We start from the raw sequence: 115,343 nt of genomic DNA on the forward strand, positions 1-115,343 counted from the left end.
TAAATAGTTTCTCTCTAATGTTGAATCCTGACTGTTATTTCTCATCGCAACAAAATTTATTAAAGTTAAATTTTGTTACCGAATTATCTAACATTTACAATTTCGACGAAGGAGAAATCTTCGTAAGAAGTTCTACAAAGATTGGCTTTTCGTTGCGGAGTTACTCGCGAAGATTTCTCCTTCGTCGAAATGACAAACTTTGAGTGTATACTAATGTTATAGGCTAAAATTCTTCTTTTTTATTCAACTAACTTATAACAACATCATGCGTAAACAATAGCCCTTTAACTTCCTTCAAAGAAAAAACAGCTTTCTTCAATTTAGTTTTTGATGGATCGATAGTATAATTGTAACTCGTTTTAAAATCGGCTTTATTGGCAATGGCTTTGTTGAATTCTGAACGGTATAAGTCGCAATTATCGAAAATTACGTTGGTCAAATCTGCAGCCATAAAATCGACAGCTATTAAACTGCAATTCGTAAACGGAGTTCCTTTTAGTTTTAAAGTATAAAATTTCGAAAAATCGAGAATGCAGTCATTAAAATGAACTTCAAAAATTAGTTTATCGCACATCGCAAAATTCACTTCTTTGATTTCACAGCGATTAAAAGTTACGGTTCTAAAGGCTACATAATTGATTTTAGCTTCGTTGAAAATACAGTCGTTAAAAACACAATCGATAAAAGTAACAGCCAGAAAAGTGCAGGCAGAAAAGTTACAGTTGTTAAAAACGCAACATTCGAAGTCTTTAAAATTAAGATCATCTTTGGCGTAAACAATCGTATTGTATTCTTTATCAAGAAAATATTCGCTTTCTTTTTTCAACTCTTTTCTGTAATTATTTGAAGGTGAAAAGGTAATAATTTACGATAAAATAATGGGAACAAATTATAAATGATTTTGATTTCATTCATATTTTTAATCCATAAAATGCTGTAGCTTTACACTTATTTTTTAAGTTAAACATATCATTTTATTATATGGAATCAACAAGAAAGGAACATGATTTTTTAGGAGAACTAGAAATTCCGAATCATTTATACTACGGAATCCAGACTTTTAGAGCTGTAGAGAATTTCAATATTACAGGAATTCCGATTTCAAAAGAACCTTTATTCATCAAAGCTTTAGGATATGTAAAAAAGGCGGCAGCTTTAGCCAATAAAGACTGTGGCGCAATTGATTCTAAAATTGCCGAAGCAATCTGTTACGGAAGCGATCAAGTTATTGCTGGTAAATTTGATCAGGAATTTGTGAGCGATTTGATTCAAGGTGGAGCGGGAACTTCTGTAAACATGAATGCAAACGAAGTTATTGCTAATATTGGTTTGGAATATTTAGGTCATAAAAAAGGAGAATATCAGTTTCTTCATCCAAATAACCATGTAAACTGTTCTCAATCGACAAACGATGCTTATCCATCGGCTTTTAGAATTGCTTTGTATTTGAAAATGGAAAGCTTTATTAAAATTTTTGCTGGTTTAGAAGTCGCTTTTGCTAAAAAAGGAGAGGAGTTTAAAGAAGTTCTGAAAATGGGAAGAACGCAATTGCAAGATGCGGTTCCTATGACTTTAGGACAAGAATTTAAAGCCTATGCCACAACAATTGGAGAAGATATCCAACGTTTAAAAAATGCTCAGGAATTGCTTTTGGAAATTAATATGGGAGCAACGGCCATTGGAACAAAAGTAAATGCGCCTGAAGGATATCCTGAGATTTGTGTGGCTTATTTAGCCAAAGAAGTTGGAATTCCATTGACGCTTTCTCCAGATTTAATCGAAGCGACAGTAGATACGGGAGCTTATGTTCAAATTATGGGAACTTTAAAACGTTCTGCGGTTAAGATTTCTAAAATATGCAACGATTTACGTTTATTAAGTTCTGGACCAAGAACAGGTTTTAACGAAATTAATCTTCCAGCGCGTCAGCCAGGTTCGTCTATTATGCCAGGAAAAGTAAATCCTGTAATCCCAGAAGTGGTAAATCAGACCTGTTTTTATGTGATTGGTCAGGATTTAACGGTTACAATGGCTGCAGAGGCAGGACAATTGCAATTGAATGTAATGGAACCTGTTATTGCTTTTGCGATGTTTACTTCTTTGGATTATCTTTCAAATGCTATTCAAACTTTAATCGATAAATGCATTAACGGAATCACTGCAAATGTGGATCGCTGTTATAATATGGTAATGAATAGTATCGGGATCGTAACGCAATTGAATCCAATTTTAGGTTACGAAGAAAGCGCGAGTATTGCAGGAGAAGCTTTAAAAACAGGTAAAAGCGTCCATCAGATTGCAGTTTTGGAAAGAAAATTAATAACTCAAGAAAAATGGGATGAAATTTATTCCTTAGAAAACTTAATTCATCCAAAGTTTATCACTAAATAAAATTTTAATTGACATAGACTAAAGCCATCAATTTTTTTGATGGCTTTTTTTGTTAAAATATTTTAAACTTATTCGGCTTTAATGTTTAACATGTTGAAAATAAGACTTATATTTACAATGAGATTGTAATCTTATTTCTAAAACCAAACGTTGTAAATGGTGATTTTTTTTGAAAATAAAGCCGTTCAGTACAAGTATAAAATCTTAGGATTATTACTCTTTATTTCCTTCAATTTATTTGCTCAAGAAGAAAATCAAAATCCCGACAATCAAAATCCAAAAATTTGCCCTCCTAAAACAATATTAGAAATCTTCAAAAAAAAGGATTCTATTTATGTTGTAAAGCCCATAAAAAACAGTTTCTTCTTAATTATTCCGGCAATCGGCTCTCAGCCAGCCACAGGTTTCTTTTATGGCGCTGTCGCACAGTACACTTTTAAAGGAAAAGAAGCAGCCGATAAATATTCAATAGCAAATGTTGGAATAACCTATACCACAAAAAAACAATGGCTGGTAAATGTCAAGAATAATATTTTGCTCAAAAACAACAAGATATTCTTGAGTGGAGATTATCGTTTGTATATTTTTTCGCAACCCAACTATGGTTTAGGAACAAATATTATTCCGCCTCGTCGTGAACAAGATTCAGGTTTCAGCATTGATTCTATTGCTGAACCAATGGATTACAATTACTTTAAATTTCATCAGTCGGTTTCTTTTCAGGTTCATCCAAACTTTTATGTAGGCGGTGGTGTCAATATCGATTGGTATTCTAGTATTGTTGATAAAGATCTTGATGTTGCAAATGGAAAATTTACTTATCACTATAATTATAATCAGAAATATGGATTCGATGAATCAGAATATTTTTTAAACGGGGTGAGTCTTAATTTGGTTTATGATTCTAGAGATAATCAAGTGAATGCAACGCACGGCTGGTTTGCCAATATAAATTACCGTTTTAATCCAGAAATATTTGACAATCAGGAAGTAAGTAATGTTTTGTATGCCGAATACCGAAATTTTATTCCAGTTTCACAAAAAGATAAACGATACATTCTAGCGCTTTGGACTTATGGACAATTTGTAACCAAAGGAAAAGTTCCATACTTAAATTTGCCTGCAATTGGCTGGGATCAGCGTAGTCGAAGCGGAGAGGGATATACACAGGGATTATTTAGAGGAACAAATTTAGTTTATCTAGCAACAGAATTCAGGTTTCCGCTGAGTTGCGATCAAATGTTCAGCGGTACGGTTTTTACAAACTTCGTAACAACCAGTAATCCAGACACCAACACAAAACTTTTTCAATATGTTCAGCCAGCTTTTGGTTTCGGACTTCGCATTTTAATTGATAAAGCAACAAGAACCAATCTTATTGCAGATTTGGCGTGGGGTAATAACTCGAAAGGCTTTTATTTAAATGCTGGAGAGACTTTTTAATTTTAAAAATTACAAGCTTTAAACGTAAAATAATATTAATAAGCAGGCTATCGGGTCTGCTTTTTTTATTCTTCACAATAAAATCATAATTTGTAAAGTTGTTTAAAATTATTTTAAATAGTATTCTTATTTTTGTTGTATATACAAACTTCTTAATATGAAATTACTGATAGTCGAAGACGAGCCAAATCTATTGTCGATATTACGAAAAGGTTTTGCAGAAAATAATAATGAAGTAAGCGTTGCTATGGATGGTAAAACGGCCATGGAAATGATTCATAATTATACTTTCGATGTGGTAATTTTAGACGTAATGCTTCCTGATGTTAACGGAATTGAAATTTGCAGAAGACTTCGCGCTGCCAAAAACTTTGTGCCAATTTTGCTTTTAACCGCTTTAGGAACTTCAGAAAACATTGTAACTGGGCTCAATTCTGGTGCTGATGATTATTTGGTGAAGCCTTTTAAATTTGGTGAATTAGACGCTAGAGTAAATGCGTTATACAGAAGATCGCAGCAGGAAACAGAAAAAATTGATACGATCACAATAGCTGATTTAGAAATAAACGGACGAGCGAAAACCGTTAAAAGAGATGGAGAAAATATCGTTTTAACAGCCAAAGAATTTAAGCTTTTATATTATTTGGCAAAAAATACGGGACGCATTGTTTCGCGCGATCAAATTCTGGACAATGTTTGGGATATTAATTTTGATATGAATACCAATGTTGTAGATGTGTATATTACGTATTTAAGAAGAAAGATAGACAAGCCTTTTTCAACCAAACTGATTCACACCATGAAAGGTTTGGGTTATGTAATAAAACCATAATATGGACATTAGGAAAAAAATCACTTTCAATTATGTTGCTCTTTCTACCTTTAGCACTTCGCTATTGTGTATCATTGTGTTTTTCTTATTCAGAGAAAACAATAGATATCACTTTTTAAAGCGTTTAGATGATAGGGCGAAAATTGTAGCTTCAATTCATTTTCAAAAAGATCCGGAGAAAATTAAATATTATAAAAATCTTCAAAAAAATGGTCTTGAGGAATTAATTGAAGAAGAGGAGTATGTACTCAAAATAAACAGTCACAACAGTTTTGATTACAATATAAACCTAAACTTGCCGAATACTTTTTATACTAATATTTTGAGTACGGGAAAAGACTCGTACGAAAGAGATAATAAGTATTATTTAGGACAGATTTTTCAAGAAAACAATCAAAAATATATTGTTATTGTTGGTGCAAGAGACCGTAAAGGAAAAGATACAACGGTTTATATTGTCAAAATCATGCTTTTTGGCGGAATCGGTTTTGTGATTCTAGCTTTTCTTTTAGGGAGATTTTTAGCCAAACGTGTTATCGATCCTGTAGCAAGAATTACAAAAGAAGTAAAAAGAATTAGCGCTTCTAATCTTCATAATCGTCTTCCTGAAGTTAAAAATTCTGATGAAATTTCAGATTTGACCAATACGTTTAATAATATGTTAGATCGTTTGGAAACTTCTTTCGAAATTCAAGCTAACTTTATTAATAATGCTTCTCACGAATTAAAAACCCCAATAACAACTATTATTGCGGAAGCCGAAATTATGCTGCTCAAAGAAAGGGAACAGCAGGAATATATAGAATCTCTGCAAAACATTTACAGCCAGGCTTCAAGATTAGGAAACTTAACGGAGAGTTTGCTGAAGCTGACTCAAACGGGATATGACGGACAAAAACAAGTGTCTGATATTGCTCGAATGGACGAATTGTTATTGGATGTAAAATCAGATTTAGATAAAATTTATCCAGATAATCGCGTAAGCATTAAACTTAATTTTGCTCCAGAAGATTCTAATTTATTATTGCTGCCATGCAATAAACCGCTTTTAGAATTGGCGATCAATAATATTATTACCAATGGAGTAAAATATTCTGATAATAACGAAGTCTTTGTGAATCTTACGGCCAATAAAGAAATGATCAAGATTACGATCAATGATATCGGAATCGGAATCCCGCCTGAAGATATTCCGCATTTGTACGAACCTTTCTTTAGAGGAAAAATTGCTGCCAAATACATTGGTTATGGTTTAGGTCTTCCTTTAGCTTCTAAAATTATCAGAATGCACGATGGCGAACTTCAAGTGCAATCGGAACAAAACAAAGGAACAATCGTTACAATCATCTTCAAAAAAGGCAACATTAAAAAATCTAATGTTTAATTTTAGAAAATTCTAATTTTAGATTAATAACGGTCTAATTTGCCGAGAGTTATTTTGTAAGTATAAACTAAAAGATATACTTATGAAAAATTTTCTTATACCTACAACTTTAAAAGATGATACTATTTCGGCTGTTAAATCTGCGGTAAATCAGTCTAAGAATACAGAGTCGGAGATTATTTTAGTATTAGTATCAGAAGCTCCTGATACATTTTCTTCATCTGGTTTTTTAAGAGAAATGAAATCTGGACTTACCAGAAGTCAGGAAGAAGTTCTAGAAACGTGCCGTTATATTATAGAACACACTTCAAATATAAAATTAAAAGTTCATACCCAATACGGACTTTCAGCTCCTATTTTTAAAAGACTGATTGAAGTTTTCTCAGTGAAATTGGTCATTCTTACACATTCATATAAACAAGAAACCAAAAGGATTCATCAGTATTTGGTGCAATTGGCAGGAAATCAGAAATGCCCGATTCTGCATTTAAGTACAGAGATTAATAAAGAAGTTTTCTATAAAGCACTTTATGTAGAAAATTCTAGTATGAATATTCATGTAAAAGATGTTCAAGATTTTTTGAGCGCTAATTTCTCTTTTGAGATTGTAAGTCAGACTGCCAGTTTTGAAGATGACTACGAAAAAGTTGCTCCATTCTTATCAGAAGCCATTTCAAAACATAATATTGATATGCTGGTGGAAACTAGAAAAGGCGAAAAAATCAAATTTAAAAAATCGAAAAAAGAAAATGTCAACGAAAAACTAGGGCTTCCGGTTCTTTCATTGTACGAAGAGATGGTTTAAGAGTCTGAGATTCTAAGCTACTAAGACACTAAGTTTCTAAGTTTTTTAATTCTTAGCACCTTAGAAACTTAGAATCTTAGCCTCTCAAAAATTATTAATTTAAAACCGAAAATATGTTATTAAAGAAAAGAATACCAATGAAGTACGTTCTCGGGAAAATTAAAGTAGAAATTGCTCTAGTACTCGCATATACTGTACTATTTGAAATTTTCCATCATTATTTTATCAATCTTCCTGTAGATATTCCAATTGCGATTCCAACCATGATTGGAACAATTATTTCCCTATTATTAGCTTTTAAGTCCAACCAGGCTTACGATAGATGGTGGGAAGCGCGAATTGTGTGGGGAGCAGTTGTAAACGATTCCAGAACCTTAATTCGTCAAGTTTTAACCTTTTACGATGATCCTGATTATTCGGTTGAAGCCAGTGAATTCAAAGAGAATTTTGCTAAAAGACAAATTGCTTGGTGTTATAGTTTAGGAGAATCACTAAGAAACAGAAACCCGATAAAACCGCTTGAAGGCTTAATTAACGAAGAAGAAATTAAATACATCAAAAATCATCAAAACGTTCCGAATGCCATTTTGATGTTGCACGCAAAAGATTTGAGAACTGCTAAAAATGAAAAGAAAATCAACATGTATCAGCAGGTTGAAATCGACAATACTTTGTCAAGATTATGTGATGAAATGGGGAAATGTGAGCGTATTAAAAACACGATTTTCCCAACTACATACAGTATGTATATTAGATTGACTTTGTGTTTATTCATCTTTGTATTGCCTTTCGGATTAACAAGCGTATTAAGCTGGTTTGCAATTCCGCTGATTACTGCAATCGGCGCTGCTTTCTTTTTGATCGAAAGAATGGCGATTCATTTGCAAGATCCGTTTGAAAACAGACCAACAGATACGCCAGTTACTGCAATTGCAAATACGATTGAAAAAAATATCAAACAAATGCTGAACGAATATCAAAGCGAATTTGATATCCTAAAAGAATTTGAATTAAACGACGAACCTAAGAAAGTCGAGAAAGACGCTTATTTTGTCTTATAACTATTTAATTTTGGTCTTCTTTTAATTGTTGGCTGGACAGTGTGTAGTTGCGCTGTCCAGTTTTTTTGTTTTAAATGAGAATTGCTCGAAAAGATATTAAATATAGCCAGCGGTTTCAACCGCTGGAACGCAAAGAATATCAAACCTTGCTGTGTGTTCCCGTGGTTGAAACCACGGGCTATGTTAATTTGATGAAGGCTAGAATATTTATAATTGCTTCGCCAACCTTCCCAATGTCTGAATAGCAGTTCTTAATTCATTAGACCAAGGCAATCCAAAACTCAAACGCATGCAATTTGAAAATTGGTTTTGAAAAGAGAAAATTCTTCCCGGAGCAATACTAATATTATGTTTCAGTGCTAAATGATAAAAAGCTGCGGTATCGATTTTTTTATCCAATTCTACCCAAAGAAAAAAACCACCTTGAGGCTGGCTCACTTTGGTTCCTGCTGGAAAAGATTCTAAAACGGTATTGATGTAATTGGTGCAGTTTCGGTTCAGAATTTGACGAATTTTTCTTAGATGATTTTCATAGCGCCCATTTTTTAGAAAGTCACCAACGACTTCGTGTGTTATAGTTGAATTGGAGATCGTATGGTACAATTTAGTTCTCAGAACTTCTTTTTTAAACTTCCCCGGAGAAACCCAACCCACACGATAGCCCGGTGCTAGACTTTTAGAAACCGAACTGCAGCATAAAACAATACCACTTTCATCGTAAGTTTTGCAATTGGTTGGACGACTTGTTCCAAAATATAAATCGCCGTGAATATCATCTTCGATTAAAGGAACATTATAGAAATCCATTAAACGGACAATTTCCTTTTTATGTTCGTTTGGCAGCATGCTTCCCGACGGATTACTGAAATTACTCATCAAAACACAAGCTTTTACTTTATTCGTAGAAAGTGTTTTTTTGACTGCTTCCAATTCGATTCCTGTTGTCATATTAGTTGGAAGTTCCATTACGTACAAACCCAATGATCTCGCCAATTGCAGAATTCCAAAGTAAACCGGACTTTCTGTAATAATGGTGTCTCCCGGTTTTGTCAGCGTTAATAAACAATCTGAAATAGCCGAAATGCAGCCCGGAGTCGTTATAATATCATCTTCAGTCAAAGAACCGCCCCAAGTAAATGACCAGCGCGCGATTTCTTTTCTTAAATTGCTGTTTCCTTCAATTTCTTCATAACTCGTTCCGCTGTTGGGTAATTGACGCATGGCTTGAACCATTCCTTTATTCAGTTTCGCAATCGGAAGCAATTCATTGGACGGAAAACCAAGCGAAAGCATCGTAATGTCTTTTTTACGCATATCGCCATAAACCAAATCGACTAAATCTTCGCGTTCAATATTTTCAAGAGTTAAAAGCGGTGTACTAGCCGATGGTTCTGGAATTGTTCTGGACGAAATATTGCTTACATAATAGCCCGATTGCGGTCTTGATTCGATCAAAGAACGGCTTTCTACTTCATAGTATGCTTTACTGACCGTACTCATACTATAACCCGTTTCAGCACAGACTTCTCGTATAGAAGGCAGTTTGTCGCCTACATTTAAAAGCCCAGATTTGATCTGTTTTTCGATGAGGTCAGCAAATTGAAGATATAAGTAATTGGAATTTTTCATAATGAAAATAAAAACTGTTATGCTGCAATTTACAAAAACTGTATCTGTATTGCTGTTTAATTTTTTAGAAATTTGCTTCATCAAAAGAAAATAAATCCAAAAGCGAATTTTGTGAAAACAACAAAGTATTACGTAGCAGCAATTTCAGCCTTTATTACATGGGGGCTTTTTAGCTTAGTTTTAAAACCGATACATGATTATCCGTCATTGGATATTCTGTTTTTCCGTGTTTTTAGCTGTGGTATTTTAATGCTTTTGATTGCTTTTCTATTCAAAAGAAAACAAATAAGAGAAACCATTGATATTTTTAAAGCCTTATCAAAATCAGAAAAAAGAAAATCAATTCTTTTAAATATTGGCGGAAGCGCATTTTTGATGGCCAATTGGTTTACATTCATTTACGTAGTGAATCATATCAGCGTAAAAGCTGCTTCGTTGGCTTATCTTGTTTGCCCAATCCTGACTACATTATTAGCTTATTTTATATTAAATGAAAAACTGCTAAAAACACAATGGCTTTCTGTAGGATTAAGCATTTCAGGATGTTTGTTGCTTTCATACAGCGATATCATGGATATGTTTTTCAGCATCATTATTGGTCTTACTTATGCCGCTTATTTAGTAAGCCAGCGTGCCAACAGAGGTTTTGACAAGTTTATTGTTCTGACTTTTCATATCACATTGGCAGCATTGTTTTTATTACCGTTTTATCCGGTTTTTGGGGGACCGGTACCAACGGAATTTAAGTTTTATCTCTGCATTGAAACCATTGCAATTGTATTTACTATAATTCCGTTATTTCTCAATTTATATGCACTCTCTGGAATCAACTCTTCGACAGTTGGGATGTTATTAAACATTAATCCGATGATTGCATTTGGTTTGGCAGCCTTTTTTTTCAAAGAAAACATTACGCCTTTGCAGATTACAGCATACGGTATCATTTTTACCGCAGTGTTAGTTTTTAATTCGCATCATATTTTTGCCATAAAGCAAAAAATGACCTCAATATCCAAGGGTTCTTAATTCTTAGTTTTCATATTTTTTATTGGTTTAAAATCGAAAATTGTCAGAATCTTAACAGGATGTTTAAACAGGAATGAGTATATTTCATTCCTGTTTTTTTTGTGATAAACTGAAAAAATAGTAGCCACAGATTACACAGATTAAAAGGATTATATTCTTGTGCGAAAGAATGTTGCCGCGAATTACACGAATTTCCACAAATTTTGTTCACTATTTTAGAATAATTAATTCGTGTTAATTTGTGTAATTTGTGGCGAATAAAAAAATCTTTTCAATCCTTTTAATTTGTGGCAAAAAAACTAATACGAAACGAATATTATTGATATGAAAGCCGCCAAACTTCAAGCCTTTACTCCATTATTTTATTTAGTGTGGTCAGATGATTTACTGACACAGAAAGAATTTACAACTTTAAAAGAGTTTATAAATTCGCTAACTGTTTTGTCTCAAGAAGAAAAAGAATATTTGCTCTCTAAAGCAGATATTTCAAATCCGCCTTCGCGAAATGAACTCACACAATGGAAATCGGATATCGAGAAAAGTATTCAAGATACCTCTTCAATCAAATCGATTTTTGATATTGCTAAAGCGCTTTCAGGCAGTGATTTGGATTTAACGCCAATCGAATCCGATTTCAAAAAACTAGAAAATGATTTGGGAATTTTAGGTGAAGAAGCGCTTCAAAATTTTAAAACCAAAGCAGGTTCTTTTACGGCAGATTCTCATACGAATGCCAGTTTTGATATTCAGAAAATCACTCAGATTTTAGACGGAAAAGAAGCCGCAATAATCAAGAGAGTAAAATCTGTGATTTCAAGACCCGAGTTTGCTTACGAAACTTCTACCGATATTAACGTTTTCAGACAAACTGTTTACAAATGGTGTAAAATTCTGGCCGATGAAAACCTTGGAAGCATGGCATACCCAAAAGAATACGGTGGAGGAGGAAATATCGAAGATTATTTTGCCATTATGGAAACGCTTAGTTATCACGATTTAAGTCTGGTGATTAAATTCGGAGTTCAATTCGGACTTTGGGGAATGAGTGTTCAATCTCTAGGAACTGAAAAACATTATGCTAAATATTTAAAAGATATTGGTTCGTTGAAGCTTCCTGGCTGTTTTGCCATGACCGAAACACATCACGGATCGAACGTAAAAGGTTTGGAAACTACAGCAACTTACAATCATAGCGATCAAACTTTTACCATTCATACCCCTAATAAAAATGCGCAAAAAGAATATATCGGCAATGCAGCCGTTCACGGACAAAAAGCAACTGTTTTCGCGAAATTAATTATTGACGATCACGATTACGGCGTGAATGCCTTTGTGGTTCCGTTACGCGATCCAAATGGAAATGTCGTAAATGGTGTAACAATTGGCGATTGTGGTCATAAAATGGGATTAAATGGAGTAGATAACGGAACCATTAGTTTTGATAATGTAGTAATTCCGAAAGAAGATATGCTCGATCGTTTTGCTTCTGTGAACGAGAAAGGTGAATTCGAAAGTCCGATTCCGAGTGATAACCGTAGATTTTTTACCATGTTAGGCACTTTGGTAGGAGGAAGAATCGGAATTCCGCGTTCCGCTTTAGCGGCAGCAAAATCTGGATTGACAATTGCCATTCGCTACAGCGATCAAAGAAGACAATTCGGACCAGAAGGCGGATCTGAAGTTCCGATTTTAAATTATAGAATGCATCAGCGTAGATTATTACCACATTTGGCTAAAACTTATGCGGTTCATTTTGGGCTTCAATATTTAACCAAAAGATTTTTAAATAGAACTGAAGCTGAAATGCAAGAAATTGAAGCACTAGCTGCAGGAATGAAATCCTATTCAACTTGGAGCACCAGAGATATTTTGCAGGAATGCCGTGAAGCGTGTGGAGGAAAAGGATATTTATCCGAAAACCGAATCGATGCACTTAAAAATGATACTGAAATTTACACAACTTTTGAGGGCGATAATACGGTTTTGATGCAATTGGTAGCTAAAAATCGTTTGGCAGAATTCAGAAAATCGTTTGGAGAAATGGGTTCGTTGGGAATCATTAATTATGTGTATGAAAATGCAAAAACAGCTATTGCAGAAAAGAACCCAATTGCAACCCGCAGAACAGAAGATGAGCATTTATTGGATGGAGAATTTCATCTTCAGGCATTTGTTCACAGAGAAAAAACAATTTTGGCTTCTGCGGCGCGACGTATCAAGAAATTAATTGACGGTGGATTAGAACCTTATGACGCTTTTAATGTCGTTCAGCATCAAATGATTGATGTTTCGCAGGCCTATTTGGAAAGAATAGTTCTAGAGCAATTTCAGATTGCAATAAAAACCGTTGAAGACGAACCTTCAAAAGCAATTTTGACAAAACTGAATCAGTTGTACGCACTTTCAACGATTGAAAAAAATAAAGCTTGGTATTTGGAAGATGGTTATATGGAAGCGGTTAAAACCAAAGCAGTCCGTAAAATTGTAAATCAACTTTGCTGGGATATTCGTCCCGATGCTGTAGCTCTGGTAAATGCTTTTGATATTCCAGAAAGCTGTTTGGCAGCGCCAATTGCGGTTTGATTTTAAACCATATAAATGATATAAGTTTTAAAAATAACTTTGTCAAAGTTACAAGCTTTGATAAAGTTATTTTTATATCAGTAAGTCTTTAGGTATAAAATTAATTGATAGGTAAAAGTTTTTATATCATTGTTTTATTAAAATAGTTTGACTTTTCAAATTCTTGAATATTAATAGAAATTACAGAAACTTCTGGAAGTAGCGCATTTAGTTTTGTGACGATTATTTTTGACAGATTGCTCTTTTGCTCGTCATTTCTCCCTTCCATAATGTAGCTGAAAACATGAATAAAATCATCTAAGGTATTTCCGTTGTTATAATACGTAAAAGGATTAATGCGCACTTTAATTTCAGAACCAGCAAAAAGATTAGTCGATAAAGCGGCGTCAAAAACTCCCAGCATTATTTCATCTGCAGCTAGTCGGCGTAGCACATTTTCTGAACAATCAATTATAAAGTGTGGCATAATTTTAAGTTTTATCAGGTTTGTTGTAACAAAAATATAAAAAAGGTTACTTGTAATATTTTAGAATACACACTTTATTATATTTGTATATCTTATTTTATTTTGTCAGTTTGAAAAATCTATTTCTTTCCGTTTTTATAGTTCTTGTCAGCTTTCCTCTTTTTGCATCGGAGAGCACAGATGTTATTTTAAAAGAACTAAACGAAGCAATCAAAAATAAACAGCATTACGTAAAGATTAAAGAAGAACGAATTGCGAATTTTAAGAAAATTAAATCTGATAATCTTACCAAAGAGCAAGAATACAATTATAACAAAACGCTGTATTTAGAGTATCAGAAACTAAATTCAGATTCGGCAATTCAATACGTAAAAAAGAATATCAAAATTGCAGAAGAACTTCAGAATAAAGAACTTTTTAATTTAGCCCAACTGCAACTTGTAACGCTTTATTCTTCTTCTGGAAAATACCGTGAATCTGAAGCAATTTTAAAGAGTATTAATAAAAAAAGCCTTCCTGCTTCATTACTCCCAAATTATTATATTTCATATCGTGAGTTTTTCGAGCATTATGCGGCTAATAGTTACAGTGCAGAATACAGAAAACAGATTGGAAAATATCGTGATTCTTTGTTAGGGATTTTAAATCCGAATACTTTAGATTATCAGATTAACAGAATCCAACAGGAAATTTTTATTCATAGAAAATATAAAGAATCGGAAAAGCAATTACTCTCTTTATTGAGTAAAACAAAAGATGAAAGTCCAAACTATGCTATGATTACCTATTTGTTGGGTAAAATAGGCGAAGCGACACATGATTTGGAAGCCAGAAAAAGATACTACGCACTTTCGGCGACTTCGGATATTAAAAATGCCAATAAAGACAATGCTTCTTTGCAGGAACTGGCTTTGGTTTTTTATGAAATTGGAGATGTTGATATGGCTTATAAACTTACACAATCGGCTATTGAAGACGCTTTGTATTGCAATGTCCAGTTTCGTACGCTTTTAATGTCAGAAGTATATTCGATTATCAATACAGTATATTTAGAACGTGAAGCGCAAAGAAAAAGCGAATTACAGATTTACTTGCTTTGCATCAGTTTGCTTTCTCTGTTTTTATTGGTTGCGATTATTTACGTTTACAAGCAGATGAAGAAGGTTTCGAGAATTCGATCAGAGCTTTATGAAACCAGTCAGAAATTAGCTGAATTAAACAAAGATATTACCGAAACAAACAGTCAGCTTCAGGAAAGTAACCTGCAATTGTCTGAATCTAATTTGGTTAAAGAAGAATATATTGCGCATTTCTTCAATCTTTGTTCGACTTATATCAATAAGCTGGAGAATTATCGAATTATTTTGAACAAGAAAGCAACGGCAAAACAATTTGATGAGATTTATAAAATCTTAAAGTCAACTACTCTGGTTGATAATGAATTGGAAGAATTGTACAAGAACTTCGATATTATCTTTTTGAACTTATATCCAACATTTGTCAAAGATTTCAATGCCTTATTAATTCAAGAAGAACAGATTGTTCTCAAGCAAAATGAATTGTTAAATACCGAGCTTCGAATTTTTGCTTTAATCAGATTAGGAATTACTGACAGTGTTAAAATAGCGGCATTTTTACGTTATTCTTTAAGCACAATTTACAACTATCGCACAAGAGCTCGAAATAAGGCCGCAGTTTCGCGAAATGATTTCGAAGAAATGGTCATGAAAATCGGCTCAAAGGCTTTGAAAGTATAAATATTCGTTTTAAATTCACTACTTTTTTTATGGTTTTTTAAAATTTAAAAATCTGTAAATCAATGTTTTAATTTTTTAATTCACTACTTTTTTGTATCCAAAAATGTAAGTTGTACGATAACGTTTTAGTTTTACAATATGATAAAAAAGTTTTTCTCAAAAAGACTTTCCCTATTATAAACTAATGCTTTAATAATTACTGTTATGTTAAAAAACGTTAAAACAATTGTTGTTTTACTTTTGCTAAGTTCTGTTGGAATAAATGCCCAGAACAAAGTTCCAGTTTATCTAGACGATAAAAAACCGATTGAAGAGCGTGTAGAAGATGCGCTTAAACGAATGACTACCGAAGAGAAAATTGCCATGATTCATGCGCAATCTAAATTTAGTTCTCCAGGTGTAAAACGTCTTGGAATTCCAGAAAACTGGATGACCGATGGACCACACGGAATTCGTGCTGAGGTAAAATGGGACGAATGGGATCAGGCTGGATGGACAAACGACTCTTGTATTGCTTTTCCTGCGCTTACTGCACTTTCATCGACATGGAACAAAGAATTGGCTTCTTTATATGGTAAATCTATTGGAGAAGAGGCGCGTTACCGTAACAAAAATGTATTATTAGGGCCTGGTGTAAACATTTACAGAAGTCCATTAAACGGGCGTAACTTCGAATATATGGGAGAAGATCCGTTTTTAGCTTCAAAAATGGTTGTTCCTTATATTAAAGGAGTGCAGTCAAATGGAGTTGCTGCCTGCGTTAAGCACTTTGCTTTAAACAATCAGGAAACTAAACGTAATTCTGTTGACGTAATTGTTGACGATCGTACGTTGTATGAAATTTATCTTCCTGCTTTTAAAGCTGCAGTTCAAGAAGGTGATGTTTGGTCAATTATGGGTGCTTACAATAAATACAAAGGTCAGCAATGTTGCCATAACGAATATTTGTTAAACGATATTCTTCGCGGAGAATGGGGCTTCAAAGGAGTTGTAGTTTCTGACTGGGGTGGTGTTAACGATACTAAACAAGCTATTCACAACGGTTTAGATATGGAATTTGGTTCATGGACAAATGGTTTGTCTTGGGGAACAAGTAATGCTTACGACAACTATTATTTAGCAAAACCATATTCTGAAATGATCAGAAAAGGAGAAGTTGGAACAAAAGAATTAGACGAAAAAGTACGTCGTATTCTACGTTTATCTTTCTTGACAACAATGGATAGAAATCGTCCTTTTGGATCTTTTGGAACAGAAGAACATGCTATTGCAGGACGCAAAATTGCTGAAGAAGGAATTGTTTTATTGCAAAACAACAACAACATTCTGCCAATCAATCTTTCTAAAACTAAAAAGATTGCTGTAATTGGAGAAAATGCTATCAAAATGATGACTGTTGGTGGAGGAAGTTCTTCGCTTAAAGCAAGATACGAAATCACTCCATTAGAAGGTTTGAAGAAAAGAATCGGAAATCAAGCTGAAATTGTATATGCAAGAGGTTATGTAGGAGATCCTACAAGTAATTATAACGGAGTTGTTGCTAAAGTAAGTTTAGAAGACAAACGTTCTCCAGCAGAATTAACTGCAGAAGCTTTAAAAGTGGCAAAAGATGCAGATATTGTTCTTTTCATCGGTGGATTGAACAAAAGCCCAAATCAAGATGATGAAGGACATGATCGTAATGAATTGAATTTATCTTATGGTCAGGATAAATTAATCAGCGATTTAGCGAAAGTAAATAAAAACATTGTTTTCGTGAATATTTCTGGAAATGCAATTGCAATGCCTTGGATTAAAGAAGTTCCAGGAATTGTTCAAGGATGGTTTTTAGGAACTGAAGCAGGAAATGCTTTAGCAAATGTTTTGGTTGGAGATGTGAATCCATCAGGAAAATTATCTTTTACTTTCCCAGTAAAATTATCTGATAACGGAGCTCACGCTTTAGGCGAATTCCCAGGAGGCGATTCAGTAAAATACAATGAAGGAATTTTTGTAGGTTACCGTTGGGCAGATAAAAATAAAATCAAACCATTGTTCTCTTTTGGCCACGGTTTAAGCTACACGACTTTTGCTTACGGAAAAGTAACAGCAGACAAAAAACAAATGAATGCTGGAGATAAAATCACATTTACAGTAAACGTAAAAAACACAGGAAGCAGAGAAGGTTCTGAAGTAGTGCAATTGTATATTTCTGATTTAAAATCTTCATTGCCACGTCCGATAAAAGAATTAAAAGGTTTTGAGAAAGTTGCTCTTAAAGCTGGAGAAGAAAAAACAGTTACGTTTACAGTTGATAAAACGGCTTTAAGTTTCTTCGATGATAAAAAACACGACTGGGTTGCTGAACCTGGCGATTTTGAAGCCATAATTGGTGCTTCTTCAACAGATATTAAATCTAAAGTGAATTTTTCACTTAAATAAGTTTTTTTATTTCTAAAAATTGGTTGGTTTGTAAAGCTGCAAGTGTAAAAATTTGCAGCTTTGCTTTTGTCTTAAAAAGTTAGATGTAAAAATGTTAAATGTGAAACGTTAGAGGTTTTGCTTTTTATTAAATAAAGAATCAAATTATAATGAAAAGAATACTATTATTTACGATTGGATTTGTTCTATTTCAAAACCTTTCGGCTCAGAGTTTGAATAAAATGCAATGGTTTAATGAACCTGAAAAATGGGAAATTAAAAATAATGCTTTAATTATGAATGTCACTGCGAATAGCGATTATTGGAGAATTTCGCATTATGGTTTTACAGTGGATGATGCGCCTTTTTACTATGCAACTTATGGAGGCGAATTTGAAGCAAAAGTAAAATTGACAGGAAATTATATCGCTCGTTTTGACCAGATGGGCTTAATGATTCGTATCGACGAAAAGAATTATATAAAAACAGGAGTAGAATTCGTTGACGGAAAATTTAATGTAAGTACCGTTGTAACACATGATAAAAGTGATTGGAGTGTAACAACTTTAGACAAAGTGCCTCCTTTTATCTGGATAAAAGCCGTACGACGATTAGATGCTGTTGAGATATTTTATTCTTTTGATGATAAAAATTATATCATGACCAGAAATGCGCCTTTGCAAGATAACACGCCTGTGATGGTTGGTTTAATGGCCGCTTCTCCAGACGGAAAAGGTTTTGAAGCAAAATTCGAAAATTTCACTGTAAAGCATTTACCAGACCAAAGAAGATTGGAATGGCTTAAAAATCATCAATAGATTAAATTTCAATTTTTAAATACCAAATTCCAAAAACTTAAACTATAAATCATAACTTAACTTAAACCAAACACAAATGAGTTCAATTTCATCTGATATTAAACCAAAAAAACATTACGAAATACTTGATGGTATTCGTGGCGTTGCTGCTATTTTGGTAGTTGCGTTTCATATTTTTGAAGCTTTTGCTGGCGGAAATCGTTTTAAACAAATTATAAATCACGGATATCTTGCCGTAGATTTCTTTTTCCTTTTGTCCGGATTTGTTGTCGCTTACGCGTATGACGATCGTTGGGTAAAAATGAGGCAATGGGAGTTTTACAAACGCCGTTTAATCCGTTTACAGCCAATGGTAATCATGGGGATGATTATTGGTGCTATCTTTTATTATTTTCAGGCTTCAGATATATTGTTTCCAATGATTGGAGGTATGGAAGTATGGAAAATTATCCTTACAATGGTCATCGGATTTACATTGTTGCCAATTCCTCCTTCGTTAGAAATTAGAGGTTGGGGAGAAATGCATCCTTTAAACGGTCCGGCATGGTCGCTTTTTTTCGAATATATTGCAAACATCTTGTACGCCGTTATCTTCCGTAAATTTTCGAATAAAGTAATGTCAGTTTTTGTGCTGCTATTTGCCGGACTGTTATTTCATTATACTGTTTTTGGGCCAAAAGGTGACGTTATCGGCGGATGGTCATTCAATGTAGAGCAATTATATGTTGGTTTTACCCGATTATTGTATCCGTTTTTTGCTGGAGTTTTACTGTGCCGTTTAGGGAAATTAATACATGTAAAAAATGCTTTCTGGATTTGCAGTATTTTAATCACAATTGTTTTGGCACTGCCAAGATTTGGAGATGAAAACAGTCTTTGGATCAATGGTTTATACGAATCTTTCTGTATCATTGTAATGTTTCCAATTATTGTTGTCATTGGAGCAGGAGGAGAAATTAAAAACGAATTTTCATTAAAAATCTGTAAACTATTAGGAGATATCTCTTATCCAATTTATATCACACACTATCCATTAATTTATTGGTTTACAGCATGGGTTGTAGATAATAAAGTTTCAATGGAAAACGGCTATCTGGAAGGAATCGGAGTTTTAATCGTAAGTATAGTTCTAGCTTTTGTATGCTTAAAATTATACGATGAACCAGTTAGAAAATGGCTGATGAAGAAATTTCAAAAAAGGTCTAAATAAGGTGCAAAGTAACAAAGTGACAAAGGTGCAAAGTTTTTACACTTTGTCTCTTTGTAGCTCTAGAACTCTAAACCTAAAAAAAAAAATGAATTTCTAAATTTTGTTAGTTATAGATATTCAAAAAGGGATAAACTTAATGTTTATCCCTTTTCTTTTTTGGGATTATTTTATAATGAAAAATAATTTTTCATTAAGCCATCATTCCGTAGGAATGTTTGATCGGTAGAACAATGCCCGCATATGTTTACGTTCCGTAGGAACGTTTGATTTAGATATCGTTTTTAACGCTTTGAGATATCAAACGTTCCTACGGAACGTAAAAAAACGGGATGCAATTATTATTTTCTACCGACGAAATGTTCCTACGGAACAAAAATATAAAGAAAAAGTGGCTGTCTCGAAATCGAAACAACCACTTTTTTTCGGATAGAAATAAAGACAATCAAAGGAAAAACCTCTGTCCCTTTGTAGCTCTGGAACTCTGAACCTAAAAAAAAATGAATTTCTAAATTTTGTTAGTTATAGATATTCAAAAAGGGATAAACTTAATGTTTATCCCTTTTCTTTTTTGGGATTATTTTATAATGAAAAATAATTTTTCATTAAGCCATCATTCCGTAGGAATGTTTGATCGGTAGAACAATGCCCGTATATGTTTACGTTCTGTGGGAACGTTTGAATTAGACATCGTTTTTAACGGTTTGAGATATCAAACGTTCCTACGGAACGTAAAAAAACGGGATGAAATTATTATTTTCTACCGACAAAATGTTCCTACGGAACAAAAATATATAAAGAAAAAGTGGCTGTCTCGAAATCGAAACAACCACTTTTTTTGGATAGAAATAAAGACAGTCAAAGGAAAAACCTCTGTCCCTTTGTAGCTCTGGAACTCTGAACCTAAAAAAAATGAATTTCTAAATTTTGTTAGTTATAGATATTCAAAAAGGGATAAACATTAAGTTTATCCCTTTTCTTTTTTGGGATTATTTTATAATGAAAAATAATTTTTCATTAAGCCACCATTCCGTAGGAATGTTTGATCGGTAGAACAATGCCCGTATATGTTTACGTTCCGTAGGAACGTTTGAATTAGACATCGTTTTTAACGGTTTGAAATATCAAACGTTCCTACAGAACGTAAAAAACAGGATGAAATTATTATTTTCTACCGACAAAATGTTCCTACAGAACAAAATATAAAGAAAAAGCGGCTGTCTCGAAATCGAAACAACCACTTTTTTTTCGAATAGAAATAAAAACAATCAAAGGAAAAACTCTGTCCCTTTGAGCCTTTGTAACTATGAACCTTTCAAAAAAAACTTATTCTAAAACCAATTGCCCTAAAGCTTCTTTACTGAAACCTTTTAATTCATTAGTTTTTCCTGCTTTGATTTTAGCCACCCAATTTGGATCAGATAAAAGAGGTCTTCCAACCGCAACCAAATCAAAATCGCCTCTATCGAAACGTCTGTTTAATTCTTCTAAAGAAGTTGGCTGTGAACTTTCTCCAGCAAATGCGCCAAAGAAATCGCCAGAAAGACCAACAGAACCTACAGTAATAGTTGGTGCTCCGGTTACTTTTTTAGCCCATCCAGCAAAGTTTAAATCAGAATCTTCAAATTCAGGTTCCCAGAAACGACGTTGCGAAGCGTGAATAATATCAACACCAGCATCAACAAGAGGAGTAAGCCAAGCTTCCAATTCCTGCGGATTCTTAACCAGTTTATAATTGTAATCAGAAGGTTTAAATTGAGAAAATCTCATTATAACAGCAAAATCATTGCCTACTTGTTTTCTAACTTCTTTAACCACTTCAATAGCAAATCGGTTACGTTCTGGCAACGTTTTTCCTCCATAAATATCTTCGCGTAAATTCGTTTCAGCTCTAAAGAACTGATCAATTAAATAGCCGTGTGCACCGTGAATTTCAACAGTGTCAAATCCTAATCTTTTAGCATCTGCAGCAGCTTTTCCAAAAGCTAGAATTGTATCTTCAATATCTTTTTCGGTCATGGCAACGCCATTTCTAAAATCAGGACGATTTAATCCAGATGGACCTTCAAATGGAACAGGAGGAACCCATCCAGAATGGTGATTGTCCATAATTCCCATATGCCAGATTTGCGGTCCCATTTTTCCGCCAGCAGCATGAACTTCGTCAATCACTTTTTTCCATCTGTTTAAAGCTGTATCGCCATAAAAATGAGGAACATTAGCATCATTAGAAGATGATTTTCTGTCAATAACAGTTCCTTCAGATAAAATTAAACCAACTTCGCCTTCAGCTCTTTTTTGGTAGTAAGCTGCGACTTCATCAGTTGGAACTCCGTTAGGAGAAAAAGAGCGCGTCATTGGCGCCATTACGATTCGGTTTTTCAGATTTAACGACTTTAAGTTAAACTCAGAAAAGAGGTTGTTTGTACTCATAGTAATTTTACAAATTAGATTGAATTAATTTACTAAGTGCTTCAAAGGCACCTTCGTTACGTTTATAATAAGTCCATTGTCCAACACGTTTGGCTTCAATAAAACCAGCGCGCTGCAAAATAGACAGGTATTCGGATACTGTGGATTGTGTCAAACCAGCTTTGGCTTGAATCTGTCCAACGCAGACACCATGCTCAAATCCAGCATGTTCAAGCTGTCCCGGAAAGTTAATTTCGGGCTCCTTTAACCATTCCAGCATTTGTAATCTGGACTTGTTGGATAATGCTTTAAAAATTTCTATCGTTTCCATACTGCAAATATATCGACTTTTCCCGATATATGGATTTAAAGAAAAATATTTAGGATAATTTTGTGATTGGGGAGGGGATGAAGAAGAAAAAATGATAGAAGATTTAAGAAAGAAATTTATATTTGCTAATGTATTAATCTCGCAAAGTCGCAGAGTCGCAAAGTTATTCTTGAATTGCCTTCAGCTTTAGCTGTAGGCAATTCAATTGTCAAAATTAAAAACTTTGCGACTCCGCGACTTTGCGAGATTAAAACAGCCCTGTATTTATCAAATAAACTTAACTATGAAAAAAACTGTACTCATTCTAGCATTTTTATGCTGTGTAATTACCAATTCTAAAGCTCAAGTTGTAGGCGTAGATGTTGGAGATATTGCTCCAGAAATTGACCTTCCGGATACTAAAGGAGAGAAAGTTGCACTTTCTTCTTTAAGAGGAACTTTAGTTTTGGTAGACTTTTGGGCTTCTTGGTGCGGGCCTTGTATTAAAGAACAGCCACTATTAATAAAATTGCATAATACTTATCCTGATAAATTATCGATTTATGGCGTTTCTATGGATACCAAAAAGCCATTATGGACAGGTGCAATCGCAAAAGCAAAATTGCCTTGGACAAATGTTAGCGATTTAAAATACTGGCAATCTCCGGTTATTGGAGATTATATGCTGCAATCTATTCCATTGAATTTTTTAATTGATAAAAACGGAATCATTTTAGCAAAAAACATTCACGGACAGGCTTTAGAAGCTAAAATTAAAGAGCTTTTAGAGGTTCAGTAATTTTTTTTTCTTAACCTCGCAAAGTGTCTCATTTAAAGGGTTTTATCTCGCAGATTTGGCAGATTATAGAGATTTTTTCTGCTATTTATAAAAATTTAAATCTGCTCAATCTGCCAAATCTGCGAGAGAAATAAAATTTTGCAATTGCAGTTAAAAACATAAAAGCCCGATATCGATTGGGCTTTTAATTTTTAATTCCAGATTTTTAATTCTTCGCTAAGACTCTTTAATCACTTTCTTTACACCCCCAAAACTCGTTTTCAGCATTTCTCTGATCTGAAACTGTGTTTTGTTTTGCGAAGCGCTTTTCCAATCTTTGAGATCAAAAATATGAATCTGATCTGCGTAAGGATTAGTTAAGAATGAAATTCGTGAAATGGTATATTTATAATATTTCAGTTCGTGAGAAACATGTCGATTTGGAACAACAATTAATATGTTTTCCCAATTCAAAAAGTCTTTTGGAACATCTTTTCTTTCTAATAATCCTAAAGATTCAAAAAAAGCACTAATCTTCTGATCATTAAGTTTGCTAATCTTATGATCGAGGTTCTTAAAAGTGGTTTGGAGTCTATTTTCGTTAATAATAGTACTCATAGTGGTAATTGCTTTTTTATGATTTTAATATAAAATTACATCAAAAGAAAATCATTTTTGAATCTGAAGCCATTAGATTCATTCTAAATTTTAAAAGCCCATTTTAGAAACATTTGTTATGAATGATTTATCATATTTTGATAAAATACTATTAATGTTTCTTCTCTAAAAGCTTTATTTTTATCGCTATTTGATTTACTAACAACCAAACTCATGAAAACCACTTTTACCCAAAAATCGATTTTTTATTTTTTTCTTTTATGTTCATTCCATTTATTATCGCAAAATAAATCAGAAAGAGAGCTTATTTTAATTGATAAAGATTGGAGGTTTTCATTTGGGCATCAATACGATATCAAAAAAGATTTTGGGCATGCAGAAGGTTATTTTTCGTATTTAACCAAAACAGGATTTGCTGATGGACCAGCAGCTTCTGGTTTTGATGATCGCGCTTGGAGAAAATTAGATCTTCCGCACGACTGGGCAGTTGAACAGCCTTTTAGCGAAAGCGCAAGTTTCAGCCACGGATTTAAAGCAGCGGGGAAAAATTTTCCAGAGAAAAGCATTGGCTGGTACAGAAAAAAAATAACGATTCCGAATGAAGATTTAGGAAGAACAATTTCTTTAAAATTTGATGGTATTTTTAGAAATTCAAAAGTCTTTTTTAACGGATTTTACCTAGGAACAGAAGAAAGCGGCTATAATGGTTTTGAGTATGATGTAACAGCTTACGTAAACTATGGAGGCGAAAATACAATTGTAGTCCGCGTTGATGCTTCGATGGAAGAAGGTTGGTTTTATGAAGGCGCTGGAATTTATAGACATGTCTATTTGCAGAAAACCAATCCGCTTCATGTGGCACAGAACGGAACTTATGTAACTTCTGAAATTGCGAATGATAATGCTGTAGTTACTGCAGAAGTAAAATTGGAGAATAAAGGTCATTTTAAAGGAAATGTTGAGATAAACCAAATTATTTTAGACGCTTCTGGAAAACAAGTTGCATCAAATTCTCAAAATGTTACAGCTCCAGAATTTTATAAAACAAATAGTTATACTTCAAAATTAAATGTCAATAATCCGCTTTTATGGGATATTGATTCGCCAAATTTGTATAAGTTAGTTACTGAAATCAAAAGTGAAGGAAAAGTAATTGATCAGTATAAAACTTCATTTGGAATCAGAACAATAAAATTTGATCCAGAGAATGGTTTTTTTCTTAACGGAAAACACGTAAAATTAAAAGGAACGAACAATCATCAGGATCATGCTGGAATTGGAATAGCGCTTCCTGATGAGATTCAGTATTATAGAATTGCAAAACTGAAGGAAATGGGTTCCAATGCCTATAGATGTTCGCACCATCCGCCAACACCAGAATTATTGGAAGCTTGCGATAAATTAGGAATGCTGGTTATTGATGAAACTCGTTTAATGGGAATCAACGATTATCATTTGAATGATTTGCAGCGAATGATGGAACGCGACCGAAATCATCCAAGCATTTTCTGTTGGTCGGTTGGAAATGAAGAATGGCAGATTGAGGGCGGAATTATTGGTGAAAGAATTACCAATATCATGCAGGATTTCAGCAAAAGCATTGATCCGAAAAGACCTGTAACAGTAGGAATCAGTAGCGGATTTAAAAGCGGAATTTCTTCGGTTGTAGAAATTATGGGCTATAATTATCTTGGAAACGGAGATATAGACGCGCATAGAAATCAGTTTAAAAATCAGCCCGGAATGGGAACTGAAGAAGGTTCAACTTTTGCCACACGCGGTATTTATTTTACCGATGATGCCAAACATTACCAAAGTGCTTACGATAAAAAACCGAGACCAACTTTTTATAGTATTGAAGAAGGCTGGAAATTCTATGCTGAAAGACCTTATTTGGCAGGAATATTTATTTGGACAGGTTTTGATTATCGCGGTGAACCAACTCCTTATGGCTGGCCGTCTGTAACGTCTTATTTCGGAATGATGGATGTCTGTGGTTTCCCGAAAGACAATGTTTTCTATTTAAAATCATGGTGGGGAAAAGAACCCGTTTTACACGTTTTGCCACATTGGAATTGGAGCGGATTGGAAGGCAAAGAAATTGATGTTTGGGCGTATTCTAATTGTGATGAAGTGGAACTTTTTCTCAACAAAAAGAGTTTAGGAAAAAAGAAAATGGAGCAAAACGGTCATCTAGAATGGAAAGTAAATTATGCTGCTGGAACTCTAGAAGCTGTTGGTTATAAAAACGGAAAAAAAGTACTTTCAGATATTAAAAAAACTACTGAAAAACCTGAAAATATCAAATTGTCATTGGATAAGGAAAATGTTTTAAAAGGAAATGTTTCTGTTGTAACGGTAGAAGTTACAGACAAAAATAAGTTACATGTTCCAACAGCAAATGAAGAAATTACCTTTTCAATACAAGGAGGGAAAATTTTAGGAGTAGGAAACGGCGATTCAACTTCGTTAGAAAGCGATCAGTTTATTGATGGAATTACCTTGATCGCTATAAGTAATTTTATGGAACAAAAAGCAGAAAGTGAGACTCTGCCTGAGAAGTTGCCAAATTATTCAGAAAATGAATGGACAGCAGCTTTTAAAGATCGTGATTATAAAAAACAAGCTCCGTCATACATTTATAAAGGAGAATTTGATTTAAAGAGCAATTCGGCTTCTAACACGGTGAGCTTCTTTTATAAAAAAATAGGAGTTGAAACCGTGGTTTTTATAAATGGAAAGAAAGTAGAATCAAGTAAAGAAGATTCTCAAAAATATGTTTTGAATGCATCTATTTTGAAAGAAGGAAAAAATACGATTCACATTGCAGCAACGCCATTACAGAAAGTAAAAGACTGGGATGTTATGAATACAGATCCAGGAATTATTCAAGTAATAACACCAGCAGAATCTTGGAAAAGAAAGCTTTTTAATGGTTATGCGCAAATAATCATCCAGAAAGATGAGAATGCAAAAGAGGTAGTTTTATCTGCTTCTGCGAAAGGGTTACGCATAGGAACTTTAGTTGTAAAATAGTTTTAAGTTTCAGGTTTCAAGTTATGCAACTGTGAGAAATATGCACGCAAAGTCGCTAAGACGCAAAGTCTCTTTTTAAAATAGTTATAAATGAATTGCGTCCAGCTTTAGCTGGATGTGAAATGATTGGAATGTTATCAGGGCTTTAGCCAAACAGTTCTTGGTTTGGCTAAAGCCTTTTCTATGCTTGTTTCTTTTAAACCTCCAGCTAAAGCTGGAGGCAATTCAAAAAGAGTTTTGCGTCTTAGCGACTTTGCGAGCATTTGTTTCTCTCAAAATAAAAACCTTGCGTTCTTTGCGTAATTCTTTGCGTTCTTTGCGGTAAAAAAACGAACAAAAAATTAACAAAAGAATAATGTTTGATTTTCATAACTTTGCAAAATGAATAATCAGACAGAAACTCAGAATTGCGATTTTACTTCAGATTTAAAAATGAAGGGATTTAAAGTGTATCCTATAAATGGGGATTTTAGTAAGGTTCCCGTTTATAGCCGAAGAGACTTTTATAAAATCTGCATCAACACCAGTAAAAGCATCATTCAATACGCTGACCGAGGAATCGAAACCGACGGAACGATTTTGTTTTTCGGTAATCCGATTATTCCGTATTCTTGGGAAACTATTTCTGAGGGATATGAAGGTTATGCCTGCGTTTTTACTGAGGAATTTTTTAAAACAAAAGACCGTTCCGAGACCCTTCAGGAATCGCCTTTGTTTAAAATAGGAGGAACACCGATCTTTACTTTAACGCCTGAGCAAAAAGTATTTATCGATTCGTTATTCCAAAAAATGATCGAAGAATACGAAACCGATTATGCTTTCAAAGACGATTTAATGCGCAGTTATGTCAATTTGATTATTCACGAATCCATGAAAATGCAGCCTTCGGAGAACTTCTTTAAACATAAAAATGCTTCTTCGAGAATTACGTCTTTGTTTTTAGAATTGCTTGAAAGACAATTTCCAATAGAAACCAAAGATCAGCCGCTGGCTTTAAAAACGCCTCAGGATTATGCGCAAAGCCTTTCTGTGCATGTGAATCATTTAAATCGTTCTGTAAAAGAAGTTACAGGAAAACCAACTACGGCACATATTACAGAAAGAGTGGTTAACGAAGCAAAAGCTTTGCTCCAGCACACAGATTGGAGTATTTCTGATATTGGCTATTCGCTTGGATTTGAATATCCAAGTTATTTCAATAATTATTTTAAAAGACTTACAGGAACGGTTCCAAAATCGCTTCGAATGTAAATTGTTTCAATTTCTTAATTTTTTGTTTGAATATTGTTATTTCGACATTGCACTATTGTACTACATTTGCCTTGAAATAAACAACGAATCTTTGTATCAGTTTTTTTAATGACTAAATAACACTTCACAAAAGCATGCTCCGCTTTGCATTTAGTTTTAAATTTTGATAATAGAAAAAATATAAAATTTTTAAAGTATTAATTAAAATCAATAATCTCCTTCTATAAGAGATTCGATGTACTGATTATTTCATTCAAATAAGCTTATAAGAATTTTTAAATTAATTATTAACCAAAAAAAATCGAAATTATGTCGACACAATTCACTGCCGTAACCGAAGAAGGTAAAATTCCAAATACTTATATGACAGGCGAAGTGTCATATAAGAAGCAGACAAGCGAAATTCACCCAGAAAACACAGTTATAAAAGATGTTTCTTTTGAGCCTGGTGCAAGAAGCAATTGGCGTATTAATGCAAGTCTGCAATTGATTATTGTAACCAATGGAGCTGGGTATTACCAAGAAAGAGGCGGACAAATTAATCTTATCGAAAAAGGAAAAGTAATCACAGTTTTACCTGGAATAGAGCACTGGTACGGAGCAACACCAACGACTAAATATTCTCATATTACTATTGTCACAGAGGTAGATAAAGGTCATGGAACTTGGCTGGATAGCGTTAGCGATGAAGAATATTATTCTTTTGAAAGATGCTAAGGTTCTAAGATCCTGAGATTCTAAGTTTTTTTTACGCAGATTTTACTGATTTATAACAGATTATATTTTTTGGTTAGATTAAAATAATCGAAATTTATATAACTAATTGTAAATCAGTACAAGTCAGCTGGATCTCTATTGCAATTTTTCAACGGTCTACAACTTGAAACTTGAAACTTGAAACTTGAAACATGAAACATGAAACATGAAACATGAAACAAAAAAACTATAAACAACAATAAAATTATGGAAACAAAAAACATTAAAGCCTTTGGTACCGAAGCTGCCGAAGCACCATTAAAAACTTTAGATATTAAAAGAAGAGCTGTACAGGCGCATGACGTAGAAATCGAAATTTTATATTGCGGAATCTGCCATTCCGATTTGCACTCAGCTAGAAATGAGTGGCATGGTACAATGTATCCAATTGTTCCTGGACACGAAATTGTAGGTAGAGTGGTAAAAGTTGGCGATCACGTAAAAAACTTTAAAGTTGGTCAATTAGCAGGAGTAGGCTGTATGGTTGATTCTTGTAGAGAATGTGATCATTGCAAAAATGATTTAGAGCAATATTGTGATGAAGGAAGCATTCTAACATTCAATTCACCAGACAAACATTTAGGCGGACATACTTTTGGAGGTTATTCTCAAAGTATTGTTGTTGATGAAAATTATGTATTGCACATTTCAGATAAATTGGATCTTGCTGGAGTTGCGCCTTTATTATGCGCAGGAATTACAACTTATTCTCCGTTAAAACATTGGAAAGTTGGACCTGGTCAAAAAGTGGGTATTGTCGGAATTGGAGGTTTAGGACATATGGGAATCAAATTAGCGAAAGCTATGGGAGCTCATGTAGTTGTTTTAACCACTTCTTTATCTAAAGTCGAAGATGCAAAACGTTTGGGTGCAGATGAGGTTATTTTGTCTACAGATCCTGAACAAATGGCAAAACATGCTAAAAGCTTAAACTTTATTTTAGATTGCGTTTCAGCAGAACACAGTATCGATTCTTACTTAAATTTATTAAAAGTAGACGGAACTTTAACGCTAGTTGGCGCGCCAATGGATCCGCTTCCTGTAACTTCTTTCAGCCTTATTTTAGGAAGAAGAAGCTTCGCTGGTTCTGCCATTGGAGGAATCGCAGAAACTCAAGAAATGCTTGATTTCTGTGCAGAGCATAACATTACAGCAGACGTAGAAGTAATTGGCGTAAATGATGTAAATGACGCTTACGAAAGATTATTAAAAGGAGATATCAAATATCGTTTTGTGATTGATATGGCTTCTTTGAAATAAGGTTCAAAGCGACAAAGGTTCAGAGTGGCAAAGGTTTCTAATCTTTGTGCTGAAAAGGGGTAGAGAGGAAAAACCTTTGTGCCTGTGTCCCTCTGAACCTTTGCACCTAAAAAAGAAAAAAATGAAAACACGTAAACTAGGAAATAGCAGCTTAGAAGTCTCAGCTTTGGGACTTGGCTGCATGGGAATGAGTTTTGGTTATGGACCAGCTCATGATAAAAAGGAAATGATAAGTCTGCTTCGCTCGGCTTATGAAAAAGGAATTACTTTTTTTGATACGGCAGAATGTTATGGACCATTTTTGAATGAAGAGCTTTTAGGAGAGGCTTTAGCGCCTTTTAGAGATAAAGTTGTCATTGCAACAAAATTCGGTTTTCTGGAAGGCGATTCTAAAAAAGGGTTAGATAGCCGTCCAGAATGGATTAGAAAAAGCGTTGAAGGTTCGCTAAAAAGATTAAATACAGATGTTATCGATTTGTATTATCAGCATCGCGTAGATCCGAATGTGCCAATGGAAGATGTTGCAGGAACTATAAAAGATTTGATTCAGGAAGGAAAAGTAAAACATTTTGGACTTTCAGAAGCTGGAGTAGAAAGCATTCGTCGTGCACACGCGGTTCAGCCTGTTACAGCGTTGCAAAGCGAATATTCGCTTTGGTGGAGAACTCCAGAAGAAGAAATTTTTCCGGTTTTAGAAGAATTAGGAATTGGTTTCGTGCCTTTTAGTCCGTTAGGACGAGGTTTTTTAACCGCTAAAATTGATGAAAACACACAGTTTGACAGCACTGATTTTAGAAATACATTACCGCGTTTCACACCAGAAGCCCGAAAAGTAAATCAAGCTTTGGTAGATTTATTATCTAAAATTGCTGTCGAAAAAGGAGCAACAAACGCACAAATTGCTCTTGCTTGGATTTTGGCCCAAAAACCTTGGATTGCCCCAATTCCAGGAACTACAAAATTACATCGTTTAGAAGAAAACTTAGGCGCAGTAGACTTGGAACTTTCAGCACAAGATCTTGCAAAAATCAATGAAGCGGCTTCAAAAATAACAATTGAAGGCTCAAGATACCCAGAGCATCTTCAGAAGATAGCGGGAAAATAAGTTCCTAAGATGCTGAGACACTAAGACTCTAAGTAACTAAGATAAAACTCAGAACCTTAGCAGCTTAGAACCTTAGCATCTAAAAAAGAAACCCCCTCAAGCAATTCAACTCTTGAGGGGGTTTTTAGCAAAGATTTGAGGTTCTTAGACTCAATAGCTTAGAATCTCAGAACCTTAGAATCTTAGCGTCTTAATTCATTTACTTTTTATCTAGGTTTTGTTTCAGCAATTTAGCGTGTTCCAAATGTGCTGTTAAACCTGCAATATTGTTAGATGCCCAAGTTTTTACATCCTCGTCAACGGCATCTTTTGTTGCATCTTGAAGTTTTTTGATCGCTTTTTCGTGACCGTCAATCATCATATCGGCGAATTTTTTATCAAAATCAACTCCCGATTTTTCGTTTAATTTATTGTATTCTTCTTGTCCTTCTTCAGTTAAAGAGGTTGGAAGAGTAAAGTTTTTTGCTTTTGCTAAAGCACTTACTTCAGAAGCCGATTTGGTGTGTTCATCAACAAGCATTTTACCAAATTTTTTCACTTCTGGGTTAGTACTTTTTGTTTGTGCCAGTTTGCCAATTTCGATTTCAGCTAAATTAATTTCGGCTTGATCTACTAAAAATTCGGAGTCATCTTCTTTACTGTCAATAGAATCGAATTTTGCTTCGTTTGCATCTTCAGCAACTTCTTTTGGATCCTCCTGTTTGGTTTCGTTTTTACAAGATTGAAGGAATATGATAATAAGTCCTGCTCCTAAAATGGCTTTCCCGGCTAATAATAACTTTTTCATGATTTTAATAGTTTAAATGTTATAATGTAAAATTATGGAGTAGATACAGGAATGTCTTACAGGATTTTTAGAGATTGTTATAGGATTAAGATGTGCAAAAATCATGTTTCTCATATTAGAAAATTGATTTATTAAAATATTATATATTTTAGCTTAAAAATTAACTATCAAAAAACTTTAAAAACTAATCTATGATTCGAAATTTATTCTTGTCAATATTTACTTTCTTATGTGTTGTAACATTTTCAAAACTAACGGCTCAGCAATTAACGTTTATTCCAAATAAAACAGATAAAGGACTAATCTTCGGGTCAATTACATTTCCAAAAGAAAAAGCACATTTTAATGAGTATTTTATACAGATTAGTTATAAAGCTGCGGATGAAAAAACTGCAAGAAAAAATTTTAAGGAAGTACATATTAGTCCAGCTCAAATTTTCAAAATGAAGCACAAGGGAGAGTTAGATAATGGGCTTACCTATCTTTTTGCAATTGAAAGACCTGAAGGAGAAAATGAAATAATTGGAATTCGACTTTTTTCTAATAGTGGTTTTGCAATACTTCAAAAAAATAGTGGATTGGGAGGTTTTTCAATTCCATTTAAAGTAAAGAAAGGTGAAATTTTATATATTGGAAATATATTATTTAATGAATATGCTGAAAAGGGTGAGGTGGCTGTAAGCTATCAAAATAACTTTGAAAAAGATTTGGCAGGTATAAAAAAAGCACAAAAATATGTCTATTGGGATGGAGCAAAAGAAGATCAATCAATAAAAATCTCTTATAAAAAAGAAGATTAATATTTTTTAAATTTAAAATAATTAAAATCCTAACTCTAAAAGAGTTGGGATTTTTTTTTGCTAACATTTCAGATTTTACAGAAAATACAAATTTATATTTCTCCTTTCATAATTCCCATCCCACAAATATGAAATTTGAGACCAAAATTCTATAACATAAAATATTGAGTTAATGATGAATTTTGACATAACAGATTTCGACATATGAAATGTCAAAATGTTAACCCTATAAAATTTAAAGTCATGCCAGATCCAAGAATTAAAAATGAAAAGCAGTATGAAGCATTGGTGAAAAAAGGATACAGCAAAGAAAAATCGGCTCGTATTGCCAACACGCCAGATGCAGGAAAAAAAGGCGGAGAAGCGAAGCCTTATGACGAATGGACAAAAGACGAACTTTTAAAACAAGCGAGTAGAGTAGGCATAAAAGGAAGATCTTATATGAACAAAAAAGATTTAATCTACTCTTTAAGAAATAACTAAAGTTTAAGTCAGAACTATTTGTGCGATAAAAATTTGAATATCATGAATGCTGCGAGAAAAGAACTTTTAATGGATCAATTGATAAAAGCGCCACATCTAGTAATTGAAAAACTGGATTTGGAATATATCAATGATCATCAATTAACAATCGTACGTTGCCGCGAGGGAGAAAATTTCGTTTATAAAAAGAACGGAAAAAATGTAAAAAGCAAACATGAAATTAAACGCATTAATAGTCTGGTTCTTCCGCCAGCTTGGGAAAATGTTCGTATCACAGATGTTACAAACGGACACTTGCAAGCCGTAGGAACAGATGATAAAAATAGAAAACAATATCGATATCATCCAAAATGGAATTTGATTCGCAATCAGACCAAGTTTTATAAAATTGCTGAATTTGGATCTAAGCTTCCCGCCATTAGAAAACAAGTTGATCTTGATTTGGAGAAGAAGGAATGGTCTAAGGAAAAAGTAACTGCTTTGGTAATTCGATTAATGGAAGAAACGCATATTAGAATCGGAAATGAGAAATATGCCAAAGACAATAAATCGTACGGACTTTCGACTTTAAGAAAACGCCACATCAACATCAATAGAAATTCGCTTCGATTTGAGTTTGTGGGCAAAAAAGGAAAACAGCATACCATTACGACCCGAAATAAACAATTGATAAAATTGGTAAGCCGATGCGAAGAAATTCCGGGTTGGGAAGTTTTTAAATATTATGATAAAAACGGTGAGAAAAAAGTACTGGACAGTCATATGGTCAATGAATATCTGCATAATATTTCGGGAGAATATTTCAGCGCGAAAGATTTTAGAACCTGGGCAGCATCGATTATTTTCTTCGAAAGTTTAATGGAAATAGGAGTGACTTCAGATGAAAAAGAAATGAAACAGAATATCATAACTGCTTTTGATCTGACAGCCGAAGCGCTCGGAAACACCAGAAAAGTATGCAAAGATTATTACGTTCATCCGCTTTTAATTTCGACTTATGAAGATGGTTCTATTCAGGAGTATTTTGATAAGGCAAAAAATAGCCGAAGCACTAAAAAGTATTTTACAAAATCAGAAATCGCATTCTCTGAATTGATTCAGAATTATGAGGTCAATTTAGAAGCATCTTGTCAATAAAAAGAGTTTGAGCATCTCTCCAAAAGCTTAAAAAAGTTTGAAATACAAACAAAATCATTATTAACTAAAAAACTATTATTATGTTACGTTGGACAGTCACTTTTATTATTCTAGCCATAGTGGCGGGAATATTTGGTTTCGGTGGTATTGCCGCTGGAGCTGCTAGTATAGCTAAAATTTTATTCTTTATATTTTTAGTTCTTTTCGTTATTTCTTTAATAAGCGGAAGATCGAGAGTATAAGAAGAATAGATATAGAACAGATTAAAACGGCACATTCATTTGGAATGTGTCGTTTCTGGTTTTAATAATTCAAAATGGGGATTTCTGTTAAGAATTATTATGGATTAAATAGTTAAATTTTAAACTCAAAAAAATCGTCTCGTTGTTTAACGGGACGGTTTTTTATTTTTTTAAGAAATTAGAATCGGCGAGGATCATCTTCGGGATATTCATCGTCATCATCTTCTTCTTGGACATCATCTTCAATGTAATCAGTATCATCGTCTTCAATGTCTTCTTCGATATATTCATCTTCATCTTCATCTTCATCTTCATCTTCATCTTCATCATCCTGATCATCAATGTCTTCTAAAACGTCTTCGGTTTCATTGAAATCAAATTCATCTTCTTTTAAATCTGACGGATTGTCGAATTCGTCATTTTCATCTTCCAAATCAACTTCGTAAATATCATCAGTATTGTCTTCTAAATCTCTGCCCTTATGAAAATCGTCATTTAAATCGTCCAAATCATCATCGGCAAAATCTTCCTGATCTGGATTAGGTCGGTTCGGATTGTAGCCATTTCTTACTGTGTATCCGCGTTCCGCAATTTCACGATTATCGGTGTCCGATTTTTTAAGATCATTTTTTAGATCTTCTGCTAGATTTCGGTCATCTGAGAAATGTTCTCTAAAATCTTTATTCGTGCTGTTGTTTTTATCTGTAGTATTCATGATAGCTGTTTTTTATGATTATATATACAAAGCTAGCATGAAGCTGATAGAATCTATTATAAAATTATAAAGCGTAATTCTATAATTAACAGGTGTTTATGGTAGGGTCTTAATTTGAAATCATATAACCCGCCTCATAGACGAGGAGTATTTATTATTCTATTAATTGAAAAAAAATAACCACAAAGAACAAAAGATAAATTTCTTTGCATTCTTTGCGGTTAAAAAAACTTTCTATTAGAAAATACTACAATTTCAGGCTTCCTTCAATTCCGTCATCCATTGTTTTTCCTGTGATCAAAGCAGCTGTCATCTTTGCGATGGCAACCATTTTTCCGTTTTTGTTGTTCCAATAGTAGCCATCTTCTGGAACAAATTTTATAACACTCAGATTCGGATCATCTATACCGCCTGGCATCCATATTTTTACAGTAGGATTCCATAATTTTTCAATAGTTTCTCTATCGTACGAAATACTGGCTGTGCCGTGAAGGGTTAGAAACTTATCATGCGGTTCAGAAAAGAATATTTCTACCATTGGGTTTAATGTAATTTCTGCATTCTGTCCGCTATTTCTATCCGATAAAAACCATAGATTTCCCAAATCATCAATTTTCTGAACAGACATTGGCCTAGATTGAATTCTGTATTCGTTATATGTACAAAACATGCATGTTTTAATATGTGCAGCAAGATCCTTTATTTTATCTACTGCAAAATCGTCTGTAAGGTCTTTATGATCGCCCATAACTTTATATTTTAAATTTGTAATTCTTTGACAAACAGCATCTAATTTGCTTGAAATTAGATAAAAGTAAAGTTGGCGCTTTTTGTGCTTTTCTAGATTATATAATTAAACTTATAAATTATGAGATTTCTATTTGTTTTGTAACAAACTCGGGCGTTCCTGCCTCTTGTTACATAAAATTACATTATATTTGGAATATTAAAATTCTCAGCCGATAAATACCATGACAGATTTCACTATATTCTATACCGATGACGACGAAGATGATTTATGTATTTTTGCTGATGCAGTAGAATCTATACCTCACAATATCAATCTGCAGACCTATTCTGGAAGCCAAAATTTTTTGAATGCGCTTTCAGATTCATCTGTTATACCTTCTGTAATTTTCTTGGATTTAAATATGCCTGGCAAAAATGGCTTTGATGTTTTGCAAGAACTTCGAAATTCTGATGATAAAAAAGATATTCCTGTTGTGATTTATTCCACATCTAGTGAACCTGGAAATATAGAGAGATGCCTTAGTCTTGGGGCAAATTGCTTTATTACCAAACCGGTTTTGATGAGCGATATAATAAAAGCAATAGAGCACGCTATGAAAATTGACTGGGATAAATTTATTCCTACGAGATCAAATTTTGTGTTTAAATATTGATTTTAAGATAAATCGGGAATATAGATATTAAAAATAGAGCCTTTTCCTTTTTCGCTTGAAACTGTTATAAAGCCTTTGTGGTTTTCTACGATTTTTTTGACAATCGCAAGACCAATTCCTGTTCCTTTATATTCGGTTTCGGTATTTAGGCGCTGAAAAACTTCAAATATTTTTTCTTTATAAGCAAGGTCAAAACCAATTCCGTTATCTGAAACTTGCAGATGATGGTAAATTTTGTCTTTAAATTCAGCATTTGGAAGCGATTTTCCATCAACTGCTGTAACGGTTATTATTACTTTTGGAGGAACACTAGGGCGCGAAAACTTTAAAGCATTTTCTATCAAATTATGAAGCAGCTGTCTAAACTGAAACTGTATAAGAGTAGCCTCTCCCAAATCATCATATTCTACAATGGCATTTTTTTCTTCAATGCGATCAGAAAAATCACTTAAAACCTCTTCTGCAATTTCATTTATATTAACCTTTGTAAAGACGCGGTCGGCAGAATTAGCGCGCGAATAGGTGAGTAGATCCTGAATAAGATTTTGCATTTTTTTTGCCGAATACTCAATTCGAGCCAAATAAGTTTTGGCATTTGCCGAAATATTTCTCTCATCCAACTCGGATAATCTGCTGGCGAATGTCTGGATTTTTCGGAGTGGTTCCTGAAGGTCATGGCTAGAAATATAAGCAAACGACTGCAGTTCAATGTTCATGTTGACCAAATCTCTATTTTTGAGTTCCAGCTGAGTGGTACGTTCAATAATTTGTTCTTCCAGCTGATTGGTAAAGTTCTTTTGCTCTTCTATATCTGTACTTGTGCCAACCCACATTTGCACCTTTCCAGATTCGTCCAATTGCGCAATGGCTCGGCTTAACTGCCATCTGTATTCGCCATCATAACGTTTAAAACGATGAATAAAAAGAAAATCATGACCCGTTTTTACCGCTTCCATCCAGAGTTTTACATTTTCTTCTCGATCATCAGGATGAACAATTTGCAGCCATCCGTTTTTCTCAATTTCTTCTCTCGAATATCCAGAATAATTATAGAAAGTTTCATTGAAGTAATTGAGATTTCCCAAGGTGTCACTTGTCCAAATTAACTGTGGAATTGAGTCGGCCAGAATCCTAAATTTTCTTTCGCTTTTTTGCATTACCTGCTGGCTTTCTTTTTCGGTAGTGATATCCATTACTGTACCGACCATTTTTGATGGTTGTTTATTTTCATCAAAAAATATTTTGCCATGCACTTTGATCCAGCTTATAGTTTGACTCGTTTTTTGAATACGGGCTTCATATTTGTAAATGCTGGTTTTTAATGCTTTTTTGAAAGCCTCGAGCACAATAGGTTCGTCTTCTGGAATAATCCTGCTTCGAATGTCCTGATGTATTATTTTGGCATCTTTTTCAAATCCGAAAATATCTAGAATGTTATCGCTATAAATCAATTTTTTGGTTTGCAGATTTAAATCCCAAGTTGCAATCTCTCCAATTGCGGCGGCAAGACGGGCTCTTTCTTCTGCCGTTTCCACTTTTTTTCGGGCTTTGACTTTAGAAGTAACATCATAAACCGAACACATTACACCAGATGCTTTTCCGTTTTTTTCATACAGCGTTGTATACTCGTAATCCAAATAGAATTTTTTTAGCTTTCCTTTTATATCAACATAAGCCACGCCTTCATTCTCACGGATGGTTTTTCCATTAGCTAGAACATCATGCAGTAATTCAGGATATTTTTGATCTTTTAATTCAGGGAAAACCTCAAGCAGTGGCATGCCAATACAGTCTTTTTCTTCCTTTTGCCAGATTTTATGCATCATGGTTTTATTGGCCATTTCAATGATAAAATCGTGTCCTCTAAAGATTGCCATTGCAATAGGCGAATCCATTACAATGTCTCGAAATGCTTTTTCGCTTTCTGCCAGAAAATGTCTTGCTTTTACCTCTTCAGTTACTTCGTAAGAAACGACCGTAACACCTTCAATAGTATCATTTTCATCTTTCAAAGGATAAAAAACAAGATTAAAATAACCTAATTCTTCTTTATTGTAGCGATTTAAAGTTACTGGAAGTTCATCGGTGAAATAAGCAGTTCCGGTTTCAAAAACATTTTGCAATAGTGGGAACACTTTTTCTTTTGCCTCAGGAACCGAATCAAAAATAGGTTTGTGCAGAATATCTTTTTCTTCTTTGTCAATAATATGAAGATAGGTTGAATTGACCATTTCAGCGATCAGATCTGGGCCTTTTAAAACACAGATTCCAAGCGGAAGCTGTTTTACCGTATTTCTAAAGCGTTTTTCGCTTTCTTCCAGTTTTTTTCGAGTGAGCACTTGCGCTGTTGTTTCATTGCAGATAACCAGAACACCAGCTGTTTTTCCATTTTCGTCATTCACAGGGCTATAGCTGAAAGTCCAGTAAACATCTTCCATTTTACCATTTCTATAAATCGGCAGCAATTGGTCTTCATGCCACGTGGCTTCTCCTTTTATTAGCACTTGGTTAATCAAAGGCTCAATAAAATTCCAGATTTCAGGCCAAGAGATAGCACCTTTTTCGCCTAGAATCGACGGATGTTTGCCATTATTTCCTAAACTCGGGCGATAAGCATCATTATAAAAGCAAATATGATCTGATCCCCAAAACAGAAACATGGGAAATTTAGAGTTTAATAGAATACCTAAAGTCGTGCGGAGACTTTGAGGCCAAGATTCTACTGGACCTACTGCCGTTTTGCTCCAATCTTTAGCACGAGTAAGTTCTCCCATTTCACCTCCGTTGGCCAGAAAATCATAGCTTTTGTTCATTAATAGTTTGCTTTTTGTTTAATTTCTAACAGCCTTATATTCAGGTTGTACTCGGTGTTTTGAATTAACCTCTGTTAAAATTAATAAAAAATAAAATCTCTTTTAAAGCCGTTTTTTGAATGAGGCAAGATTAAAATCTATTGAGTTAATTTTATCTTGTTTCTATGCGGAAATTTGATAAACCGATAAACTGAAAAGATATGAAACGAGAAGATTCAAAACATGAAACCGATAATATAAAGAGATATCAGGAAGAAGGATATACGGCAAATTACATATTCGAAAACGATCGTTTAGTAGATTCAGAAACCAAAGAGGTTTATAATCCTGAAGATGTATTTATTGTCGCACATCATCGATATGAAGGAATGAGCGATCCCGATGATATGTCTATTTTGTATGTCATTGAAACAAAAGATAAAAGAAAAGGAACCCATTTATTAGGATATGGCCCTATGGCCGATTTGGAAGAAGCAGAATTCTTTAAAGATATTCCGAAAGCCAATTATGCTAAAAATGCTGACATAAACGAATTGACTTAAAAGAATAAAAATAGATTAGTATTTTTATTTTGCTGATGAGCAGTTGTTTCAAATTTATTTGAGGCAGCTGCTTTTTTTTTAAGCTTCTAAGATGCTAAGCTGCTGAGGTTCTAAGTTTTTTTCCTGATTGTTTTTTTTAAAGATTCTAAGCTGCTGAGTTTCTGAGATGCTAAGTTTTTTTTTGACTTTTTTTTTGAAGTATGCGAAACTTAGAACCTCAGAACCTTAAAATAATAATTATGAAATATCTTCCAAAAATTGTATAAATAGTTGAGGGTTAATATAAACGAAATTTGAGTTATAGAAAATGAAGTAAAACTACAATTAGTTTTTGTTCGTAAATAAGTACTAACCGTTTTATAAAACCAAATCCTATTATGAAAAAACTTTACATAAACAATGGAAGCTTTGATGCTGTTTTTAATAATTTGAAAGATAGTTTTGGTGGAAACTTAAAAGTTACTGCCAATGAATATAAATTGGCAATTAAATCAAAATGGGCAACAGGAAACATTTCTGGAGTTCGTTTTGAAAAAGAAATGACCTATCTCAATTTTAATCTGACTTTCAATCAAGATGTAAATCTAAGTATCGAATCTAATCCTTTTGCACCAGTGTTTTTTGCATATTGCGAAAAAGGAAATGTATTGCACAGTTTTGGATCTAACGGTGCCATTAAACGCTTAAAAATGCAACAGTCTGGTATTATGAGCAATTCCTCGTCTATAAATAGTGTGCTGTATTTTGAAAGCCACAAACAGATTCAGTTTTCATTGATCGGAATGCCAACCAATAGAAAAGCAAAAGAAGCCGATGTTGATTTTGCCGCTCAAGTTAGAAAAAGGTTTACGAGCGAATCGGGAAATTATATTTATATCGGAGCTGAGAATTTAAAAATAGGAGAGAAGTTTCGGGAACTTAAAGCAATTCAAAAGCGAGGAACGGTTCGTTATCTGTTGATGAAAAACATTTTGAGAGAAATTTTGGAGCTAGAGGTTGCACAGCATAGTTACAATTACTTAACTCCGTTTGTTCCAATTTTAAATTTTGCTATTAAACAGCTGGATGAAATCAAAAAACTTTCAGAAATCAAATTGGGAGCTGTTATGGCGCCAGTTTTATTCTTTAGAAAGAGTTTGCAATCCAGAGCTCTCAAAGAAAAGTTGCATTTAGAATTAAAACCTTATAATCAAAAATTAGCTAGCTAGTAAGCATATTATATTCTTCAATTTCAGAAAAAACAGCTTCTTCCAAGCTGTTTTTTTTTATTCTATTCTTTCTCAAAATAAAGAATAAAATAAACCATTATGAGATTTAAAATAAGCGAAATGCTATTGGTGATAATAATTGGCAGATCGTTTTTAAAAATGCCATAAACCACCCATACCGCAATTCCGAAAGTGAGTGTGCCAAACATTCTAAGCGAAATCTGTTTCACTTTTTTAGTTTTCCAAACCTTCAAAATCTGCGGAATTGTCGATATCGTAACACATGCCCCAGCAAAAAGTCCTATAATGTCTATAAAATTCATTTTTTTATTTTTTAAGGTTCTTAGGTGCTAAGGTAATCGCTGGTTTTATTGTTAGGCTCATTAAGTAGGTTGCAAAAAGAAAAGCTTAGCATCTTAGAAGCTTTTTTAACCCACCAATTCACCGCCATTGATGTGAATAAACTGTCCGGTAATATAACTGCTGTCTTCGCAGGCCAGAAATACATAAGCAGGCGCAACCTCAGAAGGCTGTCCGGCTCTTTCCATCGGATTATCTTTTCCGAAGTCAGATAATTTATCAAAACTCGCAACAATCAGAGGCGTCCAGATTGGTCCGGGAGCAACGCCATTCACACGTATTTTCCTTTTTGCCAGCATAGTCGAAAGCGAGCGCGTAAAACTTACAATTGCCCCTTTGGTACTTGCGTAATCTGCCAAATGCTCGCTTCCACGGAAAGCAGTGACAGAAGTTGTATTAATAATAGAATCGCCTTCTTTTAAGAAAGCAAGTGCTGCTTTAGTGATATAAAAGAAAGGATAAATATTGGTTTCAAAAGTTTTATGAAGCTGTGACGTTGTTATCTTTTCTATTTCGGTCTGCGGAAACTGGGTTGCAGCATTGTTTACTAAAACATCAAGACTTTTAAAAGTGGTATGGCATTTTTTGATAGCGTTTTTGCAAAACTTCTCATCTTTTAAATCACCGCTTATCAGGAGACATTGCTGACCTTCCTTTTCGATCATTGCTTTGGTTTCGAGCGCATCTTTATCTTCTTTTAAATAAACAATTGTAATATTGGCGCCTTCTCTTGCAAAATGTATTGCAACACTTCGGCCAATACCGCTGTCACCGCCTGTAATAAAAGCTGTTTTTCCAAATAGTTTGCCGCTTCCAACATAGTTTTCTCTTATAATTTCCGGCTCTGGATTCATTAAGTGTTCATTGCCTGGAAGATTTTGTTTCTGTTCGGGAAATGTCTGTTTCTTTTTCATAATCTACTTTTTTTAAGCTTTTAATCTCACTTAAAATTAGGCGATAACTGCAAGTATACTTGTCTTAAAAGACATTTTGTTTGCCTCAAAAAAATCAAAAGGAAAGATATTGTGTGAAAATACATCGATTAGTGAAAACAGTTAAAATAATAAGAAATTTCTAATAAGTTAACAATCATTGCGTATGTTTAAAATGTCAGCAAAAGATGGGAATTTTGTAACTATTTTCAATTTAGATAAAAAACCTGCTCGCTATTTTTTTTATACATTTGAGAATTTCCGCATAATTTTTAAGAGTTGCTTCGGTGATTCTATAAAAAAATAAGAAAATTTTTAAATTCACTTTAAATTCAAGAGTTTTGATTCACAACCGATTTAGCTCCAACACGGCATGGTATTAATTGTAGACGATATAAGGGCAAATATTATTGCCTTAAAGAAAACATTAGAGCTGCATAATATCGAGGTCGATAGTGCCGAATCTGGAGAAGAAGCTTTAAAAAAAATCCTAAAAACAGATTACTGTCTGATTATTATGGATGTTCAAATGCCAGGACTCGATGGTTTTGAAGTCGTCAAAATCCTTTCAGGAAATCAACGCACAAAAGATATTCCCGTAATTTTCCTTTCGGCAATTAATACCGAGAAAAAATACATTTTTAAAGGATACGAAACAGGGGCTGTAGAATACATTACAAAACCGGTAGACTCTGATTTGCTGATTCTGAAAGTTAAAACCTTCATTAAAATCTACGAACAGCAAAACGAATTGAAGGCAATGAAAGATCTGCTTTCTAAAGAGATCAAAATCAGAAAAGAGGCGCAGGACAATCTGGAAATCAAAATTGCTGAGAGAACGCGCGAACTGGTTCAGAAAAATGAAGAACTGGAACTCCGAAACCACGAATTGCAGCAGTTCTCCTGGGTGGTTTCCCACGATTTAAATGAGCCTATTAGAAAAATTCAAATCTTTATTAAAATTATAAAAGACCTTTACTTAAAAGCAGACGACAAAGCGATTGATTATGTCGACCGAACTATAAAATCGGCAGAAAGAATGCAGACTTTAATTACCGATCTTTTGGCGTATTCGAGACTTTCGGCGCAAGTTAAACCTGAAAAAACAGATTTAAATGTCGTTTTGCAAGAAGTGCTTGGAGATTTTGATTATCTGATAGAACGCAAAAATGCGGTAATAAAAACCAGCGAACTCCCTACGATTGACAGTATTCCGAGCCAGATGCGTCAGGTTTTTCAAAATTTGATCGGAAATGCTTTAAAGTTTTCTGGAAATGAAGAAAAAGCGGTGATTGAAATTAGTTCTGAAACTATTTTAGAAAAATCATTTGATAGTCCGACTTCACCAGAAGGAAAATTTTGCAGGATTACAGTAAAAGATAACGGAATTGGTTTTGATGAAATTTATCTTGACCGTATTTTTATTATCTTCCAAAGCTTAAATGACCGCCAAACCTACGAAGGAACGGGAATTGGATTGGCAATTGCTAAGAAAATTATAGAAAAGCATAACGGATTAATTACAGCAAAAAGTAAACAGGGAGAAGGTGCAAGTTTTATAATTGTGCTTCCTTTAAAATACGAATAAAATAACTTGGAAATATATGAATGGCAATTTTAAAAGAAACTTATTAATTAGTTCACTCGTCTCACTGCTTGTGCTTACGATTAGTTCTGTAGCTTCATTTATTAGTATCAAAAGCTTATTAAACAGCAACTTTTGGGTAAATCATACTCAGGATGTGATTTATAACCTGAATGAAGGTTCTTCGATTATTACAGAAGCGCAAACTAGCATGAGAGGATATCTGCTCACGGGAGATGAGCAGTTTGTAGAACGATTTAATGAGGCTGAAACCAAATCAAATAGTTATTTTGTGAAATTGGATGAGCTTACAGCAGATAATCCTTCACAGAGAAAATTATTAGAAGAATTAAGCGAAAAACGTTCTGGTTTCTTCAAATACTTAAATAATCAGATTGTAAAAAAACGTTTGAGCAAACAAGCGCTGGTTTTCGATTTGAATGAAGGAAGAAATATGATGAACGAAATGAGGGCGATCATCAAAAAGGTTGAAAATACAGAACAAAAACTTTTGGACGAACGTAATTCAAATTCAGAACGTTACGGAAGATATAGTTTGGCTTTAATTGCCATTGCTTTCTTTATAGCCTTTCTTATTTCTATTGTTTTCCTTATCAGAATTCTGAAAGATTACAACGAGAGGACTTTATTGCAGCAAGAATTAATCAAAAAGGATAAAGAAACAGCTGAAAGACTTCAAGTAATTAGCGGTATTGCCACACAAATTTCTAAAGGAAATTACGATGTTAAAATTGATGATAGAAAAGCCGATACGCTAGGAGCTCTTGGATCTTCTATTCATGAAATGAAAGATTCTTTAAAAAGTTCATTTGATTTATTATCTCAAAAAGAATGGCTCCAATCGGGTGTTGCGACTTTAAATGATAAAATGTTGGGAGAAAAAACCATTCAGAAGTTATCTAAAGATGTAATCGAGTTTTTGTGCCAATATACCAACAGCAGCGCTGGAGTTTTGTATGTTGTAGATGGTGAAGAATTAGCTGTTACGGGAGGTTATAGTTATATTCCGAGCAAAAATAGAGAAAGAATTAAAAAAGGCGAGGGGTTGATTGGGCAATCTATTGTTTCTGGAAAAATGTTGGAGCTAAAAACACTTTCTCCAGACGATATTCAGATTAATTATGCTTTGGGAGAAATAAAACCAACTCATATCGTGGCATTGCCATTGATGGATTTTAAGATTGAAGGAGCTGTGGAGCTGGCTAGCATATACGGATTTTCTATGCTGCAGCTTGAGTTCTTGAACATTGTAGCCAATAATATCGGAATTGCGATAAAAGCAACTCAAAACCGTAAAAGAGTAATGGAGCTTCTGGAAGAAACCAAATCTCAGGCAGAAGAATTACAGATTCAGCACAGCGAGTTGGAAGCGATAAATGCTGAATTGGAAGCGCAGACCGAAAAACTGCAGGCTTCTGAAGAAGAGCTTCGCGTACAGCAGGAAGAATTGGAACAAACCAACGAAGAATTGTCTGAAAGAAGCGTTTTATTAGAAGAAAAAAATACCGAAATCCAAAAGAAATCAGAAGCTTTGGAGTTGACAACTCGTTATAAATCGGAGTTTTTGGCCAATATGTCGCACGAGCTGAGAACACCGCTGAATTCGATTTTATTATTGAGCCGTTTGCTATCTGAAAATAACAATAAAACGATGAACAATGAAGAGATTGAATTTGCAAAAGTGATTCAAAGTTCGGGAAATAGTTTATTGGGCTTAATTGATGAGATTCTGGATCTTTCTAAAATCGAAGCGGGTAAAATGGATCTGGAATTCTTGGATGTTTCGACTAAAGAAATTACAGATAACCTTTACAATCTTTTTTATCTAGTTGCAAAAGAAAAGGGAATTAATTTTGAAATTATTGCCAAAGAAGCGCCAATTGTTATTAAAACAGACAAAATGCGTCTGGAGCAGATTTTGAAAAACTTGATTTCGAATGCGATTAAATTTACTGAAAAAGGAACCGTTTCTCTTGAAATTAAAGTTGATACAGACGATGATAAAATAATCTGTTTTATTGTAAAAGATACCGGAATCGGAATTCCGTTAGAAAAACAGCCATTAATTTTTGAAGCATTCCAACAAGCCGATGGTTCAACAAAACGCAAATATGGAGGAACAGGTTTAGGATTATCTATTAGCCGTGAGCTGGCTAAATTATTGAGAGGAGAAATTATTCTGCACAGTAAAGTTAACGAAGGAAGTACTTTTACATTGTGCCTTCCTGTGTTAGGATTTGCGATCAATAAAATTTCAGTGAATAAAATTCCGCATGCAGAAGAAATCGAAGTAACAACTGAAAGCGATGAGGAAAAACCAAAATACATCAGTGAAGTTATTCCCGAAGAAATTGAAGATGACAGAGACTCAATTGCAGAAGGCGATAAAGTCATTTTGATTGTAGAAGACGATATCAATTTTGCAAAATCACTATTGGCTTTCACTCAGAAAAAAGGATACAAAGGAGTAGTGGCGGTGCGAGGAGATTATGCCTTAAACTTTGCATTAATTTATAGACCTATCGGAATCTTATTGGATATCGAATTGCCTATCAAAAGCGGCTGGCAGGTTCTAGAAGAATTAAAAAATCATTCTCATACCAAACATATTTCGGTACATATCATGTCTTCGCACAAACTGAAACAGGAAAGTCTGTTAAAAGGAGCGGTAGATTTCTTAGACAAACCAGTTGCTTTTGATAGAATTCCAGACGTTTTCAAGCGTATTGAACACATTATAAACAAAGAATCGCAAAAGGTTTTAATTATTGAAGATAACCCGAAACATGCAAAAGCGCTGGCGTATTTCTTAGAAACTTATAATATTAATTCTGAAATAAAAAGTGAAGTTTCGGCAGGTTTATCGGCTTTAGGAAAACAAGAAGTTGATTGCGTAATTCTCGATATGGGAATTCCAGACAAACAGGCTTACGAAATTCTAGATGGAGTTAAGAAAAGTCCAGGTTTAGAAAATCTTCCGGTAATTGTGTTTACAGGAAAAAGCCTTTCTATAAAAGAAGAACTGAAAATTAAGAAATATGCCGATTCTATTATTGTAAAAACGGCACATTCGTACCAAAGAATGCTAGATGAGGTTTCACTTTTCCTTCATTTGGTAGAAAATAAGAAAGAAGGCAATAACGCAAAAGAAAGCAGTAAAAAACTGAATTCTTTAAACAATATTTTATTTGAGAAAAAGGTATTAATTGTTGATGATGATGTGCGAAACATCTATTCGCTTTCTAAAGCGTTAGAAGCATTTAAAATGAATGTGATTACGGCTTTTGATGGAAAAGAGGCAATTAAGATTCTCAACGAAAATCCAGATACAGATGTTGTGCTTTTAGATATGATGATGCCGAATATGGACGGTTACGAAACAGCCGAAAAAATAAGGAGCAATCCTAAATTTCTTAACTTAGCCGTAATCGCTGTAACGGCAAAAGCTATGACTGGCGATAGAGAAAAATGCATTAAAGCGGGAGCTTCAGATTATATTACAAAACCGGTCGATGTCGATCAATTGTTATCGCTGCTTCGAGTTTGGTTATACGATAAAATCTAATCTTAAAAAATCTGTACATGGAAAAGAAAAAAGTATTGATTGTAGATGACGATTCTAGAAATATTTTTGCTTTAGTAAATACTTTAAAAGCAAAATCTTTTGACTGTTTGTCTTGTTTAAGTGCCGAAGAAGCCCTAAAAATATTGGCAAAAGATAATTCGATTGATGCCGTTCTGATGGATATGATGATGCCCGAAATGGACGGTTATGAGGCGATTCCGCTTATTAAAGCCATTCCGTTGCAAGAGAATACTTTTGTAGTTGCCGTAACAGCGCAAGCTATGGCAGGAGATAAAGAAAAATGTTTACAAGCCGGGGCAGATGCCTATATCTCAAAACCTGTTGATGTGGATAAATTACTTCAGATCTTGAGAGAAATTTAAATGAATTATGATTGAAGATATTGAATTGGAAACTCTGATTAATGAAGTTTACGAATATTATGGTTTTGATTTTGGAAGTTATTCAAGAGCATCACTTAAAAGACGTGTAAGCAGGGTATTTACTTTGGATGGATTCAAGCATTTTCATGAGTTTTTGTCTAAAGTTCGAACCGATCCAGAATATTGCAAAAGAATGATTGACGAAATTACGGTTAACGTAACAGAAATGTTTCGTGATCCGTCTTTTTATCTAACCCTTCGAAAAAAAATTCTTCCTTTATTGGGAACCAAACCTTTTATCAGAATCTGGCATGCCGGCTGCTCTACAGGAGAAGAAGTGTATTCGATGGCCATTATGCTTAAAGAAGAAGGGTTGCTCCACAAATCATTATTGTATGCAACTGACATTAATGCGACGGTTTTGGAAACAGCCAAAAGCGGTATTTTTCCATTGCGAATGATAAAAGATTACGCAGATAATTACCGTGAAGCGGGCGGTCAGGAAGATTTCTCAGATTATTATATTGCCAATTACGGGTTTGCAAAGTTTAATGATAATCTATCTGAAAAAATGGTGTTTTCTCAGCACAATCTGGTTTCAGACACTTCCTTTAATGAGTTTGACCTCATTTTATGCCGCAACGTTTTAATTTATTTTGATAATAATCTGCAAAAAAGAGTAGTCAATCTATTTGATGACAGTCTGGCTGTTTTGGGCTTTTTGGCTCTCGGAACAAAAGAAACTATAAAATATTCTATATCTCAAACCAAATACAAACAATTTGATAAAGAGAAAATATGGAGAAAAATAAAAGAATAGCAAATTGTAAAGTAGTTATAATTGGAGGTTCGGCAGGAAGTTTACAGGCATTATTACAGATTTTGCCATTTATAGATAAAGCAATTTCTTTTGCAATTGTGATCGTCGTTCACAGAAAAAACTCAGACGAACAAACCTTGGAGGATTTAATTGCTTTAAAATCAAAAATAGAAGTCAAAGAAGTAGAAGATAAGGTAAAACTAAAACCAGGATTTATTTATATCGCCCCTTCTAATTATCATTTATTATTTGAAAAAAACGAAACCTTATCTTTAGATACTTCAGAAAAAATAAACTACAGCAGACCAAGCATTGATGTTTCTTTTGAGTCGGCTGCAGAAGTTTACAGCGAACATTTGGTAGGCATTTTACTTTCAGGCTCCAATTCAGATGGAACAGTTGGATTGAGGGCAATTCAGTCAGCTGGCGGAATAAGCGTAGTGCAGAATCCGCTTTCTGCAGATATGCCATTTATGCCCAATAATGCCATTTTGCATACAACGCCTGATTTTGTTTTAAGCACCGAAGAGATTTTGGAGTTTATAAAAGAAATAAATCAAGAAGCAGAGGTTGATTAGAAGTGTCACCCCTCTGGGGCTTTTCGGAGACGGATAAATTATTTGCTATAAATATTTAGCTTCTCCGAAGCTTTTTGTCAAGTAAAAAATCACAGGGGACGAAATATTTATAGCAAATTTTTCGGAAACATTTTTTATGAATCCATCCAACTATAATTAACATTTGGAGACATAGATTAAGCTATAATTAGTCCCAGAGGGACGAAATATTTATAGCAAAAAATTACACACATGATCAAGAGCTCCAGAGGAGCGAAATATAATTTTTTTGCATAAAAAAGAGATACTATTTCTCATCTTCAGGAAGAACCACTTTGTTAAGTTCTGCCTCTTTTTCAGCTCTTCTTTGGGCCGCTTTTCCTTTTCCGATTGGAATTCCCGCCGTAACATACAAAGATCTGTTGTACTGATTATTTGGCCCATCGCCTTTCATTACGGTAACAAGGCCATAGTAGTATTGAACCGTAATATTTAAACCATTTCCAACATTCATATGATAGCCGGCACCAAAAGCAAGTCCCGCATCTATGACATGAATTTGGTCTCTAATATTTTTCTTGTAAACTACATCGTCATCATTGATTTCATTTTTAAACTCATCAAATGCTTTAGCTAATAAACCAAATTGCGGCCCTGCTTTGAGATAGATGTTATTTTTGAATTGGTATTTAATTAAAATGGGAACATTAAAATATCGTATTTCACGATTTACATGTCCGCCGGCAAAAGTATTGTCCAGATTTTCATCATTTAAAGAATACACCGGAATATCCTTGGCTCCCATAGGCGATTTTACAATTACGCCAGTATTAATCATCCACGCTGGATTTTTTCTAGATCTCAGATCAAAATAAAAACCAAGATTAAAACCTGGGTTTAAAGCAGAAGATCCCATGTTGGAAATGGTAGAAAAATTTGCGCCACCTTCAAGACCAAATTCTAAAAACTCTGAATTGAGTTTGTCTCCAAATATTAAGGAAATCAAGACTTGGGATCGTGCTGAGGTAATGCAAAAGAATGTGATAAGGATTAGAAAACCTTTTTTCATACAATTTCTGAATTAAAGTCCAAAACGGTACTGAAGACTGCCCAGAACTTGTGTACGTGAGCCTAAGAAACCGCATTCTGCACGAAACATAAGATGTCTGCTGAATTGATATTGAGACCCAATAATAAAGTTCCACATATCTTTAGGTCTTTTTTGAAGCGAATATTGAACAGAAGAGTCTCCTACAGTACTTAGAGCTCCATCAAGAGTTGCTAAGAAAGTTCCCGCTCTATCTAAAGCGCGATCGGCAGTGTTATGTTTGGCAATGTTTACAGGATTTTTTTGTTCAGCAGGTGTTAAACCGTCCCACCAAGCATCTACTTTTGTCTGGTTTTCTGATACTTTTTGAAGACCGCTATCTACTTTAGCCTGTGCAGTAGATACGTCAATAAAATCAGATAAAGGTAAATCTCCATTAGTATCTCCAGAAATATGAACTCTAAAAGCTCCAACCCAAACTGCTATATTGGTGTCTGGCTTCTTGAATTTAAATGTTTTTCCTAATCTTGGACCAAAAATATAAGAGAATGCAGGTTTGTCCAGAGAACTAATATCGGTCCAAGCCATGTTCATATCGAGTGCAAACCAGCCACCTCCAATACCAATTGTTGGTGTCATACCTATACCAAAAGTTGTGGCATCAAAATTTGCTTTGGTGCTGAAATTAGCAATTTCAGACCAATTGTTATCGGCATCAGGAACCCAGATGCCAGCGTTTATTTTTGTTGCCGTTTTGGCTTTTCCAAAAATTCCATAAATATTTAAAAATGGAAGCAGCCATACATCGGGTCTAATAGTAAGTGCGCCAGCTTCAACCGTAGATTTATCAAATCGTACAATTTCATCTAAGTTATATTGCGGACCATGATTAAAACCAATATTTAAATCATTAATAACAATTTCAGATTCCTGCCAAAAATAATTGACAGAAACTCCAGCAGAATAAGGAAGCTTGTAGCCTTTCTGAGCTACTTTTTCTCCCCAGATTGGTAGAGCGTACGGGTATTTTTCGACTTTAAGACTGTCTTTTAATTCTTCATTTTTCTTTCCTACAATTTTGTCGGTATAAACCTGTCCGAAAATTTGCATGCTAAATAGTAATAAAAAGGCTGATATTAGTGTATTACATTTCATTGATTAGAGTGTTTTAATGTTAATTAATTAAACTGCGAAAAATAAATATGTACTAATGCTGTTGTGAGAATCTTTTTATCGGTATGCTAAATAGGCTTTATAATAATTAAAGATTAAGGCTTAATAATGTGTTAATTAGTGTTAAAGTTAACGAAATTTTCTTACCTCCAATAAAAAATGATAAGAAAATGATAAGAAAATGATAAAAGGAGTAAAAATAATTTCTGCATTATTTTTCGTGCTTTTATTTCTAGAATTATTGGAGCCAATTAAAAAAAAATAATTGTATTTTTACAGCTGTGAAATGGATAACAGTCATATTATCAATTTACCTAATGGCATTGTCTAATATGCCATGTGCTGATATGGAAGTAAATAGTGCTATGCATAAAATAGCTCAGTTTGCCTCAGAAGACAATCATTCGCATGATAAAGACAATGATTTATGCTCTCCATTTTGTGCCTGTAATTGTTGTGGCGCACAAGTTTTAAGTTACCATTCTGCTGTAAGTTTTGAATTTCCTAAGGCTTACAATCAAATTTCAGTTGCTTTACCAAGTTACAGTTCTGTTTTTATTTCCAATTTCTACGGAAGTATTTGGCAGCCCCCTCAAATAGCATAATGATTATGCCTGTTCGATAAAGATCGAAAACGGGCGAGAGAGTTGTGGACTTTCCACACGTTTACAGACAATTTAATTGTCTAATTTCTCACGTCATTATATATTCAAATGTTAGATAAAATTATTCAGTTTAGTATACGAAACAAATTCGTCATATTATTATTTACCCTTGCACTCATTGCTTGGGGAAGCTATTCGCTTAAAAAATTGCCGCTCGATGCCCTGCCAGATGTAACCAACAATCAGGTTCAGATTATTACCACTGCACCAACATTAGCAAGTCAGGAAATAGAGCAATTAATTACGTATCCTTTAGAAAGAGCTGTAAAAACAGTTCCAAATGTGATAGAACTCCGCAGTATCTCCCGTTTCGGTTTATCGGTAGTAACCGTTGTTTTTGAAGATGATGTTGATATTTATTGGGCGCGTGAGCAGATATTCCAGCGTTTAAAACAAGCAGAAGAAAACATCCCAGATTATGTAGATTCTCCAGAGCTGGCGCCAATTTCTACAGGTTTAGGAGAAATTTACCAGTACGATGTTTACGCCAAAAAAGGTTATGAAAACAAATACAGTGCAATTGAACTGAGAACCATTCAGGATTGGATCATTATTCCGCAATTGCAGGGAATTAAAGGTGTTGCAGAAGTAAGTTCTTGGGGAGGAAAACTCAAACAGTTTGAAATTGCTGTAAATCCAAATATGCTCAATAGTTTGGGCGTTACGATTACCGAAATTTTTGAGGCTTTAGAAAAAAACAATCAAAATACGGGTGGCGCGTACATCGAAAAAGACCAATACACTTATTTTATCCGCGGTGTCGGAATGGCAAAAGGCATTAACGACCTTGAAAATGTGGTGGTGAAAAACCGTAATGGATCGCCTGTTTTGGTTCGAAATGTAGCGCAGGTGCGCGAAGGCATTGCATTACGTTACGGAGCATCAACAAAAGATGGAAAAGGAGAAATTGTTTCGGGTATGGTTTTAATGCTGAAAGGAGAAAACTCCAGTGCTGTCGTAAATCGTGTGCACGAAAAAATGGCTCAAATCAACAAAAGCCTTCCAGAAGGAGTTGTCGCCGAAGCTTTTATTGATAGAGGAAAGTTGGTTGACAATTCCATTAAAACTATTACAAAGAATTTGTTAGAAGGAGCTTTAATCGTAATTTTTGTCTTGATATTATTCTTAGGAAATCTTCGTGCGGGATTGATCGTTGCTTCTGTAATTCCGTTGGCCATGCTGTTTGCTGTTATTTTAATGAATGCCTTTGGCGTAAGTGGAAACTTAATGAGTCTCGGAGCCATAGATTTTGGAATCATTGTCGATGGTGCCGTAATCATTGTCGAAGCCACGATGCATCATCTTCAAAAATTCAAAAACAAAAAAGAATTGACTCAGGAAGAAATGGACGATGAGGTTTATAATTCGGCTTCAAAAATTAGAAATAGTGCGGCTTTTGGTGAGATTATTATTTTGATCGTATATCTGCCAATTCTAGCTTTAATTGGAACAGAAGGAAAAATGTTCAAGCCAATGGCTATGACAGTTGGTTTTGCGATTATTGGAGCATTTATTCTTTCGCTGACATATATTCCAATGATGAGCGCTTTGTTTCTTTCGAAGAAAACGGAACACAAAGAAAATTTCAGTGACCGCATGATCGCATGGTTAGAGAGCCGATATACGCCTTTGTTGAAAAAAGCCTTAGCATTTAAAAAAGTAGTTCTTTCATTTGCAATCGGACTTTTTGCTTTTGCCTTTATCGTTTTTCAAAATATGGGAGGTGAATTTATCCCCACTATCGAAGAAGGCGATTTGGCTATCAATGCAACCATTATGACGGGAAGTTCGTTGACGCAGATGGTGGAAACTGCAACCAAATACGAACAGATTCTGAAAGCTAAATTTCCAGAAATCAAAACCATTGTAACCAAAATAGGAAGCGGTGAAATTCCAACCGATCCAATGCCAATAGAAAGTGGAGATCTAATTATTGTTTTGAAAGACAAAAAAGAGTGGAGAGACAAATATCGTAATTGGGAAGAAATTGCCAATGCGATGAAAGAGGAAATGGAAGTAATTCCAGGTGCGAATATCGAAATTTCACAGCCGATTCAAATGCGTTTTAACGAATTAATGACAGGAAGCCGTTCTGATATTGCAATCAAAATTTTTGGCGATGATTTGGAGATTCTAGATGCAAAAGCAACAGAATTGATTTCGAAAATAAAGGGAATTGAAGGAATCGGAGATTTAAAAGCCGATAAAGTAACGGGATTGCCTCAGATTACCATCAAATACGATTATGATAAAATTGCACTTTACGGGCTTAATATTTCAGATATCAATCAAATTATTCGCTCGTCTTTTGCAGGTGAAGTGGCAGGAAAGATTTATGACGAAAGCAAAAGGTTTGATGTTGTAGTGAGAATGGACGAAAACAATCGTGGTGATATCACTGATGTAAGCAATTTGTTTATTCCGCTTCCAAATGGTCAGCAAGTGCCACTTTCTCAAGTTGCTTCTGTTGAATACGAACAAGGTCCTGTGCAGGTCATCCGCGAAGACGGAAAACGAAGAATCACAGTTGGATTAAACGTTCGCGGAAGAGATATTAAAAGTGTCGTAGAAGAAATTCAGGTTAAACTAGATAAAAGTTTTAAACTTCCTGCGGGGTATTATGTGACTTATGGCGGACAATTTGAAAATCTGATTGAAGCATCCAAAAGACTTTCTGTAGCCTTGCCAATTGCTTTAGGACTGATTTTGGTCTTACTGTATTTTACTTTCAAAAGTGCCAAACAAGCGTTGCTTATTTTTAGTGCGATTCCATTATCGGCTATTGGAGGTGTTTTTGCGCTTTGGCTGAGAGGAATGCCGTTTAGCATTTCTGCCGGAATTGGTTTTATTGCCTTGTTCGGAATTGCGGTTTTAAACGGAATTGTACTGATTTCGTATTTCAATCAGTTAAAAACAGAAGGCATATCAGATCCGTTTCAAAGAATTCTTATCGGAACCAAAACCCGTTTGCGTCCTGTTTTAATGACCGCAGCCGTGGCTTCATTAGGATTTCTGCCAATGGCATTGTCGACAAGCGGCGGGGCAGAAGTGCAGAAACCTTTAGCAACTGTAGTAATAGGCGGATTGATCTCGGCAACACTATTAACCTTAATCGTTTTACCGATTTTGTATTTACTGCTGGAAAAGTTTAAGCGTAGAGATAATTAGTAAATGAGAAAATTTGATAATTAGATAATTTACTGCTGAATGTAAAAAAGATTTTTCACGCAGATTATGCAGATTGAAGCAGATTTAATTTAGATTTTAATAAAAAAAATCTGCGTTTATCAGCTTAAATCTATTTAAAATCTGCGTGAAACAAAAAATTATAAAAATGAAAAATTCAATATATAAAACGCAAACCAAAACCTTTGTGAACCTTGCGAAAAAAACTTTGCGAACATTGCGGTTAAGCACGTTCCTATTGATAGGTACAGCAACATTTGCACAGCAATCCATAAGTCTAGAAAAAGCCATAGAACTAGCAAAATCAAACAACATCGACTTAAAAATTGCCGATAAAGAAATCGAGAAGCAAACCGTTCTCAAGAAAGCTGCATTTCAGCCAGATCCGTTGCAAGTGCAGTACCAAGGCGGTCAATTTAATAGTGCCGATTTTGACCATAACGTTTCCGTGCAGCAGTTTTTCCCTTTAGGAAATATTACAAAAGCGAATCGACAATTGCAGGAAGAATTGGCAAAGCTGGCTGAAAAACAAAAAGCGCTGTCTTCGTATGAAATCGAAAAAGCGGTTACACTGGCGTATTATCAATATTTGTATGGTGTTTCAATCCAGAAACTTAATTCAGAATTGAATGATATTTATACCAAATTTCTAAAGAACGCCGAATTACGTTTCAAAACAGGAGAAAGCGGCAATATCGAAGTTATCAGTGCTAAAGCGAAAGTAAAAGAAATTGAAACGCAGAAAGCGCAGTTAGAATACGATTTGGCAATCTATCAGAAGCAATTGCAGTTTTTCATACAGACTGATGAAAATATTATTCCTGATTCTAATACCGCTTTGCAATATACTTTTATAGAAAATCAGGAAAACACAAAAGCAGAAACGCTAATGACTGATTTTTACCAACAGCAGATTTCAGTTTATCAGAAAGAAGCGGGAACGTTTAAAGCTTTACGTACCCCAAAAGTCGGTTTGGGATATTTTGCGCAAACAATTAATACCGAATCTTTGTTTCAAGGCTTTACGGCAGGATTGCAGATTCCGTTGTTTGGTGGCGTTAATACAACTAAGGCAAAAGCGGCAGAAATTAGCATTTCACAGTCACAATTGGCTTTGGATAAAAATAAAATGATGCTGCATCTGCAACGTGAAGAATTGAAAAATAACTTCGAGAAACAGCAGAAAAACTTAACCTATTTCCAGAATGAAGGTCAGCAATATGCAAATCAGATTATAGAAACTGCCCAGAAAAGTTATGCCAATGGCGATATGAGTTATTGGTCGTATATCAGTTTTCTGAATCAGGCGATCGATATAAAAAAGCAATTTGCCGAGGCAACGCATAGCTATAATCAGAGCGCCATTGAACTTCAATTTCCAACCATCAAAAACAATTAATCATGAAAAATATATCTAGTAGTTATTTAACCGCAAAGAGCGCAAAGGAATTTACGCAACGAGCGCAAAGTTTAATTTTCTCGCGTGCCTTGCGTTTAATCTTTGCGTGCCTTGCGGTTATTTCCATAGCAACAAGTTGTACTGAAAAGAAAGCAGAAGAACCTCAGGAAGAAGAAAAATCAACTACGGAAGTGGCTTTAACTGCTTCTCAATACAAAACAGTTGGTATTGAAACTGGCTCTGTAGAAGATAGAAATCTAAATAAAGTCATTAAAGCGAATGGTTATACGACAGTTCCTCCACAAAATTCTGCTGAAGTTTCGACTTTGATTGGCGGAACAGTGAAAGATATTTTTGTTTTGGAAGGAACCTATGTAAACAAAGGAAAAGTTCTAGCAACGATTCAGAATCTGGAAGTTATTGGAATGCAGGAAGATTATCAGTCGGCTGTTGCAAATGTTGAGTATCTGCAGTTAGAATACAATCGCCAGAAAACGCTGAGTGATGAAAATGTAAATCCGAGAAAGATTTTTCAGGAAGTAAAAGCCAAATTAGCAGCCGAAAGAGCTCGCGCGCAGGCAGCAAAAAACAAATTAGAAGCTTTACATGTGAATACGAAAGGAACAACATCTGTCGTGCCAATTGTTTCGCCTATAAATGGTTTTGTCGGAAAAATAAATATTGCGAAAGGCGCTTTTGCGAATACGGGAATTTCGCTTTTTGAGGTGGTTGACAACAGCCAGATGCATTTGGATTTGAATGTTTATGAGAAAGATTTAGGATCCATTTCGATTGGGCAAGTCATTGATTTTGTCTTAACGAATCAGTCAAATAAATCGATTAAAGGAAAGATTTTCGGGATCAATAAATCGTTTTCTAACGAAAGTAAAACCGTTGCTGTTCACGCTAAAATTGATCCCGCCGATGCAAAGGGATTGATTCCGGGAATGTATGTTTCAGCGAATATCAATATTGTTAATGCAACTGTTCCAGCGCTTCCTAAAGATGCTGTTGTGAAAAATGCTGATAAATATTTTGTGTTTGTACAGGAGGAAGGACATGCAGAAGAAAAGCATGAACACAAAGAAGGAGAAAAAGAAGAAACTCACGAAGAAGAAGTGCATTTTAAAGCCATAGAAGTAATGCCAGGAACAACCGATTTAGGTTTTACTGAGGTTAAGTTTGTAAATGATATTCCAGCCAATGCAAAAATTGTAACGAAAGGCGCATTTTATCTGCTTTCCGCAATGAAGGGCGGAGGAGAGCATACGCACTAGTTCGTTTTGCCACGAAGGCACTAAGGCGCGAAGTTTTTTTTTAAAGATGCTAAGTTGCTAAGATACTAAGGGACTAAGTTTTTTTGTTGGAGTAGAATTTGCTCGCAAAGATGCAAAGACGTAAAGTTTTTTTTAAGCAGATTTAAGCAAATTAATTTGAGTTGCCTCCAGCTTTAGCTGGAGGTAACAAGAAACAATAAGAAATGGCTTTAGCCAAAATGCGCAAGTTGGGTTAAAGCCTACAAATTAGAATCTACTCAACCTCCAGCTAAAGCTGGAGGCAATTGAGAAATAAATTTTGCCAAAGATTAAAAGGATTAAAATGATTTTTATTTTATACAGATTAATATTTTTTTTAAATCCTTTTAATCTGTGGCAAAAAAAAACTTTGCGACTTTGCGAGATTAACTTCATCATACTAAAAAAAAACTTTGTGACTTAGCACCTTTGTGGCAATAAACTTTACCACAAAATGCTTAAATTTAGGACATTATTTAAACAAAGTTTCAGAGCAGCAAAAACTTGTCCCGATAGTTATCGGGATTAAACCTGAAACTTGAAATTAAAAAAAATGATACATCAAGATAAAGAAGTAAAAATTATAAAAAATAAAGCCAAACCTTCCTGTTGTTGTTCTCATGACGAACCTGTACATGCTGATAATGACGGACATGATCACGAAGGGCATGACCATGAACACAATGCAAGTGGCAGTTTATTTAAATTGTTTTTGCCATCCATTATATCCTTTGTTTTATTGCTGATCGCAATTGGTTTTGATAATTATTTTCCGCAAGATTGGTTTACAGGATATGTTAGAATCGCTTGGTATGCAATTGCGTATCTTCCTGTCGGACTTCCTGTTTTGAGAGAAGCCTACGAAAGCATTGTAAAAGGAGATGTTTTCTCTGAATTTTTCCTCATGTGCATTGCCACAATTGGAGCGTTTGCCATTGGTGAATACCCAGAAGGAGTTGCTGTTATGCTGTTTTACACAATTGGCGAAACCTTTCAGGGAATGGCAGTTAATAGAGCAAAATCTAGCATTAAAAGTCTATTGGATCAGCGTCCCGATGAGGTTCATGTTTTAGAAAATAATGTAGCAGTTAAAGTCAAAGCCAAAGACGTTCAGATTGGAGCTATTATTCAGCTTAAAGCAGGAGAAAAATTAGGTTTGGATGGCGAATTGTTATCGGATTCGGCTTCATTTAATGCAGCTGCTTTGACCGGAGAAAGCAAGCCTGATACCAAGAAGAAAGGCGAAACTGTTTTGGCAGGAATGATAAATGGCAATACCATTGCCGAAGTAAAAGTAACAACCGCTTACAGCGATAGTAAATTATCAAAAATTTTGGAGTTGGTACAGAATGCCACAACCAAAAAGGCGCCAGCGGAATTGTTTATCAGAAAGTTTGCGAAAATTTATACGCCAATTGTAGTGTATTTGGCAATTGCGATTTGTTTGCTTCCGATGCTTTTTGTTGATAATTATGTTTTTAGCGATTGGTTGTACAGAGCTTTGGTTTTCTTAGTTATTTCCTGTCCTTGTGCTTTGGTTATTAGTATTCCGTTGGGTTATTTTGGCGGAATTGGAGCTGCAAGCAGAAACGGAATCTTGTTTAAGGGCAGTAACTTCCTAGACAGTATTTCTACAATTCAGAATGTGGTGGTAGACAAAACAGGAACTATGACCGAAGGTGTTTTTAAAGTTCAAGAAGTCATTATAAAATCCGAATTTGACAAAAACGAAATTTTAAGACTAGTCAATGCTCTTGAAAACAGAAGCACGCACCCTGTGGCAACAGCCATTCATAATCATGTTGGACCAATTGATTCTTCGGTAGAATTAAAAGAAATCGAAGAAATTTCGGGACACGGATTAAAAGCAATACACAACGGAAAAGAATTGTTTGTTGGGAATTTTAAACTTTTGGATAAATACTCGATTTCGTATGATATTGATCCGTCTTCAATAGTTTATACGACAATTGCAATTGCTTACGAAGGTAAATTTGCGGGTTATTTGACTATTGCCGATGAAATTAAAGAAGACGCCAAAGAAACGGTTTCTAAACTAAAATCTTTAGGTGTAAAATTGACTATGTTAAGTGGAGATAAAAATAATGTAGTCCAGTTTGTAGCCGATAAATTGGGAATTACAAAAGCTTTTGGTGATTTGCTTCCAGAGGATAAAGTGAACAAAGTCAACGAAATTAAAGCTAAAAACGAAACAATTGCCTTTGTTGGCGATGGCGTAAACGATGCGCCTGTGATTGCTTTAAGTACGGTTGGAATTGCAATGGGAGGCTTAGGAAGCGACGCTGCCATAGAAACTGCCGATGTGGTTATTCAAGACGATAAACCCAGTAAAATAGCAATGGCAATCAATATTGGCAAACAAACCAAAAAGATTGTCTGGCAGAATATTACTTTGGCATTTTTAGTTAAGGCTTTTGTTTTAATTCTTGGCGCAGGCGGACTTGCCACAATGTGGGAAGCAGTTTTTGCAGATGTTGGTGTGGCGCTGTTAGCGATATTAAATGCGGTTCGAATTCAGAGAATGAAATTTTAACGCATAAGGAATTTTTTTCGCAGAAAAAATCTTCGGATTCTTCTGCGAAAATTTTAAATCTTCATATAGAATTTTAAATTTTTTGCATTCAAATCAAGTTTGACAATTCCGCTTCTAATTCCAACAAATACATTTTTGTCATTAAGAACTGCAATTGAATTTGGATACAAACTTTCCCAAAAGACATTATTGAAAATCAGCTGCTTTTTAAAATCCTTTATAACATAAAATCCCTTGTCGGCAGCAATAAGAAGTTTGTCCTTATAAATTTTAAATGCCATTGGCGCACTTTCAAATTCCATTACTTTTTGAATAGAAAAAGTTTCTCCCTCTGGTTTTAATTCAAACATTCCTCCACCATTAAAACTCATGTGGAGAAGTCCAGAGATAAAATAAATTTTATCTTTAAAATGAAATAAAAAAAGAATATTTCCCTTAGTAACCTTAACATCACTTTTGGATTTGTCTTTTGGAGTAAAAATTAATTTTCCGCCAAATTCGCCTCCATTTGTTCCTACTAAAGTACCTGTTTCTAATTCAAGTTTGCATTCATTGATCTCTTTAGGAATTCCTATTTTGAGCTTAGAGTTTATGATTTCAACTTTACATTCATTTTTAGAATGATTTAATTTATACCATTTATCGCTCCACGGTTTTGGCGGAATTGTTTCTTTAAAATTTTTGGGAATTACGATATTATTTTGTCTATAACAAGTTGCGATAAAATGTGTTGTAAAAATAAAATACAAAAAGAGACCCCTTAATATTTTTGACATAATTACTATTAATTGTTCATTATAAGATTAGAAAATCCCATATAAATATAAAGGTATTTAATTATTAAAACTTCAATTCAATTATGTTATCATTATTTTCTAAAGTTATTTTCACCGGATTACTTTCAGAAGGAATTTGCGTTGGATACCAATTTCTAGTAGGCTGAACCAGAATCAATAAACCTTCATGATCGCCAATGGCAGCAAATTTATCGGTATTGGTATTTTGAGAAAAGAAATGCAATCCGTGTTCTTCAATTAACTGATTTCCTAATTGTAAAGGACTTTCTGTAACAATTCCGATTTCGCTAATATTTAAAATCGAAGCAGAATTAAAATCGCCAACTTGTTCGTTATTAAGATCATGTCGGGCAATGAATTCAAGTAAATTTCCGTTGTGGTCAAAGAAATAAATAGAATGCGCATTCCAATTTTCGAAATTCGTGACTACGCTTTTATCTTCGAGAACAATTAAATCTACTTTGTTCTCACACCACTGAATAGCTTCTTCAAGCTGATTTTCGGGAATATTGAAAGCAAAATGATATATCGAATTAAAATTTGGATCTTCAACAAATTTTAAAATAGAGGTTCCAGCCTGAAACGTTATCGAGTTTTGGTCATTTTCCAGAACGAAAAGCCCAAAAATGTTCTGATAAAATGCTTTCGTTTTTTGGATGTCGTTTGTTTTAATTTGTATCTGATCTATTCTCATGATAGTAATTTTTTTTAAGAAAAAGCTTCTTTTGAGTGAGAGACAAATTTAAAAAATGCCTACGATAGTAAGGATGCAGCACTATTTTATGCGTCAATGAAAGGATAGTAAATTAGTATGGGTTGGATTTAAATTGCATCTCTAAATATTTTATTAAAGTTACAAAAAGACAAGCTGTTATTGTTGTAAGAGTATCGAAAAAACTTCTTCTCTTAATTGGTGGTTTTTGGAATAATTAATAATGGCATTGTGTATAAGTTTGGTTGGGTGCAAATATATTTGAAAGATGAAATTAAGAAATAAAAAAGCCCATTTCATAAAAGAAATGGGCTTCGTAATTTGCAGATTGTGGGGCAAAAAGCAAATCATCAACTAACTTATTTTGGCATTTCAGGAATTATAATTCTTCTTGTTGGCGTACTCAAAGTTTCAATAAAAGCCAATAAATCAGCGATTTCTTCTTTGTTTAGATCCAATTTTCTAAGCATTGGATCTACTTTTGGAATCAGCGAATCTCTCGCTGTTCCCAGATATTTTTTCTGTACTGGAGATGGATTTCCTAGATTGTATAATTCCACTACATCCAGCAGAGTTGGAAAATGGCCGTGATGCATCCATGGTTTTGTGTTTACTACTTCACGAAGCGTTGGCGTTCTGAATTTGCCAATATCTTTTACGTCTTTAGTCACATTATAACGTCCGAAATCTTCATTTTTTGTTCCAAATAAAGTCTGTCCGTCATTGTGAAATTGATTGTCGCTGAAATAAGGCGTATTATGGCAATTGATGCATTGTGCTTTGGTTCTAAACAAATGCATTCCCTTTACCTGCTGATCGGTAAATGCGTCTGATTTTCCGCTTACAAACTGGTCAAATTTGCTTTTCGGACTATTGATTGATCTTTCAAAAGTGGCAATGGCGTATTGAATTCTTTCCAAAGTCACTTTTTTGTCTCCGAAAGCTTCAGTAAACAGTGAATTGTAGCCTTTTATTTTAGCAATTTTATCTACAGCAATCGTCAGTTTTTCATTCATTTCTAAAGGATCTTGAACAGGAAATTGCGCCTGATCTTCCAGACTTTTCGCTCTTCCATCCCAAAATAGAGAAGTAGCATACGCCGAGTTTAAAATCGTCATCGAATTGCGTTTTCCAGTTTGGCGGTCGTGGCCAAAAGAACGCGTTAAATTATCTGTCCAGCCCAATTCAGGATTATGGCAAGAAGCACAAGCAATTTGTCCGCTTCGAGACAATCTGGGATCAAAAAACAAAATCTTTCCCAAACTTTCTTTTTCCTTGGAATACGGATTATAAGCTGGATACGGAATCGCAGGTAAAACGCCAATATCTTGAAATTTTGATTTATCGACACTTTCATGTAATTCTGCGGCAGGCCATTTTGATGAATCTCCGCTGGAATACAATTTTCGTAATTCCTGAATATCGGTATAATCAGGACCTTCGGCTGTTTTATAAGCCGATAACCCAAGTAAGAATAGGAGAGGAAAGATTAGTTTTTTCAATTTTAATTTTGTTTCAAGTTTCAAGTTTCAGGTTTCAGGTTTCAAGTTCTGTTGTAACTTGAAACCTGAAACCTGAAACAATTTTTATTTTAAAGCGCAACTTCTTTAGGGCACGGAATACTCAATGCTGCTGGTTTTGGATATGCTCTATTGTTGTACATTCTGTATTGTGTTGAGACTGTTCCTCCAAACAGTTTATCGTTTGTCAGTTTTAATTCGAATGAGATTTCATATAAACCGTTACTGATTTCTTTGTATGTTCCTTCGCCAGAAATAGCAATTTGGTAGGTGTTGTCTTTATCTTTTCCGATAGTTAAATCTTGCGGAATTACTAAAACAGTTCCTTCGGTTTTGCTGTTTCCGTTTGCTGGGAAAAATTCTAAAGCAGAGGTAATATTAAATCCAGGCGATACTGACGCAGAATTACTTTCGTTAGAAAACCATCTTTTTAGACCAAAAGAATTGACTGTATTGGTTCCGCTGGCAACGTTAAATCCAATTTTGAAGGCATCGTGATAAACATCATCATTTGGGTTTGTTGTTCCTTTATCGCTGTATAAAATGGCGTTTGGATCATCTTTTGTAACGACAACCGGAAAAGTCAGAGCGTTGAAAGTCTGCCAAGCACAAGTGGTTCCGTTGCTAAACCAATGTTCTCCATAAGTCAAATAAAACGCATTTGTAGGATCGGTAAATTTAGATGCAGGATTTGCCTGAATATCTCTTGGAGATTTTATTGGTTTTGCAATAGTTAGATTGATATTTCCTGTGGCAGTGTAATTAGGAATATTTATTAAAGTAATTTTTGATTCGTAACGAGCATCATCATTCTGAAGGTCTTCTAAAAGAGTTAAATGATACGTTACAGTACTTCTGTTATCGCCAAATTCATCATGCGTTAAAGAATATTCGAAACCATTTTGAAATTTGAAAAAATTAGCATTTTCAATTTCTTCAGGGAAGAAGCCATTTGGAAAATTCACTTTAAAATCGATTGTTTCGCCTACTTCGCCTTTCACATTGTATTGCGTTACAGGAAAAGTATAATTGGTAGCAATGGTTCCTAAATCAATTTTGAAAGTATTGTTTGGATATGCTGAGTTTAAATTTCCGATATGAATATCAGGATCCGAAACCGTTTCTAGTTTTAGGTTAATGCTCTGGTTTGCAGCCCATCTTTTGTCAAAAGAAACATAAATGGTATCGGTTAATTTATTGCCTTGAAACGAAAGCTGATTTATTGGATTTACACTAAAACTATCAGCAACTCCTGATGTTTCAGCGCTAAAATTAGCCGTTACCGTTTCTTTTAGTTCACGTGTGGTTAAGGCTACAGGAACTTTTAATGTTTTTACAGACTTGTTTTCATAAGTAGATTGCGGTACTAAATTTCCGTTTATTGTAGGATATTCTAAAGGCGTATTATCGGCTTTAACCAAAAAGTTAAATCGTATGTAAGGATCAATATCAGATCCTAATTTGTAATCGTCTTTTGAACACGAAATGTATAACAGTGCTGTAAATAATAGGCTGAATATCTTAATACGAGTCATTTTGCTGCAAGTTAGGGTTAAGATTGGTGTTGAATGTTGGAATTGGCAATACGTATTTTAAAGACGGATATGTTAAACTGCACACCGTAGCCAGACAGCCATCGGTTCTTGAAACATCTTTATGATTTCTGGCAATATCAAAGAATAAAAAGCCTTCAAAGCATAATTCTTTCCTTCTTTCTAAAAAGATATTTTCTTTTAGATTTGTTGTATTGGTTAATAATGAGGCATTGGCACGAGCACGAATTGTATTGATGTCTGTCATTGCCAAATCTGCTCTGTTGGTTTCTAAAGCTGCTTCGGCACGAATTAAATACATTTCGCTAAGTCTGAAAGCGACATAACCTGCATTGTCTTGGAACTTTTTTGTAAAACTGTAATTGACATAAGTTTGCACGCCATTAACCAATGTAAAAAGCGGTTTTACTAAGAAAAGCTGTTTTCTTGAATCGGTGCTTTCATATAAATTAATCAAGTCATTTGAAGCTGTATATTTTTCAAAACTTAAATCTGTATTATAGCCAAAAACTTTTGACATTGATCCCGAAACATTGTTTTCACTGTCTGTAGGTATAGCAAATTCAAGCAAGATTTCCGAAATAGGAAGGTCTGGTTTTTCCCATTCTGTAATTAAACTTTCTTTGCTGGTTAATACTGCTCCAGAATTGGTAATAACATCATTTGCTGTTTCGTAAGCATTTGCCCAATCTCCTTTTTGAAGATAAACTCTAGCCATTAAAGCTTTTGTGTTTTTTTGATTAAAGAAAGAATACGCAGCGCCAGAAAGCAAAGAACTATCCGAATAATTGGCAATGGCAGTTTGCAAATCATTAATAATTAAAGCATACGTTTCTGCTGCAGTTTTTCTTGCTGGATATTGTATGCCACCTTTTATAGATGCTGTGCTGTAAACAATTCCTAAATGTGAAGCATCGGCCGTATATTTATAATCCTGACTGTAAACCAGCGATAAAAGAAAATGTGTATAAGCTCTTATAGCCAACGCTTCTGCTTTTATTTGATTTTTCTCTGTATCAGTAGCATCGGTGAGGGAAGGAGTATATTCTAAAATTAGATTTGCCTGATTTATAATATCATAACTATCATCGTAAAATGATTTGTAATTACTTGTCAGCGCCTGATCATCAAAAGAATAAACCTGTTCAACATTTGATGGAGCCGAAATTTGTCCTCTAAGACTTCCTGTCGCAGTTGGCGTAAATTTTATATTTCCGCCTTGTAAATCAGCATAAACAGCATAACGCTCTGATCTTACATTGGCTTCTAGAGAAGAATAAAGTCCTCTAAGCGCTTGTAAAACACCTGTTTTATTTTGTAAAAGTTCGTCTATAGAAGTTTGTGTTCCAGGTTCTTGCTCTAAAAAGTCACTGCAGCTTTGCAATGAAAGTAGTAGAAAAAATATGGATAGGTATTTTGAATATTTCATTTTCTTAAAATTTAGCATTAACTCCTAGCGAAATTGTTCTTGCCTGCGGATAGATATAACTATACTCTCGTACACCGTTCATTCCTTTCGGACTTTTTTCTTTGTACCAATACGCCACGTTTGTAGCATCGGCAAATACGGAAAGTGCATCCAGAAAAGTATTTTTTAACGGTATGTTATAGCTTAGATTTATATTGCTGATTCTGATGTAAGTGGCATCATAAACATATTTGCTTAAGTTGGTTATAATTGGAGAAAGTGTTACGGCAGACTGTGTAACATTGTCGCCAGGATTTCTCCAATAATTATAAGCGTTTACAGAAAGATTTCTGTTTGTTGTTACGTTATATTGATCTATAAGCTCACTTGAAGCTAAAAAGTCGCCCCCAATTTGATAATCGCCTCTAATTGATAAAGTAAGATTATTGTAGAAAGTAAAATTGTTATAGAAACCACCGTAAGCATCTGCCTGTTTGTCTCCAATAGGTTCCCAGTCGGCAATTGTGTATAATTCGCCATACGTTTTGGCATCGTAAACTTGACCATTTTTTCGAATAAGATCTCTTCCTGTAGCTGGATCTACACCAACCCAATTAACGCCCCACAAGGTGGTAGTGCTGTAGCCAATTTTTTGAGCCAATGCAAGATTTGCTACAGAATAGTCGCTTCCTAAACCTTTTAAATCGGTTACTTTGCTGTCTACCGTCGAAATATTGAATGCTGTTGTCCACTTAAAGGCGTTGCTTTTTATCCATTTAATTCTGGTAGTAAGTTCAAAACCTTTGTTGTACATACTTGCAGCGTTTAATTGTATAGAGCTATAACCCGTTTCGGTAGGAATATCTCTGGCTGTAATCAAATTGCTTTTATTGTCATAGTAATATTCTAAAGTCAGTTCGATTCTTTTGAAAACATTAAAATCAAATCCTGCATTGAATTTTGTGTTTTTTTCCCAGCTTAATCTGCCATTTGGAGCCGCTCCAGGCGTTGCTTCTATATCGCCATTGTATCCGTTTTGGCTGATATTATACAATCCTTTTGATCTATAAGAACCAATTTTAGAATTTCCTGTTGTACCATAACTTGCCTTTAATTTCAAGAAATCGATCCAAGAATTAGAATTCAGAAAATTTTCATTGCTAATAATCCATCCTGCACCAAAACCGCCATTATGAGCCACATCGGTATCATCTCCAAAAACCGAACTCTGATCGCGACGGTAATTCGCTAATAAGAAATAACGTTTTTTGTAGTTGTAGTTTAATTGCGAGAACAGAGAAACTCTGGAGTTATAGCTTATTTCATTTCGGTAGCTTTGTCCGTCTGTAGATTCATCTTCAGGCGTGTCAGGATTATCATCTCGTATCGCTTCAGACACTTTATGAATGTACTCTGGGTTTAAAAATCCAATTCCGGCTTTATAATTAAAATCGGTTTTATCTTCAGCAAGTTCAAAACCAACTACACCATCAATTTCATGAGTTTCATTCCATTGTTTATTGAATAAAGCTTGTCCTTGCCAGTTCCATTTCGTAGAATTTCTCTGATTGATAACGCGGCGTCCCCAAGCTGGACGTGAAATTCCGTCCAACATAAAAGTTCCGTTGTATTGTCCGCTTTCATTGGCTGCAGAAAAGTAGCGATCCTGTTCTTTATCGGTATAATCCATACCAAAAAGAGTAGAGAATCTGATGTTTTTATTGAGTTTATAAGACAAATTCAAACTTCCTAAAAGACCAAAAGTTTGTGCTTCGTTTTTGTTTTGCTCAATTGCCGCCAGAGGATTTCCTCTAGTAGAACCGCTTGCGCCCAAATCTGCATAAGAACCATCAGTATTATACACAGCAAGCGTTGGAAGGTAGGCAAAACTATAAAAGATATTTGGCGCATCTTTTTGTACAAAACTTGGGTTCAGCATCAAATTAATATCCCATTTGCCAGAATTGTAGCCTAAATTGATTCCTGCGTTCAACTGTTTGGTTTCATTGCCAATCTGCGGTTCATCAATTTTGGTATAACTAACGTTTGTACGGTACGAAAATTTAGAAGTAGAGCCTGAAACATTAAAATTATACTTATTGTATATTCCTGCTCGGTTCAATATATTAAACCAATCGGTATTGATGCCATTATAAGAAACAGGCACATAACCTGGGGTAGTATTTTTCATGAACTCATTTCGCAGTTCTGTATATTGCTCTCCGTTTAAATATTTAATTTGGTTAATGGCAGAAGAAACCCCTAACTGATTGGAAAAACCAAATTGTGTTTTTCCTTTTTTTCCTTTTTTAGTAGTAATCAAAATTACGCCATTAGCTCCGTCAGCACCATAAATACCAACGGCTGCGGCATCTTTTAAAACAGAAATGGTTTCGATATTTTCAGGAGCAATTTTCATCAACGGATTCGCCAGATTTTCGGCAAAATCGCCGTTCCCGTTAAAATTGGCGCTGTCAATAGCATATTCCTCACTCATTACAACACCATCAACAATAAAAAGAGGTTGAGACGAAGTTCCTGTAATAGCGCCGCTTAAAGAAGATAAAGTGCCTTGACCGCGAATATTGATTTTTACAGGTCCGCCAACGCCCGAAGTATTTTCAACCATAACACCGGCAATCTGCCCCGTAATCATTTTATCAAAACTTTCAGATGCCTGTTCAACAGCAATATCTTTTGCCTGTAAAGTTGAGATGCTTCCAACAATTTCTTCTTTCAATTTAGTTGTACCGTAAGACGAAGTAATCACAACAGGATTCAGCTCATCGGTAGTTTCCTGAAGATAAAAAACAAACGTCTTTTTGTCATCTGCTTTCTGAGATTGCGTTTCCATTCCTAAAAATCCAGCTTCCAGAACCAGATTTTCGATATTATTTCCTTTTAACTGATAAACAAATTTCCCGTTAAAATCGGTTATAGCGCCCATTCCAGTTCCTTTTATGCGAATAGAAGCGCCAGGAAGAGGCTGTTTGTCTTTTGCATTATAAACCGTTCCACTAATCATTCGCTGGGTTTCCTGAACAGTATTATTTGGATTGTCAGAAATTGAACTCGTTAAAAGAACCTGCTTTTTCTGAATGTAAAACGAAATGTTTTTATCCTTTAATAACTGCGTTAGAGCCGTTTCTAAAGTAGCATTATTAACATCTAAATCTGCTAATTGATCGCTATCTATTTTTTTTGCATTATAAATGATTCTAAAATCGGTTTGATCTTCAATAGATTTGATAATTAAGCTTATAGGTTTGTTTTTTACATGTAATGTTATGAGTTTATTCTGAGAAAATCCTTTAAATCCAGATATGAGGAGGGCTAAGAAAAACAGAATTTTTCTTAAAGCGGGCTGTATCGTAAATGTCATGTTTATTTTTTTATCGCGGATTGGTAATTGTAATGGTTTTTTGTTTAATAGAATAATTAAAAGGAGTGTCACGTTTTAGCAGGTCTAAAATGTTTTCGACACTAGATTCGCTAATGTTTATTGTACCTGTAAAGTTCTGTCTGGCCAAATCAGAATTTTCGTTGACAATTTCAACGTCGTAGGTGCGCTGAATAATTTTAGCGATTGTAGAAAATGGGGTGTCCTTAAATGCCAGTTCTCCTTTTGTCCAGGCTGAGTAAAGGGAAACATCAACATTTTTGAGGGTAATTTTTTTAGCATTATTTTGCCAAGTTGCCATTTGGTTTGGCTCCAGCAAAATAACATTGGAAGGATTTGCAGTTTCAGACATCTCGATGCTTCCTTCAACTAAAGTACTGTTAACAGTAGGGTTTTCAGGATAAGCGCTCACATTAAACTTTGTCCCAAGAACCTTAATATCAACTTGATTGGCGTTTACAACAAACGGATGCTCTTTATCTTTGGCGACTTCAAAAAATGCTTCACCGGTTAAGTATACATTTCTGTTTCCGTTTAAGCCAAATTGTTCCGGATAACGTAAAGAGCTGCCGGCATTTAAACTCACAATGGTACCATCTGAAAGTTTAAGTTTAAAGCGTTTTCCGTACGGAACTGAAAGCGTATTGTAAATCACTTTCTGATCCTGAACTTTGCCAAAATAAATAATTTCAGTCGGAAATTTTTTGGCAATCAAAACGCCTTTGTCATTCAACAATGCAGTCTGGTTTTTTCCTGATATATATTCCAGACGGCCGTCGCCCAATTCTAGAACAATTTCTTTTGGAGTTTCAGATTTGCTGTTAAACAAGAAAATAGTTATTCCTAAACCAAGAAACACTAAAAATATCGCAGCATATTGCAAATACTGTCTAATGCTATTTTTGGGTTTCATTTGGATTACCGGAGCCGTTTCAATAGATAAATCTGAAGAAAAAGTGGTCAATGCCCAAATCATCTTCGTTTTTATAAATTGTTTTTTGTTTTCTTCCGATGCTTCGATCCAATCAAAAAGTGCCTGAACTTCTTGTTCTGAAGCTTCGTTAGAAAGGTATTTATATATTATTTCCGATGTCATATTTGCGTTTTAAAACTTCTCGCCATTATAAGTACACCTCAGGATTAAAATACCCTACCTTTTATTCTTAATTATTATAAATAAGCATAAAAATTAAGAACAAATAATCAGATAATCTGGTTTTTAAAATCTTCAAAGCCTTTGTCATATGGGCTTCGACAGCTTTTAAAGAAACTCCCATTTCTTCAGCGATTTCTGCATTTTTTTTATTCTCGAAACGTTTTTTTATAAAAACTTCTCGGGTTTTTGCAGGCAGATCGCTGATAGATTCCTGAATGATTCGTTCTAATTCGGTTAATTCTAAAGGGTCAAACTGAATCGAATTTAAAACTTCAATATTCAATTCTCTTTCTTTGTGGTTTAAGAGGTCATTTTTGAATTTGTCCTTCACTTTATTATGACGGATTAAATTCAAACATTTTGATTTTGCATAAGTAAATAAGAAAGCTTGGATTCCGTTTATAGATTCTATTTCTTCTCTACTTTGCCATAGGTGTAGTAAGGATTCCTGAGCTAGATTTTCGGCTTCGTCCTGATCGTAAATGAACTGAATGCTGAAAGATTGAATTCTTCTAAAATATTTATCGTAAAAAAACTTAAATGCAGTTTCGTCGCCTTCTTTGAAAGAATGGAAAAGATCTAATTCGAAACTGGCATTATTATTCATTAAACGGAATTTATTTTGGAAAAACAATAGTAAGCATATTTTTAAAAACAGCTCAATTTTGTTCAGAAAGCGGCAAATATAAAAGTTTATTTATATTAATTCTAAATAAAATTCAAATAAAGACCTTTCCAGAAAATTTTATTCAGAATAGGTTTAGTTTACTTGTTTTTTTACCGCAATCCCGATAGCTATCGGGCGCAAGGTTTTTTTTAATATGCTGGAGGTTATATAAACGCAAAAGTTCGCAAAGCTTTGTGTAAAACTTTGCGAACTTATTTTTTTCAGCCACAGATTAGAAGGATTAAAAGGATTTTAAATCTGTGTTAATCTGTGAAATCTGTGGCAAAATTAAATATGCAGAATATAAAAATCATTACGTGCCAATGGTTGAAACCATTGGCTATGTTTAAAACTTTGTGAAATCTCTTAAAACTTTATTCTCAAAGATTAAAAAACTTAGCGCCCTTTGCGTTCCGATAGCTATCGGGATTGCGCTCTTTGCGTTAAAAAGAAACTTACCGGTTAAAAAAAAGCTTTAGTATTAAAATTTCTCCATCCAAAACCAATTAGCAATAAAATGAATAATAGCAATGGCAAAAATGCTTTTGTAAAATTTATTTGAGTGGTATCGCTAAAGGTTTCTATTTTGTAATTATCCCATTTTTGTTCTGCTACAGGTGCATTGTCAAATATTTTAGGATAAAAATGCAAACGAAGCTTTTCGTGAAATTTTGAGGTTTCGTTTAAAAACAAAAGCTGATTTTTTAAATCCGATTTAGCAATTTCATTCAGTTGGATTTGAGTATGAAGCGTTGGTATAAATTGCGCAATCACTTCGCTGAAATGGTTTCGTTGCTGCAATTTTGACTCTAACTCTTTAGATTGCTCCGCCGATTCATCGTCTCCCATTTGCTGCATGGCGTAGTACCAAAGCCAGGTAAATTCTGCTTTTTCATCTAGTTTGCAAGTCCTAAATTGCGGATAATGCTTATAAAACTTTTCCATTGTGGCAGTTTTATCCATATCCCATTTTTCATGATAAGCATTTCGTTGTTTCAGAGTCAATTCTAAAGCTTCTGGAACTTTGTAGCGATTTACGATATAGGCATTGATTCCAGCAGGCAGAATTACAATTAAGAATAGCCATATTGTCAATAGAATTACAGCATTAAAATTGGAATGTTTTTGCAGAGAAACAATAAAAAAGCAAATGGAAAACCAAAATAAGAGGTACAAAATGCCAAGCCCATAAAATGCAAAAAAAGCTTTATCTAACGGAATTTGGAGAAATAGTGCTGCAGTAAAAAGCAAAATGCTTAATAAACCAATCAAAGTTAAAATTCGAACAAAAAACAGCTGTAGGATATACAAAAAGATATTCTTGCTTTGTGTAGAAACGATTTTCCAAGTGCCGCTTTCTACTTCCTCAGAAATGACATTGTAGGAGAAAGCAATAATTAAAAGTGGAAAAAGATAAATTAGTACAAAGCTAAAATCGATATTTCCAGATAAAAGATTATTCGGATTATTGAGCTCTGCATCATATTTCTGTCCCTCTAATCCTCGAATAGTTACATTTTGTATTGACGGATTAACATCGCGCTGTCCGATAGCAAGGCTATTGATAGGGAAGGTTTTGTTGACCAAAGAAAATTTAATGTAATAAAGCAGAGGCCCAATTTCGTCTTTATGGTATTCGGCATTTCTGGCAATGTGTTCCTTTTGGTAGCTAACAGCCTCTTTAATATTATTTTGCTGTTTATCTTGAAACTGTTTCCCGATTAAAAGGCTTACGAATCCGACGCATATTAAAAAAAGCAAACCAATTTTGGTTCCTTTCGATCGTATGAAATTTTTAAATAATAATGCTAACATAATTAAATGGCTTTTAGTTTTTTAGCTGCAATTTTGATTAAAATCAAAAACAGCATAATCCAAAGAATAATTGAAATGACAGAAACAATTTCATTTTTTAAAACAGTTCCTATTCCTTTGATTTCATAATGAAACTCTTCTAAATCTGACCAATGCTCTTTCCCTATAATGCTAGGTTTGCCAGGCGTTTTTTTATTGCTTATATATTTAATCTGCAAGCCATTCATTTTTTGAGCCATTTTATAGCGGTAATCTTCAGCTTGTTTTTGAAAATCGATGTAAGACTCATAATCGGTATTAGATAATCCCATAGAAAGGTTTTTCATGGCGATATACGGATTAAGGAAAGAAACGGCTTTTGAAAAGCTATTTTGCTTGCTGTAAATTTTTAGAAGTTCTTTGAGATGTTCATTATAAATTCTAGAGCTTATTTTTTCTCCTTCTGTCATGATATAGCCCGAATAGTTAAAAGGCAGTTTTTGAACAGAATCTACTTTGTATGTGCGTAAAAGAGAGTCTTTTATGGCTTTGTAATGCGGATCGTTCGGATTGTGGCTGTCTCCTTCTTTTAAAATATCTTTTTCGATATCGCTATTAAATTGAATTTTTGAAGGTGATTCGTAAATGTAAGCTCCAACAGCTTGTGTTGTTCTCGGTAAAACGATTGTAAAAATAAGCCAGATTCCGATAAGCAGCACCAATGCATTCTTAGATGTTTTGCTTACTGCCGAAACCAGAACCGCAATGGCACAGAAAAAGATGAGATAAATAAAATGAAAAAGAATAAATAAAACCATTTTGATCATTTCGTCTGCGGTAACGCTAAAATTTTGAAGAAATAGCCAGATTGTAACCAAAATAATAATTGTAGGAACAAAAAGCAGCATGATAACACTCGCAACCCCAAGAATTTTTCCGAACAAAAGCTGTTTCCAGTTAATTCCTTGAGTTAGAAGAATTTTTAAAGTGCCATTTTCCCGTTCGTAAGAAATAGAATTAAATCCCAAAAAGAAAATCAAAAGCGGCAGCAGCACTTGCAAAACCATTGCAATACTAATTTCTCCAAAACGCAGCATACTGCTAGAAAATCCTGCTTCAGAAAAGTTTGCTGTATTTTGTTTGTGTGCTTCTAAGAAAATAGCGTTCCCAAAAAAAGGTTCCATTCCAAATTCGAAAACACTTAGTGACGTACTTTTTCTAAAAGCAAAATTGCCATAATGTGCCATTCTATGCGGATTTTTATCTGGATTTTTCAACCAGTCTTCACGAGATTCATGCTGGTATTTTTCGCTTGTTTCATTTTGATTTTTATAATTATCCCAGCCCGAAAATGCAGCATATAGAAGCAAAATGCCTATAAAGAGGGTAATAATAAAAATGGCTTTATTTTTAAAGACAGAATGTCGCAGCTGTTTTGCGATTAAGAATTCTGCATGTAATAATTTCATACAATTAAAATTTATAAGTTAGGGTTAAGCTGCAGTTTCGCGGACTTCCCGGAAATAATCTCAGATAGTTTTGCGCGCCTAACCAATACGTTTTGTTTAGTAAATTTCCAGCATTAAGTGCCAGCTGCATATTACCTTTATTAGGTTTGTAATAAACTGCAGCATCAAAAATGGTAAAATCTGGAAGCACAAGATCTCGTGCAAACCAAGCAATTTTGCTGCTTTGGTATTGCATGCCCAAACCAAAACCAAAATCCTGTAAAACAGAATCTGTAGAAAAATTGTAGCGTGTCCACAAATTAGCACTGTTTTTGGGCGTATTTTGTTTAGGCTGTCCAATTAATGAGGCATTGGCATCATTGGTGATTTTGGCATCAATATAACTGTAAGAAACGTTAATCTGCCAGTCGCGTGTAATGTATCCTGCAAGATCGCATTCAAAACCTCGGCTTCTTTCAGAACCTCTGGTAACCAGTAAGTCTGGATTAGCAGAATCGTTAGCGTTCATTAAAATATTGCGCTGGTTGATTTCGTAAATTGCCGCATTGAAACTCACAGAATTATTAAAGAAATTGGCTTTAACTCCAACTTCTTTTAAATCGCTTTCTAGAGGCTTAAATAAACTACCAGCTGGCAATAAACCAGTCTGCGGCATCAAAGTAACTGTGTTTGACTGAGGCTGATAGCCTTCTAAGTAAGTCGTGTAAACATTAATATTGCTGTTTACAGCGTATGTAACACCCACTCGAGGAAGAAGAGCTGTTTTTTTTACTTTTAGCTCATTGTTGGTTTCATAATTGGTAATATCTTCAAACCATTCATTTCTCAAGCCTACAAGAAAAGTCAATTTCTGCCACTGAATCTGATCTTGAAAATAGACAGCACTAGTTGTTGTTAATGCAGAAGGAAGCGCGGTGCGTACATTTAGAATATAATCTTCTGGAGTTCGCATTGTATAAGATGGATTGCTTAAATCAAAGAAATTGACATTAGGTTTTGGCATTACAACTCCATTTACAGTAACTGTTTGGTAATTGGCAGCATTTGCAGGAACGAATGTATTGGCAACATTTCCGTCATTTAGAATATAACCTCGGGCCGCATTTTGCGCACCGCCTTTATTTTTATTCCAGCTGCTTAAATCGTACCCCGTTAGCAGTTTATGATGAAGCGGACCTGTTTTTAAATCAAAATTAAAATAGGCTGTTACATTATCAATATCCCAATTTTGCTGTCGTTCTACAAATTGCATCATTGCCAGAGTATTAACAGGCTGATTGTTCATGTCTACAGCAAATGCATTTGTGGTGCGATGTTCTTGCAGATTTTCATTCCAAGTTTGCTTCATATAAGCGGCATTAAAACCAACTTTTGAAGAAAATTTGTGAGCAAAATTGGTTGTTAAAATCATTTCTTTCGACTTAAAAAAATCACTCGAAGCGCCCAGATTTAAACTAATTGGGGTTTTGTTTAAACTCGTTACACCTGCCTGAGCCCCAAAAATAGGCTGTCCGCGGTCTAGAATACCCGTCATATCGCTAATGATCAGTTCCGTATTGATAGCTGTTTTTTCATTTGGCACATAACTGAATGAAGGCGAGAATAGAAAAGATTTGTTATTGACTAAATCCCTAAAAGATTTTGCCTCTTGATAAGCCCCATTTACACGATACAAAAGTGTTTTAGAATCATTTAAAGGTCCAGTAAAGTCTAATGTTCCGCGAAGGGTACTGAAACTTCCAACGGTAAAACTAACTTCTTTGCGGTCTGTAGCAAGAGGTTTTTTTGTCACCATGTTAATGCTTCCTCCAGGATCTACAGACGAAAATGTTGCGCTCGAAGGGCCCTTAATCACTTCAACTCGTTCGATATTGCTTGTTATTGGCTGTAAAAAGTAATATTGGCGGGTTCTCATACCGTTAATAATCTGACCTTCTTCATTCTGACTAATTCCGCGAATGGTATATTGGTTGTAATAACTTGCAGGAATGACCCCGCTGGCCATTTTTACGGCATCGGCAAGATAAAAAGCAGCTTTATCGGCAATTAATTCTTTGGTAATAGAAGAAATGGACTGCGGAATATCTTTGTTGAGAGCCGCGATTTTAGTAGCCGAAAAAGAGTAATCACTATTGTATTTCTTTGTTGAGCGCCCCACGATTTCAACAGTCTGCAATTCGTTTTTCTCTATTCTAACAGAATCTTTAAGAATGCTGTCCTTAACTTTATGCTGCGCTTGGGTAACGAAAAAACTATTTAATAAAAGAATTAAAATAATTATCTGTTTCATTTTTATAGAAATGGAAATCAATATTCCTTTTAAACCGTTTGTAAATACAAATCTTCCAGTTCATTGGCCGAAATTTTTTCAGCTTCAATTACAGTAACTAGATTTCCTTGTTTCATGATTCCAATATGCGAAGCCACTTCACGCGCTCTGAAAATGTCGTGTGTTGCCATTAAAATTGCCGTTCCGTCTGCCGAAAGTTCTTTTAGAATCTGTGAAAATTCATTGGAAGCTTTTGGATCTAAACCACTTGTGGGTTCGTCTAATAAAAGCACTTTGGCTTTTTTGGCAATTGCAATGGCGATTCCTACTTTTTGGCGCATTCCTTTAGAATAGCCTCCTAAGTTTTGATCATGAGCTTTAGCTTGCAAGCCTGCTTTGTTTAAGAAATAAGTCAGTTCTCCTTTTGTGTATTTGAAACCTGCCAGCGAAGAGAAAAATTTAAGATTCTCTATACCAGATAAATTTGGGTAAAGCATTACAGTTTCTGGTATATAAGCTACAAATTCTTTGGTTGTTTTTGCGTTTAAAGTAACTGGAATGTCATTTATGGTTAAAGTTCCTTCAGAAGGTTCTATAAAGCCTAAAAATAAATTGATTGTAGTCGTTTTTCCAGCTCCGTTTTGACCTAAGAGAGCAAAGATTTCACCTTCTTTTATAGTTAAGTTTAGGGCATTCAAAGCAGTATAATCACCATATTTTTTGGTGAGATTTTCGGCTGTAAGCATAATTCGATATTTGTATTAAAGTTTTGTAAAGACTAAAAAAAATCACGACGTAACTTTTGATTGCATCTGCAAAATTGTTTGTAAAAAGGAATGGGTTTACTGCAGTTTATTCGCGAAAGCGTAAATGCATATTTTCTCTTTGCAAACCATATAGAATGCAGAGAGTTAAAAAGAAGAATAAACTTTATGTAAACTTAAAATAGAGCAGGAGGTGCTCGTAAAGCAAATAGACTGCCTTTGAAAAATGTAGAAACCGATTTTGTGTAAATAAATATCGGTTTTGTTTCAATTTGAGTTTTATGAAAAATTAAAGCATCAAATGAGTTTGGAATGTAAGTGCTAAACGCAAAATGACAAATATGACATTTTGTATCTACATCGTGGCTGTGGGTAATTTGTTTCTGATTGGCACTTGTATGATGTTCACAAGGCTTTTCTGAAAGCTGTTTAAAAACATGTTCATAGGAATGAATAGTCTGAAATAGCATTGCGGACAATACTATAATTGACATCAGGAAATTAATAATTAAAAATCTTTTCTTCATTCTGAATAAACAGTTGGTTTTTTAGTGATAACTAAAACGCAACAATGTTGCAAATATAAACATCTAGTTTTGAAATACTGTAAAACCAACTTTATTTTTTGAAAAGTTTATTCGTAAACCCTTATTTTACGTCCAGTTTACAGGTTATTATACAATAATTGCAACGTATGAAAATCAGACGAACCATCAAAGTGTTTGTGAAGCACTTCTTGAAAAATAGGTTCTGTATTTTGAACGCTAGCAAACAAGGTCATACACGATTGAAGATTTTCTAAATCAATACTTTCAAAAATATCAGAAACATTTTCTTCTTTTTTGATTAATTCAGAAGTGATTTCTACAAGATGTTTGCCTAAAATTGGATGTTCCAGAAAAGCAATTGCTTCATCGGCATTTTTGATTTCGTAAAATTTGGAAGTATCGGTCAAACCCATTCCTTTTATCTGTGGAAATATAAACCACATCCAAGGAGATTCTTTTTTACCATTCTTGATTTCGTCCAGAGCTGTCAAATACAATTTATTCTGAGCATCTAAAAAACGAAGCAGTCCATTATTGTTGTAGGCCATTACTTACTGATATTTATTTGGGGTATCAGACCATAAATCTAGTCAAAATATGTTTACTTGTACATTCCTCAATTCATTTTTTAATGCCTTTTTTTAACATTTTAAATTGAATAATTTAGAAATGCGATTATAGGCAGAATTTGATAACTTGATTTTGTATTAACAGATAAAATCGTATTAATAAAAGATTTTTATGTTATAAAATGAAGTTTTAGTTGGTAATTCTGTTATGATTTTTCTATTTTTATGAACAGACGGTTTCTAAAACGGTCTGAATTCTTTAAAATTAGGATTGATATTGAACATCTTACAATATCAATATTTTCAACCGGGCAAGCTTCGCCCATAAACAAATAAATGCTTATGAAAATAGGATTAATCGGATTCGGAAAAACTGGAAAATCAGTAGCTTCAATATTATTAGAAAATAAAAAATTCTGCTTAGAATGGGTTTTGCGCCAAAGTACGGTTTTAGAACACAGATCGGTTCCAGAATTTTTTGGAGTGCAGTCAAAAGAACCCGGCTTAATCTATTCTAGTTCTAAAACTTCTATTGAAGAATTATTAGAAAAGCATCCTGTCGACGTTATTATAGATTTTTCGTCACATGAGGGAATTTACACCTATGGAGAAGAGGCGGCCAAAAAAAATATAAAAATCATTTCGGCAATCTCGCATTATAAAGACAAAGAGTTGGCTTTTCTGAAAAAGCTTTCAAAAAAAACTACTGTGTTTTGGTCGCCAAATATTACTTTAGGGGTAAACTATTTATTATTTGCCGCTAAATTTTTAAAGAAAATAGCACCTTGGGTTGATATCGAAGTAAACGAAGAACATTTTAAAACCAAACAGGGAACATCTGGAACAGCGGTAAAAATTGCCGAAGCACTTGATGTGGATAAAGAAAATATCAATTCGGTTAGGGCAGGAGGAATTGTTGGAAAACACGAAGTTATTTTTGGTTTTCCGTTTCAAACCGTTCGTTTAATTCACGAATCGATTTCTAGAGAAGCTTTCGGGAACGGAGTTATTTTTGTGGCCGAAAATCTAAAAGAGAAAGAAAAAGGATTATATAATTTTGAAGATATCTTGACGCCTTATTTTACGGTTTAATGTTGTTTTTTGCCGCTAAGACGCAAAGGCAGTAAGTTTTTTTTTTGAAAAAATGGCTGGTGCTTTTTTCTCAGTGGAGTTGAAGGATAAGCGTAATGTATTTAAGGTATATTTTAATCTCGCAAAGTCGCAAAGTTTTTCTTTTTTAAGTTTTTAAATTTTAAAACTTTGCGGCTTTGTGTCTTAGCGGCAAAAAAAACTTACTTCCTAAAAGTCAAAGCCTTCATATATTCTAAATTCATTTTAGCAATTGAAAGAACCGAAATTCCTTGCGGGCATTCGATTTCGCAAGCTCTTGTATCGGAACATGCTCCAAAACCTTCTTCATCCATTTGTTTTACCATCGAAACCGCACGTGTTTGGGCTTCTAATTTTCCTTGAGGTAAAAGTGCCAGATGTGTTATTTTGGCTCCAACAAACAAAGCAGCGCTGGCATTTTTGCACGAAGCCACACAGGCTCCGCATCCAATACAGGCAGCAGCATCAAAAGCGGCTTCTGCCGTTTCATACGAAATCGGAATACTGTTTGCCTCTGGCGCTTGACCCGTAGCAGCACCAATAAAACCTCCCGAAGCAATAATGGAATCAAATGCTTTGCGATCGATTTTTAAATCACGTAGAACAGGAAAAGCTTTTGCGCGAAAAGGTTCAATATAAATAGTGTCTCCATCTTTAAAACTTCTCATATGAAGCTGACAGGTTGTAGTATTTTTTAATGGACCATGAGCGCGTCCGTTTATCATAACGCCACATTGCCCGCAGATTCCTTCACGACAATCGTGATCAAACTCGATCACTCTTTCTCCATTTTGAATAAGAGATTCGTTTAAAAGATCCAGCATCTCCAGAAACGACATATGTTCAGACACTCCATCAATTTCATAATCTGTCATTTCTCCTTTTGTTGAAGAATTAAACTGTCGCCATATTTTTAGATAAAGTTTCATAGATAATTGTTAATTATGAATTATGAGTTATGAATTATGAGTTATGAGGTATTAATTGTGAATTAATAATTTACAATTAACAATTCACAATTATTTATAGCTTCTCACTGCAAGTTCTACCGATTCAAAGGTTAAAGGTTCTTTGTGAAGTTCGGGTTCGCTATTTAAACCTTTCCATTCCCAAGCTGATACGTAACAGAATTCAGCGTCATTGCGGACAGCTTCTCCGTCGGCGGTTTGGTATTCTTCTCTAAAGTGTGCGCCGCAGGATTCTTCGCGTTGTAAGGCATCGTAACACATTAATTCGGCTAATTCGATATAATCGGCAATTCGTCCGGCTTTTTCAAGTTCGCTGTTTAACGTGTTATCGCCTGTAATTCTAAGATCTTTTTCAAATGAAGCTTTCAGTTCGCGGATTTCAACTAGAGCTTCTTCCAATTTTTTTCTGCTTCGCGAAAGACCGCATTTTTCATACAATAAGCGTCCTATTTTTTTATGGAAATAATCTGCTGAAAGTGTTCCGTTGGTATGTAAAAAACGATCGAGCTGTCTTCGTACCGTTTTTTCAGCTTCCTCAAATGCGGGATGGGAAATATCTGTTTTAGGTAAATTCAATTCGCCTGCCAAATAATTCGGAATCGTATAAGGCGCAATAAAGTAACCGTCAACACAAGCCTGAAGAAGCGAATTGGCACCGAGACGATTAGCACCATGATCGGCAAAATTGGCTTCGCCTAAAGCAAATAAACCAGGAATTGTGGTCATAAGCTCATAATCAACCCAAAGTCCGCCCATAGTAAAATGCGCCGATGGCGAAATCAGCATGGGTTCTTTGTAAGCGTTTATGCCAGTAATCTTTTCGTACATAGCAAAAAGATTACTGTATTTGGCTTCGATTTTATCTTTTCCTTGCGCTTTAATGGCATCCGAAAAATCGAGATAAATAGCATTTTTCATTGGCCCAACGCCATGTCCGGCATCAATTCTTTCTTTTGCGGCTCTTGACGAAATATCTCGTGGAGCTAGATTTCCAAAGGAAGGATAACGGCGTTCTAAGTAATAATCGCGTTCCTCTTCGGGAATGGCGTTTGCATTTCGATCATCTTCTGCTTTTTTCGGAACCCAAATACGGCCATCATTTCGAAGTGATTCTGACATTAAAGTCAGTTTTGATTGGTTTTCACCATGCTGTGGAAGCGAAGTAGGGTGAAACTGAATCCAGCTTACGCCTGCCATATAAGCGCCTTTTTTATGCGCGCGCCAAATGGCAGAACTGTTGCAGCCCATGGCCAAAGTAGAAAGATAATATACTTTTCCATAACCTCCAGAAGCCAGAACAACGGCATCTGCAGCGTGACGTTCTAAAATTCCTGTTTCAAGATTTCGAGCGATTATTCCTTTGGCTTTGCCATCAATAACAACGAGTTCGAGCATTTCGTGACGGGTATACAAAGTCACTTTTCCTAAAGATGCTTGACGTTCTAAAGCTTGATAAGCGCCCAATAAAAGCTGTTGTCCGGTTTGGCCTCTAGCATAAAAAGTTCGAGAAACCTGAACGCCTCCAAAAGATCTGTTGTTTAAATATCCTGCATATTCCCTTGCAAAAGGAACACCCTGCGCAACTGCATGATCGATAAGATGTACAGAACATTCTGCTAAACGATAAACATTGGCTTCTCGTGATCTGAAATCGCCACCTTTTATAGTGTCGTAAAACATTCTATACGTGCTGTCTCCATCGTTTTTGTAGTTTTTGGCAGCGTTTACTCCGCCTTGAGCGGCAACAGAATGTGCGCGTCTTGGAGAATCTTGAAAGCAGAAAGATTTTATATTATAGCCTTGCTCAGCAAGAGAAGCTGCACACGAAGCGCCTGCAAGCCCTGTTCCGACAACAATAATATTTAGTTTTTTTCGGTTGGCAGGATTGACCAATTTGGCTTTAGACTTGTAAAGACTCCATTTATCAGCAAGAGGACCTTCGGGTATTTTTGATTCCATCATTTTTAGTGGTTTAAAATGAATCCATGCAAAAGTTCAAAAGAAAACTAAATTTAGTATAAAATATTGATATTTAGCTGTTTTTTGTATGAATATATTTAAACAAAAATGGACTTTAAGTATATTAAATAATCAGATTTAGTATAGAAAGGAAATTAAAAAAAATTGTTGAATTCGCTCTATCTGAGTGAAATAAAAAACTTATGAGGGTTATATGCTTAAATTTTTCACGCAGATTTAAAAAGATTTAAGCAGATTATTACAGATTCTAAATAAAAAAATCTGCAATAATCTGCTAAATCTGCGTGAAACAAAAACTTTCAGCAGTTATATATTTAAATCTTTTACGAAGATTCTAAATAAAAAAATCTGTTGAATCTGCTGAATCTGCGAGTAAAATTTACTCCCGCAGATTTAGCAGATACAGCAGATTTATAAAATTGAATTGAAATATTTTTGAAGGATTATTTCTCGATTATCATGGTAACTCCTTGACCACCTGCAGCGCAGATAGAAATTAGCCCTCTTCCAGAACCTTTTTCGTTGAGCAGTTTTGCCATTACACCAATAATTCTTCCTCCAGTAGCGGCAAAAGGATGTGCTGCCGCCAAACTGCTGCCTTTTACATTCAGTTTGTTTCGATCAATGGCACCTAAAGTTTTCTTTAAACCTATTTCGGCACTTAGTTCTGGGCTTTCCCAAATTTTTAAAGTGGCTAATGTCTGAGCAGCAAAAGCTTCGTGAATTTCATAATAATCGAAATCTTGCAAGTTTAATTCTGCTTTTTCCAACATTCTTGAAGCAGCAAATAAAGGCGCTAAGAGAAGATTTTGTTGGTTTTTAACGTATTCAATTGCAGCAATTTCTGCGAAAGTAATATACGCCAAAATAGGTAGTCCTTGCTCTTTTGCCCATTCTTCGCTTGCTAAAAGAATACAAGAAGCACCGTCTGTTAGTGGCGTTGAATTTCCTGCGGTAAGAGTTCCGTTTACTTTATCAAAAGCTGGACTTAGTTTGGCTAATTTTTCAATCGTACTGTCTCTTCTTAGATTATTATCTTTTTCTAAACCATTAAAAGGAGTAATCATATCATCAAAAAATCCCTCATCATAAGCTTTTGCCATATTGAGATGACTTTTTAAAGCAAATTCATCTTGTTCTTCGCGTGAAATTTTATAATATTTTGCTGTAATTTCAGTATGTCCGCCCATAGAAAGTCCTGTTTGCGATTCTTCATTTCGAGGAACTAACGGACTAAGATCTTTTGGACGAAGTTTTAGAAAAGTTTTAATTTTTTCGCCCAATGATTTTGCTTTTCTGGCTTCCAATAAGATTTTTCGAAGTTTCTCGCTCACAGCAATCGGCATATCACTGATAGAATCTACACCTCCAGCAATTCCAGAATCTATTTGTCCGAGAGCAATTTTGTTGGCAATATAAATAGCGCTTTCAATTCCCGTATCACACGCTTGTTGCAAGTCGCATGCAGGTGTTGCCGGGTCGAGGCTGGTCTGCATGACACATTCGCGAATTAAATTGTTGTCGTAAGTATGTTTGATTACAGCACCTCCAGCAACTTCGCCTAATAACTTCCCTTTCAGATTGTATTTATCAATAAGACCATTGAGAGATGCGGTCATCATTTCTTTATTTCCAACATTGGAATAAGCTGTATTAGCTCTCGCAAAAGGAATTCTGTTATAGCCTACAATAGCAACTTTTTTTATTGTATTTGATTTCATATCAGGGAGTTATTTGTTTTGGTTTTCTCAGATTTAGAAATATAAAGATAGAAATAGATTTTTGTTTGCAACTTAATGTAGATTAATATTATCAGGAAATAACTTAGAGATGGCTGTTTTCAAATTTATTCTACCGATTTAGTATATTTTGTTTTATTTATTTAGAATGAATTAAAATAATTTGGAAAAGTTGAGATTTGCATATACTTTTGTCGCTCAATTTAAAATCAAAACCAAATGAAAATAATTTTTAATGCCAGAGTTTATCTTTTTGTGCTGTTTTTGAGCTCATTAAATATGATGGCACAACAGCTTGGAACTGTAAACGGAAAAGTTTCTTTGAGTGGCAATAAACCAGCAGAAAATATTGCTGTAGCTTTAAAAGGAACAAAATATTCAGATATTACAACTGTTTCAGGACATTATGAAATTAAAAATGTAAAGCCAGGAACATATACTATCGTATTAAATGGAGTAGGAATTCAACCTGTTGAGGATAAAATCGTAGTAAATTCTAAACAGACTACAACTAAGAATTTTTCTCTTTCTGAAAGTCAGGAAGATCTTGATGAAGTGGTAATTAAAAAGAATAAATACAAGCAAGACAAGCCTTCATTATCTTTGCGTCTTCAGACTCCAGTTTTAGAAATTCCTCAAAATATACAAATTGTAAGCGGTCAGACTTTAAAAGACCAGCAGATTACTAGTATGAGCGATGGAGTAATTCGTAACGTGAGTGGTGCTGTACGTTTAGAGCATTGGGGAGATTTGTATACGAATATTACTATGAGAGGTTCTCAAATTCAGGCTTTTAGAAACGGATTTAACGTGGTTTCTTCTTTCTGGGGGCCATTAACAGAAGACATGAGTTTTGTAGACCATATTGAGTTTGTAAAAGGTCCGGCCGGATTTATGCTTTCAAGCGGCGATCCAAGCGGATTATATAACGTGGTGACTAAAAAGCCAACAGGTGTAACGAAAGGTGAGGTGAGTGCTATGGTAGGAAGCTATGATTTCTACAGAGTAAGTTTAGACCTTGACGGAAAATTAGATAAAAAAGGAAAATTATTATACCGTTTTAACGGAGCAGCACAAAAGAAAGGATCATTCCGTCCATTTGAGCATAACGATCGTTACGTAATTGCGCCTGTGATTTCGTATCAGATTGATGATAAAACAAAAATTACTGCCGAATATAATTTCCAATACGCAAATATGACCGAAGTAGGTTCTTACTATGTTTTTGGACCTAAATCTGATGGATATGCAACTTTACCTCGTAATTTTACGATGACACAGCCAGGACTGCCTGATACAAACATTCAGGATCATAGCGGGTATTTACAGTTTGAACACAAATTTGACGAAAATTGGAAGCTTACAGCTCAAACGTCTTATTTTAAATACATTCAGCAAGGATATAGCTCATGGCCAAGTTTAGTTGGGCCAGCTGAAATAGATACGGATGGTGACAAGATTTCAGATGTTTTTCTTGATAAGGGAGATATCATTAGAAATGTTGGTATTTGGGATGCGGAAAGTAATATGTATTTAGGACAGATTTTCGTGAATGGAAAATTCAGTACTGGAAATGTTTCTCATAAAGTATTGAGTGGAGTAGATTTAGGAAGCAAAGATTATATGGCAGATTGGGGACAATCTCATGATTTAGATACTTATGCAAATCCTTTTAATGTTTACAATCCAAATTATGGCACGCCTTCAAATGGTTTCCCGCAATTTGATCACGATACTCCTTTAAGTCAAAGAGCAGGTGGCCTTTATGGTTCGAAGTATGCGGCTGGATATGTTCAGGATGAACTTGGTTTTCTTGAAAATAGATTGAGATTGACTATTGCCGCAAGATATACATGGATTAGTCAGACGAGTAGCTATGAGCCAACAAAGTCAGACAGTCATATTACACCACGTTTTGGAGCAAGTTATTCTATAACAGATAGTTTTGCGATATATGGATTATATGATCAGGCTTTTTTGCCACAAATTGGTAATGTTGCACCAGGACAGGAAATTAAACCTTTGACAGGAAATAATATTGAATTTGGTCTTAAAAAAGACTGGTTCGATGGCTCATGGAGTACATCTTTATCGGCATACAATATTTTAAAGAAAAACGAATTGACTGCAGATCCTACAAGTAATCCGAGCAACCCAGTTAGTGTTGTATTAGGTGAGAAAAGAGCACAGGGTGTTGAATTTGATGTGAGAGGAAAAATTGCTGACGGTTTAAATCTTATTGCTAATTATGCTTTTACTGAATCGATTGTACTTAACTCAAATGTTTCGACTATAAAAGAAGGTTCTGTTGTACCTGGTTATGCTAAACATACCGCAAATGCATGGTTAAATTATACGATCCAGAATGGTAAGCTAAAAGGGTTTGGTGCTTCGATTGGAGGAACTTTCCTAGACGGACGCCAAACAGACACTTGGAGTCCAGGACTTGTAAAACTTCCAACTTATTTTAAACTAGACGGTGGATTGTCTTATGAAACGGGTAAAATTAAAGTTACAGCAAACGTATTCAATATTTTAGACAGATATCTTTACAGCGGTTCTTACTACGAGTGGTTAAGTGCTTATTACTGGCAGGCTGAAGCTCCAAGAAATTTTAGAGTTGGTGTTACTTATAAATTTTAAGTAAAGGTTCTGAGGTGCTAAGGCTCAAAGGGACAAAGGTTTGAAAATCTATATTTTTATGAATTGACTCCAGTTTTAACTGGAGGTGACAAATAAAGATTAAAAAAAGGCTTTAGCCAAACTATTGATGTTTGGCTAAAGCCTTTTGACTTTTGCTATATTTTTCATCCAGCTAAAGCTGGACGCTACTTAATTATTTTGAGAGATTTTAAAATTCTATTAGTAAAATCATCTTTTCTCGCAGATTTTGCAGATAACGCAGATTTTAATTTTAAAATAATAATCTGTTTAATCTGCTGAAATCATTTTAGATCTGCGTGAAAACTTCGAAAGTTTTAATAACTGAGATGTATATTTCTTTTGAATTGCCTCCAGTTTTAACTGGAGGTGACAAATAAAGATTAAAAAAAAGGCTTTAGCCAAACTAGTGATGTTTGGCTAAAGCCTTTTATCTTGTTTTATATTTTCATCCGGCTTAAGCTGGATGCTATTCAATTTTAAAAAAAAATCCTTTTAATCTATGTAATCTGTGGCAAAAAAACTTTGCGTCTTAGCGACTTTGCGAGATTAACAATTTATCCTTTCTTAATCAGCGGGATCAATTTTGCACCAATCAATTCAATAGCATTCATTAATTGTTTGTGAGTCAATCCAGCATTGTCCATCTGAAAAGTAAATCGATCTACGCCGCCAAGTGCTTCGCTATGTCTAAGGATTTTCTCCGCTGCTCTTTCCGGACCTCCGACAATTAAAACGCCCAAATCATCAATTAAACCATCAAATTTACCTTTGGTTACAGGAGGCCAACCTCTTTCGTATCCTAGTTTAGTCCATAATTCGGCGTAACCAGGATAGTATTCTTCGATTGCTTTTTCCGTTGTGCTGCCCACATATCCTGGCGAGTGTAAACCTACTTTTAATTCTTCAGGTTTATAGCCAGCCGTTTTTCCAGCTTCTCTATACAAATCGACTAAAGGTTTAAAACGATGTGTTTGTCCGCCAATTACGGCAACCATTAACGGAAGTCCTAATGACCCAGCTCTGATAAAAGATTCAGGAGTTCCTCCAACGCCAAGCCATATGGGCAATTTTTCTTGTAAAGCTCTTGGGTAAACTGGTAAATTATCTAAAGCAGGACGAAATTTTCCTTCCCAAGAAACAAATTCATTGTCTCTAATTTGAAGAAGCAATTCGAGTTTTTCTTTAAAAAGAGCATCATAATCTCTCAAATCATATCCAAAAAGGGGATAAGCTTCAATGGCAGATCCTCTTCCGACAACAATTTCGGTTCTTCCTTTTGAAATTAAATCTAAAGTCGCAAAACTTTGATAAACCCTCACAGGATCTGCAGCGCTTAAAACGGTTACAGCACTTGTCAGTCGGATGTTTTTTGTCCTTGCCGCCGCTGCACTCAAAATAACAGCTGTAGCAGAATCTAAAAACTCTTTTTTATGATGTTCTCCTATTCCGAAAACATCTAGACCAACTTGATCTGCAAATTCAATTCTTTGCAATAGCTGTTCCATGGCATCAACACTGCTCAGAGTATTGTTATCGCCGTACATTGCCGAAGCAAAACTGTCTATTCCTATTTCCATTTTTTTTTAGCTTTAAGCTTTACGCTATAGGCTGTAAGCATTTTAGAAAGCCTAAAGCTTACGGCTTATAGCTTAAAGCTATATTAATGTGAGAAACCAAATGAAATACTGATAATGATAATCATGATTACAATTAATGTAATGCCAACGTACAAGTAATCTTTTTCCAATAAAAATGAAAACAGCGAAAGCAACACACGTAAAACGGGTGTCATGAACAGGAAAATAATTCCTGTAAATATTAATGATTCACCATTTCCTTGAATTGCACCGTTGTAAACAGCCGCAATTACTTCAAATATATTTCGGTCATTTTCTTTAAAAACAGAATAATCCTCAATCTGATTTCCGTTATGAAGCAAATAAACAATTCCGCCGATGAAAGCTACCGACAACGAAATCCAAACCCCGTAACGAAGCAGGTTTCCTATGATTGTTTGAAAATCTTTTTCGCCAAATTTTTCTTCCTGTACCATATTAGATTTTTCCATTTAGTCCGTTATAAATCATGTTTATTGCCAAAACAAAAATCAGGCAGGCAAAAAATATTCTCAATTTTTTCGGATTTGTTCGCACTAAGATTTTGGCTCCAGCCATAGCTCCAAATAAAACTCCAATTACAACTGGCATACAAATTCCAGGTTCAATATATCCCTTTTGAATATAAATTACAGAACTCGCCATTGCGGTAACACCCATCATAAAATTGCTGGTTGTAGTTGAAACTTTAAACGGAACACGCATAATATTGTCCATTGCGATCACTTTAAAAGCACCAGAACCAATTCCGAGAAGACCAGACATCATTCCAGCAACTCCCATCATACTGAAACCGCCAATTACGTTTTTGGTTCCGTACTTTACGACTTCGCCATCGTGAGTAGGATAAGTTCCGTCCAATTTTAGTTTTTTAGCCAGCGGACTAGATTCTAAAACAATATGTTCTTCTTTTTTTCGAAGCGAATTAATAGCAGAGAAAATCAGCGTTAAACCGAATAAAACCGCAATAAAAGAAGTAGGGGCAATAGTAGAAAGCAATGCGCCACAAACCGCTCCTATAGTGGTGGCAATTTCGAGAAAAATTCCCATTCTCATATTAGTAATTCCTTCTTTTACATAAGCAGCGGCAGAGCCTGAAGAAGTGGCAATAACAGAGACTAAAGCGGCTCCAATGGCATAATGAATATCGACATTGAGAATAATGGTAAGAAGCGGAATGATGATAATTCCTCCGCCCAAGCCTGATAATGAACCTATAAATCCAGCCAAAAAGGCGCCAAGAATCATTATAAGCGTAAAGGTAAGTATTGTCATTTAAGATATGTTTTTGTAATTGCTAATTTACGAATACATATTTGTTCGAAACAGCTTTATGACCTTAAATATACCTTAAAAATGTTTGTTGTTTTTGGTTGATAGTTTTTGATTTATGGTTTTTGGTTAATCGTTATTTTTTTGTTGCAATTAATTTCTGCAAAGTTTAGGTAGCCATCAACTATCAACCAAAAACCATCAACAAAAAAAACTATATTCTATTATCAACGGCATAAGAGGTTTTTCCAATATTAGCCAATAGTAAAGCTGCCGCGGCACTTGTCCAAACTGAGTAATCAAGTGGAGCTTTTACAGAAACCGAAACGGACATGGCAAAGGCAAAAAAGAACATTAAAACCGTAGTTCCTAAAGCGGCAAGTCTGGTTTTGAAGCCAAATAATAGTAGGAGACTCAGTAAAACTTCAAAGAAAGTGGCAATTCCTGCCAGAATTTCTGCTGTGGCTTTGTTGGCAAATGAATTGAGGGTTTGTGTGTAGATTACAAAGTTTTCCCAATTTCCCCAGGCAACTTGGTTAGATCCTGGTGCGCCCCAAACTCCAAATCGGTCTGCTACGGCCGAAAGCATTGTGATTCCTAAAACTATTCTTAAAATTAAACCTGCTTCTAATATTGTGATGTTTTTCATTCTATAATTAATTTTTGATTTGAAGATGTTCCAGGTTCTTCTTAACCAAAGTTTTGTTTCCAACTACCTTAAAACCAAGTTTTAAATACAGTTTTTTAGCACTCGGATTGTCTTCTTCAACCAGAAGACCTAAAACCTCTTTATTTTTATGAACGTATTTATCAATCAAAAATTGCAATAATTGAGAACCAATTCCTTTTCCCTGATATTTCGGATTTACACCTAAAGAGTCAATGTAATACTCTCCATCCTGGGTTTCAAACTCTGGATCGAATTCTGGATTATAGTGTTTTCTAACGTATTCAACTATGGGATTTCTCAATTTTTCAATATCTGCACCATTATAAATGTTTACTGCGCCAATGATTTCATTATTTTCCTCAGCTACAAAACAATTTTGATAAGAGTATTGATTGTTTTCACTTTCGACGAAATGCTGCAGAAAGTCTTTCGCGGAAGCGTAATCTTCTTTCGCAATAAACTTATAGATAATATCTTCCATTGCTAATAATAATATGGGAGCAATATATTTTGAGTCTGATTTTTCGGCTTTTCTGATATTCATAGTGTAGTATTTTTAGCAAATTTAGTCTTTAAAATTATTTCGCGCAGATTTTAAAGGATTTGAGCAGATCTTAGCAGATTTTAAATAAAAAATCTGCAGAATCAGCTATAATCTGTAAAATCTGCGTGAAACAAAAAACGCATTATGCTTAATATATACAAATATACGTTCAATATATACCAATTAAGAGATTTCAACTCGTCTTATATTTGTAGTATGGTTTTAATTTAAACATTAAAAAGAAATGAAAGCAATAGGATTTAAAACATCATTACCCATAGAAAACCCAGAAAGTTTTATCGAATTTGAAGCCGTAAAACCAATTCCTGGACCACACGATCTATTAGTTAAAATTGACGCGATTTCAGTAAATCCAGTCGATTTTAAGATCCGCCAGAACAGCGCGAAAGACACTGTTTTAGAAACTCCAAAAATTATTGGATGGGACGCTGTAGGAATCGTTCAGGCTGTCGGGCAAGACGTTACTTTGTTTGAAGTAGGCGATCCCGTTTATTATGCTGGAGATATTACCAAACAAGGAAGCAATGCCGAATATCAGATTATTGATGAAAGAATTGTGGGCAGAAAACCTAAATCATTAAGTATTGAAGAATCAGCTGTAATTCCGTTAACGGCCTTGACTGCTTGGGAAATTCTATTTGACAGAATCAGAATTAGTGCCGATAAAGACAAAGGAAAATCTATTTTAATTATTGGCGGAGCAGGCGGAGTAGGATCGATTGCCATTCAATTGGCTAAGAAAATTGCTGGTTTAAACGTTATTGCAACAGCGTCGCGACCTGAAACGATTGAATGGTGCAAAAAGCAAGGAGCTGACTTTGTGGTAGATCATAAAGATTTGGTTTCTTCTGTTCGAGAAGCTGGTTTTGAATATGTTGACTTTATTTTAGATTTCGTAGATACCAATGCTTATTGGGATACAATGGTCGAATTGATTAAACCGCAAGGTCATATTGCTTCGATTACAGGAAGCAGCGATCCTGTTGCATTAACTAAGCTGAAAAGTAAAAGCGTTTCTTTTTCTTGGGAATTAATGTACACCCGATCCATGTATCAGACAGAAGATATGATTGAACAGCATAATATTTTAAATATTGTAGCAGACTTGCTAGACGATGGCATTTTGAAAACCACTTTAAATACAACCTTAAACGGACTTACAGCTGAAAATCTAAAGAAAGCGCACGAACTTTTGGAGTCAGGAAAGACAATTGGAAAGATTGCTATTAAGCTGTAAAGCTTAAAATCGTGTTAGTAATGGTTTAAAAGACTATTTGGAATTGTTTTAAATAATATTGTTTTTAAATAAGAAAATTTTGTATTTTCGTCAACTTACAAACCCAATTTGGATAAATTTTTAACCTAAAACAAATTATTTATGATTTCAAAAAACACAGACCTTGGATTATTACTGTTGCGTTTAAGCACTGGCGGATTAATGCTTTTTCATGGTGTTTCTAAACTGATTCACGGAATTTCGTTCCTTGTAGAAAATATGGGTGCATTTGGATATGCAGTCTACATTGGCGAAGTTTTAGCTCCAATTGCTATTTTATTGGGATTCAGAACTAGAATTGCAGCAGTTCTTTTGGCAATAACTTGTGTAGTGGCAGTTGCAACGGCGCATGCTCAGGAGGTTTTCTCAATTAGCGAGCACGGCGGTTATGCTTTAGAATTATTAATGCTTTATTTTTTAGGTGCTCTTGCATTATTCTTTACTGGAGCGGGCAAATATGCGGTTTCTAAAAACAATCAGTGGGATTAATTTACTGGCAATTATAAAAATTAAGAAAGCTCTAAATTTCGATTTAGAGCTTTTTTTATTTTATCCCTTTCATTTTGAACATATCATCGTATCATTTTGATAGGCTTTTATAAATTGACTGAAGCTTATTTTTTATTATTTGTTTTATAATGAGTGGTTTATTATGGTTTTGTTTGACGTGGCATACCTTTTGTTTTTGTGATGTTGTTGATGATATCATTAACAGCTCTTAATTCTAAAACATTTAAAGAATATGAAAACAAGTAACAAAAGAAATAAAGAAATCACAAAAACGTATTTTTCAAATAAATCTAGACGAAACAAAGATCGATTCGTCAACTTAATGGTATTTACGGTAGTTCTTTTTATTACTGTAATGCTAATCGCTAAAATAGTTTAGGTTTTAGTATGAAAACCATTCAGGACAAGACAGATGTGGCTGTTTTTTCTTCCAATGAAAAAATCATTGAACCTTTTGATTTTATTATCGAAGAAGCAAAAGCCGAACATATTTTTTATGTAAATGAAATCTGTGAGGAAACTCTATTATCTGCAAAAACTCGAGGAACTGGTATTTCAGGCCGACCTCCCGAACTGCTTGAGAAAAAAATAAAAGAAGGCGAAGCTATTATTGCATTTGCATCAGATGGAAAATGGGCAGGTTTTGCCTTTATATCTTCTTGGGAAAACGGAAAATATGTTTCTAATTCAGGATTAATTGTCGCGCGTGAGTTTAGACACACTGGTTTAGCAAAAAAAATCAAAAGAGAGATCTTCGAACTTAGTCGTAAAAAATACCCAGAGGCACTTATTTTCAGTCTTACAACAGGTCTTGCAGTGATGAAAATGAATCACGATCTAGGTTTTGAACCCGTTACTTATACTGAACTGACTCAAGATGAGGGGTTTTGGGAAAACTGTAAAAGCTGCATCAATTGTCCGATATTATTAAGCAAGGAAAGAAAAAACTGTTTGTGCACGGCGATGCTCTATGATCCTAAAAGGAAGAATATTTGAGATTCTCTTGAATAAAGCTGAAAAATGCTTTTTTATGCTATTTTTGCGGTCAAATTATTCCAATAAGTTACCAAAATAGCAATGAAATCCTTATCAGCACTTATCTTTTTTATTCTTTCTTTTTCTATTAATGCACAATCAGTAAATGGTATTGTAAATGATTCTGATGGAAAAGCATCATCAGAAGTCTTAATTCGAAATCTAAATTCAAAAACACACGCACATACTGATGTAAATGGAAAATTTACCTTAGAAGGAACGCAGATAAATGATAGTCTGGTTATTACCAAAAAAGGATTCTCTACTCAAAAAATAAAATTGGCTTCTTTAGATTTTCTGAACATTTCATTAGAAGAAAAACCATTTTTGCTCGAAGAAGTCAAGATTGGCAATAATCTAAAATACCTGAATACCATTTCTAAAATTGATTTTGAAATTCAGCCTATTTCAAATTCTCAGGATTTACTGCGAAAAGTTCCAGGACTTTTCATTGGTCAGCATGCAGGTGGAGGAAAAGCAGAACAGATTTTTTTAAGAGGTTTTGACTGCGATCACGGAACTGATATTAATATCACTGTTGATGGAATGCCAGTAAATATGGTTTCGCACGCACACGGACAAGGATATTCTGATCTGCATTTTGTGATTCCGGAAACAGTTGATAATATTGATTTTGATAAAGGTGCTTATTTTGCAGATAAAGGCGATTTTACAACGGCAGGATATGTTGGTTTTAATACCAAAAACGCTTTGCAGAACAGCTCTATTTCTTTTGAGGGAGGACAGTTTGACACCTTTCGTACTGTTGCCATGTTCAATTTGCTGAATAAAGAAAATCAGTCGGCTTATTTTGCGGGAGAATACATGATGACCGATGGTTATTTTGATGCACCTCAGAATTTTAACCGAATTAATTTGTTTGGAAAATATAACGCTAAAATGGAGAATGGAGATCGTTTGGCTATTTCGGTTTCACATTTTAAAAGCCAATGGGACGCCAGCGGACAGATTCCGGACTGTGCTGTAAACGATGGAACAATTTCGCATTTCGGAGCAATCGATTCAAATGAAGGAGGAAATACAGACAGAACCAATTTCAATTTGCAGTACGATGCAAAAATTGACGAAAATACACATGTCAAAAGCAGCGCTTATTTAAGCAAGTATGATTTTGAATTGTATTCTAATTTTACTTTTTTCTTGAATGATCCTGTAAACGGCGATCAAATCAAACAGAAAGAAAATAGAACCATTGTAGGTTTTCAGTCTGAATACGATCAGAAATTAAATGAGAAATGGCGTTTCAAATTGGGCGCCGGACTTCGAAATGATAATAATAAAGATGTAGAGTTATCCCATACAGTAAACAGAAAAACAGTTTTAGAATATTTGAGTTTAGGTACGGTAAATCAGACTAATTTATTTACGTTTTCAAGTCTTGATTTTACAGCAGGAAAATGGTTAGTAAACGGAGGTTTACGTTTGGATTATTTCAAATTTGGTTACGAAGATCAATTGGCAGCGACTTACAGCAATCAGACGCAGACAAAAGCAATTGTGAGTCCGAAATTAAACTTTTTGTATACTCAAAATGACAAATTAAACTATTTTCTGAAATTAGGAAAAGGATTTCATAGCAATGATACGCGTGTAGTTGTGGCTCAAAAAGGAGAAAAAATCCTTCCAGAAACCTATGGCGCAGATTTAGGAATCAATTGGAAACCATTTCCACGCATGATTATTAATTCGGCAATTTGGTATTTGTATTTAGCGCAGGAATTTGTTTATGTGGGAGACGAAGCAGTTGTTGAACCAAGCGGAAAAACAGAAAGAAAAGGTTTCGATTTTGGTTTCAGATATCAATTGACTAATTGGTTATTCTGGAATACCGATTACACCTATACGCACGCAAGAGCAATAGATGAACCAAAAGGAAATGATTATTTGCCTTTGGCTCCGAAAAATACTTTAATGAATGGAATTTCGGTAAAAGATTTAAAAGGTTTCTCAGGAAGTATAAGAACCCGTTTCTTGGGAGACAGACCTGGAAACGAAGACAATTCGGTTATCGCAAAAGGGTATTGCATCACCGATTTTTCTGTGAATTATCAGATTAAGAACGTGTCAATTGGGGTAAACATCGACAACATTTTCAATACAAAATGGAAAGAAACACAATTCTTAACCGAATCAAGATTGGCAAATGAAACCGATCCTGTTGAAGAAATTCATTTTACAGCAGGAACTCCGTTTAATGCGAGATTGATTTTGAAATATGCTTGGTAGAAATTAGTCAATGTGCCAATTAGAAAATGTGCCAATTAGATAATGCGAGAAATTATCTAATTGGCACATTTTCTAATTAGTGGTTTATTTTAAATTGAATCGAATTGAATTCTCGATATTTAATAGGGGCTATCATTCCGTAGGAATGTTTCGTCGGTAGAAAAAAAATGGTGTCCAGCCCAATTTGCGTTCCGTAGGAACGTTTGATATTTTAAATGATAAAAAATTATGAAACCAACCAAATGTTCCTACGGAACGTAAAACGATTTAAAAACATATTTTTCTACCGATGAGATGTTCCTACGGAACATTTTTTAAAATCTGCAATCGGTCGAAACAACATTTTCACCGAGCAGATCGTGTGTTCTACCGATCTGAATTTTAATTGATATACTCTCGATATACTTTTGATTCAAATTAAAACCTTAAAAATCAAAATTATGTCACTATTTACGCCTCTTCTTTGGATTTTGTTAATTGCTCCGCTTATTGTTATTGCGTGCTTTAAAACGGAAAAAATAAACTGGAAATATTTAGTTTTTTTCATTTTATATTTCCTTGCCGATGTTTTTTTACAGGCTTCGGGGAAACAATTAATTGATCTTGATTTAAAGTTCAATTGGTCAGGAAAAATTCTAAGCCTAATTTTAGGATTGATTATTATTTTCTCTGTTTCAAAAGAAGAAAGAATCAAAATCGGATTTACTTCTAAAACCAATTCGCCAGCAAGCTTGAAATTCGGATTACTGGTTTTCTTCGGATTTACTTTCTTCGACATTATTTTCAAACTGATTTTGTTTCCAAAGGGCAACGCCTTTGATTTAGAAACTTTTCTTTTTCAAGCCACAATGCCTGGATTAACAGAAGAAATTCTGTTTAGAGGAATCTCTTTATGGCTTTTAGATAAGGCTTTTGCGCCAACATGGAATTATCGCGGTATCAAATTTGGCTGGGCATTTGTTATCGTAACCGTTTTGTTTGGAGTTTCTCACGGAGCGGTTTTAGATCAAGATTTACATCTGAAATTTGATATTATTACAATGGTGTACTTAACCTTGATTTCTTCTCTAAGCGTTGGAATTTTAAGACAGTTTTCAGGAAATCTCATTTATTCTATTCTAGGGCATAATACCATTAATTTGATCAATGCCGTGATTAGAATTTTATAAAACCTGCCAAATTAAAGTTATATTTGAAACTGCTTTACAACCGTATTACATGCCAAATACCACATCGACTTCGGGATATTTTTTAGATAAAATCGCTTCGCTGAATTTTGACGGCTTTTTCACCAAAAGAAATCGAATTTTACTGCATGTTTTCATGTGGTTCGGATTCTCTGTTTTATTGTTTTTAAGTTATGTAATTGGCTATCATCTCGTTTATTTTGATGCTGTTTTACTGACTATCAGAATGGCTTTGGTCAATATTATTGTCTTTTATATGCTGTTTTATTTGTTGCTTCCAAAGATTTTCTCAGGAAGCAAAACTCGAATTATAGTACTGTTAGTATTGGTTTTTCCGCTTTCGATTTTTGTTTGGATGGCTTCAACGTACTTTATTTCGCTTTTATATTATACTTTAGGTCTTGAAGTTGATTTCGGAGAATTAAAAGGCGTGATCAAAATGAGCGCAGAACAACGTTTTCTGGAAGCAGTTTCGCCAAAAAGAATGCTTTCGCAGACTATAATTATCATTTCGTTGCTTTCGCCTTTTTGCTTTGCTAAAATATTGGTCGAAATCACGAAATTGTACAACAAGAAATTTCAAATTGAAAGAGAGAAAACAGCTTTAGAAATTCAGAATATTCAAATTGAAAAAGACTTTTTGAAGGCTCAGTTGAATCCACATTTTTTATTTAATACCTTGAATAATTTGTACGGACTGACGGTTAGAAAAGACAATCTGGCTCCTGAAGTCATTTTGAATCTTTCAGATATTATGAGCTATACGCTTTATGAGTCGAATACTGAAATTGTCCGTCTGGAAAAAGAATTGGATTTTATTAAAAATTATATCGCTTTAGAAAAAATGCGTTATGCCGAAGATGCCAATATTCAAGTTACTAGTGAAGGACAAACCGCAGGACTTTTTGTTGCACCGCTTCTGACATTTACTTTTATAGAAAATGCTTTTAAATACGGTTTAAAAAGCCAAAATGCCTTTATAAAACTCAACATTAAGATTGAAAGCAATACTTTTTGGTTTAGTTTAGAAAACGATTTGGAAGAAACGGCAAACGATTCTGATTTTGGCGGAATTGGAGTAGAGAATGCTCGTAAACGCTTAGAATTGCTATATCCTGATCAGTATGAATTAGAAATTAAAAGACTGGAAAATTCGTTTAAAGTCGATTTAAAAATAGTTTTAAGAAGATAATGGAAAAACTAAAATGCATTGTTGTTGACGACGAGCCAATTGCAAGAGATATTATCGAATCTTTTATTGCTGAAATTCCGTTTTTGGAACTGAAAGCTTCGTTTGGAGAAGCGTCTAAAGCGTTATTGTTTCTGCAGGAAAACGAAATTGATATTATTTTCAGCGATATTGAAATGCCTAAATTTAATGGTTTAGAATTGGCGCAATCGCTTACGAATGCTCCAGTTATTATTTTCATCACGGCACACCGTAATTTTGCTCTAGAAGGATTTGAAACGGGAGCTGCAGATTATCTCTTAAAACCTGTTCGTTTTGATCGGTTCCTAAAAGCGGTGAATCGTGCTAAAGAATATCTTTCGTTGAAGAAAACAACTTCAGTTCATCAAATTAATTCAGATCGCATTTTTATTAAATCGGAAGGAAAACTGATTAAGATTCTTTTGAGTGAAATACTTTATGTGGAGGCGCAGGGAGATTATCTAAAATTCGTCATAAATGGCGGATCGTACACGACTTTAGGAACTTTAAAGTCAATGGAAGAAGTGCTGAAACTCCCAATGTTCTTTCGCGTTCAGCGTTCTTTTATTCTAAATCTCGAAGCTGTGAGAAGTCTTAACGGAAATATGGTCGAATTGATTGATGGGAAAACCATTTCTGCAGCTTTGAATAAAAAAGATGAACTGTATTCGTCGCTTGGAATTCGATAATGTGTCAATTAGAAAATTAGAAAATTAGAAAATGTGAGTAATTGACTAATTTTCTAATTGACACATTGCCACATTACTTATTCGCATTGATGTAATCCGTTGGTGACATATTAAAATGTTTCTGGAAATTTCTACCAAAGCTTGTTTGCGATTTGTAGCCGACCATTTCTGCGATTTCGTACATTTTATAGTTTTCGTTTAGCAGTAATTCCGCGGCTCTTTTTAATCGTACGATATTAATCAGTTCGTTTGGACTCAAGTTTGTGATGTCTTTAATTTTTCGATATAAAGTTGAACGGCTCATATTCATGATTTCGGCGAGTGATTCTACACTCAAATCCTGATCGGTGATGTTTTTAAGAATTTCATCGTCGAGTTTTTTCAGGAACTTTTCGTCGGTTTTATTGTGGGCAATGCTTTTAATATGCGAAAGGGGAGAACTCGCATAATAATTCATGATTTGTCTTCGGTTTTCAATCAGATTATTGGCTTGTACTTTCAGATAATCCATAGAAAAAGGTTTTGCCACATAAGCGTCTGCACCAACTTCAAGTCCGTCGATTTGTGATTTCAGCGAGTTTTTGGCCGTCAATAGAATCACTGGAATATGACTTGTTTCCAGATTCGTTTTAATCTTTTTGCACATTGTAAATCCGTCCATAACAGGCATGGTTACGTCTGAAATTACCAATTGGATGTTTTCGTTATGAATAATTTTAATGGCTTCCTCACCATTTTCGGCTTTTAGAACAGTATAAATTCCAGTCAATTCTGTTGTAATAAAACTCAAAAGATCTTCATTGTCCTCAACAACTAAAACTTGTGCTTTTTCATTTTTGATTTCAACAACTTCTTTTGGCAATTCGCTTTCCGTCTGTTCTTTTTCAGAATCGGCATAAAGCATAAATTCTTCTTCTTGATGTAGCGGAACCATCAATTCGAAAATATTAAAATTCGCATCTTCAATCAATTCTAAACTTCCGTTGTGCAATTGCGCTAGAGAATGCGCTAACGAAAGTCCGATGCCGGTTCCTGAAGCCGTACTGCTATCATCAACTCTAAAAAACGGTTCGAAAATCTTATCTTTTAAATGAATCGGAATCATATTTCCGTCATTTTTCACAATCAGATGCAGTTTTTTTTCATCTCTGAACAATGAAATAGAGACTTTTTTATTCGAATATTTAATAGCGTTGTTGATCAAATTGCTCAAAATCTTTTTGAAAGCTTCTTTGTCGACAAAAGCATGAATGTCTTTTTCTCCTAATTCCAAGTCAAATTCCAGTTCACGTTCTTCAATTAATTGGCTGAATCTTAAATGAAAATTTCGAACCATTGAAGAAATATTCGCTTCGACGAAAGTCAATTTCAAACCGCCAATTTCCGATTTTCTAAAATCGAGCAATTCATTGACCAATTTTAATAAACGCGAAGTATTTTTCTTCATAATCGAAAGATGCTGAGGCACTTCTTCCGATTCGTATTTCATGCCTAAAAGCTTTTCCAGCGGACCTTTAATAAGCGTTAAAGGCGTTCTAATTTCATGCGCGACATTCGTAAAAAAATCAATTTTTGCCTGATAGATTTCTTTCTCTTTTTCGTCGTTTAAATGTTTTATTTTACGGTTATTCTTAATTTGAGTCAGATTTTGAGAATATCTGATAATATAATACAATCCGGCGCAGAACAATAGAAAATACAATATATACGCATAACTGCTGGCATAAAACGGAGGCAGAATGGTAATTTTGAGTTTTACTTCTTTACTCCAAACCCCAAAACTATTCAAGGATTTTACTTTAAAAACATAATCGCCAGGCGCGAGTTCGGTAAAGAAAACTTTGTTGTTTCGTCCTAAATAAACCCAATCCTTGTTTACGTTTTCGAGCTGAAACCAATATTCGGTCAATTCTGGCGCGGTATAGTTTAAAGAAGCAAACTCCAAATTAAAAGTTGACTGATTGTTGTTGAGTTCCAATTCGTCCAAAAACGAAATAGATTGCGAAATGGGCGAGTCGGGGCTGTTAACCTCAATATCTTTATTGTTAATTTGAAGATTGGTAATGTAAATAAAAGGCGTGTATTTGTTTTTGCTGAAATGCTTCGGATTAAAACTGATCATTCCGTTTAAATTTCCAAAATACATATCGCCGTTTGCATCTTTAAAAGCCGAATTGTAATTGAACTGATCGCTCAATAATCCGTTTGCGGTGGTGAAAATCTTGATGGTTTTATGATCTGGACCAAATTTCACCAAACCTTTAGAAGTTGTCAGCCAGAGATTTCTAGAATCATCTTCCAAAATAGAGTAGAAGACATTGCTCGGCATTCCATTTTTGGTTGTGAATTTGGTAAAAGTGTGGTTTTGTCTGTTTACGAGATTCAATCCGTTTTCGGTGGCAATCCATAGGTTTTTAGAACTGTCTTCAAAAATGGCGTTGATTGTATTATTGCTTATTCCGTTCGGATTTTTATAATCATACGTAAAAACCTCTTTTTTCTTCGTTTTCGGATTGTAAAATAGCAATCCGTCGCGATAACTTCCTGCCCAGAAATTTCCGTTGCTGTCTTCCTTCATATTCGTATAATGATACGTTTCTGGAAAGAATTTCAAGATTTCAAAATTATCCGCCTGTTCATTATAGCGATAAAGTCCCGATGTTGTTACCACGATCAAATCGTTATTTTTCATTTCATAAAAAGAAAAAATGAAGTTGCTGTGCAGTCCGCTTCGGCCGTCATTGGCGCTGTAATGTTTGATAACTGTGCCAGAATTTCTGTCTAAAACATCCAAACCATGCTCAAAAGTTCCTACCCAGATTTTGTCTTTTCGAGGCATTAAAGCATGAATGTTATAATAGGAAACAGGATAAGACGTAAATTTTTGTGTCTTAGGATTAAAATGATTTACTCCCGCATCTTCGGTTCCGATCCATAAATTGCCCTGATCGTCTTTATGGATTTCTCGAACTGCGCTTCCACTAATGGAGTTTTGATTGTTCTTCGGAAAGTACTTTTTAAACTGCGTATATTGTTTCTGATGGTAATTGACACCGCCAAAATATGTTCCAATCCAGATTCCGTTTTCTTTATCAATTGTAATTGAATAAGCTGCATTATCTGAAATGGCATACGGATCGTTATAGTTTTTCTTAAGATTTACAGCGGTTTTAGTTTTAAGATTATAAACATAAACGCCAGATTCACTAGCAATCCAAAGTTCATCGTTTCCTTTTTTTCTGAATTGACGAACGAAAACGGGTTCTTTGATCCCGAATTTAAGTTCGCTTGTCGTTTTGTCTTTTCTATTATATAGGAGTACGCCGTGGTCTTGTGTGCCGATTACAATGTTTTCAGAATCGACCGCATAAATCACGGTGATTCTAAAATTGGCTTTATTCGCTGGCGGATTTAACGGAATGTTTTCAAAAGAAAGATTTTCCTCAGAGTAATGATAGATTTTATTGAGAGAAGAAGCCCAAATTTCTCCTTTATAATCTTTCGTAATCGAGGTCGTAATAAAATATTTGTTCGGGTTAAAAGTGGTCGTTTCCTTCTTTTTTGGTGCATACTTATACAAAATGTTGCCAGAAATAAACCAAATGTTGTCTTTTTGGTCGTGATTGATGTCGTTGATGCGGTCATTGATCGCTTCATTCAAAATCGTAAAACGATCCAGCTTTTTATCATAATGATACAAACCTTTGTCTGTCCCGACCCAAATAGTGCCATTATGCTCGTGAAGCGACTGTATATAATTGCTTCCTAAACTATGTACAGGATCTCCGTTGCTCCTATAGGTTTTAAAACGATAGCCATCAAAACGGTTTAGACCATCTTTGGTTCCAAACCACATAAAACCATCATTATCCTGAATGGAGGTTAAAACGGTATTGTTAGAAAGTCCTTCTTCAACCTGATAATGTTTAAAATAATAGTCTTGCGCATTCGAAAAATTTATCGAAAAAAGGCTGAAACATAAGAAAAGAAAGAATTTACGCATAGGGCTGTTTTTTAGGCTAAAATCAATATTTCTGCAAATCGTCTCAATATTCTACAAAATGTTGCAGCTGAATGAAAATGATCTGTTTTTAATACAATTTGAATCATTTGAGAGAGATATTGACACAAATGAAGCATTTTATTTTGAATAAAAAGCGCCTAATTTGAATTTTCAAATAAATGATATTGATAAAATTTTAAGGTTAAAAATATACTATCAATAAAATAAAGTTTGAAAAATCTAACCATTAATAATTTTGAAACAAAATGAACAATTTATTACAACCAAAGAATATTAGTTCTTTTTTTGTCCGCATTCCAGACGATTAAAAAAGAGCCATATTTCATTAAACCAAACCACAAAAAGAAATAAAACTATCTAAAATGCAAAAATCAATGAAAACAAAGTTCACTCACTTTTTAACGAAGAGATATTACCTCTTAGTTTTCTTTAGTTTATTACTGCAGTCCGCTTTTGCCCAGCAAATAAATGTTACGGGAAAAGTGACTACCGCAGACGGACAAGCGGTTCCTTTTGCGAATGTTTTGATAAAAGGAACTCAAAATGGTGCTGTTACTGATTTTGACGGAAGCTTTAAAATTTCGGCCAACGGAAATCAGACATTAGTTTTTAGTTCGCAAGGCTATAAAACATTAGAAATTGCCATCAATAACAAAACTTCTATAAATGTTACCATGGCAGAAGACGCTATGAAGCTGGATGAAATAGTTGTTGTAGGTTATGGATCGCAGCAGAAAAAAGACCTTACAGGAGCTGTTGCGTTAGTAAAACCAGACGAAATTCAGAAAAGACAGGTTACTACAGTAGCAGACGGACTTCAAGGCTTGGTTACTGGAGTTAAAGTTCGCGGTGGCGGACGCCCAGGGCAAGAAGCCAATGTTGAAATTCGCGGACTTAAAAACCTTCAAAATACAAACCCATTATACGTAATTGACGGTTTAGTAACTTCTGCAAATAGAGACTTTAATCCAAACGATATCGAATCGATTCAGGTTTTAAAAGATGCTTCTGCAGCAGCAATTTATGGTTCTAGAGCAGCAAATGGTGTCATTATTATTACCACTAAAAAAGGAAAAAAAGGACCATTACAGGTTGAAGTATCAGCAAAAAGCAGTCTTCAGGTTATGCCTCGTTACGATTTAATGGGAACTGAGGAATTTGCCAAATACAACAACATGGCGTATGATAATGCTGGATTTCCGAGACAAAACTTAAATATGGCTGTTAATACAGATTGGCAGGATGCCACTTTTCAGACGGGAATGATTCAGGATTACAACGCGAGTTTTTCTGGCGGAAATGAGAATTCAACATTCTTTATGTCTGGAAATTATTTTGGAAATGAAGGAACAGTTATCGGAACTGATTTTGACAGAATTTCATTTCGTGTAAATTCAAGCGGAACAAAAGGAATTTTCAGTATTGGAGAAAATTTAGCGATCAGTAATGCTAAAACAGACGAAATGTCTGGAAATCCAATTATCGATGTGTACAGAATGACACCAACGATTCCGCTTTACGATCCATCAAATCCGGGTGGATATGGTTACGGAAAACAAGGAGTTGCTGACACTTTTGGTACAAACCCTTTGGCATTGGCTGATTTTTCAAATGTAACGAATCAAAATTTTAGAATTAGAGGAAACATTTGGTCAGAATTAAAATTTGTGCCTTGGTTGAAATACCGTTTCAATTTTGGATATGAAACTAGTTTTGATTCTTATAAATACATGAGAAAAAAAGGAAGCTGGACATTAAACCAGCCGCAAGATCCTTCTCAAACCGATCAAAACAAAGGAAGATCAGAAACTTTGTTGTTTGAAAATACATTGACTTTCAAAAAAGAATTTGGTAAACATGACATCACACTTTTAGTTGGTCAGACGTATCAAAAAGACAATTACGACCAGATTTACGGAACAAAGAGAAATCTTCCGATGAATTCTGGAACGGGAGAATATTATGAAGTTTTAAATCAAGGAGATTCGCCAGTTGTTGGAGGTTTTATCAACGAAGCGGCTTTAACATCGTATTTAGGAAGGTTAGAATACAATTATGATAATCGCTATTTATTTAATGCGGTAATTAGACGTGATGGTTCTTCAAGATTCAGTGATGGCAACAAATGGGGTAATTTCCCTTCTATTTCTGCGGGATGGAGAATTAGTAACGAATCTTTCTTTAAATCAGAATTTATTAAAGATTTAAAATTAAGAGCAAGTTATGGTGAATTAGGTTCTGGAAACATTAGAGAATATGAATCTAAAAGCTTCATTAATAATTTCGGACAGGTTGTTTTAGGAAAAGACCAAGTTTTATATCCTTCTGCAACTCAGGTAAAATTATCAAACTCACAATTGCGCTGGGAAAAATTGAAACAAACTAATATCGGATTAGATTTAGGAGTTTTAAATAACGATTTACGCTTAACAGCAGATTATTTCATTGCTCGTACAGAAGATGTATTATTTGGTTTCCCAATTTTATTGACTACAGGAAACGATGGAGGAAACCCAATTTCTAATGCTGCAACGGTAGAAAACAAAGGTTTTGAATTGGAATTAGCTTATAGCAAAAAGATCAATGAGTTTTCTTTTAACGCTTCTGTAAACTTCACAAAGGTAAATAACAAGTTGGTTTCTTTAGGTAACGGACAAAACGAAAACATTATTGGAAACACCATGACTCGCAGCGGAAGCCCAGTAGGAATGTGGTATGTTTTGGAAACTGACGGATTATTCCAAAATCAGCAGGAAATTGACAACTACAAAAATGCTGATGGGAAAGTGATTATGCCAAATGCAGTGCCTGGAGATATTCGTTTTAAAGACAATAACGGAGACGGACAAATTACAAACGAAGATAAGGCGATTGTTGGAAGTCCATGGCCAGAGTTTGAAATGGGTTTGAATGCTGGAGCTGAATATAAAAACTTTGATTTTTCGATGAACTGGATTGCTTCAAACGGTGCTACTGTTTATAACGGATTTAGAAGTGTTGTAGATCGTTTTGATGACAATAGTAACTACAGAAAAGGAATTCAGCCTTGGACACCAGAAAATCCAAATACTGATTTTCCTAGAGTTACAAAAGGTTCGACTTTAAATTCAAGAGGAGATAGCGACCGTTTCTTAGAAAGTGGCAATTTCATCAGACTAAAATACATTGGTTTTGGATATAATTTGCCAAGCAGTGTTTTAGAAAAATCAGGAATTACAAGAGCAAGATTAACCTTATCTGCACAAAACATTCTAACAATCACAAAATACAAAGGTTTAGATCCTGAGTTTAGCAATACGGGTGATAACAGAATTTTTGAAAGAGGTGTTGATAACGGCTCTTTCCCGAATCTTCAGACGTATTCTTTTGGTGTAGAATTTAGCTTTTAATTAAAAAAATAGCGCAATGAAAAAAATAATCATAATAACCGCAGCTTTTTTAGGTCTTGTTTTTACCGCTTGTGAAAACGAATTGGATCTAAACAGCCCAAATGATATTACAGTTGACCAATATTGGAAAACTGAAAGTGATGCACAAGCCGGTGTAAACTCTATTTATGCCATGTTTTATAAAGATGGATTGTGGGCAAGATGGATATATTTCCGTCTGGATTTAACTTCTGACGAAGGTTATAGCGTAAGTCCGTGGACAGAATTGGCAGATTGGACAAGATTCAATTATATCAATTATAATTTTTGGGAAGGAAATGCCGTAACGTGGAGAGATACTTATAAAGCTATTTTTAGATGCAATCAGGTATTGGCGAATGTTCCGAATATCACTTTTCAAAATGAAAATGATAAAAAGCAAATTATAGCGCAGGCTAAATTCTTTAGAGCATTGCACTACTATTATGCAGGTGTAATTTGGGAAGATGTGCCGTTGGTTTTAGATCCGTCGACACCAGCAGATTTGCCAAAACAAGTAAAGGTAGACGAAATCTGGGCTCAAGTAGAAAAAGATTTGAATGAAGCCTTTGAAGATTTGCCAAGAGATTGGGCTGCTGATCAATTAGGAAGACCAGATAAAGGCGCTGCAAAAGCTTTTCTTGCAAAAGTATATATGCAGCAGCATAAATGGCCAGAAGCAAAAGGAGCTTTGGAATTTTTAATTTCTGGAGCAGGAGCGAAGTACAGTTTGGTATCTAACTACAGAGATAATTTTACGGATACAAATGAGAATAATGCCGAATCTGTTTTTGAAATCCAGTTTGGAGATCAAAGAAAAGGAGGAACTGACGAAGCGCAAAATGCAGCAGTTTCTAGTAACCGTTCTCAATTTTTTGCACCAAGAGGAATTGGATGGTCTGACGGACAAGCTCGTTTTTGGTTAATTGATGCTTTTAAACAAGAAAATAATAAAGACGGAAAATTGGATGAAAGGTTAAGATGGACTTTATTCTATCCTCAATTATTAGCTGATTTTGGAGACAAAACATACGGAAGAAATTGGGAGTGGAACAATAATGAAGCTTGGTTTAGAAAAGGAAGCCGCGATTATTACAGAAATAATGAGGATTACTACAGTCAAGTAAACTACAGATTGGTTCGTTATGCGGATATTTTATTGCGCTACGCGGAAGTTTTAAACGAATTGGGAAACACTGCTCAAGCGTATCAATATGTTGATTTGGTAAGAGCTCGTGCCAACATGAATACATTGGCAACAGCACATCCTGAAATTGGAAACGATCACGACAAATTCCTAGAGCGTTTGAAAATGGAAAGAGTTTTAGAGTTATGCGGAGAAAGTGTTCGTTGGGAAGATTTAAAACGCTGGGGAGATTTAAATTCTCAAGCTTCTGTTGATAAAATCGCACTTCGTGATACAGATTTTAAAAACTTCACAGTAGGTAAAAATCACAGAATGCCAATTCCGCAAAGCGATGTAGATAATAACCCAAATCTAGAGCAGAACTCTGGATATTAAAATTACGAATTGGATGATAATAGGATACTTTTCATTCAACAAGTAAAATCTAATTTGATCTGCTAAAATCTTTTAAAATCTGCGTGAAATACTTTTATTCCCTTTTTTCACGCAGATTTATACAGATTAAAGCAGATTTAGAGAGATTTAAATTAAGCTGAAGAATAGAAAAAATCACTTAATGAGTTAAAACTGATTTTTTGAGGGGATCAGATTTACAAATCTGATTCCCTTTCATAAAGAACGATTGTTCAAAAAAATAAAATTGAAATGAAGAAAGTAAAATTGTGTCTGACATTTATGTTAGCAGGACTCGTATTGCTTAGCTGCAACAATAAAAAAAGTAATCCTGAAGAAAAGAAAAGCGAAACCGAATCAATAGAAAAAAGAGAAATCTGGACAAAAGATCAGGCCAATAAATGGTACGCAGAACAGCCTTGGTTAGTTGGCGCAAATTATTCTCCTAGCACAGCTATAAATCAGTTAGAGATGTGGCAGGAAGATACTTTTGATCCAAAGCGAATCGATCAGGAATTGGGTTGGGCCGAAGATCTTGGTATGAATGTAATGCGCGTCTATCTGCACGATTTATTGCATCAGCAAGATGCAGAAGGACTTTACAAACGCATGGATCAATTTTTAGAAATTGCTGATAAACACCACATAAAAACCCTTTTTGTTTTGTTTGATTCGTGTTGGGATCCGTTTCCTGCTTTAGGAAAACAGCGTGCTCCAAAACCGCATACGCATAATTCAGGTTGGCTTCAGGCTCCAGGGCAAAAAGCACTTCAGGATAAAACACAGTATCCGCGTTTAGAGAAATATGTAAAAGAAACGGTAGCTCATTTTAAAGATGACAAACGAATTTTAGGTTGGGATCTTTGGAACGAACCAGATAATATGACTGGACCCTCTTACGAAAAAGTAGAAATTAAAAACAAAGTCGATTTGATTTTGCCGCTTTTAAAAGATGTTTTTGTTTGGGCGAGAGAAAGTAATCCTTCTCAGCCATTGACTTCTGGAGTTTGGGTAGGGGATTGGAGCGACGAAGCGAAAATGAAACCAATGCACAAAATGCAGATCGAACAATCTGATATTGTTTCTTTCCACAATTACAATACGCCACAAGATTTTGAAAAAGTAATCAAACAATTACAGCGTTACGGAAAACCATTAATCTGTACAGAATATATGGCAAGACCAAACGGAAGCACTTTTGAGGGATTTTTGCCTCTTGCGAGAAAATACAACGTAGGCATGATCAACTGGGGATTTGTAGACGGAAAAACACAAACGAAATATGCTTGGGATAGTTGGACGAAAACCTATACTGCTGAGCCAAAATTATGGTTTCACGATGTTTTACACACAGATGGAACGCCATATATTAAAGCCGAAACAGATTTAATTAAGAAAATGACTTCTGAGGCGAATAAGAAGAATTAGATAATGTGTCAATTTGATAATTAGATAATTCTTGAAATGTGTTAATTGACTAATTTTCTAATTACCACATTTTCTCATTTTCTAATTATCAAATTGACTAATTGACACATTAAAAAAACAGCTTATGAAAACAATAAAGAACTTATTTTTTCTAATGATGATTTTGGCTGGATTTTCCGCGAAAGCGCAACAGCCAGATCCGCCAGGACAAGTAAAAGGAAACGAAAAACCAAAAAACGAAGCCTATCTGTTTGCGCACATGACGCACAACGATTATGGCAGATTATACTATTCGGTTAGTTTGGATGGTCTTCATTGGGAAAATCTAAACAACGGGAAACGCGTTTTTGAAGAATATAAAGGGCATCCCGATATCTGCAAAGGGCCTGACGGAAAATATTACATCGCAGGAAACACAGGAGACGATGCCAAAAGTATTAATATTTGGGTTTCGGATGATTTGATTACTTGGAAAAAACATTCTGATTATACGCCCGATTTAAAAAGTACGCCAGATTATTCAAACGCTTTACAGCGAATTGGTGCTCCAAAATTGTATTACGACAAAGATTCAGAAAAATTCATCATGACTTGGCACACGCCACATTTGGAAGGAACAAAAGAAGATGGCGAACGTTATTGGGCAAGTCAGCGAACTTTGTATGTTTTGTCTAAAGATTTAAAAACTTTCGAAGGAACACCAAAACGTTTATTCGATTGGGATATGGGAACGATTGATGTTTTTATTCGTAAAGTCGGCGATTCCTACTACGCCGTGATTAAAGACGAGACGTATCCAACTTTGTATTGGACAACCGGAAAAACCATCCGAATTGCGAAATCAAAAAATCTTTTAGGACCTTATTCTTTGCCCCAGCAATCTATCAGTCCAAACTTTAGAGAAGCGCCAATGCTGATTCCTTCTCCAGATGATAAAATATGGTACATGTATTATGAACAATACCCAGGAGTTTCCTACGGATTATCGATCGCAGATAACTTAAACGGACCTTGGTTTCAGGCCTCAGGCTACACTTTTTTCTCAGATTGGGACAAATACAGTCTCCCAGAAAAAGTACGCCACGGCTGTATGATTACAATCTCTAAAAAAGAATACGACAGTTTGGTGAAGAAATTCGGTCTTACTAAAAAGTTATAAGTTATAAGTTATAAGTTATAAGTTATGAGTGTTTTGTGGTAATGATAACTAGTTATTTATTGAGGAATAAAATAACAGTTGATAAGACTCATAACTTCTAACTCAAAACTCATAACTCAAAAAAAATGGTTAGTTAAGTTAGTTTAGTTCAGTAATTATCGGGCTTATGTGGAGATGAGCCCGGTAATTCATTTTGATTTGTAAAAAACATCACGGTAAATATTTTCACCATATAAGTTATATAAGTTCATATTAAATCTTGCCTTAAGTAAAAGTAAAAACTTATATGCTCTTGGCATTTTTTAAAAGAGGCTTAAACTAAAATGAACTTATATAACTTATATGGTTTAAAAAAAATATATAAAAGCATGAAAAGAAAAAGCATCCTTTTTTTAGCCTTGTTATCCATGATTGCGGTAAATGCGCAATGGAAACCGCAAGGAGATAAAATCAAAACCAAATGGGCAGAGCAGGTTGATCCTAAGAAAACTTTACCCGAATATCCCCGTCCGATTATGGAGCGTGGCCAATGGAAAAATCTGAATGGTTTGTGGAACTACAGCATTCAAGAATTTGGAAATACAGCGCCTTCAAAATATGACGGGCAGATTCTGGTTCCGTTTGCGGCCGAATCGAGCTTGTCTGGAGTAATGAAAGAAGTTGGTGCTAAAAACGAACTTTGGTACGAAACCCAATTTTCAATTGAATCAGGCTGGAACGGAAAAAACATCCTTTTGCATTTCGGAGCTGTCGATTGGAAAACAGAAGTTTTTGTGAATGATGTAAAAGTAGGTTCTCATACGGGAGGTTATACGCCATTTTCGTTTGACATTACGCCATTTATTCAGAATGGGAAAAATCAGAAACTGGTTGTAAAAGTTTGGGATCCTTCCAACGATGGGCCTCAGCCAAGAGGAAAACAAGTCAAAAATCCAGAAGGAATTTGGTACACTCCTGTTACCGGCATCTGGCAAACGGTTTGGATTGAGCCTGTAAATGCTAAAAACATTGCGACATTAAAAACAACGCCAAATATTGATCAAAATACGATTAGTATAAAAGCTGAGGTAAATGGAGCGGAAAAAGGAGATTTAGTAGAAATTTCTGTTTTCGATAACGGAAAAGAAATCGCTAAAGAAAAAGCGGTTGTGGGAGAAAGCAATGATATTGTTTTGAACAATCCGAAACTGTGGTCGCCTGAAAGTCCGTTTTTGTATAAGACTAAAATTCGCTTAATCAGTAAAAACAAAGTCGTTGATGAGGTGAAAAGTTATTTTGCGATGCGTAAGATTTCGTCTAAACGAGATGAAAATGGAATCGTGAGAATGCAATTAAACAACAAAGATTATTTCCAATTCGGACCTTTAGATCAAGGCTGGTGGCCAGATGGATTATATACGGCACCAACTGATGAAGCTTTGAAATATGATATCATTAAAACCAAAGAGTTAGGTTTTAATATGATTCGTAAACACGTAAAAGTGGAACCGGAGCGTTGGTATACACATTGCGATCAGTTAGGAATTCTCGTTTGGCAGGATATGCCAAGCGGAGACGATCAGCCAGTTTGGCAAAATAGAAAGTATTTTGAAGGAACAGAGTTGCAGCGTTCGGCAAAATCGGAAGAAATTTACAGAAAAGAGTGGCGCGAAATTATGGATCATCTGTATTCCTACCCAAGTATTGTGGTTTGGGTTCCGTTTAACGAAGCTTGGGGACAATTTAAAACTGTTGAAATTACAGAATGGACGAAAAACCACGATTCAACACGCTTGATTAATTCTGCAAGTGGAGGAAATCATTTTCAAACAGGAGATATTTTGGATTTGCATAATTATCCAGGTCCAGAAATGTATTTGTATGATGCAAGAAGAGTTACAGTCTTGGGGGAGTATGGCGGAATCGGACTTCCGTTGGAAGGTCATTTATGGAGAGCAAATGACAACTGGGGTTACATCAAATTTAAAAATGAGGCAGAAGTTACCGTCGAATACAAAAAGTACGCGGAAATGCTTCAAAAATACGTTAAAACGGGATTCTCGGCTGCAGTCTATACTCAGACAACAGATGTTGAAGGCGAAGTAAACGGTTTTATGACTTATGATCGAAAAGTTGACAAAATGGATTTCAAGGCTGTTAATAAAGTCAATACAGAAGTTATAAATGCTTTGAATCAAAAATGATTTTTTCTCCCGCAGATTTAACAGATTTAGCGGATAAAATAATCTGCACAATCTGCTAAATCTGCGGGAAAAATTCAAATAAAAATAAAATGAAAAAATATCTAATCCTTTTTCTGCTCACGACGATAGGTCTTGCGCAGCAAAAAACATTCACAAATCCGATTCTGCCAACGGGAGCAGATCCTTACAGCACGTATTACAAAGGTTATTATTACTACACCAACACACTTGGAAACAAACTGGTTTTATGGAAAACAAAAGACCTTTCGGACATTAAAAATGCCGAAAGCAAAGTGATTTGGACACCACCGAAAAATACCAATTATTCAGCTGAAATCTGGGCGCCAGAGTTTCATATCATCAACGGAAAATGGTATTGCTATTTTGCGGCAGATAATGGCGATAACAACAATCACAGAATGTATGTTTTGGAAAATAAATCTTCAGATCCGTTTAAGGGGAATTTTGAGTTTAAAGGAAAAATTGCTGCGAAAACCGATAAATGGGCAATTGACGGAAATGTTTTCGAGTATAAAAAACAGCTGTACATGATTTGGGCAGGCTGGGAAGGGGACAAAAACGGTCAGCAGAACATTTACATTGCTAAAATGAAAAATCCGATGGAGATTGATGGCGATCGTGTTATGATTTCTGCACCAACAAACGATTGGGAAACACATGGTGCTTTACATGATGATGTAAATCCGCCGCAGGTAAATGTAAACGAAGGGCCGCAGTTTTTAGAAAGAAACGGTAAAATCTTTATTGTGTTTTCAGCAAGTGGCTGCTGGACCGATTTCTATGCTTTAGGCTTATTATCGTTTGTTGGCGATAATGACTTGTTAGATGCAAATGCTTGGAAGAAGTCTCCTGAACCGATCTTTAAACAATCTGAGAAGAATAAAGTGTATGCGCCAGGGCATAATTCATTCTTTAAATCTCCTGACGGAAAAGAAGATTGGATTTTATACCACGCCAACTCAAATCCAGGCGAGGGTTGTGGCAACAAAAGATCGCCAAGAATGCAGAAAATTGATTGGGATACGAATGGATTTCCTGTTTTAGGCGAGCCAGTCAGCGAAGGAACGCCATTGGCCATTCCCTCAAATTAAAATCATTTCAAAAAATATAAAAATGAAAAATATTCAAATTGCTGCAGTTTTGTTGCTGGCAGTTTTCCAATTCAGCTGTAAAGACAGTAAAAAGGAAAATCCGGCTTCAAAAGAAAGCTCAGAAA

General features: G+C 34.7%; 88 protein-coding genes (1 of these 88 running past the window's edge). 51 read left to right on the top strand and 37 right to left on the bottom strand.

Translation table 11 applies throughout. From position 1 onward, the window contains the following. Window positions 1-247: 247 nt before the first annotated feature. On the bottom strand, window positions 248-826 hold the full coding sequence (locus RB618_RS19235; RefSeq protein ID WP_308070251.1) for a pentapeptide repeat-containing protein: 579 nt from the start codon (window positions 824-826) through the stop codon (window positions 248-250). Between the two features lie 155 nt (window positions 827-981). On the opposite strand from RB618_RS19235, the gene aspA reads away from it, so the two are divergent. From aspA to RB618_RS19265, 6 genes are all read left to right on the top strand, one after another. Then, the gene (gene aspA, locus RB618_RS19240; RefSeq protein WP_308070252.1) at window positions 982-2,391 is read left to right on the top strand and encodes an aspartate ammonia-lyase; all 1,410 of its coding nucleotides are present in this window, start codon (window positions 982-984) and stop codon (window positions 2,389-2,391) included. A 156-nt stretch (window positions 2,392-2,547) separates the two neighbouring features. Beyond that, window positions 2,548-3,834: a BamA/TamA family outer membrane protein gene (locus tag RB618_RS19245; protein ID WP_308070253.1), complete on the top strand. Its 1,287-nt coding sequence runs from the start codon at window positions 2,548-2,550 to the stop codon at window positions 3,832-3,834. Between the two features lie 157 nt (window positions 3,835-3,991). Next, complete coding sequence (locus tag RB618_RS19250; RefSeq protein ID WP_111369662.1) at window positions 3,992-4,666, top strand: response regulator transcription factor; 675 nt, start codon at window positions 3,992-3,994, stop codon at window positions 4,664-4,666. 1 nt (window position 4,667) lies between these two features. Continuing rightward, the gene (locus RB618_RS19255) at window positions 4,668-6,050 is read left to right on the top strand and encodes a HAMP domain-containing sensor histidine kinase (protein ID WP_308070254.1); all 1,383 of its coding nucleotides are present in this window, start codon (window positions 4,668-4,670) and stop codon (window positions 6,048-6,050) included. Between the two features lie 82 nt (window positions 6,051-6,132). After that, entirely contained in the window at window positions 6,133-6,855 is a 723-nt protein-coding gene (locus RB618_RS19260; RefSeq protein WP_308070255.1) for a hypothetical protein, read from the top strand. A gap of 113 nt (window positions 6,856-6,968) precedes the next feature. Further along, the gene (locus RB618_RS19265) at window positions 6,969-7,916 is read left to right on the top strand and encodes a bestrophin family ion channel (protein WP_308070256.1); all 948 of its coding nucleotides are present in this window, start codon (window positions 6,969-6,971) and stop codon (window positions 7,914-7,916) included. A gap of 207 nt (window positions 7,917-8,123) precedes the next feature. Here the strand turns inward: RB618_RS19265 and RB618_RS19270 are convergent, their stop codons facing one another. Beyond that, complete coding sequence (locus RB618_RS19270) at window positions 8,124-9,545, bottom strand: PLP-dependent aminotransferase family protein (RefSeq protein WP_308070257.1); 1,422 nt, start codon at window positions 9,543-9,545, stop codon at window positions 8,124-8,126. 111 nt (window positions 9,546-9,656) lie between these two features. On the opposite strand from RB618_RS19270, the gene RB618_RS19275 reads away from it, so the two are divergent. Then, a complete protein-coding gene (locus tag RB618_RS19275; RefSeq protein ID WP_308070258.1) occupies window positions 9,657-10,571 on the top strand; it encodes an EamA family transporter in 915 nt (304 codons plus the stop codon). Between the two features lie 324 nt (window positions 10,572-10,895). Then, window positions 10,896-13,154, top strand: coding sequence for an acyl-CoA dehydrogenase (locus RB618_RS19280; RefSeq protein ID WP_308070259.1), 2,259 nt, complete (start codon window positions 10,896-10,898; stop codon window positions 13,152-13,154). A 121-nt stretch (window positions 13,155-13,275) separates the two neighbouring features. Here RB618_RS19280 and RB618_RS19285 read toward each other — a convergent pair whose 3' ends face one another. Then, window positions 13,276-13,620: a 5-carboxymethyl-2-hydroxymuconate Delta-isomerase gene (locus tag RB618_RS19285; RefSeq protein WP_308070260.1), complete on the bottom strand. Its 345-nt coding sequence runs from the start codon at window positions 13,618-13,620 to the stop codon at window positions 13,276-13,278. Between the two features lie 110 nt (window positions 13,621-13,730). Here RB618_RS19285 and RB618_RS19290 point away from each other — a divergent pair, with 110 nt between their 5' ends. The 4 genes from RB618_RS19290 (at window position 13,731) to RB618_RS19305 (ending at window position 19,805) form a co-directional block, all read left to right on the top strand. Continuing rightward, a complete protein-coding gene (locus tag RB618_RS19290; protein ID WP_308070261.1) occupies window positions 13,731-15,377 on the top strand; it encodes a DUF6377 domain-containing protein in 1,647 nt (548 codons plus the stop codon). Window positions 15,378-15,581: 204 nt separating this feature from the next. After that, window positions 15,582-17,798, top strand: a complete 2,217-nt coding sequence (locus tag RB618_RS19295) for a glycoside hydrolase family 3 C-terminal domain-containing protein (RefSeq protein WP_308070262.1) — start codon at window positions 15,582-15,584, stop codon at window positions 17,796-17,798. Window positions 17,799-17,947: 149 nt separating this feature from the next. Then, window positions 17,948-18,595, top strand: a complete 648-nt coding sequence (locus RB618_RS19300; protein WP_308070263.1) for a DUF1349 domain-containing protein — start codon at window positions 17,948-17,950, stop codon at window positions 18,593-18,595. Between the two features lie 76 nt (window positions 18,596-18,671). Then, on the top strand, window positions 18,672-19,805 hold the full coding sequence (locus RB618_RS19305) for an acyltransferase (RefSeq protein ID WP_308070264.1): 1,134 nt from the start codon (window positions 18,672-18,674) through the stop codon (window positions 19,803-19,805). A 1,323-nt stretch (window positions 19,806-21,128) separates the two neighbouring features. On the opposite strand, the gene RB618_RS19310 is transcribed toward RB618_RS19305, so the two are convergent. Together RB618_RS19310 and RB618_RS19315 are read right to left on the bottom strand one after the other, a co-directional pair. Continuing rightward, on the bottom strand, window positions 21,129-22,235 hold the full coding sequence (locus RB618_RS19310) for an NADH:flavin oxidoreductase (RefSeq protein ID WP_308070265.1): 1,107 nt from the start codon (window positions 22,233-22,235) through the stop codon (window positions 21,129-21,131). Window positions 22,236-22,242: 7 nt separating this feature from the next. Beyond that, window positions 22,243-22,545, bottom strand: coding sequence for a helix-turn-helix transcriptional regulator (locus RB618_RS19315; protein ID WP_091496855.1), 303 nt, complete (start codon window positions 22,543-22,545; stop codon window positions 22,243-22,245). A 283-nt stretch (window positions 22,546-22,828) separates the two neighbouring features. On the opposite strand from RB618_RS19315, the gene RB618_RS19320 reads away from it, so the two are divergent. Continuing rightward, window positions 22,829-23,323: a TlpA disulfide reductase family protein gene (locus RB618_RS19320; RefSeq protein ID WP_308070266.1), complete on the top strand. Its 495-nt coding sequence runs from the start codon at window positions 22,829-22,831 to the stop codon at window positions 23,321-23,323. A gap of 216 nt (window positions 23,324-23,539) precedes the next feature. On the opposite strand, the gene RB618_RS19325 is transcribed toward RB618_RS19320, so the two are convergent. Continuing rightward, window positions 23,540-23,920, bottom strand: a complete 381-nt coding sequence (locus RB618_RS19325) for a hypothetical protein (protein WP_308070267.1) — start codon at window positions 23,918-23,920, stop codon at window positions 23,540-23,542. A gap of 213 nt (window positions 23,921-24,133) precedes the next feature. On the opposite strand from RB618_RS19325, the gene galA reads away from it, so the two are divergent. From galA to RB618_RS19350, 5 genes are all read left to right on the top strand, one after another. Then, the gene (gene galA, locus RB618_RS19330; protein WP_308070268.1) at window positions 24,134-26,956 is read left to right on the top strand and encodes a beta-galactosidase GalA; all 2,823 of its coding nucleotides are present in this window, start codon (window positions 24,134-24,136) and stop codon (window positions 26,954-26,956) included. A 381-nt stretch (window positions 26,957-27,337) separates the two neighbouring features. Further along, window positions 27,338-28,207 (top strand): helix-turn-helix domain-containing protein, encoded by an 870-nt coding sequence (locus RB618_RS19335; RefSeq protein WP_308070269.1) that lies wholly within the window; start codon window positions 27,338-27,340, stop codon window positions 28,205-28,207. Window positions 28,208-28,516: 309 nt separating this feature from the next. Further along, window positions 28,517-28,924: a cupin domain-containing protein gene (locus RB618_RS19340; RefSeq protein WP_308070270.1), complete on the top strand. Its 408-nt coding sequence runs from the start codon at window positions 28,517-28,519 to the stop codon at window positions 28,922-28,924. A 246-nt stretch (window positions 28,925-29,170) separates the two neighbouring features. Further along, complete coding sequence (locus RB618_RS19345; RefSeq protein ID WP_308070271.1) at window positions 29,171-30,223, top strand: NAD(P)-dependent alcohol dehydrogenase; 1,053 nt, start codon at window positions 29,171-29,173, stop codon at window positions 30,221-30,223. 121 nt (window positions 30,224-30,344) lie between these two features. Further along, window positions 30,345-31,328 carry an aldo/keto reductase gene (locus tag RB618_RS19350; RefSeq protein ID WP_308070272.1) on the top strand — a complete coding sequence of 328 codons (984 nt, stop codon included), beginning with the start codon at window positions 30,345-30,347 and terminating at the stop codon, window positions 31,326-31,328. Window positions 31,329-31,527: 199 nt separating this feature from the next. On the opposite strand, the gene RB618_RS19355 is transcribed toward RB618_RS19350, so the two are convergent. Further along, complete coding sequence (locus tag RB618_RS19355) at window positions 31,528-32,115, bottom strand: DUF4142 domain-containing protein (protein ID WP_308070273.1); 588 nt, start codon at window positions 32,113-32,115, stop codon at window positions 31,528-31,530. A 191-nt stretch (window positions 32,116-32,306) separates the two neighbouring features. On the opposite strand from RB618_RS19355, the gene RB618_RS19360 reads away from it, so the two are divergent. The 4 genes from RB618_RS19360 (at window position 32,307) to RB618_RS19375 (ending at window position 34,777) form a co-directional block, all read left to right on the top strand. Further along, a complete protein-coding gene (locus tag RB618_RS19360) occupies window positions 32,307-32,915 on the top strand; it encodes a hypothetical protein (RefSeq protein ID WP_308070274.1) in 609 nt (202 codons plus the stop codon). 243 nt (window positions 32,916-33,158) lie between these two features. Next, window positions 33,159-33,398 carry a Rho termination factor gene (locus RB618_RS19365; RefSeq protein WP_308070275.1) on the top strand — a complete coding sequence of 80 codons (240 nt, stop codon included), beginning with the start codon at window positions 33,159-33,161 and terminating at the stop codon, window positions 33,396-33,398. A gap of 42 nt (window positions 33,399-33,440) precedes the next feature. Beyond that, the gene (locus RB618_RS19370) at window positions 33,441-34,535 is read left to right on the top strand and encodes a DNA topoisomerase IB (RefSeq protein ID WP_308070276.1); all 1,095 of its coding nucleotides are present in this window, start codon (window positions 33,441-33,443) and stop codon (window positions 34,533-34,535) included. A gap of 80 nt (window positions 34,536-34,615) precedes the next feature. Next, window positions 34,616-34,777: a DUF1328 domain-containing protein gene (locus tag RB618_RS19375; RefSeq protein WP_012026284.1), complete on the top strand. Its 162-nt coding sequence runs from the start codon at window positions 34,616-34,618 to the stop codon at window positions 34,775-34,777. 178 nt (window positions 34,778-34,955) lie between these two features. Here RB618_RS19375 and RB618_RS19380 read toward each other — a convergent pair whose 3' ends face one another. Both RB618_RS19380 and RB618_RS19385 read right to left on the bottom strand, forming a co-directional pair. Then, the gene (locus RB618_RS19380; RefSeq protein WP_308070277.1) at window positions 34,956-35,492 is read right to left on the bottom strand and encodes a hypothetical protein; all 537 of its coding nucleotides are present in this window, start codon (window positions 35,490-35,492) and stop codon (window positions 34,956-34,958) included. Between the two features lie 247 nt (window positions 35,493-35,739). Further along, window positions 35,740-36,240 (bottom strand): pyridoxamine 5'-phosphate oxidase family protein, encoded by a 501-nt coding sequence (locus RB618_RS19385; RefSeq protein ID WP_308070278.1) that lies wholly within the window; start codon window positions 36,238-36,240, stop codon window positions 35,740-35,742. Between the two features lie 223 nt (window positions 36,241-36,463). Here RB618_RS19385 and RB618_RS19390 point away from each other — a divergent pair, with 223 nt between their 5' ends. Next, a complete protein-coding gene (locus RB618_RS19390) occupies window positions 36,464-36,895 on the top strand; it encodes a response regulator (RefSeq protein ID WP_308070279.1) in 432 nt (143 codons plus the stop codon). 2 nt (window positions 36,896-36,897) lie between these two features. Here RB618_RS19390 and RB618_RS19395 read toward each other — a convergent pair whose 3' ends face one another. Next, a complete protein-coding gene (locus tag RB618_RS19395; RefSeq protein WP_308070280.1) occupies window positions 36,898-39,708 on the bottom strand; it encodes a PAS domain S-box protein in 2,811 nt (936 codons plus the stop codon). 200 nt (window positions 39,709-39,908) lie between these two features. Here RB618_RS19395 and RB618_RS19400 point away from each other — a divergent pair, with 200 nt between their 5' ends. Together RB618_RS19400 and RB618_RS19405 are read left to right on the top strand one after the other, a co-directional pair. Then, entirely contained in the window at window positions 39,909-40,250 is a 342-nt protein-coding gene (locus RB618_RS19400; RefSeq protein ID WP_177209914.1) for a hypothetical protein, read from the top strand. A gap of 377 nt (window positions 40,251-40,627) precedes the next feature. After that, on the top strand, window positions 40,628-41,458 hold the full coding sequence (locus RB618_RS19405) for a hypothetical protein (RefSeq protein WP_308070281.1): 831 nt from the start codon (window positions 40,628-40,630) through the stop codon (window positions 41,456-41,458). A gap of 62 nt (window positions 41,459-41,520) precedes the next feature. On the opposite strand, the gene RB618_RS19410 is transcribed toward RB618_RS19405, so the two are convergent. Together RB618_RS19410 and RB618_RS19415 are read right to left on the bottom strand one after the other, a co-directional pair. Continuing rightward, window positions 41,521-41,781, bottom strand: coding sequence for a SemiSWEET transporter (locus tag RB618_RS19410; RefSeq protein ID WP_308070282.1), 261 nt, complete (start codon window positions 41,779-41,781; stop codon window positions 41,521-41,523). Between the two features lie 105 nt (window positions 41,782-41,886). Next, complete coding sequence (locus tag RB618_RS19415) at window positions 41,887-42,732, bottom strand: SDR family oxidoreductase (protein WP_308070283.1); 846 nt, start codon at window positions 42,730-42,732, stop codon at window positions 41,887-41,889. 391 nt (window positions 42,733-43,123) lie between these two features. Here RB618_RS19415 and RB618_RS19420 point away from each other — a divergent pair, with 391 nt between their 5' ends. From RB618_RS19420 to RB618_RS19440, 5 genes are read left to right on the top strand one after another with little or no spacing between them, the layout of a single operon-like run. Further along, the gene (locus RB618_RS19420) at window positions 43,124-44,338 is read left to right on the top strand and encodes a response regulator (RefSeq protein ID WP_308070284.1); all 1,215 of its coding nucleotides are present in this window, start codon (window positions 43,124-43,126) and stop codon (window positions 44,336-44,338) included. A gap of 16 nt (window positions 44,339-44,354) precedes the next feature. Then, complete coding sequence (locus RB618_RS19425; protein WP_308070285.1) at window positions 44,355-47,921, top strand: response regulator; 3,567 nt, start codon at window positions 44,355-44,357, stop codon at window positions 47,919-47,921. A 17-nt stretch (window positions 47,922-47,938) separates the two neighbouring features. Then, window positions 47,939-48,304, top strand: a complete 366-nt coding sequence (locus tag RB618_RS19430) for a response regulator (RefSeq protein WP_308070286.1) — start codon at window positions 47,939-47,941, stop codon at window positions 48,302-48,304. 7 nt (window positions 48,305-48,311) lie between these two features. After that, window positions 48,312-49,124, top strand: coding sequence for a protein-glutamate O-methyltransferase CheR (locus RB618_RS19435; RefSeq protein WP_308070287.1), 813 nt, complete (start codon window positions 48,312-48,314; stop codon window positions 49,122-49,124). After that, complete coding sequence (locus RB618_RS19440; protein WP_308070288.1) at window positions 49,103-49,702, top strand: chemotaxis protein CheB; 600 nt, start codon at window positions 49,103-49,105, stop codon at window positions 49,700-49,702. The genes RB618_RS19435 and RB618_RS19440 overlap by 22 nt, the downstream gene beginning before the upstream one ends. A gap of 286 nt (window positions 49,703-49,988) precedes the next feature. Here the strand turns inward: RB618_RS19440 and RB618_RS19445 are convergent, their stop codons facing one another. Both RB618_RS19445 and RB618_RS19450 read right to left on the bottom strand, forming a co-directional pair. Further along, window positions 49,989-50,750: a porin family protein gene (locus tag RB618_RS19445; protein ID WP_308070289.1), complete on the bottom strand. Its 762-nt coding sequence runs from the start codon at window positions 50,748-50,750 to the stop codon at window positions 49,989-49,991. A 12-nt stretch (window positions 50,751-50,762) separates the two neighbouring features. Further along, window positions 50,763-51,884, bottom strand: coding sequence for a hypothetical protein (locus RB618_RS19450; RefSeq protein ID WP_308070290.1), 1,122 nt, complete (start codon window positions 51,882-51,884; stop codon window positions 50,763-50,765). 299 nt (window positions 51,885-52,183) lie between these two features. On the opposite strand from RB618_RS19450, the gene RB618_RS19455 reads away from it, so the two are divergent. The 5 genes from RB618_RS19455 (at window position 52,184) to RB618_RS19475 (ending at window position 61,001) form a co-directional block, all read left to right on the top strand. Next, window positions 52,184-52,507, top strand: coding sequence for a DUF6660 family protein (locus RB618_RS19455; RefSeq protein WP_308070291.1), 324 nt, complete (start codon window positions 52,184-52,186; stop codon window positions 52,505-52,507). Between the two features lie 108 nt (window positions 52,508-52,615). Beyond that, window positions 52,616-55,735, top strand: a complete 3,120-nt coding sequence (locus RB618_RS19460) for a CusA/CzcA family heavy metal efflux RND transporter (protein ID WP_308070292.1) — start codon at window positions 52,616-52,618, stop codon at window positions 55,733-55,735. 166 nt (window positions 55,736-55,901) lie between these two features. Further along, window positions 55,902-57,152, top strand: coding sequence for a TolC family protein (locus RB618_RS19465; RefSeq protein WP_308070293.1), 1,251 nt, complete (start codon window positions 55,902-55,904; stop codon window positions 57,150-57,152). Between the two features lie 2 nt (window positions 57,153-57,154). Continuing rightward, window positions 57,155-58,429 carry an efflux RND transporter periplasmic adaptor subunit gene (locus RB618_RS19470; protein ID WP_308070295.1) on the top strand — a complete coding sequence of 425 codons (1,275 nt, stop codon included), beginning with the start codon at window positions 57,155-57,157 and terminating at the stop codon, window positions 58,427-58,429. 571 nt (window positions 58,430-59,000) lie between these two features. Next, window positions 59,001-61,001, top strand: coding sequence for a heavy metal translocating P-type ATPase (locus tag RB618_RS19475; RefSeq protein WP_308070296.1), 2,001 nt, complete (start codon window positions 59,001-59,003; stop codon window positions 60,999-61,001). 53 nt (window positions 61,002-61,054) lie between these two features. On the opposite strand, the gene RB618_RS19480 is transcribed toward RB618_RS19475, so the two are convergent. The 14 genes from RB618_RS19480 to RB618_RS19545 form a co-directional block, all read right to left on the bottom strand. Then, window positions 61,055-61,777, bottom strand: coding sequence for a hypothetical protein (locus RB618_RS19480; protein WP_308070297.1), 723 nt, complete (start codon window positions 61,775-61,777; stop codon window positions 61,055-61,057). 64 nt (window positions 61,778-61,841) lie between these two features. Further along, window positions 61,842-62,492 (bottom strand): VOC family protein, encoded by a 651-nt coding sequence (locus RB618_RS19485; protein WP_308070298.1) that lies wholly within the window; start codon window positions 62,490-62,492, stop codon window positions 61,842-61,844. Window positions 62,493-62,869: 377 nt separating this feature from the next. Further along, complete coding sequence (locus RB618_RS19490) at window positions 62,870-64,012, bottom strand: cytochrome c peroxidase (RefSeq protein ID WP_308070299.1); 1,143 nt, start codon at window positions 64,010-64,012, stop codon at window positions 62,870-62,872. Between the two features lie 89 nt (window positions 64,013-64,101). Next, window positions 64,102-65,565: a hypothetical protein gene (locus tag RB618_RS19495; protein WP_308070300.1), complete on the bottom strand. Its 1,464-nt coding sequence runs from the start codon at window positions 65,563-65,565 to the stop codon at window positions 64,102-64,104. Further along, on the bottom strand, window positions 65,552-67,012 hold the full coding sequence (locus RB618_RS19500; protein ID WP_308070301.1) for a RagB/SusD family nutrient uptake outer membrane protein: 1,461 nt from the start codon (window positions 67,010-67,012) through the stop codon (window positions 65,552-65,554). The genes RB618_RS19495 and RB618_RS19500 overlap by 14 nt, the downstream gene beginning before the upstream one ends. Window positions 67,013-67,016: 4 nt before the next feature. Continuing rightward, entirely contained in the window at window positions 67,017-70,373 is a 3,357-nt protein-coding gene (locus tag RB618_RS19505; RefSeq protein ID WP_308070302.1) for a SusC/RagA family TonB-linked outer membrane protein, read from the bottom strand. Between the two features lie 10 nt (window positions 70,374-70,383). Next, complete coding sequence (locus RB618_RS19510) at window positions 70,384-71,487, bottom strand: FecR domain-containing protein (RefSeq protein ID WP_308070303.1); 1,104 nt, start codon at window positions 71,485-71,487, stop codon at window positions 70,384-70,386. A gap of 67 nt (window positions 71,488-71,554) precedes the next feature. Then, on the bottom strand, window positions 71,555-72,154 hold the full coding sequence (locus RB618_RS19515; protein WP_308070304.1) for an RNA polymerase sigma-70 factor: 600 nt from the start codon (window positions 72,152-72,154) through the stop codon (window positions 71,555-71,557). A gap of 522 nt (window positions 72,155-72,676) precedes the next feature. Continuing rightward, window positions 72,677-74,029 (bottom strand): DUF3526 domain-containing protein, encoded by a 1,353-nt coding sequence (locus RB618_RS19520; protein ID WP_308070305.1) that lies wholly within the window; start codon window positions 74,027-74,029, stop codon window positions 72,677-72,679. 2 nt (window positions 74,030-74,031) lie between these two features. Then, window positions 74,032-75,477 (bottom strand): DUF3526 domain-containing protein, encoded by a 1,446-nt coding sequence (locus RB618_RS19525; RefSeq protein ID WP_308070306.1) that lies wholly within the window; start codon window positions 75,475-75,477, stop codon window positions 74,032-74,034. A gap of 4 nt (window positions 75,478-75,481) precedes the next feature. Then, window positions 75,482-77,767: a TonB-dependent receptor domain-containing protein gene (locus RB618_RS19530; protein ID WP_308070307.1), complete on the bottom strand. Its 2,286-nt coding sequence runs from the start codon at window positions 77,765-77,767 to the stop codon at window positions 75,482-75,484. A 29-nt stretch (window positions 77,768-77,796) separates the two neighbouring features. Next, window positions 77,797-78,492: an ATP-binding cassette domain-containing protein gene (locus RB618_RS19535; RefSeq protein WP_308070308.1), complete on the bottom strand. Its 696-nt coding sequence runs from the start codon at window positions 78,490-78,492 to the stop codon at window positions 77,797-77,799. A gap of 194 nt (window positions 78,493-78,686) precedes the next feature. Next, window positions 78,687-79,004 (bottom strand): hypothetical protein, encoded by a 318-nt coding sequence (locus RB618_RS19540; RefSeq protein ID WP_308070309.1) that lies wholly within the window; start codon window positions 79,002-79,004, stop codon window positions 78,687-78,689. Between the two features lie 170 nt (window positions 79,005-79,174). After that, a complete protein-coding gene (locus RB618_RS19545; protein WP_308070310.1) occupies window positions 79,175-79,606 on the bottom strand; it encodes a DUF1810 family protein in 432 nt (143 codons plus the stop codon). Window positions 79,607-79,969: 363 nt separating this feature from the next. Between RB618_RS19545 and RB618_RS19550 the strand changes: the two genes are divergently transcribed. After that, window positions 79,970-80,719: a dihydrodipicolinate reductase C-terminal domain-containing protein gene (locus tag RB618_RS19550; protein ID WP_308070311.1), complete on the top strand. Its 750-nt coding sequence runs from the start codon at window positions 79,970-79,972 to the stop codon at window positions 80,717-80,719. A gap of 200 nt (window positions 80,720-80,919) precedes the next feature. Here RB618_RS19550 and RB618_RS19555 read toward each other — a convergent pair whose 3' ends face one another. The 3 genes from RB618_RS19555 to RB618_RS19565 form a co-directional block, all read right to left on the bottom strand. Then, a complete protein-coding gene (locus tag RB618_RS19555; protein ID WP_111376931.1) occupies window positions 80,920-81,666 on the bottom strand; it encodes a succinate dehydrogenase/fumarate reductase iron-sulfur subunit in 747 nt (248 codons plus the stop codon). A 90-nt stretch (window positions 81,667-81,756) separates the two neighbouring features. Continuing rightward, entirely contained in the window at window positions 81,757-83,667 is a 1,911-nt protein-coding gene (locus RB618_RS19560) for a fumarate reductase/succinate dehydrogenase flavoprotein subunit (RefSeq protein WP_308070312.1), read from the bottom strand. A 461-nt stretch (window positions 83,668-84,128) separates the two neighbouring features. Next, window positions 84,129-85,406, bottom strand: coding sequence for an acetyl-CoA C-acetyltransferase (locus RB618_RS19565; RefSeq protein WP_308070313.1), 1,278 nt, complete (start codon window positions 85,404-85,406; stop codon window positions 84,129-84,131). A gap of 237 nt (window positions 85,407-85,643) precedes the next feature. Here RB618_RS19565 and RB618_RS19570 point away from each other — a divergent pair, with 237 nt between their 5' ends. Next, entirely contained in the window at window positions 85,644-88,067 is a 2,424-nt protein-coding gene (locus tag RB618_RS19570; protein ID WP_308070314.1) for a TonB-dependent receptor, read from the top strand. 575 nt (window positions 88,068-88,642) lie between these two features. Here RB618_RS19570 and RB618_RS19575 read toward each other — a convergent pair. From RB618_RS19575 to RB618_RS19595, 5 genes are all read right to left on the bottom strand, one after another. Beyond that, window positions 88,643-89,665 carry an LLM class flavin-dependent oxidoreductase gene (locus RB618_RS19575; RefSeq protein ID WP_308070315.1) on the bottom strand — a complete coding sequence of 341 codons (1,023 nt, stop codon included), beginning with the start codon at window positions 89,663-89,665 and terminating at the stop codon, window positions 88,643-88,645. 83 nt (window positions 89,666-89,748) lie between these two features. Beyond that, window positions 89,749-90,156 (bottom strand): DUF1634 domain-containing protein, encoded by a 408-nt coding sequence (locus tag RB618_RS19580; RefSeq protein WP_111376936.1) that lies wholly within the window; start codon window positions 90,154-90,156, stop codon window positions 89,749-89,751. Then, complete coding sequence (locus RB618_RS19585) at window positions 90,143-90,979, bottom strand: sulfite exporter TauE/SafE family protein (RefSeq protein WP_308070317.1); 837 nt, start codon at window positions 90,977-90,979, stop codon at window positions 90,143-90,145. Before RB618_RS19585 ends, RB618_RS19580 begins: the two co-directional genes overlap by 14 nt. Window positions 90,980-91,190: 211 nt before the next feature. Then, complete coding sequence (locus tag RB618_RS19590; RefSeq protein WP_308070318.1) at window positions 91,191-91,625, bottom strand: DoxX family membrane protein; 435 nt, start codon at window positions 91,623-91,625, stop codon at window positions 91,191-91,193. 7 nt (window positions 91,626-91,632) lie between these two features. After that, a complete protein-coding gene (locus RB618_RS19595; protein ID WP_308070319.1) occupies window positions 91,633-92,190 on the bottom strand; it encodes a GNAT family N-acetyltransferase in 558 nt (185 codons plus the stop codon). Window positions 92,191-92,434: 244 nt separating this feature from the next. Between RB618_RS19595 and RB618_RS19600 the strand changes: the two genes are divergently transcribed. From RB618_RS19600 to RB618_RS19630, 7 genes are all read left to right on the top strand, one after another. After that, the gene (locus RB618_RS19600) at window positions 92,435-93,448 is read left to right on the top strand and encodes a zinc-binding alcohol dehydrogenase family protein (protein WP_308070320.1); all 1,014 of its coding nucleotides are present in this window, start codon (window positions 92,435-92,437) and stop codon (window positions 93,446-93,448) included. A gap of 141 nt (window positions 93,449-93,589) precedes the next feature. After that, the gene (locus tag RB618_RS19605) at window positions 93,590-93,976 is read left to right on the top strand and encodes a DoxX family protein (protein ID WP_308070321.1); all 387 of its coding nucleotides are present in this window, start codon (window positions 93,590-93,592) and stop codon (window positions 93,974-93,976) included. Between the two features lie 408 nt (window positions 93,977-94,384). Then, a complete protein-coding gene (locus RB618_RS19610; protein ID WP_308070322.1) occupies window positions 94,385-94,993 on the top strand; it encodes a GNAT family N-acetyltransferase in 609 nt (202 codons plus the stop codon). Between the two features lie 81 nt (window positions 94,994-95,074). Beyond that, window positions 95,075-97,279, top strand: coding sequence for a TonB-dependent receptor plug domain-containing protein (locus RB618_RS19615; RefSeq protein ID WP_308070323.1), 2,205 nt, complete (start codon window positions 95,075-95,077; stop codon window positions 97,277-97,279). A 440-nt stretch (window positions 97,280-97,719) separates the two neighbouring features. Beyond that, complete coding sequence (locus RB618_RS19620) at window positions 97,720-98,448, top strand: CPBP family intramembrane glutamic endopeptidase (RefSeq protein WP_308070324.1); 729 nt, start codon at window positions 97,720-97,722, stop codon at window positions 98,446-98,448. Between the two features lie 49 nt (window positions 98,449-98,497). Next, window positions 98,498-99,658: a sensor histidine kinase gene (locus RB618_RS19625; protein WP_308070325.1), complete on the top strand. Its 1,161-nt coding sequence runs from the start codon at window positions 98,498-98,500 to the stop codon at window positions 99,656-99,658. Next, window positions 99,658-100,365 (top strand): LytTR family DNA-binding domain-containing protein, encoded by a 708-nt coding sequence (locus RB618_RS19630; protein ID WP_308070326.1) that lies wholly within the window; start codon window positions 99,658-99,660, stop codon window positions 100,363-100,365. Before RB618_RS19625 ends, RB618_RS19630 begins: the two co-directional genes overlap by 1 nt. Window positions 100,366-100,438: 73 nt before the next feature. Here RB618_RS19630 and RB618_RS19635 read toward each other — a convergent pair whose 3' ends face one another. Beyond that, on the bottom strand, window positions 100,439-104,368 hold the full coding sequence (locus RB618_RS19635; RefSeq protein WP_308070327.1) for a two-component regulator propeller domain-containing protein: 3,930 nt from the start codon (window positions 104,366-104,368) through the stop codon (window positions 100,439-100,441). Window positions 104,369-104,763: 395 nt separating this feature from the next. On the opposite strand from RB618_RS19635, the gene RB618_RS19640 reads away from it, so the two are divergent. The 7 genes from RB618_RS19640 to RB618_RS19670 all read left to right on the top strand — a co-directional run. Beyond that, on the top strand, window positions 104,764-107,778 hold the full coding sequence (locus RB618_RS19640; protein WP_308070328.1) for a TonB-dependent receptor: 3,015 nt from the start codon (window positions 104,764-104,766) through the stop codon (window positions 107,776-107,778). 16 nt (window positions 107,779-107,794) lie between these two features. Further along, window positions 107,795-109,318 (top strand): RagB/SusD family nutrient uptake outer membrane protein, encoded by a 1,524-nt coding sequence (locus RB618_RS19645; protein WP_308070329.1) that lies wholly within the window; start codon window positions 107,795-107,797, stop codon window positions 109,316-109,318. A gap of 270 nt (window positions 109,319-109,588) precedes the next feature. Then, window positions 109,589-110,764, top strand: a complete 1,176-nt coding sequence (locus RB618_RS19650) for a cellulase family glycosylhydrolase (RefSeq protein ID WP_308070330.1) — start codon at window positions 109,589-109,591, stop codon at window positions 110,762-110,764. Between the two features lie 124 nt (window positions 110,765-110,888). Continuing rightward, complete coding sequence (locus tag RB618_RS19655) at window positions 110,889-111,923, top strand: glycoside hydrolase family 43 protein (RefSeq protein ID WP_308070331.1); 1,035 nt, start codon at window positions 110,889-110,891, stop codon at window positions 111,921-111,923. A 368-nt stretch (window positions 111,924-112,291) separates the two neighbouring features. Further along, window positions 112,292-114,106, top strand: a complete 1,815-nt coding sequence (locus RB618_RS19660; protein ID WP_308070332.1) for a sugar-binding domain-containing protein — start codon at window positions 112,292-112,294, stop codon at window positions 114,104-114,106. A gap of 89 nt (window positions 114,107-114,195) precedes the next feature. After that, on the top strand, window positions 114,196-115,218 hold the full coding sequence (locus RB618_RS19665) for a glycoside hydrolase family 43 protein (protein ID WP_308070333.1): 1,023 nt from the start codon (window positions 114,196-114,198) through the stop codon (window positions 115,216-115,218). Window positions 115,219-115,240: 22 nt separating this feature from the next. Further along, window positions 115,241-115,343, top strand: partial view of an aldose epimerase family protein gene (locus tag RB618_RS19670; RefSeq protein WP_308070334.1) — the 5' end (the start) only. The gene runs 1,073 nt beyond the window's last position; only the first 103 of its 1,176 coding nucleotides appear in the window; the start codon lies at window positions 115,241-115,243; its stop codon lies off the right edge, out of view.

The organism is Flavobacterium sp. LHD-85, from assembly GCF_030929595.1.
In the GTDB taxonomy this organism is placed as follows: domain Bacteria; phylum Bacteroidota; class Bacteroidia; order Flavobacteriales; family Flavobacteriaceae; genus Flavobacterium.

Bases quoted from the DNA above. Each gene is read 5' to 3' on its own strand.
- aspA (WP_308070252.1), top strand. From the start codon at position 982: ATGGAATCAACAAGAAAGGAACATGATTTTTTAGGAGAACTAGAAATT.
- RB618_RS19245 (WP_308070253.1), top strand. From the start codon at position 2,548: ATGGTGATTTTTTTTGAAAATAAAGCCGTTCAGTACAAGTATAAAATC.
- RB618_RS19250 (WP_111369662.1), top strand. From the start codon at position 3,992: ATGAAATTACTGATAGTCGAAGACGAGCCAAATCTATTGTCGATATTA.
- RB618_RS19255 (WP_308070254.1), top strand. From the start codon at position 4,668: ATGGACATTAGGAAAAAAATCACTTTCAATTATGTTGCTCTTTCTACC.
- RB618_RS19260 (WP_308070255.1), top strand. From the start codon at position 6,133: ATGAAAAATTTTCTTATACCTACAACTTTAAAAGATGATACTATTTCG.
- RB618_RS19265 (WP_308070256.1), top strand. From the start codon at position 6,969: ATGTTATTAAAGAAAAGAATACCAATGAAGTACGTTCTCGGGAAAATT.
- RB618_RS19270 (WP_308070257.1), bottom strand. From the start codon at position 9,545: ATGAAAAATTCCAATTACTTATATCTTCAATTTGCTGACCTCATCGAA.
- RB618_RS19280 (WP_308070259.1), top strand. From the start codon at position 10,896: ATGAAAGCCGCCAAACTTCAAGCCTTTACTCCATTATTTTATTTAGTG.
- RB618_RS19285 (WP_308070260.1), bottom strand. From the start codon at position 13,620: ATGCCACACTTTATAATTGATTGTTCAGAAAATGTGCTACGCCGACTA.
- RB618_RS19295 (WP_308070262.1), top strand. From the start codon at position 15,582: ATGTTAAAAAACGTTAAAACAATTGTTGTTTTACTTTTGCTAAGTTCT.
- RB618_RS19300 (WP_308070263.1), top strand. From the start codon at position 17,948: ATGAAAAGAATACTATTATTTACGATTGGATTTGTTCTATTTCAAAAC.
- RB618_RS19305 (WP_308070264.1), top strand. From the start codon at position 18,672: ATGAGTTCAATTTCATCTGATATTAAACCAAAAAAACATTACGAAATA.
- RB618_RS19310 (WP_308070265.1), bottom strand. From the start codon at position 22,235: ATGAGTACAAACAACCTCTTTTCTGAGTTTAACTTAAAGTCGTTAAAT.
- RB618_RS19315 (WP_091496855.1), bottom strand. From the start codon at position 22,545: ATGGAAACGATAGAAATTTTTAAAGCATTATCCAACAAGTCCAGATTA.
- RB618_RS19320 (WP_308070266.1), top strand. From the start codon at position 22,829: ATGAAAAAAACTGTACTCATTCTAGCATTTTTATGCTGTGTAATTACC.
- RB618_RS19325 (WP_308070267.1), bottom strand. From the start codon at position 23,920: ATGAGTACTATTATTAACGAAAATAGACTCCAAACCACTTTTAAGAAC.
- galA (WP_308070268.1), top strand. From the start codon at position 24,134: ATGAAAACCACTTTTACCCAAAAATCGATTTTTTATTTTTTTCTTTTA.
- RB618_RS19335 (WP_308070269.1), top strand. From the start codon at position 27,338: ATGAATAATCAGACAGAAACTCAGAATTGCGATTTTACTTCAGATTTA.
- RB618_RS19340 (WP_308070270.1), top strand. From the start codon at position 28,517: ATGTCGACACAATTCACTGCCGTAACCGAAGAAGGTAAAATTCCAAAT.
- RB618_RS19345 (WP_308070271.1), top strand. From the start codon at position 29,171: ATGGAAACAAAAAACATTAAAGCCTTTGGTACCGAAGCTGCCGAAGCA.
- RB618_RS19350 (WP_308070272.1), top strand. From the start codon at position 30,345: ATGAAAACACGTAAACTAGGAAATAGCAGCTTAGAAGTCTCAGCTTTG.
- RB618_RS19355 (WP_308070273.1), bottom strand. From the start codon at position 32,115: ATGAAAAAGTTATTATTAGCCGGGAAAGCCATTTTAGGAGCAGGACTT.
- RB618_RS19360 (WP_308070274.1), top strand. From the start codon at position 32,307: ATGATTCGAAATTTATTCTTGTCAATATTTACTTTCTTATGTGTTGTA.
- RB618_RS19365 (WP_308070275.1), top strand. From the start codon at position 33,159: ATGCCAGATCCAAGAATTAAAAATGAAAAGCAGTATGAAGCATTGGTG.
- RB618_RS19370 (WP_308070276.1), top strand. From the start codon at position 33,441: ATGAATGCTGCGAGAAAAGAACTTTTAATGGATCAATTGATAAAAGCG.
- RB618_RS19375 (WP_012026284.1), top strand. From the start codon at position 34,616: ATGTTACGTTGGACAGTCACTTTTATTATTCTAGCCATAGTGGCGGGA.
- RB618_RS19380 (WP_308070277.1), bottom strand. From the start codon at position 35,492: ATGAATACTACAGATAAAAACAACAGCACGAATAAAGATTTTAGAGAA.
- RB618_RS19385 (WP_308070278.1), bottom strand. From the start codon at position 36,240: ATGGGCGATCATAAAGACCTTACAGACGATTTTGCAGTAGATAAAATA.
- RB618_RS19390 (WP_308070279.1), top strand. From the start codon at position 36,464: ATGACAGATTTCACTATATTCTATACCGATGACGACGAAGATGATTTA.
- RB618_RS19395 (WP_308070280.1), bottom strand. From the start codon at position 39,708: ATGAACAAAAGCTATGATTTTCTGGCCAACGGAGGTGAAATGGGAGAA.
- RB618_RS19400 (WP_177209914.1), top strand. From the start codon at position 39,909: ATGAAACGAGAAGATTCAAAACATGAAACCGATAATATAAAGAGATAT.
- RB618_RS19405 (WP_308070281.1), top strand. From the start codon at position 40,628: ATGAAAAAACTTTACATAAACAATGGAAGCTTTGATGCTGTTTTTAAT.
- RB618_RS19410 (WP_308070282.1), bottom strand. From the start codon at position 41,781: ATGAATTTTATAGACATTATAGGACTTTTTGCTGGGGCATGTGTTACG.
- RB618_RS19415 (WP_308070283.1), bottom strand. From the start codon at position 42,732: ATGAAAAAGAAACAGACATTTCCCGAACAGAAACAAAATCTTCCAGGC.
- RB618_RS19420 (WP_308070284.1), top strand. From the start codon at position 43,124: ATGGTATTAATTGTAGACGATATAAGGGCAAATATTATTGCCTTAAAG.
- RB618_RS19425 (WP_308070285.1), top strand. From the start codon at position 44,355: ATGAATGGCAATTTTAAAAGAAACTTATTAATTAGTTCACTCGTCTCA.
- RB618_RS19430 (WP_308070286.1), top strand. From the start codon at position 47,939: ATGGAAAAGAAAAAAGTATTGATTGTAGATGACGATTCTAGAAATATT.
- RB618_RS19435 (WP_308070287.1), top strand. From the start codon at position 48,312: ATGATTGAAGATATTGAATTGGAAACTCTGATTAATGAAGTTTACGAA.
- RB618_RS19440 (WP_308070288.1), top strand. From the start codon at position 49,103: ATGGAGAAAAATAAAAGAATAGCAAATTGTAAAGTAGTTATAATTGGA.
- RB618_RS19445 (WP_308070289.1), bottom strand. From the start codon at position 50,750: ATGAAAAAAGGTTTTCTAATCCTTATCACATTCTTTTGCATTACCTCA.
- RB618_RS19450 (WP_308070290.1), bottom strand. From the start codon at position 51,884: ATGAAATGTAATACACTAATATCAGCCTTTTTATTACTATTTAGCATG.
- RB618_RS19460 (WP_308070292.1), top strand. From the start codon at position 52,616: ATGTTAGATAAAATTATTCAGTTTAGTATACGAAACAAATTCGTCATA.
- RB618_RS19465 (WP_308070293.1), top strand. From the start codon at position 55,902: ATGAAAAATTCAATATATAAAACGCAAACCAAAACCTTTGTGAACCTT.
- RB618_RS19470 (WP_308070295.1), top strand. From the start codon at position 57,155: ATGAAAAATATATCTAGTAGTTATTTAACCGCAAAGAGCGCAAAGGAA.
- RB618_RS19475 (WP_308070296.1), top strand. From the start codon at position 59,001: ATGATACATCAAGATAAAGAAGTAAAAATTATAAAAAATAAAGCCAAA.
- RB618_RS19480 (WP_308070297.1), bottom strand. From the start codon at position 61,777: ATGTCAAAAATATTAAGGGGTCTCTTTTTGTATTTTATTTTTACAACA.
- RB618_RS19485 (WP_308070298.1), bottom strand. From the start codon at position 62,492: ATGAGAATAGATCAGATACAAATTAAAACAAACGACATCCAAAAAACG.
- RB618_RS19495 (WP_308070300.1), bottom strand. From the start codon at position 65,565: ATGACTCGTATTAAGATATTCAGCCTATTATTTACAGCACTGTTATAC.
- RB618_RS19500 (WP_308070301.1), bottom strand. From the start codon at position 67,012: ATGAAATATTCAAAATACCTATCCATATTTTTTCTACTACTTTCATTG.
- RB618_RS19505 (WP_308070302.1), bottom strand. From the start codon at position 70,373: ATGACATTTACGATACAGCCCGCTTTAAGAAAAATTCTGTTTTTCTTA.
- RB618_RS19510 (WP_308070303.1), bottom strand. From the start codon at position 71,487: ATGACATCGGAAATAATATATAAATACCTTTCTAACGAAGCTTCAGAA.
- RB618_RS19515 (WP_308070304.1), bottom strand. From the start codon at position 72,154: ATGAATAATAATGCCAGTTTCGAATTAGATCTTTTCCATTCTTTCAAA.
- RB618_RS19520 (WP_308070305.1), bottom strand. From the start codon at position 74,029: ATGTTAGCATTATTATTTAAAAATTTCATACGATCGAAAGGAACCAAA.
- RB618_RS19525 (WP_308070306.1), bottom strand. From the start codon at position 75,477: ATGAAATTATTACATGCAGAATTCTTAATCGCAAAACAGCTGCGACAT.
- RB618_RS19530 (WP_308070307.1), bottom strand. From the start codon at position 77,767: ATGAAACAGATAATTATTTTAATTCTTTTATTAAATAGTTTTTTCGTT.
- RB618_RS19535 (WP_308070308.1), bottom strand. From the start codon at position 78,492: ATGCTTACAGCCGAAAATCTCACCAAAAAATATGGTGATTATACTGCT.
- RB618_RS19540 (WP_308070309.1), bottom strand. From the start codon at position 79,004: ATGTCAATTATAGTATTGTCCGCAATGCTATTTCAGACTATTCATTCC.
- RB618_RS19545 (WP_308070310.1), bottom strand. From the start codon at position 79,606: ATGGCCTACAACAATAATGGACTGCTTCGTTTTTTAGATGCTCAGAAT.
- RB618_RS19550 (WP_308070311.1), top strand. From the start codon at position 79,970: ATGAAAATAGGATTAATCGGATTCGGAAAAACTGGAAAATCAGTAGCT.
- RB618_RS19555 (WP_111376931.1), bottom strand. From the start codon at position 81,666: ATGAAACTTTATCTAAAAATATGGCGACAGTTTAATTCTTCAACAAAA.
- RB618_RS19560 (WP_308070312.1), bottom strand. From the start codon at position 83,667: ATGATGGAATCAAAAATACCCGAAGGTCCTCTTGCTGATAAATGGAGT.
- RB618_RS19565 (WP_308070313.1), bottom strand. From the start codon at position 85,406: ATGAAATCAAATACAATAAAAAAAGTTGCTATTGTAGGCTATAACAGA.
- RB618_RS19570 (WP_308070314.1), top strand. From the start codon at position 85,644: ATGAAAATAATTTTTAATGCCAGAGTTTATCTTTTTGTGCTGTTTTTG.
- RB618_RS19575 (WP_308070315.1), bottom strand. From the start codon at position 89,665: ATGGAAATAGGAATAGACAGTTTTGCTTCGGCAATGTACGGCGATAAC.
- RB618_RS19580 (WP_111376936.1), bottom strand. From the start codon at position 90,156: ATGGAAAAATCTAATATGGTACAGGAAGAAAAATTTGGCGAAAAAGAT.
- RB618_RS19585 (WP_308070317.1), bottom strand. From the start codon at position 90,979: ATGACAATACTTACCTTTACGCTTATAATGATTCTTGGCGCCTTTTTG.
- RB618_RS19590 (WP_308070318.1), bottom strand. From the start codon at position 91,625: ATGAAAAACATCACAATATTAGAAGCAGGTTTAATTTTAAGAATAGTT.
- RB618_RS19595 (WP_308070319.1), bottom strand. From the start codon at position 92,190: ATGAATATCAGAAAAGCCGAAAAATCAGACTCAAAATATATTGCTCCC.
- RB618_RS19600 (WP_308070320.1), top strand. From the start codon at position 92,435: ATGAAAGCAATAGGATTTAAAACATCATTACCCATAGAAAACCCAGAA.
- RB618_RS19605 (WP_308070321.1), top strand. From the start codon at position 93,590: ATGATTTCAAAAAACACAGACCTTGGATTATTACTGTTGCGTTTAAGC.
- RB618_RS19610 (WP_308070322.1), top strand. From the start codon at position 94,385: ATGAAAACCATTCAGGACAAGACAGATGTGGCTGTTTTTTCTTCCAAT.
- RB618_RS19615 (WP_308070323.1), top strand. From the start codon at position 95,075: ATGAAATCCTTATCAGCACTTATCTTTTTTATTCTTTCTTTTTCTATT.
- RB618_RS19620 (WP_308070324.1), top strand. From the start codon at position 97,720: ATGTCACTATTTACGCCTCTTCTTTGGATTTTGTTAATTGCTCCGCTT.
- RB618_RS19625 (WP_308070325.1), top strand. From the start codon at position 98,498: ATGCCAAATACCACATCGACTTCGGGATATTTTTTAGATAAAATCGCT.
- RB618_RS19630 (WP_308070326.1), top strand. From the start codon at position 99,658: ATGGAAAAACTAAAATGCATTGTTGTTGACGACGAGCCAATTGCAAGA.
- RB618_RS19635 (WP_308070327.1), bottom strand. From the start codon at position 104,368: ATGCGTAAATTCTTTCTTTTCTTATGTTTCAGCCTTTTTTCGATAAAT.
- RB618_RS19640 (WP_308070328.1), top strand. From the start codon at position 104,764: ATGAAAACAAAGTTCACTCACTTTTTAACGAAGAGATATTACCTCTTA.
- RB618_RS19645 (WP_308070329.1), top strand. From the start codon at position 107,795: ATGAAAAAAATAATCATAATAACCGCAGCTTTTTTAGGTCTTGTTTTT.
- RB618_RS19650 (WP_308070330.1), top strand. From the start codon at position 109,589: ATGAAGAAAGTAAAATTGTGTCTGACATTTATGTTAGCAGGACTCGTA.
- RB618_RS19655 (WP_308070331.1), top strand. From the start codon at position 110,889: ATGAAAACAATAAAGAACTTATTTTTTCTAATGATGATTTTGGCTGGA.
- RB618_RS19660 (WP_308070332.1), top strand. From the start codon at position 112,292: ATGAAAAGAAAAAGCATCCTTTTTTTAGCCTTGTTATCCATGATTGCG.
- RB618_RS19665 (WP_308070333.1), top strand. From the start codon at position 114,196: ATGAAAAAATATCTAATCCTTTTTCTGCTCACGACGATAGGTCTTGCG.